The organism is Vibrio penaeicida (assembly GCF_030689305.1).
Lineage (GTDB): Bacteria > Pseudomonadota > Gammaproteobacteria > Enterobacterales > Vibrionaceae > Vibrio > Vibrio penaeicida_B.
Genome location: NZ_JAUYVM010000005.1, coordinates 173014 through 288356 on the forward strand (window position 1 = coordinate 173014; position 115343 = coordinate 288356).

Annotated in this window: 100 protein-coding genes (2 of these 100 only partly in view); 56 read left to right on the top strand and 44 right to left on the bottom strand. The window is 45.2% G+C overall.

Going from position 1 to position 115343, the window contains the following annotated elements; translation table 11 throughout:
* On the bottom strand, positions 1-176 hold the 5' portion of the coding sequence (locus tag Q8W40_RS10430; RefSeq protein ID WP_305397084.1) for a hypothetical protein. 76 nt of this gene lie to the left of the window's left edge; only the first 176 of its 252 coding nucleotides appear in the window; its start codon is at positions 174-176; its stop codon lies off the left edge, out of view.
* A 110-nt stretch (positions 177-286) separates the two neighbouring features.
* On the opposite strand from Q8W40_RS10430, the gene Q8W40_RS10435 reads away from it, so the two are divergent.
* The 6 genes from Q8W40_RS10435 (at position 287) to Q8W40_RS10460 (ending at position 4865) form a co-directional block, all read left to right on the top strand.
* Positions 287-1987 carry an ABC transporter substrate-binding protein gene (locus Q8W40_RS10435; RefSeq protein ID WP_305397085.1) on the top strand — a complete coding sequence of 567 codons (1701 nt, stop codon included), beginning with the start codon at positions 287-289 and terminating at the stop codon, positions 1985-1987.
* 96 nt (positions 1988-2083) lie between these two features.
* Complete coding sequence (locus Q8W40_RS10440; protein WP_305397086.1) at positions 2084-2863, top strand: GNAT family N-acetyltransferase; 780 nt, start codon at positions 2084-2086, stop codon at positions 2861-2863.
* Positions 2856-3329 carry a GNAT family N-acetyltransferase gene (locus tag Q8W40_RS10445; protein WP_305397087.1) on the top strand — a complete coding sequence of 158 codons (474 nt, stop codon included), beginning with the start codon at positions 2856-2858 and terminating at the stop codon, positions 3327-3329. The genes Q8W40_RS10440 and Q8W40_RS10445 overlap by 8 nt, the downstream gene beginning before the upstream one ends.
* Positions 3330-3333: 4 nt before the next feature.
* Positions 3334-3687, top strand: coding sequence for a MerR family transcriptional regulator (locus tag Q8W40_RS10450; RefSeq protein WP_104400867.1), 354 nt, complete (start codon positions 3334-3336; stop codon positions 3685-3687).
* 59 nt (positions 3688-3746) lie between these two features.
* Complete coding sequence (locus Q8W40_RS10455; protein ID WP_305397088.1) at positions 3747-4325, top strand: NAD(P)H-dependent oxidoreductase; 579 nt, start codon at positions 3747-3749, stop codon at positions 4323-4325.
* 72 nt (positions 4326-4397) lie between these two features.
* Positions 4398-4865 (top strand): ASCH domain-containing protein, encoded by a 468-nt coding sequence (locus Q8W40_RS10460; RefSeq protein WP_305397089.1) that lies wholly within the window; start codon positions 4398-4400, stop codon positions 4863-4865.
* A gap of 41 nt (positions 4866-4906) precedes the next feature.
* Here Q8W40_RS10460 and Q8W40_RS10465 read toward each other — a convergent pair whose 3' ends face one another.
* The 3 genes from Q8W40_RS10465 to Q8W40_RS10475 all read right to left on the bottom strand — a co-directional run bounded on the left by Q8W40_RS10465 (position 4907) and on the right by Q8W40_RS10475 (position 6972).
* On the bottom strand, positions 4907-5470 hold the full coding sequence (locus Q8W40_RS10465) for a hypothetical protein (protein WP_305397090.1): 564 nt from the start codon (positions 5468-5470) through the stop codon (positions 4907-4909).
* Positions 5471-5472: 2 nt separating this feature from the next.
* On the bottom strand, positions 5473-5991 hold the full coding sequence (locus tag Q8W40_RS10470; RefSeq protein WP_305397091.1) for an RNA polymerase sigma factor: 519 nt from the start codon (positions 5989-5991) through the stop codon (positions 5473-5475).
* Between the two features lie 66 nt (positions 5992-6057).
* Positions 6058-6972, bottom strand: coding sequence for a DoxX family protein (locus Q8W40_RS10475; protein WP_305397092.1), 915 nt, complete (start codon positions 6970-6972; stop codon positions 6058-6060).
* 415 nt (positions 6973-7387) lie between these two features.
* On the opposite strand from Q8W40_RS10475, the gene Q8W40_RS10480 reads away from it, so the two are divergent.
* The 3 genes from Q8W40_RS10480 to Q8W40_RS10490 all read left to right on the top strand — a co-directional run bounded on the left by Q8W40_RS10480 (position 7388) and on the right by Q8W40_RS10490 (position 9691).
* Positions 7388-8107 carry a class I SAM-dependent methyltransferase gene (locus Q8W40_RS10480; protein WP_305397093.1) on the top strand — a complete coding sequence of 240 codons (720 nt, stop codon included), beginning with the start codon at positions 7388-7390 and terminating at the stop codon, positions 8105-8107.
* A 119-nt stretch (positions 8108-8226) separates the two neighbouring features.
* Entirely contained in the window at positions 8227-8637 is a 411-nt protein-coding gene (locus tag Q8W40_RS10485) for a hypothetical protein (protein ID WP_305397094.1), read from the top strand.
* Positions 8638-8911: 274 nt separating this feature from the next.
* A complete protein-coding gene (locus Q8W40_RS10490) occupies positions 8912-9691 on the top strand; it encodes an SDR family NAD(P)-dependent oxidoreductase (protein WP_305397095.1) in 780 nt (259 codons plus the stop codon).
* A gap of 100 nt (positions 9692-9791) precedes the next feature.
* Here the strand turns inward: Q8W40_RS10490 and Q8W40_RS10495 are convergent, their stop codons facing one another.
* Entirely contained in the window at positions 9792-11165 is a 1374-nt protein-coding gene (locus Q8W40_RS10495) for a nicotinate phosphoribosyltransferase (protein WP_305397096.1), read from the bottom strand.
* Between the two features lie 190 nt (positions 11166-11355).
* Entirely contained in the window at positions 11356-12360 is a 1005-nt protein-coding gene (locus Q8W40_RS10500) for a LacI family DNA-binding transcriptional regulator (RefSeq protein ID WP_305397097.1), read from the bottom strand.
* Between the two features lie 372 nt (positions 12361-12732).
* On the opposite strand from Q8W40_RS10500, the gene Q8W40_RS10505 reads away from it, so the two are divergent.
* The 12 genes from Q8W40_RS10505 (at position 12733) to Q8W40_RS10560 (ending at position 24848) form a co-directional block, all read left to right on the top strand.
* Positions 12733-13722 carry a substrate-binding domain-containing protein gene (locus Q8W40_RS10505; RefSeq protein ID WP_305397098.1) on the top strand — a complete coding sequence of 330 codons (990 nt, stop codon included), beginning with the start codon at positions 12733-12735 and terminating at the stop codon, positions 13720-13722.
* Positions 13723-13795: 73 nt separating this feature from the next.
* Positions 13796-15310, top strand: a complete 1515-nt coding sequence (locus tag Q8W40_RS10510) for a sugar ABC transporter ATP-binding protein (protein WP_305397100.1) — start codon at positions 13796-13798, stop codon at positions 15308-15310.
* Entirely contained in the window at positions 15303-16355 is a 1053-nt protein-coding gene (locus Q8W40_RS10515; protein ID WP_305397101.1) for an ABC transporter permease, read from the top strand. The genes Q8W40_RS10510 and Q8W40_RS10515 overlap by 8 nt, the downstream gene beginning before the upstream one ends.
* Entirely contained in the window at positions 16348-17415 is a 1068-nt protein-coding gene (locus tag Q8W40_RS10520) for an ABC transporter permease (protein WP_305397102.1), read from the top strand. Before Q8W40_RS10515 ends, Q8W40_RS10520 begins: the two co-directional genes overlap by 8 nt.
* Positions 17416-17428: 13 nt before the next feature.
* A complete protein-coding gene (locus tag Q8W40_RS10525; RefSeq protein ID WP_305397103.1) occupies positions 17429-18280 on the top strand; it encodes a sugar phosphate isomerase/epimerase family protein in 852 nt (283 codons plus the stop codon).
* A 361-nt stretch (positions 18281-18641) separates the two neighbouring features.
* On the top strand, positions 18642-19205 hold the full coding sequence (locus Q8W40_RS10530) for a cupin domain-containing protein (RefSeq protein ID WP_185829721.1): 564 nt from the start codon (positions 18642-18644) through the stop codon (positions 19203-19205).
* Between the two features lies 1 nt (position 19206).
* The gene (locus Q8W40_RS10535) at positions 19207-19650 is read left to right on the top strand and encodes a GAF domain-containing protein (RefSeq protein ID WP_305397104.1); all 444 of its coding nucleotides are present in this window, start codon (positions 19207-19209) and stop codon (positions 19648-19650) included.
* 13 nt (positions 19651-19663) lie between these two features.
* Positions 19664-21259, top strand: a complete 1596-nt coding sequence (locus Q8W40_RS10540; protein WP_305397105.1) for an ABC transporter substrate-binding protein — start codon at positions 19664-19666, stop codon at positions 21257-21259.
* 24 nt (positions 21260-21283) lie between these two features.
* Entirely contained in the window at positions 21284-22321 is a 1038-nt protein-coding gene (locus Q8W40_RS10545) for an ABC transporter permease (RefSeq protein ID WP_305397106.1), read from the top strand.
* A complete protein-coding gene (nikC, locus tag Q8W40_RS10550) occupies positions 22318-23238 on the top strand; it encodes a nickel transporter permease (protein ID WP_305397107.1) in 921 nt (306 codons plus the stop codon). The genes Q8W40_RS10545 and nikC overlap by 4 nt, the downstream gene beginning before the upstream one ends.
* Positions 23239-23247: 9 nt before the next feature.
* Complete coding sequence (locus Q8W40_RS10555; RefSeq protein WP_305397108.1) at positions 23248-24099, top strand: ABC transporter ATP-binding protein; 852 nt, start codon at positions 23248-23250, stop codon at positions 24097-24099.
* A gap of 2 nt (positions 24100-24101) precedes the next feature.
* Entirely contained in the window at positions 24102-24848 is a 747-nt protein-coding gene (locus Q8W40_RS10560; RefSeq protein WP_305397109.1) for an ABC transporter ATP-binding protein, read from the top strand.
* Between the two features lie 109 nt (positions 24849-24957).
* On the opposite strand, the gene Q8W40_RS10565 is transcribed toward Q8W40_RS10560, so the two are convergent.
* From Q8W40_RS10565 to Q8W40_RS10575, 3 genes are read right to left on the bottom strand one after another with little or no spacing between them, the layout of a single operon-like run.
* Complete coding sequence (locus tag Q8W40_RS10565) at positions 24958-25746, bottom strand: ADP-ribosyltransferase (RefSeq protein WP_305397110.1); 789 nt, start codon at positions 25744-25746, stop codon at positions 24958-24960.
* Positions 25747-25757: 11 nt separating this feature from the next.
* Positions 25758-26510 (bottom strand): ADP-ribosyltransferase, encoded by a 753-nt coding sequence (locus tag Q8W40_RS10570; RefSeq protein ID WP_305397111.1) that lies wholly within the window; start codon positions 26508-26510, stop codon positions 25758-25760.
* Between the two features lie 15 nt (positions 26511-26525).
* Positions 26526-29168, bottom strand: coding sequence for a hypothetical protein (locus Q8W40_RS10575; RefSeq protein WP_305397112.1), 2643 nt, complete (start codon positions 29166-29168; stop codon positions 26526-26528).
* A 927-nt stretch (positions 29169-30095) separates the two neighbouring features.
* Here Q8W40_RS10575 and Q8W40_RS10580 point away from each other — a divergent pair.
* A complete protein-coding gene (locus tag Q8W40_RS10580) occupies positions 30096-31106 on the top strand; it encodes an AraC family transcriptional regulator (protein WP_305397113.1) in 1011 nt (336 codons plus the stop codon).
* A gap of 419 nt (positions 31107-31525) precedes the next feature.
* Here the strand turns inward: Q8W40_RS10580 and Q8W40_RS10585 are convergent, their stop codons facing one another.
* The 6 genes from Q8W40_RS10585 to Q8W40_RS10610 form a co-directional block, all read right to left on the bottom strand.
* Positions 31526-32074 (bottom strand): flavin reductase family protein, encoded by a 549-nt coding sequence (locus Q8W40_RS10585; RefSeq protein ID WP_305397114.1) that lies wholly within the window; start codon positions 32072-32074, stop codon positions 31526-31528.
* 12 nt (positions 32075-32086) lie between these two features.
* Complete coding sequence (locus Q8W40_RS10590; protein ID WP_305397115.1) at positions 32087-33325, bottom strand: styrene monooxygenase/indole monooxygenase family protein; 1239 nt, start codon at positions 33323-33325, stop codon at positions 32087-32089.
* A 58-nt stretch (positions 33326-33383) separates the two neighbouring features.
* Positions 33384-34157 (bottom strand): SDR family oxidoreductase, encoded by a 774-nt coding sequence (locus tag Q8W40_RS10595; protein WP_305397116.1) that lies wholly within the window; start codon positions 34155-34157, stop codon positions 33384-33386.
* 228 nt (positions 34158-34385) lie between these two features.
* Positions 34386-36254 carry a cellulose-binding domain-containing protein gene (locus Q8W40_RS10600; protein ID WP_305397117.1) on the bottom strand — a complete coding sequence of 623 codons (1869 nt, stop codon included), beginning with the start codon at positions 36252-36254 and terminating at the stop codon, positions 34386-34388.
* Positions 36255-36268: 14 nt separating this feature from the next.
* Positions 36269-36946: an Lcl C-terminal domain-containing protein gene (locus Q8W40_RS10605; RefSeq protein WP_305397118.1), complete on the bottom strand. Its 678-nt coding sequence runs from the start codon at positions 36944-36946 to the stop codon at positions 36269-36271.
* Complete coding sequence (locus Q8W40_RS10610) at positions 36943-38463, bottom strand: ethylbenzene dehydrogenase-related protein (protein ID WP_305397119.1); 1521 nt, start codon at positions 38461-38463, stop codon at positions 36943-36945. Before Q8W40_RS10610 ends, Q8W40_RS10605 begins: the two co-directional genes overlap by 4 nt.
* A 336-nt stretch (positions 38464-38799) precedes the next feature.
* Here Q8W40_RS10610 and Q8W40_RS10615 point away from each other — a divergent pair, with 336 nt between their 5' ends.
* Entirely contained in the window at positions 38800-39063 is a 264-nt protein-coding gene (locus Q8W40_RS10615) for a SemiSWEET transporter (RefSeq protein WP_305397120.1), read from the top strand.
* Positions 39064-39163: 100 nt separating this feature from the next.
* On the opposite strand, the gene Q8W40_RS10620 is transcribed toward Q8W40_RS10615, so the two are convergent.
* A complete protein-coding gene (locus tag Q8W40_RS10620; RefSeq protein WP_305397121.1) occupies positions 39164-39604 on the bottom strand; it encodes a hypothetical protein in 441 nt (146 codons plus the stop codon).
* Positions 39605-39771: 167 nt separating this feature from the next.
* A complete protein-coding gene (locus Q8W40_RS10625; RefSeq protein WP_305397122.1) occupies positions 39772-40122 on the bottom strand; it encodes a hypothetical protein in 351 nt (116 codons plus the stop codon).
* Between the two features lie 864 nt (positions 40123-40986).
* On the opposite strand from Q8W40_RS10625, the gene Q8W40_RS10630 reads away from it, so the two are divergent.
* From Q8W40_RS10630 to msrA, 10 genes are all read left to right on the top strand, one after another.
* Positions 40987-41778, top strand: coding sequence for an EAL domain-containing protein (locus tag Q8W40_RS10630; RefSeq protein ID WP_305397123.1), 792 nt, complete (start codon positions 40987-40989; stop codon positions 41776-41778).
* Positions 41779-42081: 303 nt separating this feature from the next.
* Positions 42082-42378 (top strand): DUF3088 family protein, encoded by a 297-nt coding sequence (locus tag Q8W40_RS10635; protein ID WP_305397124.1) that lies wholly within the window; start codon positions 42082-42084, stop codon positions 42376-42378.
* A gap of 76 nt (positions 42379-42454) precedes the next feature.
* Entirely contained in the window at positions 42455-42841 is a 387-nt protein-coding gene (sufA, locus tag Q8W40_RS10640) for a Fe-S cluster assembly scaffold SufA (protein WP_305397125.1), read from the top strand.
* Positions 42842-42844: 3 nt separating this feature from the next.
* Positions 42845-44311, top strand: a complete 1467-nt coding sequence (gene sufB, locus Q8W40_RS10645; RefSeq protein ID WP_101111946.1) for a Fe-S cluster assembly protein SufB — start codon at positions 42845-42847, stop codon at positions 44309-44311.
* 6 nt (positions 44312-44317) lie between these two features.
* On the top strand, positions 44318-45064 hold the full coding sequence (sufC, locus tag Q8W40_RS10650) for a Fe-S cluster assembly ATPase SufC (RefSeq protein WP_101111947.1): 747 nt from the start codon (positions 44318-44320) through the stop codon (positions 45062-45064).
* A complete protein-coding gene (sufD, locus tag Q8W40_RS10655) occupies positions 45039-46295 on the top strand; it encodes a Fe-S cluster assembly protein SufD (protein ID WP_305397126.1) in 1257 nt (418 codons plus the stop codon). The genes sufC and sufD overlap by 26 nt, the downstream gene beginning before the upstream one ends.
* On the top strand, positions 46295-47560 hold the full coding sequence (locus Q8W40_RS10660; protein WP_305397127.1) for a SufS family cysteine desulfurase: 1266 nt from the start codon (positions 46295-46297) through the stop codon (positions 47558-47560). Before sufD ends, Q8W40_RS10660 begins: the two co-directional genes overlap by 1 nt.
* Positions 47561-47563: 3 nt before the next feature.
* On the top strand, positions 47564-47968 hold the full coding sequence (sufE, locus tag Q8W40_RS10665) for a cysteine desulfuration protein SufE (protein WP_101111950.1): 405 nt from the start codon (positions 47564-47566) through the stop codon (positions 47966-47968).
* A 169-nt stretch (positions 47969-48137) separates the two neighbouring features.
* Complete coding sequence (gene msrB / locus Q8W40_RS10670; protein ID WP_305397128.1) at positions 48138-48581, top strand: peptide-methionine (R)-S-oxide reductase MsrB; 444 nt, start codon at positions 48138-48140, stop codon at positions 48579-48581.
* 11 nt (positions 48582-48592) lie between these two features.
* A complete protein-coding gene (gene msrA / locus Q8W40_RS10675; protein ID WP_104400904.1) occupies positions 48593-49120 on the top strand; it encodes a peptide-methionine (S)-S-oxide reductase MsrA in 528 nt (175 codons plus the stop codon).
* Between the two features lie 107 nt (positions 49121-49227).
* On the opposite strand, the gene Q8W40_RS10680 is transcribed toward msrA, so the two are convergent.
* From Q8W40_RS10680 to Q8W40_RS10730, 11 genes are all read right to left on the bottom strand, one after another.
* The gene (locus Q8W40_RS10680) at positions 49228-49764 is read right to left on the bottom strand and encodes a GNAT family N-acetyltransferase (protein ID WP_104400905.1); all 537 of its coding nucleotides are present in this window, start codon (positions 49762-49764) and stop codon (positions 49228-49230) included.
* Between the two features lie 99 nt (positions 49765-49863).
* Positions 49864-50745 (bottom strand): SMP-30/gluconolactonase/LRE family protein, encoded by an 882-nt coding sequence (locus Q8W40_RS10685; RefSeq protein WP_305397129.1) that lies wholly within the window; start codon positions 50743-50745, stop codon positions 49864-49866.
* 60 nt (positions 50746-50805) lie between these two features.
* A complete protein-coding gene (locus Q8W40_RS10690) occupies positions 50806-56253 on the bottom strand; it encodes an NPCBM/NEW2 domain-containing protein (protein ID WP_305397130.1) in 5448 nt (1815 codons plus the stop codon).
* A gap of 200 nt (positions 56254-56453) precedes the next feature.
* Positions 56454-57953, bottom strand: coding sequence for an FGGY-family carbohydrate kinase (locus tag Q8W40_RS10695; RefSeq protein ID WP_305397131.1), 1500 nt, complete (start codon positions 57951-57953; stop codon positions 56454-56456).
* Between the two features lie 9 nt (positions 57954-57962).
* Positions 57963-58772, bottom strand: coding sequence for a class I fructose-bisphosphate aldolase (locus tag Q8W40_RS10700; protein WP_305397132.1), 810 nt, complete (start codon positions 58770-58772; stop codon positions 57963-57965).
* Positions 58773-58794: 22 nt separating this feature from the next.
* Complete coding sequence (locus Q8W40_RS10705; protein ID WP_305397133.1) at positions 58795-60549, bottom strand: glycerol-3-phosphate dehydrogenase/oxidase; 1755 nt, start codon at positions 60547-60549, stop codon at positions 58795-58797.
* An 8-nt stretch (positions 60550-60557) separates the two neighbouring features.
* Complete coding sequence (locus Q8W40_RS10710; protein WP_305397134.1) at positions 60558-61547, bottom strand: aldo/keto reductase; 990 nt, start codon at positions 61545-61547, stop codon at positions 60558-60560.
* On the bottom strand, positions 61544-62557 hold the full coding sequence (locus Q8W40_RS10715) for a sugar-binding transcriptional regulator (RefSeq protein WP_305397135.1): 1014 nt from the start codon (positions 62555-62557) through the stop codon (positions 61544-61546). The genes Q8W40_RS10710 and Q8W40_RS10715 overlap by 4 nt, the downstream gene beginning before the upstream one ends.
* Before the next feature lie 19 nt (positions 62558-62576).
* Positions 62577-63584 (bottom strand): ABC transporter permease, encoded by a 1008-nt coding sequence (locus Q8W40_RS10720; RefSeq protein ID WP_126609519.1) that lies wholly within the window; start codon positions 63582-63584, stop codon positions 62577-62579.
* Between the two features lie 40 nt (positions 63585-63624).
* A complete protein-coding gene (locus Q8W40_RS10725) occupies positions 63625-65235 on the bottom strand; it encodes a sugar ABC transporter ATP-binding protein (RefSeq protein WP_305397136.1) in 1611 nt (536 codons plus the stop codon).
* 102 nt (positions 65236-65337) lie between these two features.
* Complete coding sequence (locus Q8W40_RS10730) at positions 65338-66390, bottom strand: substrate-binding domain-containing protein (protein ID WP_224055750.1); 1053 nt, start codon at positions 66388-66390, stop codon at positions 65338-65340.
* A gap of 510 nt (positions 66391-66900) precedes the next feature.
* Here Q8W40_RS10730 and Q8W40_RS10735 point away from each other — a divergent pair.
* The 3 genes from Q8W40_RS10735 (at position 66901) to Q8W40_RS10745 (ending at position 70480) form a co-directional block, all read left to right on the top strand.
* Entirely contained in the window at positions 66901-68061 is a 1161-nt protein-coding gene (locus Q8W40_RS10735) for an iron-containing alcohol dehydrogenase (RefSeq protein WP_305397137.1), read from the top strand.
* 10 nt (positions 68062-68071) lie between these two features.
* Positions 68072-69571 (top strand): CoA-acylating methylmalonate-semialdehyde dehydrogenase, encoded by a 1500-nt coding sequence (locus Q8W40_RS10740; protein ID WP_305397138.1) that lies wholly within the window; start codon positions 68072-68074, stop codon positions 69569-69571.
* Between the two features lie 129 nt (positions 69572-69700).
* Complete coding sequence (locus Q8W40_RS10745) at positions 69701-70480, top strand: IclR family transcriptional regulator (protein WP_305397139.1); 780 nt, start codon at positions 69701-69703, stop codon at positions 70478-70480.
* 43 nt (positions 70481-70523) lie between these two features.
* Here the strand turns inward: Q8W40_RS10745 and Q8W40_RS10750 are convergent, their stop codons facing one another.
* Complete coding sequence (locus tag Q8W40_RS10750; protein WP_305397140.1) at positions 70524-71615, bottom strand: HD-GYP domain-containing protein; 1092 nt, start codon at positions 71613-71615, stop codon at positions 70524-70526.
* An 80-nt stretch (positions 71616-71695) separates the two neighbouring features.
* Between Q8W40_RS10750 and Q8W40_RS10755 the strand changes: the two genes are divergently transcribed.
* Positions 71696-75697 carry a hybrid sensor histidine kinase/response regulator gene (locus Q8W40_RS10755; RefSeq protein WP_305397141.1) on the top strand — a complete coding sequence of 1334 codons (4002 nt, stop codon included), beginning with the start codon at positions 71696-71698 and terminating at the stop codon, positions 75695-75697.
* Positions 75698-75782: 85 nt separating this feature from the next.
* Here the strand turns inward: Q8W40_RS10755 and Q8W40_RS10760 are convergent, their stop codons facing one another.
* The 3 genes from Q8W40_RS10760 to Q8W40_RS10770 all read right to left on the bottom strand — a co-directional run bounded on the left by Q8W40_RS10760 (position 75783) and on the right by Q8W40_RS10770 (position 78065).
* Positions 75783-76220 (bottom strand): YtoQ family protein, encoded by a 438-nt coding sequence (locus Q8W40_RS10760; RefSeq protein WP_305397142.1) that lies wholly within the window; start codon positions 76218-76220, stop codon positions 75783-75785.
* 9 nt (positions 76221-76229) lie between these two features.
* Positions 76230-77369 (bottom strand): DUF418 domain-containing protein, encoded by a 1140-nt coding sequence (locus Q8W40_RS10765; RefSeq protein ID WP_305397143.1) that lies wholly within the window; start codon positions 77367-77369, stop codon positions 76230-76232.
* A gap of 213 nt (positions 77370-77582) precedes the next feature.
* Positions 77583-78065, bottom strand: a complete 483-nt coding sequence (locus Q8W40_RS10770; RefSeq protein ID WP_305397144.1) for a GNAT family N-acetyltransferase — start codon at positions 78063-78065, stop codon at positions 77583-77585.
* Between the two features lie 235 nt (positions 78066-78300).
* Between Q8W40_RS10770 and Q8W40_RS10775 the strand changes: the two genes are divergently transcribed.
* The 3 genes from Q8W40_RS10775 (at position 78301) to Q8W40_RS10785 (ending at position 82782) form a co-directional block, all read left to right on the top strand.
* Positions 78301-80148, top strand: coding sequence for a M3 family metallopeptidase (locus tag Q8W40_RS10775; RefSeq protein WP_305397145.1), 1848 nt, complete (start codon positions 78301-78303; stop codon positions 80146-80148).
* 217 nt (positions 80149-80365) lie between these two features.
* A complete protein-coding gene (locus Q8W40_RS10780) occupies positions 80366-81175 on the top strand; it encodes a glycerophosphodiester phosphodiesterase (protein ID WP_305397146.1) in 810 nt (269 codons plus the stop codon).
* Positions 81172-82782 (top strand): sulfatase-like hydrolase/transferase, encoded by a 1611-nt coding sequence (locus tag Q8W40_RS10785; RefSeq protein WP_305397147.1) that lies wholly within the window; start codon positions 81172-81174, stop codon positions 82780-82782. Before Q8W40_RS10780 ends, Q8W40_RS10785 begins: the two co-directional genes overlap by 4 nt.
* Positions 82783-82816: 34 nt before the next feature.
* On the opposite strand, the gene Q8W40_RS10790 is transcribed toward Q8W40_RS10785, so the two are convergent.
* From Q8W40_RS10790 to Q8W40_RS10800, 3 genes are read right to left on the bottom strand one after another with little or no spacing between them, the layout of a single operon-like run.
* Positions 82817-83200, bottom strand: coding sequence for a RidA family protein (locus Q8W40_RS10790; protein WP_305397148.1), 384 nt, complete (start codon positions 83198-83200; stop codon positions 82817-82819).
* The gene (locus Q8W40_RS10795) at positions 83193-83432 is read right to left on the bottom strand and encodes a DUF2798 domain-containing protein (RefSeq protein WP_305397149.1); all 240 of its coding nucleotides are present in this window, start codon (positions 83430-83432) and stop codon (positions 83193-83195) included. The genes Q8W40_RS10790 and Q8W40_RS10795 overlap by 8 nt, the downstream gene beginning before the upstream one ends.
* Positions 83433-83442: 10 nt before the next feature.
* On the bottom strand, positions 83443-83733 hold the full coding sequence (locus Q8W40_RS10800) for a putative quinol monooxygenase (protein ID WP_305397150.1): 291 nt from the start codon (positions 83731-83733) through the stop codon (positions 83443-83445).
* A 99-nt stretch (positions 83734-83832) separates the two neighbouring features.
* Between Q8W40_RS10800 and Q8W40_RS10805 the strand changes: the two genes are divergently transcribed.
* From Q8W40_RS10805 to Q8W40_RS10815, 3 genes are all read left to right on the top strand, one after another.
* On the top strand, positions 83833-84732 hold the full coding sequence (locus tag Q8W40_RS10805; RefSeq protein WP_305397151.1) for a LysR family transcriptional regulator: 900 nt from the start codon (positions 83833-83835) through the stop codon (positions 84730-84732).
* Positions 84733-84833: 101 nt separating this feature from the next.
* Entirely contained in the window at positions 84834-85604 is a 771-nt protein-coding gene (locus tag Q8W40_RS10810; RefSeq protein ID WP_305397152.1) for a class II glutamine amidotransferase, read from the top strand.
* Positions 85605-85687: 83 nt separating this feature from the next.
* Positions 85688-86350 (top strand): hypothetical protein, encoded by a 663-nt coding sequence (locus Q8W40_RS10815; protein WP_305397153.1) that lies wholly within the window; start codon positions 85688-85690, stop codon positions 86348-86350.
* 31 nt (positions 86351-86381) lie between these two features.
* Here the strand turns inward: Q8W40_RS10815 and Q8W40_RS10820 are convergent, their stop codons facing one another.
* From Q8W40_RS10820 to Q8W40_RS10835, 4 genes are all read right to left on the bottom strand, one after another.
* The gene (locus Q8W40_RS10820; RefSeq protein WP_305397154.1) at positions 86382-87698 is read right to left on the bottom strand and encodes an alpha/beta fold hydrolase; all 1317 of its coding nucleotides are present in this window, start codon (positions 87696-87698) and stop codon (positions 86382-86384) included.
* A 56-nt stretch (positions 87699-87754) separates the two neighbouring features.
* Entirely contained in the window at positions 87755-88183 is a 429-nt protein-coding gene (locus Q8W40_RS10825; protein ID WP_305397155.1) for an MAPEG family protein, read from the bottom strand.
* 244 nt (positions 88184-88427) lie between these two features.
* Complete coding sequence (locus Q8W40_RS10830; protein WP_126608456.1) at positions 88428-88739, bottom strand: hypothetical protein; 312 nt, start codon at positions 88737-88739, stop codon at positions 88428-88430.
* A complete protein-coding gene (locus Q8W40_RS10835) occupies positions 88736-89035 on the bottom strand; it encodes a hypothetical protein (RefSeq protein ID WP_305397156.1) in 300 nt (99 codons plus the stop codon). Before Q8W40_RS10835 ends, Q8W40_RS10830 begins: the two co-directional genes overlap by 4 nt.
* A 180-nt stretch (positions 89036-89215) precedes the next feature.
* On the opposite strand from Q8W40_RS10835, the gene Q8W40_RS10840 reads away from it, so the two are divergent.
* The 7 genes from Q8W40_RS10840 (at position 89216) to Q8W40_RS10870 (ending at position 95117) form a co-directional block, all read left to right on the top strand.
* On the top strand, positions 89216-89620 hold the full coding sequence (locus Q8W40_RS10840; RefSeq protein ID WP_305397157.1) for a DUF1801 domain-containing protein: 405 nt from the start codon (positions 89216-89218) through the stop codon (positions 89618-89620).
* A gap of 47 nt (positions 89621-89667) precedes the next feature.
* The gene (locus Q8W40_RS10845) at positions 89668-89931 is read left to right on the top strand and encodes a hypothetical protein (protein WP_305397158.1); all 264 of its coding nucleotides are present in this window, start codon (positions 89668-89670) and stop codon (positions 89929-89931) included.
* 137 nt (positions 89932-90068) lie between these two features.
* A complete protein-coding gene (locus Q8W40_RS10850) occupies positions 90069-90464 on the top strand; it encodes a DUF3224 domain-containing protein (protein WP_305397159.1) in 396 nt (131 codons plus the stop codon).
* A gap of 216 nt (positions 90465-90680) precedes the next feature.
* Positions 90681-91703, top strand: a complete 1023-nt coding sequence (locus Q8W40_RS10855; protein WP_305397160.1) for a GGDEF domain-containing protein — start codon at positions 90681-90683, stop codon at positions 91701-91703.
* Positions 91704-92025: 322 nt separating this feature from the next.
* Positions 92026-93078 carry a 3-deoxy-7-phosphoheptulonate synthase AroG gene (gene aroG, locus Q8W40_RS10860; RefSeq protein ID WP_305397161.1) on the top strand — a complete coding sequence of 351 codons (1053 nt, stop codon included), beginning with the start codon at positions 92026-92028 and terminating at the stop codon, positions 93076-93078.
* 345 nt (positions 93079-93423) lie between these two features.
* Complete coding sequence (locus tag Q8W40_RS10865; protein ID WP_305397162.1) at positions 93424-94356, top strand: sugar kinase; 933 nt, start codon at positions 93424-93426, stop codon at positions 94354-94356.
* Between the two features lie 131 nt (positions 94357-94487).
* Positions 94488-95117: a bifunctional 4-hydroxy-2-oxoglutarate aldolase/2-dehydro-3-deoxy-phosphogluconate aldolase gene (locus tag Q8W40_RS10870; protein ID WP_305397163.1), complete on the top strand. Its 630-nt coding sequence runs from the start codon at positions 94488-94490 to the stop codon at positions 95115-95117.
* A gap of 128 nt (positions 95118-95245) precedes the next feature.
* Here Q8W40_RS10870 and Q8W40_RS10875 read toward each other — a convergent pair whose 3' ends face one another.
* On the bottom strand, positions 95246-95731 hold the full coding sequence (locus Q8W40_RS10875; protein WP_305397164.1) for a MarR family winged helix-turn-helix transcriptional regulator: 486 nt from the start codon (positions 95729-95731) through the stop codon (positions 95246-95248).
* Positions 95732-96263: 532 nt separating this feature from the next.
* Between Q8W40_RS10875 and Q8W40_RS10880 the strand changes: the two genes are divergently transcribed.
* Entirely contained in the window at positions 96264-96572 is a 309-nt protein-coding gene (locus Q8W40_RS10880) for an isoamylase early set domain-containing protein (protein ID WP_305397165.1), read from the top strand.
* 51 nt (positions 96573-96623) lie between these two features.
* On the opposite strand, the gene Q8W40_RS10885 is transcribed toward Q8W40_RS10880, so the two are convergent.
* Together Q8W40_RS10885 and exaC are read right to left on the bottom strand one after the other, a co-directional pair.
* Positions 96624-98444, bottom strand: coding sequence for a putative bifunctional diguanylate cyclase/phosphodiesterase (locus Q8W40_RS10885; RefSeq protein WP_305397166.1), 1821 nt, complete (start codon positions 98442-98444; stop codon positions 96624-96626).
* A gap of 217 nt (positions 98445-98661) precedes the next feature.
* The gene (exaC, locus tag Q8W40_RS10890) at positions 98662-100182 is read right to left on the bottom strand and encodes an acetaldehyde dehydrogenase ExaC (protein ID WP_305397167.1); all 1521 of its coding nucleotides are present in this window, start codon (positions 100180-100182) and stop codon (positions 98662-98664) included.
* 253 nt (positions 100183-100435) lie between these two features.
* On the opposite strand from exaC, the gene Q8W40_RS10895 reads away from it, so the two are divergent.
* Positions 100436-102283, top strand: coding sequence for a sigma-54-dependent Fis family transcriptional regulator (locus Q8W40_RS10895; RefSeq protein WP_305397168.1), 1848 nt, complete (start codon positions 100436-100438; stop codon positions 102281-102283).
* A gap of 75 nt (positions 102284-102358) precedes the next feature.
* On the opposite strand, the gene Q8W40_RS10900 is transcribed toward Q8W40_RS10895, so the two are convergent.
* The gene (locus Q8W40_RS10900; RefSeq protein ID WP_126609959.1) at positions 102359-103246 is read right to left on the bottom strand and encodes a LysR family transcriptional regulator; all 888 of its coding nucleotides are present in this window, start codon (positions 103244-103246) and stop codon (positions 102359-102361) included.
* A 311-nt stretch (positions 103247-103557) separates the two neighbouring features.
* Here Q8W40_RS10900 and Q8W40_RS10905 point away from each other — a divergent pair, with 311 nt between their 5' ends.
* Positions 103558-104766 carry a multidrug effflux MFS transporter gene (locus Q8W40_RS10905; protein WP_305397169.1) on the top strand — a complete coding sequence of 403 codons (1209 nt, stop codon included), beginning with the start codon at positions 103558-103560 and terminating at the stop codon, positions 104764-104766.
* Positions 104767-105079: 313 nt separating this feature from the next.
* Positions 105080-107203: a sensor domain-containing diguanylate cyclase gene (locus Q8W40_RS10910; protein ID WP_305397170.1), complete on the top strand. Its 2124-nt coding sequence runs from the start codon at positions 105080-105082 to the stop codon at positions 107201-107203.
* Positions 107204-107355: 152 nt separating this feature from the next.
* Here Q8W40_RS10910 and Q8W40_RS10915 read toward each other — a convergent pair whose 3' ends face one another.
* The gene (locus tag Q8W40_RS10915) at positions 107356-110400 is read right to left on the bottom strand and encodes a M6 family metalloprotease domain-containing protein (RefSeq protein WP_305397171.1); all 3045 of its coding nucleotides are present in this window, start codon (positions 110398-110400) and stop codon (positions 107356-107358) included.
* A 499-nt stretch (positions 110401-110899) separates the two neighbouring features.
* Between Q8W40_RS10915 and Q8W40_RS10920 the strand changes: the two genes are divergently transcribed.
* Both Q8W40_RS10920 and Q8W40_RS10925 read left to right on the top strand, forming a co-directional pair.
* Complete coding sequence (locus Q8W40_RS10920; protein ID WP_305397172.1) at positions 110900-111316, top strand: hypothetical protein; 417 nt, start codon at positions 110900-110902, stop codon at positions 111314-111316.
* A gap of 115 nt (positions 111317-111431) precedes the next feature.
* Positions 111432-115343: the 5' portion of an RHS repeat-associated core domain-containing protein gene (locus Q8W40_RS10925; RefSeq protein ID WP_305397173.1), read on the top strand. The gene runs 3444 nt beyond the window's last position; 3912 of the gene's 7356 nt are visible here — the first part of the coding sequence; the start codon lies at positions 111432-111434; its stop codon lies off the right edge, out of view.

Sequence of the window (115343 nt, forward strand, 5' to 3'; positions counted from 1 at the left end):
TTTGAGACTGTTGCTGCCCCTTCGTAGTTCATGCCTATATCTTTGAGCATATGCTGGCTTTGATGAGGTATCTCCGCATATTGCTGACGTACTTTCTTTTTCCAAGCTCGTTCTTCTCTTTTCAATTCAGCTTTCACTAGCCAAAACGCCAAATGGATATATATAGACTGATTCATACGTGGCTCCCTTACTGACTTTTCTGATCTTCTACTCTCTTGCAGATTCTTTTATTATCGAGATTAAAAGATGAAGAAAAATGGAAATTATTTAAAAGGATTTCACCTTTATGCGTTATTGGATAGCTCTGGCGTATTTTCGAGATACATTGATTACGGATACGTGGAAAACCGTATCACTAGACGACATTACTCAGGCATTAGACTGTACTCGTCGTAATGCCCAGTTGGTGATAAAGAGGCTAACTGAAGAAGGTAGTATTGGTTGGAAACCTGGAGTAGGGCGCGGAAATTTACCTCAAGCAATACTCCTAAAGTCGGTCAATGAACGAGTTGAACGCTACGCCAAACGTCTGATGAAAGAAGGGAAATCGGAACAAGCCATCGCTCTTATTCCTGTTTGCGAACGTGATCAGTTTATTGTTGAATTTGTAGCGCAATACCAAACGGGAGTAGGGGATGAGCATATTCTCCAAGTGCCGTTTTATCGAGGAACTCACAGCCTAGATGTTATTGGTGTATCTCGGCGTTCGGAAGCGCACATTGCCAATCATTTGTATGCCCATCTTGTTTTTTGGGATCACAGTGCTCAAGAGTATAAAGGTGATCTCGCTCATTATTGGGAAAAAACAGATCAAGGCACGTTGTTTTACTTGAGAAAAGGGCTGCGCTTTCATGATGGTAGCCCCATTCTAGCGAACGACATTCGTCGGCATTTTGAACGTTTGATGAGCTCATCTCATTCAACCAAGGCTATATACCAGTTTATCGACAAAGTCACTGTACATGATGACTGGCGCATTGAATTTTCGAGTAAAGCGTTACCGGATTTGATTCCTAAATTACTCTCTTCATGTGTGATGGGAATTGCCAAAAAGGACAAGGGACGCGTTATTGGATCGGGCCCTTTTATACTGCAAGAACAAACAGAGTGGCGAACGCTATTGAAAGTCTTCCCGTATTATCACGGACATCGCCCTTGGATCGATGGTGTAGAGATTTGGAATGTGGGCGACAAAGCCAAAGATTTCGAGCTTAATAGTGATGTTGTGCATGGTGTCCATCTCCAAAACCGTTCCAGAGACGGCTTTGAAGAAACAAAACAATGGGAGCAAGGGTGTATTTATGCCCAACTGAACCCGAATCGCCTTGCGTGGATGAAAAAGCGGTCACATCGAAAATGGCTTCAGCATGTGATTCGGTCCATGCCTTTACCTGAGGTGACTTGGGGAGAAGAAGTGTCGCACGCAGAAGGCATGATGAAGTCACCGGTATTCGAAAAGGTGAACCCAGGTAGTCTTCCAACTAAGCCAGAGGTTTTACCTTCAGCCCCTTTGCAAATATTGACCTATCAGCTCGGCATTCATATTGCTACCGCTCGGCAGGTTTATGACGCGTTGTCGTCGCTAGGTGTCGCGTGTGAATTGAAGATACTTGAGTTTCCGGAATTCGATGTGATTGAAACTTTAGTGAAGGCAGACATTATTGTGAGCGGGGAAGTGTTTGAAGAAGATGCCGAACTTTCTTGGATATCTTGGTTTCTCAGCACCAACACCAGTAACGCCAGCTTAGTACCCAAATATATGGATTGGGTAAAAGATAAAGTAGTGTGCGCTATGCAACTCCCTAACAAATCGCAAAGGTTAAAACTACTAGAGCAAACCGAACAATCGCTCGTAGCCAAAGGGTTGTACCAGCCAATTTTTCATATTCGGCAAGATATGAGTGTTTCCGACAAACTGACCATGGCCACACTTTTACCCAATGGATGGATAGATTTCACGCAAGTAGTGATCAAAAACAGCGGATAGACTTTACATTGTAAATTGGCGTTAATATCTTGTATTTAAAACAATAGTATGATGCGTTAGTGATGTACCCCGTGTTCAGGTTAATAGGGAAATACAATGGACAAAAAAGCAGTTTTAGCGCAATACAATCAGTTTGAGCGAATCAACATTAATCTAATGGGGTATCAGAAGCACCAAACAATGGAAGTGGTTCGTTTGGTGTCAGATAGCCCCGATGGCAGTCTTATTTCGTATTTTGATTTAAATGATGCCAACGTGAATACAGCCATTGATATTGAAGTGGATTACTTCAATGCGCTTCAACGCAGCTTTGAATGGAAAGTCTACGATTTTGATTCCCCGAGCGACATGGGAAAAAGATTAGAGAAGAAAGGATTTGTTGCAGACGATCCTGAATCCTTTATGGTGTTGGAACTCGATACCATTGACGCTCACCTCCCGGTATCTGGTCGAGTTGTTGAAGTCAGTGATGATGAAGGTATTCGAGATGCAATTACTGTCCAGGAGGCCGTTTGGAAAACCGATCTTAGTGGACATTTCGATTACCTCAGCAACTTCAAGCGTACGCAGCCAGACCAAATCACTATTTATGTGGTGTACGACAACAATGAACCTGTGAGCTCCGGTTGGATAACCTATAATGGTGAAAGTCCATTCGCGGGTATATGGGGTGGCAGTACATTGGAAGCACACCGTGGAAAGGGCTGTTATACCGCACTTTTACACCAACGAATCAACGACGCTAAACGCCGCGGGATTCACTATCTCACCATTGATGCGTCAGATATGAGCCAACCCATTGCCGAAAAACACGGGTTTCAACAGCTCGCTATCACGACCCCTTTCAACTACGACATTGAAAACGAGAATGAATAACGTCGATGTCGTTCCTATTTCTTCGGAAGATACGGCGCATAAGGCATTGCAGCATTCATGTTTTCAAGCGTTAAGAAATGTATACTCGCCGCGCCAGACTGCACACCCGATCCAAACAATCCGGACCGATAATCATCAAGCTTTTGGTGCGTTGATTCTGGGAACGCTTGTAGGGAGCTTAGAAGCCCAATTCGATGGTCACTCCGTCAGTATTCAATCTGTCGCTGTTGATGATCAGTACCGAAAGCAAGGTCTTGCCGGAAAGATGATCAAGGCGGTAATGGGATCTTATGCTTCTGCCCAAAGAGTTTCGCTCTGGTGTGTCGAGCAAACGGGTAATGTATCCATATTTGAGAAAATAGGCTTCAAGGTCACGCAACGTATTGAATCTGATATCTTAATCCTTACCGATGGTAGCCCTGCCATTGAAGTGCAAATGACAATCGATGTAAAACGAAAGGAATAACTCAATGCTTATCGGACAAGTGTCTCAATCCACAGGCTTAACCACCAAAGCTATTCGACTGTACGAAGAAAAGGGGCTTATTCAGCCTCCCGCTCGTCGAGGTCGTTATCGAGTCTACTCTGAAGAAGACCTTGATGTGCTTCAATTGATTGTCGAAGCAAAGTCACTTGGAGTGACATTAGCGCAACTGAAAGGCGTGATTACTTATCGGGATGGTGAAGTGGATTGGCAAAAAGTGCATCAATTTTTGTTAGAAGTTAAAAAAAACCTACAAGTTGAACTTGATAGAGTGCTGAAAAATATAGAAAAAATAGATAATTGCATCGAGTCTATGGATTCTTGCCCAAAAAGTCGTTGACTCTGCCCTTAAGGGTAAAGATGTAATGCATGTCTGTTAAGTCAAATGGAAATCAGACAATGAAAAAAATACTGTTACTTAATGCCAATCCGAAGTTATCCAGTTTTGCTAAACTGCTGACCGATTCTTATGAAGTTGAAGCTAGAGAGAAAGCAGAAGTTCGTCGAATGAACCTGTCAGAGATGGAGTTTAATCTCAGCTTGGACACTGGTTACGATAGCGATCAGCCACTAGAACCAAGTTTGGACGCCTTTCAGCAAGCGATCACTTGGGCGGATCATATCGTGGTTATTTCCCCTATATGGTGGGGAGGAATTCCGGCCAAGTTTAAAGGGCTGTTAGATAGATCCATCCTACCTGGCTTTGCGTTCAAGTATGAAAAGGGCAGTGCAGAGCCTGCTCAACTTCTAACAGGAAAGACGGTTCGACTCATACTCACAATGGATGCACCGGAGGAGTATTTGGAATATCAAGCGAAACCCGTTTTGGATCAACTCGATCTATTCACATTCCAATTCAGCGGAATGTCACCGGCAAAAGTCACTTTGTTTGGATCGATAATTGGTTCTGATGAAGCTCAAAGACAGCAATGGCTAACAGAGGTCGCTGAATTAGGGGCTTCTGAATCAGTGAAATGATTAATCAACAAGAAAAACGAGTGGCAGTGAGACTGAGTCTGCTGCTCGTTTCTGCATTATTAAAGGTACCCAATGACACCGACTCAACACGCTTTCTTAAATCAATATCTTGATACCTTGCCTAAAAGCGAAAGAGACACTATTCCCCAAATTACCGCTGAGTATTTTTGTGCCGACGAATACAACGCCAATGAATGTGCGCGCTTAATCAATGAGGGTACTAAAACCGCTTCATGTAGCTTGAAACAAGGCTACGATATCGAAGATGAACCCTTGCCCGTTGTTGGGCGCTTGACCCTAGTCTTAAACTGGAAAGAAGAACCTATTTGTATTGTGAAGCTAACAGACGTTTCTCTTTGTCCGTTTGAGGAGGTAACCGAAGAGTTTGCAAAAGCCGAAGGCGAAGGAGACGGCACCTATGAATGGTGGCATACCGCGCATGTGAACTTTTTTACTCAATATGCCAAGGAAGTCGGCGCCGAGTTCAATGACTCGTCGGAGTTAGTACTGGAAAGGTTCGAAAAAGTGTTTCCTTTGTAGCTTTCATTTTTAACGTAACCTGTTAGCCAAGTTCGGAGTATTTAATTGGCCAAACCAATCAATAACCCGTTTTCTTCCCAAAGTGTTACGCTCACGCCGTCTATGTTAGCTTGGTACTGCTCAATATTCGCGGTTATACCATCGGGTTTTTGTGCTTGATACAACGTGTAAACTTGGTTGTTTTCTCGGTTTTTGACGCTTATCTGCGCGGCAATTTTTCCTTCAATACTGCAATATCGCGCCCCCAGTAATTGCCAATCCTTTGCTGGAAGTTGCTGTGAGGCAATAAGAGAAAAATCCAGCCGATTGAGATACTGGGCGATATCTTCTAGTGAGTGACTGGCGATTTCCATTTGCATTTGGCTGTTATGGTTGTATGCAATCTCAGCCGAGATGTCGAAGTATCGGCTTTTTATAGGAAGCAGCAACGCTGCAGATAACACCAATACGAGTAACATTGCGGCCACTGCGTATGGAAATACCGTACTCTTGCGCTTGTTTGCTTGTGTTTGAAGCTTATTGAGTTGCTCGCTAGACAGGCTTTTTTCACCGTAAAATTCAGAGAGACCTTCTTTTAAGGTGGGTGTACTTTTCTGCTTATCCATTCTTACGCCTCCCGTTCCACCAGATGTTCAAATTGCTTCACCAGTCTTTTTCTTAACCGACTCAATCTTGCGAGCAGTGTGCCTTTAGGTGTTTCTGTCATGTCGGCAATCTCTTGAATACTCATGCCTTCTATTGTCCATAAATACAAAAGCTCTCGCTCTTGGGGGCTGACTTGGTCCAGAATCATGGCGACATTTTGTTTATCAATATGCATTTCTTCTAGCGTTTTAAGGCAGTGACTCTCTTCTTCCAATGACGATTCTATCTCGGTAATGTCTTTCACGAGCTCAAATCGCTTTCGCCGGTATTGATCAATAAAAGCGTGTCGAATCACCTTCATCATATACGGTTTGCAATGAGCGTGATTGCTATTATTCGATAAGGATTTTTCGCAGCTGTGCTGAACAAGATCGAAAGCTTGAGTTTCGTCGTGGCAAAGCGAAAAAGCATAGCGGAAAAGTTGATTCAACAACGCTTCATCGAAGGTGGCTTTTGCTGGACGTTTAAATAATCGAATCATTTCATTGAGTGGCTCACCAAACACTCTCACGGCTGATGAGCTTATTTCCTTATACAGATGATGATTTTAAACAGATGGTGACTTTAAAAGCTTGCCATACCCCAATGCGCGTTTTGTTCGGCGAATAAGATCGGGTGCTGCAAATCGTTCTCCACCGCCAAGCTTCACAAGTACAAGACCCGCTGCCGCCAGCGCAAATTCCCGCTTGAAGCCATTTAAATTGGCAATGACACCCTTATCGACACTGATTTTTGTTGCCATAAACCAAAGCATGACCGCCACAACAGCGATGGCGGCAATTTTGAGTGCTCTTCCCTGCCCGAGAACAAGTACTACGCCGAGGAGAGCCAAAACCACTTGAGGCGTTGCGAAAGTTGGGATTTTTGCGTAAGCACCAAAAAAGCCACCCACAATGAAGGTCAAGCCAAGGGAAAATCGCAGCAAAAGACCAAGAGTATTCCAATCCACATTTTGAGCAGACTCGGAGCCGTACCCCCTACGCAGATCGATACTTTTGGCTCCCGCACCTAGGTTAAATAAAACAAACATCATGCCCGACAGAGTAATGTCACGGATCTGAACGAACAAAGCGGGGGAGGTGTACGTTTTTACACCTACGGAAGCCCCTGGCACCGTATCGACAGGAAGAGAGAAAACAAACGTCCAAAGCAATAGCCCATAAAACAGCGCCAAAGGTCGAACCATAAAACCAACAATAAGTGCGACCCCTGAAATGAGCTCAAAAGCAGAAAGGGAGGTGAGGAAAAACCACGGTGTCAAAATGCCGTTACTGAACAAATAATCTTGGAATAGTTCGTTGATGTAGCCAGTAGTGCCCATGTAATTCGCCACCATGCCGGCTTGCTTGGTAGTTGAAAGCAATAAACTGAGCTTAGATAGCCCCCCAATGACAAAGACCAACCCCAGGCCGATACGAAGAAACAGCGCTGCCTGCGCAAAATGCGAGTGTTTTTGTTCCATTTTGATTCTCTTCTTAGTGAGTAAAAGTATGTACTTCACTCTATAAACGAATCAGATTGGATTTTGATTGCATAGAATGGAAAAAAAGAGAAGATATACCCAAGTGAACTCAAGATGCTTGGTTCAGCGAGAATTAATTGGCCTTCAGGTAAGGCACTGGCTTGAAGATCTAGTAAGTCTAAATCAAGAGTCGGTAACGAAGCATGAAAGCCAATTAAACTCGCCTTTGGGAGCACATATTCTGTCCCACTTCATCGTCAAAGAACTTGGAAAGGACCAGTCATTACGCTGCGTTCCTGATTTTGAAGTAGAAAGGCTTGAATTAGACCAGAATATGAGGCTCTGAATCCTGCATCTTGAGGTCACTTGGGTATAGCCACCTCTCTCCCATTCTTCTCTTGAACACAGGGCTTCTATGAAATCGGACATGTACACCAAACACGCAAAAGAGTACGCAAAAGCAGTTGAAGACAATATTTACAACGCGAATTTCGAACGTCCTTCTACATTGGCATTAGTTGGAGATGTGAGTGGGAAAGCGGTATTGGACTTAGGTTGCGGATCAGGTGAGTATGCCAACCACTTTCTTGCCGAGGGGGCTGCGAGTGTCACCTGCGTGGATGTGTCTCAAGATATGATTGATATTGTTCAATCAAGGTTTAAAAACAAAGTATGCGCTTACTCTCAAGATCTCTCTGTTGGTTTGCCTAACGAAGAAAATAATAGCGCAGACGTTGTTGTGTGCCCGCTGGTGGTTCATTACCTAAAAGATTTGGGTGCGTTTGTTAAAGACGTTGCGCGTGTTTTGAAGCCTGGTGGTGTTTTTGTTTTTTCTACACATCACCCCATGGTGGATTTCAAATCATCGCCATCTGGTGACTATTTCCGATGTGAATTGATTAAAGAAGAATGGAATACACTCAGCCAGCCTGTGGAAGTCTCTTTCTATCGCCGCTCACTCACCGACACGTTTAACGCCATTACTCAAAGTGGTTTAGTCGTCGCCCAATTTTCAGAAGGGGAGGTGACTGAAAAAGTAAAAGCGCTATCGGAAGAGAGATACCAAAGGCTGAGAACTCGCCCTCAATTTATGTTTGTAAAGTGTCAACGTAGGTATCCTTTCGGTAGCGATTGAGTTGGAAGCGTTGTGATTCAAAACGCTGAAAAAGTAGCGTGTTTACTTTTGCCTGATTTACTGAGGAAAGAATATGGCACCGAATTACTTCAAGTATTACTGAGTTGGAGAGAAATCGATTGAATAAAATATTTGTATGCCTTTTATTTCTACTGTCTGCGTGTGTAAACGCCGATTCTAATTACTCCATTAAGGTTATGAACTATCACGACTTCGGTCCACCTTCACTAAGCGGAAAATTGTTAGGTGTTGAATGGTTTCAATGGCAATCTCATGGAGACTCTAAGCCGAGGAATTATCCTGTTAAAGTTGTTGTATATGAGGGGCACGAATTAGAAAAGGTCGAAAGTCTATATCCCGTTAATTCAGCAAAAGAACAGGACTTTAGATATGTAACTTTTGACTCAGCGGTCGACTTTATTGATTCCTCTCTAACCGACTTGAAAGTGCTTCAAGATGAAGGCGCACCTGTGGCGAATGTTGTTAGTAAACTTGAGAAAACCAAAGATACGCTTTCTCAGCGTAGATAGAATTGGAATGTATTTTTCTGAAAATTCGCTTCCAATTTTGTATTCATACCGGCTTCACTTTTAGCGGTGACAGCCGGTTTCACCTCTTCATACCATTTCTCATCTTTGATTCCGTCAATGCCACACCTGTTGCATTTACCTCCTCCTTGCAACGCTACATAGATTTCTAACTTCTCTAAAAACTCTATTTATTAAAGAGTTGTTCGATTTTTCTATCAGGAACACTTTTTGACTATTGAGGTATGAATAAACCAATAAACAGAAAGGAAACTTTATGTCTCTGAAAGGAAAAACAGTGCTCGTCACAGGTGCGGGGAGAGGGATTGGCAAAGGTATAGCAACGGAATTTGCCAAACTCGGTTGCAACTTAGTGATCGCCGATATCAATGTCGACAACGCCCAAGCGACGGCAAAAGAGTTGACTGGTTATGACGTTGAGACACTGGCTCTGCAAAGTGATATTTCAAAATGGGAGGATGTGCAAAGCATGGTATCGAAAGCAGTAGAACGCTTTGGAACGCTGGATATAGCGGTAAACAATGCTGGAGTTATCAGCATAAAGTCTGTTGAAGAATTAACTGAAGAAGACTGGGACTTTGTGAGCAACGTGAATGCCAAAGGAGTGTTCTTGTGTTGCAAAGCTGAAATTGCCGCCATGAAAAAAGCGGGAAGTGGGCGAATCATTAATGTTGCTTCTATCGCGGGAAAAGAAGGCTTCCCTGATTTGGCGCACTATTGCGCATCGAAATTTGCAGTGGTCGGGTTTACCAATTCGCTGGCAAAAGAGGTGCAACGCACAGGAATTACAGTGAATGCGATTTGCCCGGGCATTGTGCCTACTGCTATGTGGTACGGACCGGACGGGTTAGCTGAGCGCTGGAAGCTGGAAGGTGAAACCATGGAAGAGTCTTGGGCGCGGCATCAGGATATTTTAATCCCTCAAGGCGTTGGTCAAACACCGGAGGATATGGGGAAACTTGCTGTGTATTTTGCTCAGGCAGAGCACGTGACGGGTCAGGCAGTGAATGTGGACGGTGGATTTACCTTTCACTGATCTCCCGCTTTTGCTTATCAGGTTCGGTAGAGTAGAGATTGGAGAGAAGAGAGTTGTTGCCACATTTAGGTGTGGCAACAACGAGTACATGCCCTGACAATCAGGCGCAGGTTTGGATACGCTCGCGAATGTCTTGCAGCGTATGACGTTTAAGTACCTGCCCGTCTTTGAATACCACTTGAAGCGCGTTTTCACGCCCGTTTAACTCGTCTTCACGGACTGTTTCCCAGTTGGATGCTTCGATAACGGCTAATCGACCTTTTCGAGACGCTTTATTAGGATCGGTCGCCGGATCTTTGAATACATCGTGCCACTTCCCATCAATGCAAATGGCAGACGCTTTCATGGCAAACTTCATGGTGTCTCGGTTTACCTTTTGTAGCAGTTCAGCACCCATGCCAAACGCCAAGTTATCGGCACTGATTTCTTTGGATTTAAGTTCGGAGAGAATATGTTCGATGGTGGTTTGAGAGATCCCATCGCCTTGAATGACTCGAACGCAATCTGGCAACATACGGAATCCTTTTTTGTTTCTGTATTCCCCAAATTTAGCCATTAAGCGCTCAATGGTTTGCGCCACAATCTCGACTGGATTGCCCGAGTCGGGGCGGACAACCAAGGTTCCACCACTGTTTTCGACTTTGGCTTTTAACTCGTCTCCCCAAATATGATCGATGGCGTGGAACAGGTCATAACTGTCGCTCACAACCGCCACTAAGCTTCCAGGTTTCGAGAATTGGTCTAGCATGTTTTGGTAGGCTAAAGATTCGTTTTTCTGCCCCCACGCCGTTATGGTGCTATGTTCGGCTGCGGGGATGGAGTATCCGGCAATGTCTTCGTTGTAGTAGCGTTTGGCATAAACCAATGCAGAAACGGTGTCCGTACCCATAAAGTTCAATAGATGGGCCAAACCACCTATGGATGCCGCTTCATTACTTGCCGCGCCACGAGCGCCAAAATCGTGAAGCTTGAAAGGTAGCCCGTCTAGGTTGTCTGCTGTTTCTTTTAGATAACGTTGAATAATCGATTTAATCGCGAAAGATTTACTGGCGACAGTGGTTGGGTACCAAACCGCTCTCAATAACGATGTTTCAAGGTAGCTGGTTAACCACGCGCATTTGGGATCCGTATTTTGAATTTGCACCAAAGGCGTACGCGCAGGCACAACACTGCCCTCTGGGAGTGCTTGGATTTCAATTGGTAAGTAGCCTTTATGCGTTTCTAAAATATATTGCCAGCCCTCTTCATTGAAGGGTTCACCGTGCGCCGTTAATACCGCTTTTGCTTCATCAATGTCTTCTTGAGAAATGGGGTGTGACAAATATTGGTCAAGAAACATTTGCAAGCCGAAATACACACCTTGTGGGTATTCACCGCCACGGGACTCAATGTAGCTTGAGACGAATTCAGTCTTTGGCGGATATTGAAGGTAATGGGAGGCTTTGTACGAGTCGGTATTCAAAATGATGTTCATGAAACGATAACCTGTGCTGCCTAGGTATACAGACCCTAGGGGCTGAGAAACAAAAATGAAATAAATGAATGAATTCGATTATGTGTATGTCAGTGATGAATCGCAAGTCATGGTGAGATGTCTTCTGATCAGTGTCCGTTTTATTACCTTCAAATTCGTAATATCGTCCAAAGCCTTGAAGCCATAAGGGTTATACCCCGTTGATAACCAATTCCGGTTTGACTTTCACCACATGATTTCCAGTATCACCACGTTCCCATAGTTCGAACGCCAAATGGATCATTTCTTGTACGTTTTGCCTTACCATAAATGCGTTATAGGGCACGTAGGCAAGAAAGGGGTGGTAATCGAAACAGCCAATTATGGAGCGGCGGAGTGGGTGGCGTTGGTTTTCTTGCATGAATTGAATTATCCCTTCAAAAGCAGTGATTGAATTGACGAACACGCCAGCAGGGGCAGGATGAGAAGGTGAAAATATGCGCTTCGCGGTTTCATGTACATCTTTAGGTTGGTAGCCTTCAGCGTAGATACTGCAAAGATCGTTAGGAAGATCCGAGGTTGCTTGTTTAAACCCTCTGATTCGCTCTTTAGTGGCGTAATCATCCAAATTACCGCCAATGAAAACAAGGCTTTGTGCTGAATCACTTTTGAATCGATCGCGAATGGCGACCACTAAATCAGTCGCACCCGAGAAGTTATCGGTCACAATCGAAGGTGCTTTTGTTCCCGGTAAATCGAGATTGATGTGCGGCACACCAGCTTGTGTACACAAATCGCTAATGGCATCTGGATCGGTTGCGCCCGCAATAAATAAGGCATCGACCGAAAAGGAAATCAACGTTTCTGCGGTTTGCAGTTCGTCGGATGACTCACGTTCCGTGGCGATAACAATGGGGCATAAACCTCGACTCTTGGCACTGTGATCGAACTCCTGTGCTAATGAGGCGAAAAATCGGCTATCGTGTTGCGGAATTAACAAACCAATCATGCCAGATTTAGCGGCTCTTAGCCCACGTGCCTGCATGTTAATGTAATACCCTTTTTCTCTGGCGAATTGTTGGATATGCATGGCTTTCTTTTCAGAGATCCGCCTTGCTTTCCAAGTCCCATTGAGTGCAGAGCTAACGGTTGATGCTGAAATTTCCAGTTCTTTGGCAATGTCATAAATGGTGGTTTTCTTTTCTGACTTGCTCATCGCGCTTCCTTTCTTGTTTGTTAACGTCGCATTTTAAAAAACGTTAAAAAAATAACTATATATTTTTCAGTGGATTACTAAATTGGTGCTTTCTTTTTTATTGTCGTATCAATAGTGAGGCAACCATTTTTTCAAAGTATACCTTACTATTTGCACTATCGATTGTGCTAAATATGAGGCAGTAGGCAATAAATATGTGCAACAAGCTCACTCGTTTGCCTAACGCTTTTGTTTTTCTTTTTGCACAATCGATGGTGCTTTTAAGGTTGAAAGCATCTTACTTTGCAGAGCCAATTGTCATTGTTCGATTTGCTCTACGTTATTCAGCCGCGCTCTGAATAGAGTGTGATGAAGAAGAAGGATTTTAACGCTATGAAACGTTTGCTGAAACTGATCTCAATAGGTTCTCTCGCATTATTGGCTTCGTTGCCTGTTTTTTCTGGCGACAAACCGACCATGGGAGTGGTAGTAAAAATTGGGGGGATCCCTTGGTTTAACGCAATGGAAGAAGGCATTAAACAGCAGGGGAAAGCACTGGGGATGGATGCCTTTATGATAGGGCCAACCAGCGCCGACCCTGCACTTCAGGTTCGTGCAATTGAAGATTTGATTGCCCAAGGGGTCGATGCGATTGGTGTGGTTCCTAATGATGCAGAAGTGCTAGAGCCTGTGTTGGCAAAAGCGCGCCAGCAAGGAATTAAAGTCATCACCCACGAATCGCCTGCGCAAAAAAATGTGGATTGGAATTTTGAATTGGCGTCTGTAAAGGGTTTTGGTGATGCCTACGGAAAGTTACTGGCTGAAAAACTGAGCGGCAAAGGGCAATACGCTGTTTTTGTCGGTTCTCTAACGGTGCCACTTCATAACGCTTGGGCGGACGCGGCCATCGAGTATATCAAAGCAAACCATCCCGATATGACCTTAACAGGCGATCGCTATGGCGTGGCTGAAAGTGTGGATGATAGCCGCACAACGGCTTTGGACTTGATGTCGGCAAACCCCGGTTTGAAAGGTTTTCTCGCATTTGGAAGCCAAGGTCCAATTGGTGCAGCTCGAGCAGTGCAAGAGCGTAGAAAAACGGGTGAAGTACTGGTACTTGGTCCCTTTTCTCCAGGGCAAGGGCGCAAGCTCGTTCACAACGGTGTGCTAACTGGTGGCTTTATGTGGAACCCCATGGAAGCGGGCAAGGTGTTTGTGACTATGGCTGACAAACTCATCAAAGGAGAGACGATTCAGGCGGGTACCAACATTCCGGGTCTTGGTGTGGTCAACCCTGAGCCGGGCTCAACCAACTTAATTGTCGATCAACTGGTCGAACTCAACAAAAACACGGTAGACGATCTTGCCGCTATGGGGCTGTAACTCAGTGTCAGTAACACAATCGCGGGTCAGCTAACTTGACCCGCTTTAGTAAACCAGTGACAGGAGTTGTTGGGTGGATAGTTCTAGTGCAAATCAGAACCAAAAGTCGATTCTGAAGTTTCGGCACGTTTCGATTCGATTCGGTGGTGTGCAGGCTTTGGATGATGTCGAGTTTGAGGTAGGGGCTGGCGAGGTACATTGCCTTGCGGGAGAAAATGGGTGCGGAAAAAGCACCATCATTAAAGTGATTACCGGTGTTTATCAGCCTGCGCAAGGTGCGGAAATGGAACTGGCGGGTCAAAAGGTCAATAAGGTGACACCGCAGTTGGCACGTTCGTTAGGTGTGGCGGTTATTTGGCAAGATCTGGCACTGTTCCCAGAGCTGACTGTGGCAGAAAACATTGCAATGGAAAGCAGCCTAGGTATGAGACCGCGCTGGGTGAATCACGCCCACATGTCCGATATGGCAACGCGAGCTCTGAAAAAGCTTGGCGTGGATATAGATCTGAATCAAACGGTGAAATCCTTACCTATTGCGGAAAGGCAAATTGTCGCGATTGCTCGTGCTCTGGTCTCGGATGCGAAAGTTGTGTTTATGGATGAGCCTACTGCATCACTTACACAAGCAGAGACAGACTATTTATTAGATGTTGTTCGTAAGCTCTCAGATAGCGGTGTCGCTGTGGTGTTTGTGAGCCACCGGTTGGTCGAAGTACTGGAAATCTCCAACCGAGTTACTGTACTGCGTGATGGTCGGCTTGTTGGAGTATACAACACAGAAGACATGACGCAGTCTCGCCTGACGGAGCTGATGACGGGGAAGCTCTTGAATTCCGAAGTCGCGGCAACCGATACTCAAGATTTCCCCACTGTGCTTCAAACCCACAATTTGACGCGTCACAATGAGTTTTACGATGTTTCTTTAACCGTCAAAGAAGGCGAGGTGGTTGGACTCATTGGTCTAATCGGTGCAGGAAGAACAGAGCTTGGGAAAACCCTTTTTGGTATGTCTTCTCCCCAGTCTGGGTCCATTCATATGCATGGGAAAGTTACGCGCTTTCAATCGAATCGAGACGCGATTGATTCCGGCATCGCGTATCTTTCTGAAGACCGTCTTTCACTTGGTTTGATTCAAGAGCAATCCATAGCCGATAACATCGTATTGCCTGTTTTAGACCGCTTACTCTCCGGTTCAAAACTCATTTCCTCCGACAAGAAAAACGCACTGGTTACACATTGGATTCAAGAATTAGCCGTAAAAATTGGCTTGCAAGACGACGCCATCGCCACTTTATCTGGTGGAAATCAGCAGCGTATTGCCATTGCAAAATGGTTAGCCACTCAGCCTAAGTTACTGATTTTAGATTCCCCGACCGTTGGGGTGGATGTCGGTGCACGTGCGGGCATTTTTGAGATTGTGAGGAACCTAGCCAAACAAGGGCTCGGAATACTCCTCATCTCGGATGAGATTCAAGAAGTGTATTTCAATGCTGACCGAGTGCTTCACATGGCGGATGGGCACATCGCGGGCGAGTACGATCCGCGCCAGTTAGCGCTGAAATCGTTGGAAGAGGTCGTGTATGTCTGATTCAAATAAATCACTGCCGTGGTGGAAAGCGTTATATCGACACCAAGCAACAGAAGTCTGGCTCGGCGCGGTGTTGCTGCTGGCGTGTGTTGGCTTATCGCTGTCTACCGAGCAATTTTTTACCTTAACAAACCTGTTTGATTTGCTGAATGCCAGCTCCATCAATTTGATATTTGCTGTCGGGTTGCTGGTGGTTTTGATTGCAGGAGGCATTGATATTTCATTTGCCGTGGGCGCTTCGGTTGTCCAATACATCGTCGCCACCACCATCATTGATTTAGGAGGCGGCAGTTGGGCGCTGGGCGTGAGTTTGTCGGCGGTAGTTGGCATCGCACTTGGCGCGATCAACGCCGCGCTTATCCATCATTTTAGGATCATTTCTATAGTGGTCACCATCGCCACATTCAATGCCTTTTTTGGCTTGTTGATGTTTTTTACTCGTGGGGTTTCCATTTACAACCTGCCAGATTGGTGGACGGATCGAGTGATCATTTTTGAACATGAAATGGCAAACGGCTCGTGGGCGGAATTGACGCTTCCCGTCGTTGTTATGGCGGTGTGTGTGGTCGCGACATGGGGGCTCATTCGCCACACCAATATCGGAAGGCAGCTCTACGCGTTTGGCAATAACCCCGAAGGCGCTCGGCGAATTGGCATCAACATTGGCGCCATGCAGTACATAGCGTTTGGTTGGATGGGGATGATGGCGGGTATCGCTGGGCTTATGCAGGTCAACTATGCGCAAGAGGTTGTCCCTAACGCTATGTATGGGCGTGAGTTAGATGTACTGGCGGCAGTCGTACTTGGCGGGGCAAGGCTCGGTGGTGGTCGGGGCACCGTTCTTGGCTGTATTTTGGGCGTGATGCTGGTGGCGGTCACGCAAAACGGTCTTAATTTGTTAGGAGTATCGCCCTATGCCTTCAAGATGGTCGTTGGCGTGGTGATATTGGTGGCCATTTCCGTTTCAAATATGGATTGGTCTACCGTGTCTTTGCCTTCGGGGCGGTTTAAAAGAGCGATGACAAAAGGAGGGGCACATGAGTGATCAATCTGTTCGTCATACTAATAGTCAATCTTCGCCTAAGCGCTCTGCGTCTGAGCTATCTTCGACGAAAAAAGGCGATTCCGTTTGGTCTCACTTTGTTAAAACAGTGGGTATCGAGAACGTCGGCTTAAGTCTGTTACTGGCAGCGGTATTTATCGGTTTCAGTTTGGCGTCGCCCCGTTTTTTGTCAGTGGCTAATTTTGAATCCATGGCGTTTCAATTACCGGAACTCGGTATTTTAACTCTAGCTATGCTGCTGCCGATTTTAACGGGAGGTTTGAATCTCGCCATCACCTTCAGCGCCAATTTTTGTGGGCTGACGCTGGCGTGGATTTTGACTCAATTTGGTGGAACGGATGCGTCTGTCGCAGCATTTATTGGTGGTTGTTTGGTGGCGCTATTGGTTGGGGCGCTGTCTGGTTACATGATGGGCTCAGTGATCGCGTACACCAATGCACACCCAATTTTGGTTTCACTCGCCATGATGATTTTTTTACGCGGGCTAGGTGAGTTTCTTACCCGTGGGAAAGACATTTCGGGGTTCCCTGATTTTATTCAACCTTTAGGGCATGGCAGCGTCTTGGGGATACCCATTCCTCTCTTGATCATGCTTTCGGTATTTTTGATTTGCTATGTCTTTCTTGCCAAAAGTCGGCTTGGTCTCATCACCTATCTAATGGGCTCAAATATCGAGGCGGTGCGTTATTCCGGTATTCACACCAAACGCGCTCTCACGTTGGTGTATACCTTGTCTGGCGTGCTTTGCGCCGTGGCTGGCATAGTCATGATGCTGCGTTTCAACTCGGTGCGAGTTGGGCATGGCGAGTCTTACTTGTTAATAACCGTGTTGGCTTGTTTCCTAGGTGGCGTCGACCCGTTTGGTGGGTTTGGCAGGGTGGTGTCTGTTCTTCTGGCGTTAGTGATTTTGCAAGCGCTCTCTTCCGGTTTGAATTTAATAGGTATTAATCAACATTTTGCTACCGCGGCGTGGGGGCTTTTTTTGATTGCCGTCATGGTAATCCGATGGGGCTGGATACGCTTCTACAGAAAGAAAGTTTAATAGGAGAAACAAAATGAAAGGATTTGGTGTACATACTAGTATGTGGGCATTGGAGTGGACCCGTGAAGGAGCAGAACGTGCGATTTCCGAAGCCAGCCAATATCAAGGTATCGATTTTTTAGAAATCACCATGTTGGATCCCCCTGGCGTGGATGCCCCTCATACCCGCGCGCTATTGGAAAAAGCAGAGCTCAATGCCGTGTGTTCTTTGGGCGTGCCTTTGCATTGTTTGCCTTCTCAAGTGCCAGACAAAGCGTTCGACTTTCTTAAGCTAGCCATTGATAAAACGGTGGCTCTGGGGGGGCAATCACTCACCGGGGTAACGTATGGTGGTATCGGTGAAAGAACGGGAAAGCCGCCGACACAAAAAGAGTTGGATAATGTCGCCATAACCATGAGGCAAACGGCGGACTATGCGAAAAAACAGGGCATTGAATTGGGCATTGAAGTGATCAACCGGTACGAAAATCACTTATTCAATACTGCGTGGCAAGCCGTGGAACTGCTAGAAAGAATTGGCTCTGACAACATCTTTATTCATTTGGACACGTACCATATGAACATTGAAGAGAAAGGTGTTGTGAATGGAATACTTGATTGTAAGGAGCACCTAAAATACATCCATTTATCCGAAAGCGATCGCGGTGTTCCAGGTACAGGAACGTGCGATTGGGAAGAAGTGTTTGCTGGGTTAGCTGCGGTGGGTTTTAAGGGAGGAATGACTATGGAAAGTTTCATTAACCTTCCACCGCAAATCGCGTCTGCTTTGTCGGTTTGGCGACCAGTCGCAGAAAGCCCAGAAGAAGTGATGACGAATGGGCTGAGTTTCTTAAGAAACAAAGCCAAACAGTATCGCTTATTGTAATTTCAACGTATGAACTGCCAGATAAAACTTTAGTTATCTGGCAAGTTTACAATGTAAATTCACCTCATCACCTTTCAATAAGTTGTCCTATCTTATCTTTCGCTTCGGTATAACGTTTTTATAGTTCGTGAGCGAGCGTATTACCTTTTTCCATAAAAAAACGTAAAACCACCTTCTTTTCGAAAACTTACGCTATTTCAGTGCGTCATTATTCATAATTTTTCTGTTTTGGTGTTTTTATCAATAATGTGATCTGGTTGTTATTCGATCAGTTGGTCGCATCTTGAACTAAACATATTTTTACGTATAGTAAAATTTTTACACATTTAACATAATGGAAACATGCTGGGGTGTAACAGGTATGGATGCTTATTCTCTTGGTGCAAGGATTCGTAGAAAACGAAAAGAATTAGGAAAAACATTGCAACAAGTCGCCGATGAATCTCGGTTCTCTATTGGTTTTTTGTCGCGTGTTGAGCGTAACGATGTTTCACCCTCCCTCTCGTCGCTCGCGATCATTGCGAACGTATTGCAGTCGGATATGGAAAGCTTTGTTTCGGTGCCGAGCAATGCAGGTTCAGTGATTTTGGCTGAAGATCGTGCCGGTTTTTCCTTACCCGATGGCAAAGCACACTATCAGCAGCTTTCGAGTGATTTTCCTGGTAAGCGAATCAATGGGGCCGAAGTCCTTTTGGAGCCGGGGTTTCAAACCGAAGCAATGGTCCATGAGGGGGAAGAGTTGTGTGTGGTGTTGGATGGGCAGTTGACATTAACCCTCAATAATAAAACTCAAGTGCTCACCAGTGGTGATAGTGCTCATTACAGCGCGGCCATTCCTCATCAATGGCGCAATACGCATACCACGCCATGCCGAGTGATGTGGTTTGGCGACCTCGATATCTTTGCCCATCATAAGGAAGAGTGACATGAGCGAGAATTTCGCGAGTTTTGAACGCACTCAGCAAGAACTGAAATGTGCGGTGGGTTTTAAGTTACTGACCATTATGTGCCTAACCAGCAACCAAGCCTGTCGATGCTACACCAGTGACGCTAATCACTACCCAGTAAGCGGTGTGAAACCTTTAGAGTTTGATGATTGGCATCAACAGGTGGTTGTTATGGCGACACCTTTTGTGTGTAACGAGCGCGCTTTATTGGATAAGCATTTAAAAGACAGCGCTTTGTTTGAAAAACTTCAGCTCGGTTCAGCCATTAATCTTCCTGTGATGTTTCAGGATGAAGTTATTGGCACCATCAACCTCCTCGATGAAGAGGGGGCCTACCTTAGTATTGATTTACCCAATGCAATGGAAGTTGCGCAGCAAGTAGCACCCGACTTAATGGCTTTTCGGCGTGCACTTGAAAAGTAACAGGAGACATTACGTGAAGTACTTAAATCAACACCTTATCTGGCGCAAGCTAGCCGTTACCACCAGCATGTTGTTATGCACATCAACGTTTGCAGCCACGCCACCATCCACACTAGTAGTAGCAAAAAACATTGATGACCTCGCTACACTCGATCCTGCACAAATTTACGAGTTTACTGGCGGGGAATTGAGTAACAGTTTGTACGACCAACTGGTGGAATACCATGCAGGAGCAACGGACACGTTGGTCGGCGGGTTAGCGAGTTCTTGGCAAGCGGACAGCAGCAATCGCACCATCACTTTTGAACTGGATAAAAAGGCGAAGTTTGCCTCGGGCAATGACGTGACAGCCGACGATGTCGTGTACTCATTTGTGCGAGTCATGAAGCTCAACAAAACCCCGTCTGCTGTTGTGAAACAACTGGGTTGGAACGCAGACAACATCGAATCCCAAGTGGTTAAAGTGGATGATGACACCGTCAAAATCCGTTACAAAGAGGGCATTTCCCCTGATTTTGCCTTAAACACGTTAACGGCGACTGTCGCGTCTATCGTGGACAGTAAAATGGTGAAAAAACATCAGAAAGATGGCGACATGGGCAACGCATGGTTAAACAAAAATAGTGCGGGTTCTGGTCCCTTTTCTCTTCGGATCTGGAAGGCGAACGACACGGTTGTGCTTAGCGCCAATAAAGATTGGTGGGAAGGCGATTTAGCGATCAAACAAGTGATTTACCGCCACATTGTTGAGCCAACCACTCAGCGTATCATGTTAGAAAAAGGCGACATCGATATCGCGCGCGGTTTGGGACCGGATCAAGTTCAAGCCATTGCCGACAATTCTGATTTGAAAGTCGAAGATTACCCTCAATCGGCGGTGTATTTTTTCTCGTTTAATGTGAAAAATGACAAGTTGAACAACCCAGAGTTTTGGCGCGCAGCGAAATACCTGATTGATTACAAAGGAATGGCAAATTCGTTCTTAAAAGGTCAATTTAAAGTGCATCAAGCATTTTGGCCACAAGGTATGCCTGGCGCTGTGAGCGATACCCCGTATTCATTAGATGTGGCAAAAGCCAAGCAGATTTTAGCGGACGCTAAGATAGAGAATCTCAGTCTGAAAATGGATTACATCAACAGCGAGCCTTTCTCTAGCATGGCGCAATCGATTCAAGCCACATTTGCCGACGCTGGTATTGCGATCGATTTGGTACCGGGTACAGGGAATCAGGTCATCACCAAATACCGTGCGCGTGAACACGAAGGCATGTTGTTGTACTGGGGACCAGATTATGCCGATCCTCATTCAAACGCGGGGGCGTTTGCCTACAATGCCAACAACGATGACGACCACTATGTTTCCACTACAACGTGGCGTAATGGCTGGCAAGATCTCGCATTGAACAAGAAAGTAGAAGCCGCACTGAAAGAAACCGATCGCGAAAAACGCTTGCAGCAATACCGTGATTTGCAACATGACGTGATGGAAAAATCGCCCATTGTCGTGATGTTCCAAAATCAAGCGCAAACCGCACTTCGCGCGAACGTTAAGGGCTACGAGCAAGGCTCATCCGCCCATCAGGTGTATTACTCAAAAGTCACTAAATAGGTCGATAATAGAGGGATCGCAGTCATGATGGAGTCGAGCAGTAAACTCCTTTCAGTCAGTTTGATGCTAGTAAAGCAAACGTCCATGGTTGTCGTAACCTTGGTAGCACTGTTGGCTGTGACCTTTTTTATCGGTCGAGTCATGCCTATCGACCCCGTGGTCGCTGTGGTGGGCGACCGCGCTAGCCCTGAAGTGTACGCTCAAGTCGAGGCTGAACTCGGCCTCGACAAATCATTGCCAGTCCAGTTTTGGCGCTACTTACAAGATGTTACAAGCGGTAATTTAGGCATGTCACAAAGTACTGGAAATACGGTGCTGGAGGACATTAGCAACTTCTTTCCCGCCACGCTAGAGCTGGCGACATTGGGCATTATCGTGGGTGTTTTACTCGGTGTGCCTCTTGGTATTTGGGCGGCGCTCCATCGAGGTACATGGCAAGATAACCTCATTCGAGTCTTTTCGCTGGTGGGTTACTCCACTCCTGTATTTTGGTTGGGTTTGATTGGGCTGTTGGTGTTTTATGCCAAGCTCGATTGGGTAGCCGGACCAGGGCGATTGGATATCGGCTACGAGTATTTGGTCACGCCAGTGACAGGGATGATTTTGGTGGATTCCGCGCTAGAGCAGCAATGGGATGTATTTTGGAACGCCATCAGTCATTTAGTTCTGCCCGTTCTTATCTTAGGTTACTTCTCCATGGCGTACATTGGCCGCATGACTCGTTCATTGATGTTGGATGAGTTAGAAAAAGAATACGTGGTGACGGCGCGAGTGAAGGGGGTCAGTGAATTTACTCTAATCACTCGGCATTGCTTAGTGAATATTCGAGTCCCGCTGATTACGATCTTGGCGCTTACTTACGCCAGCTTACTTGAAGGCGCGGTATTGACTGAGAGTGTGTTTGCTTGGCCTGGTTTGGGTGCATACATTACTAATGCGTTGTTTTCTGCCGACATGCCTGCAGTACTGGGGGGCACGTTGGTCGTGGGGATCTGCTTTGTGAGTTTGAATTTATTAGCGGAGCTGGCTTACCCACTACTCGATCCAAGGGTGAAACGATGAATTCTTCCATCAAGTCTTCCATGAAACCATCGCTAAAACAGTGGCTGTTGAATGATAGCCCAACCAGCCAGTGGCAGGCGAGATGCGCAAACTGGTATCGAGTTTGGTTAGCGTTGTGTGGCAATCCACTCACCTTGATGGGGATTGCACTGCTGGTGTTATTAGTGGCAGCGGCGATATTGGCGCCATGGCTAGCACCCCACTCCCCCATTGAAACGAATTTAGAATTGCGTTTGCTAGCACCTTCTTCTGATTTTTGGCTTGGCACAGATCACCTTGGGCGCGACATCTTTTCTCGCTTGTTATATGGCGCGCAAGTTACTGTAACCATTGTGCTTTTAGTGGTTGTTACAACAGCGCCTCTTGGGCTTATGATCGGTGTGGTTGCGGGGTATTTCGGTGGGTGGGTAGAGCTGGTGTTAATGCGCATTACCGATATTTTCCTCGCGTTTCCTAAGTTAGTGATGGCACTCGCCTTTGTCGCCATCTTAGAACCGGGTTTAGGTAACGTAGTTTTGGCCATTGCCATAACCGCGTGGCCCCCTTATGCACGGGTAGCTCGTGCAGAAGCACTTACATGCCGAAACGCCGATTACATTCAAGCAGCAAAGCTGTCTGGCGCTTCGCCAATACGAATTTTGTACAACCATATAGTACCGATGTGTATGACCTCTGTGATCATCCGTGTCACCTTGGATATGGCAGGGATCATTCTCGTCGCAGCAGGGTTAGGATTTTTGGGGTTGGGTGCGAAACCGCCCACGCCAGAGTGGGGCATGATGATCGCAGAAGGTCGCTCTTTTTTATTGGATCAATGGTGGGTCGCTACCATTCCGGGCGTGGCCATTTTATTGGTCAGCCTAGCGTTTAACTTGCTTGGCGACGGTCTTCGTGACGCCCTTGAAGGCAAGCAATAGGGAGTGCGCATGTCATTATTGAAAGCCGAAGAGCCGTTGTTAAAAGTCGACAATCTCACCGTCACCTTTCCTACTGCGAAGGGGCCGGTGGACGTGGTGAAAAACTTTAACCTTGAAATGGGGAAAGAAAAAATTGGCATCGTTGGCGAATCGGGTTCGGGAAAATCCATGACGGCACGAGCCATCTTAGGTTTGTTGCCGCAAGCAGCGTCGATGAAAGCAAAGAGCCTCTCTTTACAAGGAGCAAGCTTGTTGGATTTATCACCGCGCCAGTGGCGACAAGTTCGAGGTAAAGCGATCACCATGGTGATGCAAGATCCCAAATTTTCGTTGAATCCGGTACTCACCATAGAGCGGCAACTGCTTGAAACTTGGAAGTTGCACCACAAAGGCAACAAACAGGACGCGCAGCAAGCGATTTACGAGGCACTTTCTGAAGTGGCGATTCGAGATCCAGAGAGAGTCTTAGCGTGTTATCCCCATCAACTTTCTGGTGGCATGGGGCAACGAGTAATGATCGCCATGATGTTACTGCCTCAACCGAGCATTCTGATTGCCGATGAAGCTACATCAGCATTAGACGTCACCGTGCAAAAACAAGTGTTGGAATTGCTAAATAACTCTGTGGAAGCACATGGTACTGGCTTGATTTTGATTAGCCACGATTTGCACCTTGTCGCTGAATTTTGCGACCGAATCATTGTTATGTATCGCGGCGGTATTGTGGAAACCCTATTGGCGTCTGATTTGCACCAAGCAAAGCATCCATATACGCAAGGCTTGCTGGCTTGTTTGCCCAGTTATCAAAAGCGCGGTCAGCTTCTCTCCACGTTAAATCGCGATCCAGCATGGGAAAAATAGACATGATAGACATCCGCAATACCGATATTTATTGGGGGGAGTTTCTTGCAGTTAAGCAGTTTAACCTTAACGTCGCTGCTAACCAGTGTGTTGGCTTAGTAGGCGAGTCTGGTTCGGGCAAGTCCACCGTTTTACAGTTACTCACCGGTATCAATCAAGAGTGGCAAGGTGAAGTAGACATCGCAGGGCAACGTTTGGACACCGGTAAGTCTTACCCCAAGACGCTTCGTAAAGATGTGCAAATGGTGTTTCAAGACCCGTATGCGTCGTTACATCCTAAGCGAACCATCGACCAAACTCTGTCGGAAGTCGCGCATATCCACGGTCTGGGTGACGTATCTAAAAAGGTGTCCGGTGTGTTGTCGGATGTTGGGCTGGATGCTCGGTTTCGTTTTCGTTATCCCAGCCAGTTATCCGGCGGACAAAGGCAACGTGTCGCCGTGGCTCGTGCACTGATCAGTAAGCCCAAATTGGTGCTGCTGGATGAACCGACATCCGCATTGGACGCGTCGGTACAAGCGGAAGTACTCAATTTGTTACGCCAGCTTCAACAACAACATCAACTTACCTATCTGATGGTGAGCCACGATCTCGACGTGGTGAACTGGCTATGTGATGACGTATACGTCATGTGTCAGGGTCAGCTCGAAGAGCAGACGGATGTGCATCGGCTGGCGCGTCATCAGGCGACGAGCGAGTATACGCATAAACTTCTCGCTGCTACACATGGCGAAAAAGTCTGCGATTAAATACTCTTCCCGCTTTTGATGCACAGGCACAGTCTTGGTAGAGGCATAGTAAATTATTTGTTCTTTTAGACGATACCTCTCACGAAATAATCGTGAGAGGTAATGGCTATCACAGACAATACAATGCTGAGCGAGTTCGAAGTGACTCTTCTTCGCCACTAAAGCTATCGTAAATATGTATATCTGGCTCAGCCTTTAGGTATTTAGCCGGATTTTTTATTTCTCTCAGTTTGATGTAATTCTTTCTCGCTGAAATTCTTTCAATTGCTTCAACACGGAAGTAAGTGTTTGGCTTCGCTAAAATTTCTGCTTCATATGCTTTGAAGGTATACGCATTAATTGCTCGCCCTGATGACTTCAATTCAATTTTGAACTGAGCAGCAGACAGGTCCTGATATACCCCCGCAGCAGAGTGATTTCTTGCCATACTTGGAATGGTCGATGTCGATAAAAATGCCTTTTGATGCAAAATGTCACCAATATTAAGTTTTTCCAGAAGGCTGTTTTTAATGGATGAGCCTCGATAAACAGTCCCTTTAAAATTAGGCAACTTATTCATTGCGCTCCGCATCTGGGAAACTCGCGTTTTGAGAGCTTCCCCATAACCTGCCATCAGAAACTCTTTCGGTTCACCTGCTCGCATGTACTCATTCACGATATCATGGTCAACGCGACCATAACGTTTAATCGCCGAGTACTCTTCTGGGAGCATTTTTTTCTCTGCTTTGGCATGATGAACGATCGTCCAATCCATCAAATCATCCGCCATCTGTTCTTGTTGCATCGGTGATAGGTCTTGCCCTTTAAACTCAGCGAAATCTTCTGCAAATGCATAGCTCTGAGCGGCAATTGTCTGAGTGGCAATTGTTAACAACGTAGCGAATAGTCTCTTTTTCATATTATGCTCCCTTATCCACTGCAGACTAGAGATCGCCAGTAAGATTGGCTTATCTCTTCACCTGAATAGAGGTTGTATGTTTTCCCCGTCGTCGCCTCATGTGACGAGACGGTCTCTAGCGCCACCATTGAAGCACCTTGATTCAACTCGATATTTGTCACTCTGTAGTAAGTGTTAGGTGGCAACAATACTTCGGCTTCTCCCCCAAATTCAGACAGCCCCCCAAGTGCACGACCATGATTTTTCACTTGAACTTCATACAACACTCGCTGTAAAGGCTTTGAGGAATTCGGCCTTACTACAGCAAACCGCTTCGCAATGTCAGGAATAGTGCTGCTTGATGTAAAAGCAGGCTCAACCACGACATCTCCAACTTGGAGTTTGTTCAAAAGAGACTGCCTTGCCCACGCGCCACGATAAGTTACCCCCTTGTAGCGAGGCAGTTTTTTCATAGCGCTGCGTACTTGCTTAATAAACGTTCTCGCACTTTTTCCTGAACTGCCCCATGTAGACGTATCCGTGGCTCTTAAATAGTCATTCGCAAGTTGATAACCAGAGACAGAAAAATCCTCCAACGCTTCCGCTTCGTTTGCTGTCATCAATTTGTATCGCCAACCACTGGAAGCTTTTGCCCAATCAGAAAATTGTGACGCCAGTTCATCGACTTGCACTTTGCTGCGCAAAGGGGCTTTCAATGCATCGAATGGCGTAGCCTGAACAGCAAAGCTAAAACAGAGAATACAGAGTGAAATAACTCTCAACATAGTTTGCTTCTCCTATTACCAATACCTTGGGTTGTTTGGGCTTAAATCACAGGAAATATTTAACGTATTCTGCTTGTTAACCCCGAATCGAATCGCACTAAACAGCTCTAACTGTTGACGAGTCACGCTGTCAAACCAATCAGAAAATGGTGTCAACCAATACAATGATTCGTCACCTGAGATCTTAAATAAGGCATCTCGAAGCTGTGGGTAATTAATTTCACAAGATCGACCCGGTAGGTTGGTGAAGTTCTCGTTGACTTGAACAAGCAGGTCGAGCTTTCTACCCAGTTCAGAATTGGTGTTAAACAAGTCATCAATGGAGGCATGCAAACGCACGTCATAACTCACCTCTTCACCACCATTCGCTGGGTAGTAATACGCTGAATCGATATCGTCGATGTTGTGATAGACATCTAACGTTAAGTACCGAAGAAGATGCGCAGGTAAAGGCTCAGAAAGTAATGCGGTTGTCCCCATTTCTCCAGAAGCATAGTGACCCGTAGAAATATTCTGCGCATGGACAATGGCAATGTATCTCTGGAAATCACCAATCTGTGAAGCAAGCCATTCCTCACCATTGCTGTCAGCGACACTCATCGCCTCTAAAATGCGGTTTTTTACAATACCTTTCGCCAACGGCAACGAGGCAGAAAGGTTTCTAATATTTAAGTTCGAAGCCTTAAGTGCTGATGCAATTAGAGGTGCATGTTTATCAAGGTCGAAACTTCCTGGATAAAGGTAGCTATAAAAACCACTAACGTGAGCCGCTTGCCATTCACTCTCTAATGCCGAGCGAATAAACCCTTCTAGATTTGCCAAGCGTTTTGAATGGACGTAGTACCCAGAGTCTTTGTTTCTTTCGTGCCAGTCAGCAATGTGGTGTAGTGAGGACTCTCGAGACAAGTTTTCTTTTTCTAAGTAGCTTGAAGACCATGCCGCACAGGCATTTCCACCGCCACATTCAGCCTCTAACGCTGCGCTTGAATCAAACAACCAACGCATAACTCGAGCTTTGTCGGTTTCCGCGTTTCTGATAATACGTTGTTTATCGGAGAAACTTAGGATCTGTTGCTCAAGCCAAGCCTCTTCATGTTGAGAGCTCCAACCTTCGTTGATCAATTCATCCATAGATTGAGAAAATACACGTTTGATAGCACCGCGATTTGGCATCACCATCTGCGAAATTACTTCATCTTTTGACGACTCATAATGCTCTTTTTTTGCAGGGATCCACGTGTATTCCGTACACCCTCTGAAGTTCGGGTCACCCCCAAGAATCCCAATTCGAGTACACTTCCTATACCCTTCTTGAATAACAAAGTACTTTTGACGACGTTCGGTTGCCGTGGCTGGGCGCCCAAAAATACTGCGAGACATCTCATCTATCGCTAAATAATCCGCTTGCTCTTTAAAGTAGCGATGGGCATTCGCAACCGCCTCTGAATCAAACAAACGATCGATGGTATTCCTGCCTTCTGCATACATCTCCGCTTTTAACTTGGTTCTAAGATCATCAAGTTGTGTGTTGGCGGTCTCGACGATTTTGATCTTCGCATTAAGAGTTCGTCGATATAGTTGGTGCAGGGATTTGCGATCCAAACCTTCCACTTCCCCATTTTTAAGATCGCCCAGTACCGTTACAGCTAGGTCTAAATGGTCTTGCTGGCAATGCTGCAAGCGCGCTAAAGCTTGATTGGCTTCTTGTTTCGATGGCACATACATCGGGCGGTTGTTGTTTTCTTCCTGATCTGGGTATAAGGCCAACAGTGCATCGATCTCAGTTCGGCAAGTTGAAGCAAGATCAGAGGCAAACAGTTTGGCATTCGCACCTTGTAGCGCGAGCTTATTAAAAATGGCTTTCTGAACTTCGCTCTCTACCGAGTTAATCAAGGTCTCGGCTAATACGGCTTGCGCTTTTAGTGCTTCTTGATAATGCTGTTGGTACTTGAGTGCTACATCAGAGGCATAGCCCTTCGCGAGCGCCTCAAGCATGCGCTGTTGGCTTGAGGCGAGATCAGCCCAATGCTGCTTATCTTTTTTATCTTGTTGAGTGACAATATCGTCATGAACGGTAAAGCTATAGTGATCCCCCGCTGCAACCCGATCCCAGCGTGCGGTTAAGATCTTACGATCAATTTCTCGCTCAGGTAGCTTGAGTACACCAAACCAGTCAATTAGGCTCATTACTGTCGCAAAGCGGTCGTAAGACGTTTTCGTTTCATCTTCAAAAGCTTGAGCCACTTCATTGGACCACAACCCCACAGCGATGGTGTCGCCCACAGGTCCTAAAGCTTCAAGTGCACCCTTAGCAAAACCAGCTGTCGAGCGCCCTATTGTCGCGAGCAAACTCGCCGCTTCTTCAGATTCAAGAACGGCAACATTTGCAGGGCCGACTTCAAGCAGTGATGCAGTTTCTGGGAAAACTTCGTCAGCTTCGGTAAGCGAAGGTCTAGCGTCAGCATGGTGTTCTGGCGCAGACAAAAATAAATCTTCTGGCGTTAGATCTTCACTGAAATTTCGGTAATTTGATTTACGTATGTCGTGGAAGCTCTCGCGATCCAGTACGTTATATTCATCGCCAATGTTACAGACTTCAAAGGCACTAACACAGGGGGAGGCAATGGCACACGCCAACACCAGTTTTCGTAACTTCATATAATTATCCTTGGTTGGAGAAGTTATTTGCTTCTTACAGGAAGCAGCAAGCCTCCGGTTACTCATTCGCAACCGGAAATAAACGCTTTTAATTAGGATGCTCTCTTAGATAAACCTTGAGAGCAGAGAGACTTGGAGTTAAGTCGTTGGGTTATGCCGAGGGATCATTGAGTTCATAGACAGCCAAACTTTATTGTTATGTTTATTACCTCCTGCGCACAAGACAGTCTGTTAGGAAGAAGCTATCAAGATGTCAAAGGCGCTATTTTTTATTGTCTTTATGATGTTTCGCAAAATATTAAACCAGTATATGCATGTTCAGGCAATGCATCTTGTCTCTATTTATTGTAAGTTATTCGCTACTTAATGTAATGATAAATAAGACATTAAAGTTTATTAGGGTTGATTTTGGGAATGTTCCCATTATGGATAATAATAACAATATAGATGACTGTTTCAATTTAAAAATCTTTAGCGCGGTTATGTCATTGGCCATTAGTAGTAGATGAAACATTAGGGGGTTTTGAGTAAAAAAAGCCGCAGAGCAGACAAAATTCCGAATCGCAATGTGCACAAATTATTCGATAAATCTATCATTAAGGCATTGTTTTATAACATCTTTACTATTTGATTAAGAATCAATCACATCATCAAATGGTTAATATCTCATAAGATGAAAAGAAATAAGCTATTGCAACAACGGCATTGAATCATTATCGATATATCAATCAGTACCAATTCTGGATAATTTTTGCACAATTCGGATATAGCGCTGGGTACGCGTAGACTATCTTGTGTTTACTATGTAAATAGAATGTTAATGACTCGGATGGGTTTGAGTAGCTTTGAATAACTCAATGCACCCGTATTCCGAGCAAAGGCATCATAACGAAAAGCAGTTTGACGCAATATAGTGAGGAGTGACGGATGTATGACTCCAGAATAAATAACTCATTGTTTCGTTTGGTTGATCAGGAATTTAGCCAATCGGAAAGGCTTCTTTTTTCCTCTGGGAATGTGACGGAAGTGTGCGATGCCGTTGGGCAAGTCATGAAGTCTCATTCACTTTCGGTGAAAGAGGATCGTACCAAGCTGGATGCGAGAATGCATTTTTTGCAGCTGGGTGAAATTTCGGTGAGCCGCCTTCATTACGGTGCTAGTGTGGACATTGAACCCGGTGCAATGAAAGAGTTTTTTCTTGTCCAAATGCCCCTGTCTGGCCGGGCTGTGATTGAGAGCCCACACAGCGTGGTGGATTCCACAACAAATCTTGCCTCTGTGCTAAGCCCTGACGACAGTGTGAGCATGCAATGGAAGCCAAATGTTGATCAACTAATGATCAAAATTCCAAAGCCATTAATTGAGCGCACGGTGGTGGGCATAACGGGTCACGCCTTACATGAAACGGTTCGGTTTGATTTGGGGTTTGAATGGCAAAGAAGCCGAGAGTGGACAAGCTTACTTTGGTATTTGTTGACTTACGCCGCTCAGATTTCACCGTTCGAAAACCAGAATAGCTTGATCCTTGGGCAGCTAGAACAGTTGGTCGCCACGTGTTTGCTAAGTTGCCATTCTCACAATTACTCCGCTAACGCCGCTAACAGTAAACCGTCTATTCGTCCTCGGCATGTTCGTATTGCTCAATCGTATATTGATGCACACTTGAATGAAGACATCACCGCAGAAAGGCTTGCAGGAGTTGCTGGTGTCAGTGTACGTAGCTTATACGGTGGATTTAAAGACTTTCTTGGTATCAGTCCGATGCAATATTTGCGCAATCTGAGAATGGAAAAGGTGCACTCAGAATTGCAAGGTGGACAAGCACAGAGCGTTACAGGGGTAGCAATGAAGTGGGGATTTTCTCATATGGGTCGGTTCAGCGTTGCGTATAAAAATCGTTATGGTGAAAGCCCAAGCGAGAGCTTAAGACGACTTTAATCTATTTGTTTTCAATTTTTTACCTTTTTAACCTCTTTCAACTTTCTACATTCTTCTCTTTTATGAAAAGCCCCTTTCGATAGGAACAACCTATTCGAAAGGGGGCTATACTCAAACCACCTCAAGATGCTAGGTTCAGCGGCTTCTTATCTATAGATTTGGGGCTTTGTTTTCAGGCAAGGCACCAATTTGCAGATCTAGTGGTTCTAAATCAATAATTGGTAACGCGGCATGAAAATAAAGCAAACTCGCCCTTGGGAGCTCATCTTCTGTCCCATTTCATCGTCAAAGAACTTGGAAAGGACTCGTCATTCCACTACGTTCTTCTCCTTGAACTGAAACAGAAGATAGAGCTCTGAATCCTGCACCTTGAGGTGGTTTGAGTATATATTCATATTTTTAGGCAACTCTCTTAAGTCCTAGGCACTCGCCAAAGAAGTAAACTTCCCTTGATGGAATACCAACGGAGAGTGCTCGGTAGAATTAGTTGAAAGAACGTGACCAATCAAGAGCAAGTGATCGCCGGCGGCGTTCTGCTCGACGTTTTTACAGACCAATGTGGCGATAGCCCCCTCAATTACAGGCACACCTTGAGAGTTGATGTGATAACCAACGCCATCGAATTTGTTCTCAACTTTTGAGCTGGCAAATCGCATAGCAAGATCCGCTTGCTCGCCAGAAAGCACATTGATGGAGAAGTGATCACAGTCGTTAAAGTTCGCCAAGTTAGGGGATTGGGTTCCTAAACTCCAAAGCACTAAAGGAGGCGTGAGGGAGAGCGACGCAAAGGAGTTGATCGTGAGCCCTATTGGCATGCCTTCTGTTGTTCGAGTCGCTACAATGGCAACGCCTGTTGGGTATTTACCTAGCGCTTTTCGCAGAACTTGAGGAAGCAAAGATTCGCTGTCTTGTTTTGTCGGTTCTTGGCTCGTCGGTTTTTGGCTAATTGGGGTTGAGTTATGGCTCATAAATCTTGCCTCCTACGCACTTTTAACCGAGTGGGAATCAACGAAATCTCGACACAAATTGGCGTCATCCCACCAAGGGTAAAAACTCGGTGGATGATTGAACCCGTTTGCGATGGTTGAAGCGAGTGATGGGTATTGCTGTGCCGACGCGAGCAGTTCCAGAATATGGGGCGGAGGCGGAAGCAATAAACTGTTGGTCCAACTCACCACACTGCTTGCGTATTCCCAGAAAGTTTCGAAGGTTTGGTTCATCCAGTCGGCGGTAAATGGCTGCTCTCCTCGTGCCAAAATGGCGTCGCCGTACACTTTCGCGGCTTTGGTGGCATTGTTGGAGCCTTGACCTGTAATCGGATCGTTCGTTGCCACTGCATCGCCCATACCAAACACCAAGCGGCCCGAAGGTAACGTCATCACGGGCTTGCGAATGGTTGGTGGAAAACGGCCGGCTAGAATGCCATTTTCGTCGGTTAATTCTGTGTGTTGGCAACGCTCGGCTTCCCAAGGGAGAAAGGTCTCTAAGATCTTCTTACTGGTGGCAAGGTGTTCTTGTGGGGTACTCACCTCGTTCCAGCAATCCATTGGGCCGCCGGGTACACCTTCAAACACCATAATGTCGCAAGGACCTGACGTAGTGAAGGCTGGGAAGGTAAAATACTCACCCACACCCGGAATCAAATTGAACGCGACTTGGCTGAAATCGTCCTGCTGTTTCATGCCATTGACGTAAGTAAGAGCAAGTGCGCGTTGTGGCTTACTGAATGCAGAGCGAGCTTCATCGCGCTCAAATAGCCTAACGACATCCCCTTTCCCTGCGGCAAGGAGCACGAGGTCATGAGTGGCGGTGAGATTTTCTAGTTCTGGAACACCGACGTCATCAATGACCAACTTGCCTCCTTTGGATTCAAATAGTTCCATCCAAACCGGCATTTTAACTCGCTGGTCGACGGCTTGGGCTGGCTTGTCTAACTGAGCGCTCCAGCTTATGGCTTTTTCCCCTGCGATTTCAGGGTGGGGAACGGAAAACCCGATGCCCTCAACGTTTGGGCAATTGTTCTCCCATAGGTTTAAACCGGAGTCTCGTTCGATTTGAAGCGCGTCGTCGAACATACACTGACTGGACAACACTCTTCCATCGCGCACGCTTTCTGGTGTCCGGTTGGTGATTACCGTCACGCGGTAATCATTGTCTAAAAGGCGAATAGCCAAAGGAAGACCTGCTTGTCCTCCCCCTACAATGGCGATGCTTCTCATGATTTCACTCCTTTGATAATTAGATGTCTCATCGTTCTGTTAAGTCTCAATTGATTTCTTACTCTGCCAAGCGAGGAATGGCGGGTTTTGCTTGTTCTGGACCCATTGCGGAATAGCCGCCATCCACCGAGTAATCCGAGCCTGTGACAAAGCTGGATAAGTCGGACAGCAAAAATGCCACAACTTGGGATACTTCTTCTGGTGTACCGACTCGACCCGCGAGATGAAAATCCGCGGCGACTGAATCGGTTTTCTCTCGATTTCCATCCGTTAATTCATCCATGATTCTTGACCAAATCCAGCCCGGAGAGACAGAATTGACACGGATGCCGTCAGCAGAAAAGTCCATTGCCATGCTACGAGTGGCTTGAAGCAGTGCGGCTTTAGAAGCGGGGTAGAGCCAGCGACCGGTTTGCGCGATGGAAGAGGAAATACTGGTGAAATTCACAATCGAACCACCACCTAGCGCCATCATATGGGGGCGAACGGCATTGGATATCATTATGGCACTGACAAGGTTTGTGTTGAGAGCGTTAAGCCAATCTTCTCGGTTGGACTCTTTTCCTTCGTCTAAATAGGTTGCCGCTAGGTTAACGAGGAAGTGGATGCCTCCGTGGGTTCGCATAGTGGCTTCAATGCTGCTGTGTAGCTTTTCATCGTTTGTGATATCGACTTCGACGTAGCTTACATTTTTGTTATCCGTATAAGGGGCTGGCGCAATATCAAATACCACCACTTTCACATCATATTCGAGCAGAGTATTGACGACCCCTTGCCCAATTTTTGTGACTCCACCGGTCACGATGGCGACTTTTCCTTTTAATCCTTTCATCGACCCTCTCCTTGGTTTCGGTATCTAGATTGGTGTACCTGTTGGCATTACCATCCTCCTTCTAGTGAGGCTCAATCTCTATCCACAATTGAATTCAGGTATCCAAAGCCTGCAGTTTAGTTGCTGATATTGAGTACGGAGAGCTGCTTTTGAAGACAATTAAAAAGCCCGCGACTATTCTCGCGGGCTTAGCTTACGTGTACTTGATGTTGATGTTGGCGCTAGCGATTACTGTCCGCAAACCAGATCCCAGCTGCCATCGCTGCCAGGGACGGAATCTGTCCAGTACTTGGCTTGGTAGATTTTCCCTTGGTAGACGATTTTATCGCCCGTTCCTGCATGGCTCGGGTTTCCTGCCCAATCAGTTTGAGGCCAGTTAGGGTAAACATTGATCCCCGTCGTATTACAGGTTGTACCGCCACCGCCACCTCCCGTTCCTTTCGTGAAGCTGGCTTTTAGCGTCACGCCAGAAAACGCGCTGTAACCGGTTAAGTTGATGTAGTACGTGCCAGCCTTTGGTGTGGCAAATGAGCACGATTCGTCGTTACCGCTTTTGTAAGGACGACAGTCATGGCTACTCGATGTTGGTTTGGCACCATGTTTAACGTACAGATCCACATCACCCGAACCGCCGCTGGTGGCGATGTTAAGGTTGGTTGCACCGGAAGGGACTGCCAATGTATAGGTGATGGTTTGACCTTTAGATGCCGCGATTCCAGTCACTGGCTTGCCGTTTTCCAGTTCTTTGCCTGTTGGTGGCGGCGGTGGTGGTGGCGTTATTCCCTTATCAATAACCGATAAGTTGTTGGATGCGCGAGTGAGTTTAAGGACATCCCCAATTTGAGATGCCGACCACCAGTTTACGCCACTTGGTAGTGCGAGAGGGTTTGCGTTGCGCTGCTCACGACTTAGGGTTTCGGCACCCAAACCAAATTGTGCGGTACGAACCTCTAATGTGTTAGGGCTAACACTTAACACTTTGAATTGCTGAATGCTGGCCAAATCAATGGTCCAGCTTTTCGGATCGTTTGCGCTACGAGCAGGGGCACCCCAACTGCCTTCACCTACATAAACCGTACCGCCAGAAGTGGTTGCAGTGAAGTTGGAACCAGAAGGCTTCAATGCTTCGGTAACTTTATTAATGTGCGTATCTGATTCCACCACCAAATTCATTTTGTGTTGATAGAATAAATTTGCCCACCAAGAGACCAAAACGGTGTTGTCGCGCTTACCGGAATAATGCGGGTACATCGGCTTGTGGTACTGCGCCATGCGCCATTTTGCAGAACTGGCACTGGCGGCCAAATCTTGGCTTAGCCAATTGTTCATGGCTGTTGCGTAGCTAGACCAACCGCTGTCTTTAAACTGGCTATTAAGGGTATAAACACGCAGCAGTGGTGATACGTTAAACGCACCATAGGTATCTTTAGGGTTACACGTTTTATTGCCATCGAAATCGGCACCAAAGACTTGGCAAACAGTACTGTAGTTGTCGTCTTCATGGTTACCGTGTGTGGGTACGAATGGGTAAATACGCTTGTAGTTAACCCCGTCTATCAAATCACTTGAAAACGTCAGTTGCCAATCTTTTAAGTATTCACGCATTTCAGAGGCGGAGTTTTGGTTAGTGTAGTCACCGCCATGCATGATGAACAATGGGCGTACCTTCGCAACCAATTTGTTGCCAGCGCGGCGATTTGTCCAACCTGTGCGGGTATCGCCCCCTGCAATCGCGACAAACGGAGAGTTGTCTGTTGGGGCGGTTTTGAACCAAAGGCGGTCGCCACACCCTGCGTCATCACACACTCGGTAGTAAACCGGAGAGTTGGCTGGTAAACCGCTCAACTGCACAAAGCTGCTTTTCAGCGAGTTAGCAAACGTATGGCTAAAAGACACATTGGATTTTTTCCACTGCTGCTCACTGGTGGTGAATCCATATTTTACGTGGTGATTGGCGCTTGTTGTCGGGGAAAACCCAATCGTGGCTTTTGATGATGGCGACCCATCCCAAACCAAGCGGTGGTATTCACTTCCAGCGAAGCTTTGACAAGCCATAGCGGATAATCCGATCAGAATGCTTGTTCTGAGGTAATTCATTTTTTAGTCCTTTATTATTCATTACTTCTTTGATTAATTGACGTTAATGTCATCTGCGAGGTATGCCCCTCGCGGTGTGGCTTGGAAACCAACACCACAAAGGCAGCATTGCGATAAGGCAAAGTGTTCTCTTTACCTTCAAAAAGGTTGAAAGCCAGTGCGCCATGCTTTAAATGGCGGTACTGTTGGTCTAGCGATTTATTGGCACTTATCGTCCAATAATCGCTGTTTTTAATGCGTGGGAAGAAGTCTGTGGCGATCTGAGCCTGATTTGGTCTATCGTTGCTATGCAGCAGTGAAACCAATTCCTTTGGTGTGGGTAGTCGCCAATTATGATTGCCACATAACCCTTGTTTATTGGTTCGTTTGATCAGCGCTTGGGTGTCGCATCGCCCGTCTTGATAGAAGCAATCCCCTTTATCGGGTGCGCCTAATTGTCCATTGAACCAAGAGTAGGTCCAGTCGGCATCGTGAATGGATTCATCATCGGTTTTGACTTCCCATAGCAATCCTGTTTTTTCGTCGGAGACACACGCCCAAGGACCTTGCCAAGGCATCAAATGTTCGCCAGTGTTGGTGACTTTCACGTAGCGAGGGTGCGCCAATTGAACGGGCAGTATGTTGAAGCTGACGTAGCTATAAATCGACGTTGCGGCAATCATGAGGAGCGTAGCCAATATTCTTAACGTCATTGCACGTACTCCAGCTGTATCGGGCGATGGTGGCGTGTGTGGGCGATTTGGGAGTGATCAAAAGCGGAAACCCATATACAGGTGCCATCTTCTAAGGCTACGTCGTGCTTTGAACCTGTGTCGTGTTTACGGGAGACTTCTAGTGTCCAATATCCGTTTTCCCACTTTCCTCTTGCGCGGACGTTGGCTCTATCCCCTTCAAACTGGTTAGAACGGTACAACACCGACGGCAACTCGCTGCCTTCAGGTAAGGTGTCGTGCGTTTTTTGATAGGGCTGACTCCCAAACCAAGCGAGAGGTCGTGTGACCAATGAAGGTTCTGTTGGGAGTCGTTTTGGGGTGACATAGTGGGGTGAGTACCATTTCCAATTCATTTTGTATCCGCCACTGTCTTTGCCATCAGCAAGGTAGCCTGCGGTGTATCGGCGTTCGCCAAATCGAGGAGCACTGGCAGGACCAAAGAAATTATCGTCTGCTTGAAACATATCGTTGGTGCGAATGGCTTTCCAATGCCACAAATCGCGGATCCGATTATCCATACTGGCGTGGTAGCCCTTACCGTGCCAGTTTTCGGGTTTGCCTTTAATCGGCTTACGCCCAAGATATGCTGTGCCATCCGCACCGTATCCGCAGGTACTGGAAATCATGACGGCGAATTTGTCTTCGTAGTAGGTTGTTTCATCAAAATGGTGGAACCCATTTTGCCTGACCACCCACTTGCCGTTTTGCTTAAATAAAGGCAGATGAGCAAGGCTTTTGGTGGCGTCTTTCCAGCGGAATAAAAAGTAGGTTTCAAATTGGTTGGCTGCGGCTTTTATCGAAACCGTTGTTTGCCCATCAATGAAATTGGCTCCCCCCGTAGTGAGAACAGAGATTTCTTTTGCGTCTTGCCAAAAAGCTTCACTTGATTCTCCATCCACATTAACCAGTTCATCGATGCTTATTTTTTTAACCGTTAAAGGAAGTTGGCTACCGGAATACATAAATGCCCATCCAGCCCCTGCGGTACCCAATGACAGAAGCAGCGTAAACGAGAGTCGAGCTTGTTTTAGCGTTCGAAAAGGCACTACCATTTTTAGCACGTTTGCCCCATATTGAATGATGTAGACCAAACTGTGCAGTATCAAAAAAACCAACATGCCGATGGCAGACCAAAAGTGCCAAGCCTGAAAGTTCAGGAAATTAAATTGCCACCAATAGAATACGCCTGAAACCAGAGCCGAAAGCGTAATGACATAGCCAAAGTATTGAACCCAGAGGTGGTATGAAGAGGCTGCTTTGGTCGCGCGTTTTTTGCGGCGTAATACATAAAAAACGTAGCCCAATGCGCTAGAAAAAAGGACGATACCACTGATGTAATGAAGATCATGCAGGTTGCCCTGAGGCAATATGGGGGAAAGCCAATACAAGGTTCGATCCGAGACCAAGTGAATCCTCAAACCTGTGAGTAAATTAATGAGAGCAGAAATAGAGACAAGTAAGTGGAGAAGGATAAAGTTGAAACGCTTGGGGGTCATGTTCAGTTCAGTGCAAAAGCCAATCAAGTGAGTAAGGTTTGATGGTAGAAGCTAGAGAACGAATTACTATTTAAACTCCGTTAAAATTCCGTTACTTACTAAATTGGTTCTATTTTTGTTATGCAACAAAGTGTATCTTTCAGTAATTATTTGTCACAGATAACGTAAGTCGAATTCTCATTTTTGATTAGGTGAGTGATTGTCATAAAGCGGGCAAGTTAATCGTTTACTATTCAGGTGTATTTTTGTCACTCAATCACTTTCAAACGCCACTAAACAACCAATTCACTGAGTACAACGAGTTCTAAATTTTGCCTAGCAGATAACGGAGGTCTCATGGAGTACATCGGGTATATTGCCGCGATATTGACTACTATCAGCTTTTTACCGCAAGTCATTCATACAATTCGAATCAAAGATACAACCAGCATTTCACTTTCGATGTATACGATGTTTATTGTGGGAACCGCTTGTTGGCTAGCGTATGGCGTAGTATTGGATTCCATACCCATTATCGTAGCCAACGGGATTACGGTGGCGTTATCGGGGATCGTATTTGCCATCAAACTAAAAAACGTGATTAAAGGAACAGACAGCTAACAAAAAATGCCAGCATTGGTTGCTGGCATGGGAGGTTATGAACTTTTCAAAATGATATTGTTCCCTATTCAGAAGGGGTGATTGTAGAGCTCTATTTTGATCAGAAAGTCATTTGATAGTATTGCAACTCGAGTAATCGATCTCTAAGCAGTTTAGACTTAAATTGGCCTCGGTCAATCGCAGAGGACGTGCCAAAATTGTCTTTTGACCATACCTCCTCAATGAAGGTGAATTGTGAATTTAGAAAGCTTTCCCATGCGCCATGTGACGTCTGAAAAGTATCTCTTTCTGTTTCTGTAAGCTTCAGAGCGATATCTTCGTAAGTGCTTTTAATTTCTCTTGAAAGAAATTGGTGGTACTCCGTGTATGCTAAAAGCGTCGATCGGTATCCTGTTGCGTTGTTTATTTTCTCTATATAAACAACCGATTTAGAGTCCAATTGTGCCGCTTTGTTTACTTGGTCTGGATTATCGATAGCCCACGAGCAAAATGAAAGAAAAAGTGCAAATCCGCATACTATTGTTTTTAAAGTTTTTACCATATTGAATGGTCCTTTTCTGCAAGAATTTGATAACGAAGCAATTATCTTGGCGGGAGCTTGTATTTCAATAAACATTAGGGTTAAAAAAAGAGTGAGATTTACAAGGCATGTCTAGATTTTTCGGTGATTGAAGTAAAAAATGCCAGCATTGGTTGCTGGCATGGGGTTTAATCACTGATCTTTATGGTTCTCACATTCCTTTCTATGGCGCTTTGTTTCCATTTTTCCCAATTTCGCCAATCTGCTTCAAATTTGATGAAAACACGACCTTTTTCATCAAACTCCAAGCCAGAATCTTCGAGGGCTATATATGGGATAACTCCGGTAAACATCCATTTATCTTTTAACAGCTTTACTTTACAAGCGGATACTCTCAATGCCGGAAAGGCTGGATACTGGCGTCCCCACTGCTGCCAAGCATAAAGTGATTCATTATAAAACCAGACAAATGTGCCTTCTTTGATTCCAACTATATATCCTGGGGTGCGAGCAAAACGAGCTTTATCAATCAGTTTCATCTCATCCTCTTACGGCGTTTATGCGCCAATTACAGCAAGTTAAATTTGTTACCAACTGGATGGAGGAGGTGTTATCCCGCTATTTTTATTTTGCGGTTTGTTTTTTATATCTAAGCAGCACCAGGCTAAGGCTTACCTTCGCTCTTATGGCTGTTTAGTGCTTTCTATTAAACGGAATAAAAATGCTGTAACAATAGAGTTATCAAAAGTGAGACTGTTATGGTGAACACTTTATAAAAGCGGGTTTGAAGTGAATACCCCTGTCAGAAGTTGAATGCGTACTAATAATTTTTGTGAAAGCTGCGGAATGCCAGTTTAATTCTTAAGTTGCATTTTTGTGACAGTAATTCAAGAGAGTTTTGGATACGCAAATATAAATATCTAAAAATAGGAACGAGTTAGAGATTTTCACTAATTTTGACAGGAAATCCCCTTAGATATGAAACGGAACTCGAATTTATATTGATATGATTCGCATTATTGGTTGGGTGCCAGATTCTGGCATTCCACTTTTGATTATTTGATACGGTTTTTTTTATGCGCTTGCTGATATTTTCTTGATATGAGCCTCAAACTTAATTATTTCCCGTTACATATAATTGTTCAGTTTTGTACTAAACCCACTGTAGCTAAATGGCTTAAGGTCTTTGTTTAACCTCTTTGGTTGTTCGATATATCTGCTTGAGTTATAGCTAAATAGAAAAGAAACGTTTGCGTAATATATACCTAAGTAAATTCAAGTTACTGGGCTCTGGGCCAAACACTCTATTTGAGCGTAGAAGTCACTTGAAGATAAAAAGCGGGGACACATCGCAGTGGGTAGTGATGTCGGCGTCATAACAAATTTAACTCTCTAGGCTTTAGATGAAGGTAACTTACAACACAGTAGATGATCCAGTTCAAGAACTGGTTGAGACTGATCCCGATGGATGGACGTTCATTAGATACGATGGCTTTATTTTTAAAGGGGTTTATCAGCCTATTTTTGACAGATCCGGGCGCATCGTCGCTTATGAAGGGCTTGCTCGATTAACTGACATGAATGGGAGGGCGATTAGCCCTGAAGAATACTTAAAACCTATTCGACAAGATCACAAAAGTTTGATGCTGTTTTTTCTGATTACAGGCAAAGTCCACTTTATCAATTTCTCAAAGTTTTCCTCGGGTAACGTATCTCTTTTCGTAAACGCGCCTCCCTGTGTGTTTAATACATTAGGGAATATATCTGGCGCAATCGAACAATTACTTATCCGTCTTAAAATGTTGGGCATTCCACGAGAGAATGTGGTGTATGAAATAATGGAAGACAGCAATTCAGAAATGTCTTTAATGGCACAAGGCATTGAGAACTTAAAACACGTTAATATCCGTGTTGCGTTAGACGATTTTGGTTCAATGCACTGTGACATGACAAGAGTAAAACGACACCAAGTCGACATTGTGAAAATCGACAAAGTGCTCATTCAAAACGCCGAAGAAAACAAAGCCCAGCTTTTAGAGGTAATAGAATATTGCCGATCGAGAAATATCAAAACTGTGGCGGAAGGGATTGAAACGCATGAACAAAAAGCAAAGATGATGGAATTAGGGATAGATTTCTTCCAAGGGTACTTTATGGGTAGACCCACTCCAGCTAAAACCATTATACCCAAGTGACCTCAAAATGCAGGATTCAGAGCCTCATAGTCTGTTCCAGTTCAAGGAGAAGGACGCAGTGGAATGACGAGTCCTTTCCAAGTTCTTTGACGATGAAATGGGACAGAATATGGGCTCCCAAGGGCGAGTTTAACTGGCTTTCATACTGCGTTACCGATTCTTGATTTAGAATAACTAGATCTTCAAATCGATGCCTTGCCTGAAAGCCAGTTCCCTATTCTTTGGTAGGGAAGCCGCTGAACCTAGCATCTTGAGGTTACTTGGGTATAACATGGCACTTTTTACTGACTGAGTTGAATGTACATGAAGCCTATTTTATTTGTGTTGAAAATGCCTTTTCAAGATGAAGGGGAAAGCTGGATTTGCTCTCATTGCGCCTTGATTGAAGGAGCGATTCAAGTCAACCAAAGGTGGGAAGATCACATCGATATACGAAGAATAGATTTTCCTAAACCGAGAAGGGAAGTGGTAGAGCTAATTGGTGAAGATAAGCAGTGGTTACCAGTGCTTATCTTAGAAGACAACGTTACCCTAACCGACCCGATTGAAATCATTAATTACCTCGCAAGCACCTTCGGCGGAGCCAAAGTACACCCTTAACCCTTTTTTGCGTAAGGTTGACCTACTAATGATAATCATTATCATGTGAGCATCTTTACTACGATAAGGTGTGGTTATGGCATCTCATACCGGAGAAACCGTTAATACTGACGGGGCCGAGTCGTTCTCAATCGAGGACGTCCAATGGCAAGGTATTACATTAACACCCGCAGCAGCTAAACGTGTACAGCAGCTTTCAACTGATGGAAAAGCAATTCATTTGTCGGTGAAATCTTCTGGTTGCACTGGCTACGCGTACGTTCTCGACCAAATTGATGAACCTCAGAATGGTGACCTTTCTTTTGAATCTCATGGTGCAACGCTATTTGTTGCCCTTAATGCGATGCCATTCCTTGATGGCACTGAAGTGGACTACGTCCGCGAAGGGCTGAATCAGACCTTTACCTATAAAAATCCTAACGTCAAAGCCGAGTGTGGCTGTGGTGAGAGCTTTGGTATTTAGCAAATGACTGCAATTGAAATTCAGCCTGAAGTCCAAGAGGCGATGAATAAGGAAGGATACAAAGAAGGGTTTTATACTCAGCTTGATAACGACACCTTAGAAAAAGGCATTAATGAGGAAGTGGTACGTGCCATTTCAGCCAAAAGGAATGAACCGGATTGGATGCTAGAATTCCGTTTGGAAGCATACCGACTTTGGAAAGACATGGAAGAGCCTCATTGGCTGAAAGCGGAATACCCATCCCTGGATTACCAAAACTATAGCTATTACTCCGCACCAAGCTGTGGCAAATGTGAAGGAAGCGATCTTGAGTCCGACGGTTCGAATGAATTTCTGACCAAAGAAGTGGAAGACGCGTTTGACCAATTAGGTGTGCCTGTTCGTGAAGGTTCTGAAGTGGCCGTTGATGCCATTTTCGATTCTGTTTCAGTGACCACAACTTACCGAGATGAGCTGAAAGAGCAGGGCATTATATTCTGTTCGTTCAGTGAAGCAATTCACGACTATCCAGAATTGGTACGCAAGTATTTAGGTACGGTTGTTCCTCCAAAAGACAACTTTTTTGCGGCGTTGAATGCTGCCGTTGCATCTGATGGATCGTTTGTCTACATTCCGCCTGGTGTGCGTTGTCCTCGTGAATTATCGACCTATTTTCGAATTAACCAAGCAAAGACGGGTCAGTTCGAGCGTACAATTCTAGTGGCCGATGAAGGCGCGTACGTGAGCTACATCGAAGGATGTTCTGCGCCTGTTCGGGATACCTACCAGCTGCATGCTGCGGTAGTAGAAGTCATTATCCACAAAGATGCGGAAGTAAAATATTCAACGGTTCAGAACTGGTTCTCAGGCGTTGAAGGCTCCAAAGGTGGAATCTTGAACTTCGTGACCAAGCGTGCTGTGTGTGAGGGCGCAAACAGCAAAATGTCTTGGACACAGTCAGAGACGGGTTCTGCGATTACTTGGAAATACCCAAGCGTTATCCTTAAAGGTGATAACTCTGTCGGTGAGTTTTTCTCGGTTGCATTGACCAATGGCGACCAAAAAGCCGATACCGGTACCAAGATGATCCACATTGGTAAGAACACTAAGTCGACCATCATCTCTAAAGGTATCTCTGCGGGTAAAAGTGAAAATAGCTACCGCGGGTTGGTGAAAGTATTGCCAAGTGCGGAAGGCGCTCGAAACTTTACCCAGTGTGATTCAATGCTTATCGGTGCTGATTGTGGCGCGCATACGTTCCCTTACGTAGAAGTGAAAAATTCTACCGCACAGGTTGAGCATGAAGCGACGACGTCTCGAATCGGTGAAGATCAGCTCTTCTACTGCGTTCAACGTGGTATCAGTGAAGACGATGCTATTTCGATGATCGTTAACGGCTTCTGCAAAGATGTATTCTCTGAGTTGCCGCTCGAATTCGCTATTGAAGCACAAAAACTCCTTTCCATCAGTTTAGAACACAGCGTGGGCTAACCCAGTATGTTAGAAATTAAAGATTTAAAAGCCAGTGTTGAGGATAACCAAATCCTTAACGGTATTAACCTATCCATCAAGCCAGGCGAAGTACACGCCATTATGGGACCAAACGGTTCAGGCAAAAGTACGTTGTCTTCTACGCTGGCTGGTAAAGACGATTACGAAATCACGGATGGTGAAATCCTGTTCAAAGGCAAAGACCTAGCGGATCTTGATCCCGATGAGCGCGCTGGTGAAGGTGTATTCCTTGCATTCCAATACCCAGTAGAAATTCCGGGTGTGAGCAACAAGTTGTTCCTGAAAACTGCACTGAATGGCATCCGTGATTACCGTGGTGAACCTGAACTGGATCGCTTCGATTTTGAAGACCTGCTTGAAGAAAAAGCAGACTTGCTGAAAATGCCTGTCGATTTGCTTAACCGTTCTGTAAACGAAGGGTTTTCTGGCGGTGAGAAAAAACGCAACGACATCCTACAAATGGCAGTACTAGAGCCACAGCTTTGTATTCTTGATGAGACGGACTCGGGTCTAGATATTGATGCACTTAAAGCGGTATCGGATGGTGTGAACGCATTGCGCGACGGCAACCGTTCTTTCATCGTGGTGACTCACTACCAGCGTATTCTTGATTACATCAAACCTGACTTTGTTCACGTTCTGTACAAAGGCAAAATTGTGAAATCTGGCGATCACACCTTGGCGAAAGAGTTAGAGGACAAAGGTTATGGTTGGATTATCGGAGAAGAGTAGAGATGTGGCGTTAACGCGTCTTCGCTCTCTTGCGGGCCAGTCTAGCTGGCAAGAAAATAGCTGGCAGTCATTGGCACTTTGGGGCATCCCTCACGCCAAACACGAAGACTGGAAGTACACGCCTCTGGATGATTTCCTAGCGTTATCACACCGCGCACCTGCACAAAACAGCATTGATAGCATTTCATTTGAAAGTATCAGCATGAGTTTTGACTGCTACCGTTTGTTTTTCTTTGATGGAAAGCTGATATCGGAATTGTCTGATGATATCCCGAATACCATCATTAAAGACATCAATGAATTGGATGATGCAGTGCAGCATCAACTGTCTAGCAACATCAATCAAGAAGCGTTCTCCGCACTTACGGACGCAACGGCAACCGCTGGTATTTATGTTCAAGTGGGTAACGATACTCAGCTTGAGAAGCCGATTTATCTGTTTCATCTGAATTCTGGTGGCGAAGGTGAGCTTTGTAGCTACCGACATCATGTCGAACTTAGCCGACTAGCGGAATGCCATGTTTACGAGCATCACGTGTCTCTGAAGCAAGGTGGCGGTGTGACTTGCTCACGGCTGACTGCGAATGTCAGTGATGGCGCTAACTTTAAGCACATTAAGTTGATTGAAGAAAGTGCTGAGCAGCATCATTTTGGTCACAATGATATTACTTTGTACCGCGATAGCCGCGCGACAAGCCATACTTTCTTACTGGAAGGTAAGTTGGTAAGGCATAACACCAGCGGCATTTTGAAAGGTCAGGGCGGTGAAGTTGAAATGAACAGCTTAACTTTGCCGAAAGCGGATCAGGTGTTTGACACCAGAACCTATCTTCGCCACAAAGCGGCACATTGTAATAGCCACCAAACGCATAAAGTGATTGGTAAAGACAACGGTGTTGGTGTCTTTAACGGCATGATTTATGTCGATAAAGGTGCAATCAAAACCGATGGTCAAATGGACAACCACAATTTGCTTCTAAGCGAAAAGTCCCAGATCAACAGTAAGCCGCAATTAGAAATTTATGCCGATGATGTGAAATGCAGCCACGGTGCCACCACTGGGCAAATTGATCAGAGCCAAGTGTTCTACCTTCAAGCTCGCGGAATCCCTAGAGCCAAGGCTGAAAAGATGATTACGTTTGCATTTGCAGGTGAATTGACTGATGAAATCGACCACCCAGAAGTGCAGCAACATATCATTCGTCGGATCGAACAGAAATTGGACTTGTAATGAGTAACAGTGTGAAAGATAACCAAGCAGAAACAACGCAAGGAATACGGTGGCGTCAGGATTTTCCAACTTTGAATCAGGAAATCGACGGCAAGCCCCTTGTGTATTTAGATTCTGCGGCTAGCGCACAAACTCCCAATCGAGTCATTGACCGCATGTCCCGATTTTATCGGGACGAATATGCGTCGGTTCATCGCGGCGTGCACCAACTCAGCGCCAACGCCACAGATAACATGGAACAGGCTCGCGACAAGGCCCGTGCTTTTTTAGGCGCTCAGTCTCGTGACGAAATCGTGTTCACTAAAGGCACAACGGAAGCCATTAACTTGGTAGCCAATGGCTTTTTGAAACCGCTACTGCGCCTAAAGGGCAAGCAGCCAAGTGAAATCGTGATTTCCAGTTTAGAACATCACGCTAACATCGTCCCTTGGCAAATGCTGGCAGAGCAGTTCAATTTAACCGTGAAAGTTTGGGAAGCGAATGAACGCGGCGAGCTAGACATTCTCGCATTGGAACCGTTACTGACCGAAAACACGGCTTTGGTGGCGGTAACGCACATCTCGAATGTACTGGGTTCTAGAACGCCCATTGAAGACGTTACGGAATTGGCACACAAAAACGGCATTCCAGTGTTGTTAGACGGTGCACAAGCAGTAATGCACGAAACCGTAAATGTTGAAGCGTTGAATTGTGATTTTTACGTATTCTCAGCTCATAAGCTCTATGGACCAACAGGCATTGGCGTTCTGTACGGCAAGAAAACCTTATTGGACGCGATGGAGCCTTGGGAAGGCGGCGGTGCAATGATAGACAAAGTCTGCATTCCATCGGGGACGACTTTCAATCAAGCACCTTGGAAATTTGAAGCAGGTACTCCTAACATCGCAGGTATTCTGGGGTTAGGCGAAGCCATTGATTATGTCCAAGAGGCGGGGCTGGATGCCATTGCCCAGTACGAAAACGAGTTAATGGATTACGCCTTGACTCAACTGGCAAGCATTGACAATATTCAAATTTACGGTAACCCGAGCCATCGTGCAGGTGTGATTCCGTTCAATTTAGGCAATCATCACGCCTATGATGTAGGTACGTTTTTAGATCGATATGGCATCGCAATTCGTACTGGTCATCACTGTGCCATGCCCCTTCTGGAGTCATTGAGTCAATCTGCGGTATGTCGCGCATCCATTGCCATGTATACTACGCGCGAAGATATTGATGCCCTCGTGGCAGGACTCAAACGAATAAATCTCTTGTTAGGATAAAACATGACGCCAGAAAAGCTCGTTAAGAACTTTAACCGTTGTCAGGATTGGGAAGAGCGCTACCTGTACATTATTGAACTGGGAGACCGCCTGAACGCCATATCAGACGACAAACGCACGGACGACTATTTGATCAAAGGTTGCCAAAGCCAAGTTTGGCTCGATCAAGTTCAAGACGAAAAGGGCGCTTTCCATTTTTTTGGCGACAGCGATGCAGCCATCGTAAAAGGGCTGATAGCCGTAACGGTTATTGCGTTTGAAGGTAAAACATCGAAGGAAATTTTAGACTTTGATATCAACCAATGGTTTGAAGAGCTTGAACTGCACAAGCACATCACACCAACCCGTTCTCAAGGGTTATCGGCCATGGTTGCTAGCATTCAAAAAACCGCTGAAATTTATTCCTAGTCCTCAAGGTCTAATCATTACCTGCTTCAAATCTAGGGGCGGGTAATTCCTTATCTTGGTCAGCAGACCCTAATTCTCTAATTTGTTCTCGTTCATAGTGCGAGTGCGATCTGATCGTATTCCGTTTATATGGGCTATAAAACAGAGATCCGACACCGAGGTACCCATCATGTTGAATTGGCAAAGTGTGGTTGAATATGCAAGCAACGGCAATCTGAAACCAGACAGAGTGATTCATAAACCGGAAGCGGAATGGAAAGCGCAGCTGACAGATGAAGAGTTTCGGATCACTAGGCAAAAAGGCACAGAGAGAGCATTCAGCAGTGAATCGTGTAGCTTATTTGAACCCGGGATTTATCATTGTGTGTGCTGCGGAACATCGCTATTTGATGGCAGTGTGAAATTCGAATCCGGTTCTGGCTGGCCATCGTTTACCCAACCTGTCAAAGCCAATGCCATTGCATACCATATGGATGAGTCTCATGGTATGCGCCGTATTGAAACGACCTGCAATACCTGTGAAGCCCATTTAGGGCATGTGTTCCCAGATGGTCCACCTCCCAGTGGGCTGCGCTATTGCATGAACGCCGTCGCGTTAAAGAAAGCGGAATAAGAGAGGTAACTATGACAATGTCAGTAGCAACATTTGGTGGTGGCTGCTTTTGGTGCACAGAAGCGCTATTCCAACAAGTCCGCGGTGTTAAATCGGTAGCCAGCGGCTACAGTGGAGGGCATACCAAAAATCCCGCTTACCGTGAAGTGTGTAATGGTACGACGGGGCATGCTGAGGTCGTGCAAATTGAGTTTGATTCCGACGAAGTCAGCTTTGCTGATTTGGTTGAAATTCACTTAACCACACATAACCCAACAACGCCGGATCGCCAAGGAGCAGATAGGGGTACGCAATATCGCAGTATCATTCTGACCCATGACGATGAACAGGATGAAACCGCCCGATCTGTCATAGAGACGCTATCGCCAGAGTTTGAACACCCGATAGTGACTGAAGTCGCCCCATATGAGCAGTTCTATAAGGCGGAAGGAAAGCACCAAAACTATTACCGCGCTAACCCTGAAGGTCGATATTGCCAAATGGTGATTTCACCAAAGCTGAATAAATTCAGGGTATCTCATGGCGACAAAATGAGATAGAAACATAATGAAATAGAAACACAAAAGCGCCCCCTCGTTATTGAGGGGGCGCTTTTTATTTTGTTGAGTTGACTTGCTTTATAGGTTGATCTGAATTGAGAGTGTAATCACCGATGGCTTTTCAGTAATCCATATACCGCGTGATCAACGACTCGCCCATTGAGGTTTTCATTGCGCGTAATAACGCCTTCTAATGTCATGCCTATTCTTTCTGCAACCGCGCGGCTTGCTTGGTTGTCTACGGCCGCATGCAGTTGGGCTTTCTCTAATTTTAACTCTTCGAAAATGATGTCTAACAGGGCAAGGCATGCACGGGTAACGATCCCGTTTCCTTGTGCAGACGCTTCAAGCCAATAACCAATTTCAGCGCGGCTCAAATTGTGGTCAATCGAATTGAGTGATGCCGCGCCTACCAATTTGTCTTTATAAATAATGACGCAGGTAAGCGATTTTCCTTCAGCGTAATTTTGTAAAGACATACGAATAAAACTCAAAAAAGCGTCTTCGTTATCGCAGTGTGGTGGCCACGCTAGCCATTGAGAGAGATAATCTAAATTATCGTTGCGAATTCTTAGAAAATCCTTTGCAAATGAAGGCTGTACCAGTGCTAGCTGGATTTCATCATCAATGTGTTTCGTGAACATTCTTATCTGATTATTTTCAAACGAAAGATGCTAAAAACGCTACTCTCGCGAAGAGTAAAGTTCAACTTCTTTGTTATCTTTTGCGTGTGAGTGAATGTGCTATGGGGACATCTGCGCTTCAAATTCAAAATCAGTACCGCTCACATCAGCGTCCAAGTCGATTCTGAGTGTTTTTCCAGAAAAGGGTTGGCGCTGTAATTCTTGCTCTGTCATGTCGTAAGATGCAGTGGTAAGTGCGAGCACTCCCTTTTCAATAAAGGTACATCGAGTGGCGTGTCGAATGGGTAAAGGGATGCTCTGGACATATTGCCCATTGCTTTCATAAACCGTAATAATGCCCGCATCCCAATGACAAACATAAAGCCTGCCTTCAGAATCGACTTTTAAACCATCAGGAAGCCCTGTTCCTTGAGGGAGTTCGACAAAAACGCGCTTCGATTGAATGGCTTTCCAGCGCGAATCCAGCTGGTATCGATACACTTTCCTTTGAAACATATTACTGACGTAGACGCAGTGATTCTTTGCGTCAAATGCAATGCCATTGGCGACTGAGAAGCCGCAATCCAATTGCTGAATTTGCATCGTTTCCTTATGCAAAATAAAAAGTGCTCCGTCCGGAGCCTCGAGCTCGTCTTGATTCATTGTGCCAAACCAAAGATCGCCTGCTGGGCTGACGACTCCGTCATTGGGTCTCAACTTAGGATTGTTATTAACAGGGTTTCCGAGGTATTCGTAACGTTGGAAATTTGGATCGCATGCGTAAATGCCTATCTTGGTCACCAAGAGCCAGCCAGACTCTCGTATTTTCGCTATAGCAGTCACTGGGAGTCCGATGTGGAAACATTGTGTTTGCTTAGAATGAAGATCGAATTGGTAAATGTGACTGGATTCGGCATCCACCCAAACCAATACCTTACCTTCAACGCAGATCGGAGACTCTCCAATGATGCAAGTGGAGTCTTCTAACATGTCGTAATTCATGATAATTCCTAGAACACTGGGAGTGAAAAGGGCGGCACCTCTATGAGTGCCGCTATGGTGTTAATTGGATAACCGGAGACGAGCATTTGCCCAATCTGCGTGGTCGTGACCAATCCCATCACCGGCTCCGTTCACTTTCAGGGTGAGTGAGGTAGCGTTAGAAGGTATCGATACATTGACCTGTTCGGCTGAACCACTTCCCGTCAGCGTGGCGCTTTGGAACATCTGCACGCCATCAACGTCTACTTGAAAAACAACCGATCCTTGATTGCCGACTTCATCATCTACGCCAATACTGGCGCTGAATTGATTGTAGCTACCAGCCGGGATCTGATACGTGATAACGGAGTTAGCATGAACGCCGAGCCCTTTACTATAGGACTGACCTGCAATGGTGATGGCGTTGCCATCGGAATCGCCTTGTTCACCATTAGAGCGATCTTTTTCCATGTTTCCCCATCCGTTACTCGAAGACGTTTCTGCTAAATCGCTTACGTATACATAGGTTGGGGTCGCCGGAATTGACTGCTCTGTACGGAATAAGCTTCCGTCACCGGGATCTTGGGGGTGTTGCCAATTGGTGCCACCGTCAGGATCGAACGCAAACCCGATGCCCGAAGTCGGACCGCTGCCACCATTGCCGTTGCTGATCCGAAGTTCAAAAGCATGCCACCCAGCAGACAAGTTGAGATTGCCAGTGGCGACTTCATCGTTCCAATTGTCGCTACTCAACACCAAGTTTCCATCTATCCATAGGCGAGTTTTGTCATCGATGTATTCCTTAAACGAAAGGTTGCCATCGGCATCAAAAATGTAGCCTGTGTAAATCTCGGTGGTGTTCCCGGCGATGGAGTCCTCGGTTTCACTCAGGGTAGAGGTCACACTGGTTTTGGGGTTAGCCGCATTGGTATTGATGTTGCCACTCACGGTTCCGTAGTAAAGACCCGCTTGGAAGCTTGGCGTAGGGTCTTGAGTGCGGAATAAGCTACCGTCACCCGGATCTTCAGGGTGACTCCAGTTGGTTCCACCGTCTGGGTCGAACGCAAACCCAATTCCTGAGGTTGGACCGCTACCGCCATTACCGTTGCTGATCCGCAGTTCAAAAGCATGCCATCCAGCAGACAAATTTAGATTGCCAGTGGCGACTTCATCGTTCCAATTGTCGCTGCTCAAAACTAAGGTTCCATCGATCCACAGACGGGTTTTATCGTCGATGTATTCTTTGAACGATATGTTTCCGTCGGCATCGTAGATATAGCCTGTGTAGATCTCTGTGGTATTGCCATCAATGGAATCTTCCGTTTCACTCAAAGACGTTGTAAGTCGCGTTTTTGGGTTTTCAGTAGATGTATTGATGTTGCCAGCCACTTCGCCGTAGTACAGCCCAATTTCAGAAGGTGCGTTGCCTTTTTCACGAAGCTTAGCGTCTGCCCAGTCGGCGTGATCGTGACCAACACCGTTACCTCCATCTTTGACCACCAATTTGAGCACACTGTGTGTGGCTGAAATAGGAAGGATGACGGCATCGGTTGCGCTACTGCCCGTTAATACGCCACTTTGGAAACTGAGTACATCATCTAGGTAGACTTCGAATACAACAGAACCACGGTTGCCGACTTCATCATCAACGCCGATGAATGCCGAAAACTGGTCGTACTCTTTTTGTGTTAAGTCATAGGTGATTTCTGAATACGCGTGTACCCCTAAACCTTTTGAATACGTTGTGCCAGCAAGGCGTATTGGACCGCCATCATTACTGCCGGATTCACCATTACTTCGGTCTTTTTCAAATGGTCCCCACGCATTATCCGAACTGGTTTCAGATAAGTCGCTCAAGTAATCGTATGTCGGAGCTGGTGGCGGCTCAGGGACCACGATAGGTGGGCCTTCGTATTCAATTTGGTTGAGGTACGCCACAAGTTGGGCGCGCTCAGCCGAGTTCGATATTGAGTGTTGGCTACCGATTTGCAGCACATCATTTAACGTTGTAGCTTGCCCATTGTGGAAGTAAGGCGCGGAGTCCCACAGCCCGATAAGCGTTGGTGTATCAAAACCCACACCAGCTAAAGGCTGTGAAATTCCTTGGCCAGACGACGCTTGAATGGTTCCCACATCGTGTCGAAGCATGTCCGTTAAATAGACGCCAGAGTGACAGGCAGCACAGCCTTTATCGACAAAGAGCTGCTTACCCGCTTGGGCTTGAGGCGTTAAATCTCCATTGGCATCTCGATGGGGGCTCTGAGGGAAACGAGCAAGACTGGAGACATAAAAAGACAGGTTATCCAGATCATCACTTTTTCCAGCTTTAGGTGAACCCAGAGGATCTTTCACGTCATCGAATAAGGCGTCGTCAATAAATCCTCGGCCGCCAAACGCGAAGCGAATGTCATTTTCAAAATCGTGGATTTCGTCAAAATTCGCCGTCCAGTGTACTCGACCATTTCCAAGTCCTGTTCGGCCAAGTAATGGAATGGTATTGCGCAACCCTTCACCACGATCGGTAAAGTCCCAAACTCGACCATCGGAATCGCCTCCGGTATGGCAACTGGCACAGGAAAGGTACCCATCTTGGGTCATTCGAGCATCGGCAGCGTTGTGGAAGATTTTCTTACCCGCTAATACTCTTGGGTGAAGCGCTTCATTGCTAACCGTTGCTACTTCGGCTACACGGGTAATGTCGCCTTGCTGGCTTTCGAAGTTGCTGACGTTGTACACCACCACAGAGCGCGATAAGAACCCATGAACAAATAGATGATCCCCAGACTTAATCAATCCGATTGGGGCTTGACCGCTGTTTGCCAGTTCATTAACACGGTTTAAGTTGTACGCATCACGAATTTCAACGCTGTTTTGCCCTTCTACTGCGATGTAGGCGTAATCACCTAAGGCGCTAAAAGCAATGGCTTTGGGTTGCGCGCGGTTATCGATATCGAGCTGCACATTGGGTAATTCTTGATTCGTGTTTAAGTCGATTTGAGAAACAATGGCACGAATGGTGGTTTCAAAAGTGAGCGTTTTGTTTTCATCGCTTTCGTTGAATGGACCTCGATCCACATTGGCTTTGTTGGATGGAACCCACGCCCTCAGACCATCAGGTGAAATGGTGATTCCATTGAGGTAGTTGGGTATACCTCGGCTTCTGTCGGGGCCATCAATTGTGGTGGTGTCTTTTATCAGCGATATCACCTGCCCAACTGATAAATTGTTGATACTGACTTCAACCACTTCCGCTTGTTGTTGCGGCGAAATAAATCGAGTGACGTACGCTGTATCGGAATCTGCACTTATCGCGAGCCCTCGTGCCGAGTGACCAATGGTGACCGACCCAATTTGCGCCCCTGTGCTGGGGTTGAGTTTGAGTAACTGACCGCTGGCTTGAAGGGTAACGAGTGCAGCACTGCTATCGGGGGTAAAAGCTATGCCGTAGGGCTGAGAGGCTCTAGGCAAGGCGATGTCCCTAATCTTAGAACCTTGAGGGGATAAGACGGTAATCGAGTCACTTTGTTGATTGACTGCCCATACATCACCATTGGGTGCGATGGCTAAGGTTCTGGGGCGATCGCCTACAGGGGTTTCCCAAAGCTTACTGAAAGGGCTGTTTGTCGATAGCGCTGTGACGGTGTCGTTGTCCTCATTCACCACAAAAGCCCGATTGCCCGATTTGGCAATGGTCGATGCCGTTGAAGGAGGCGTTGATGTCGTCGGGTGGTAAGCGGTGATGAGCCCAGATTTTGTGGAACTGAAGTTAGACTCCCTCACGGTAACAATTGGGGACCAATGACCGGGTGATGAATATACGTGGCTTGCCGCAGAGTTTGAAGAAAACGGAGTAGAGGCGGTCCCATCTCCGAAATTCCATGAATATTCCAAAGCGCCACCATCAATCGGGCTGGCTGATGCATTCACGCTGATACTTTGCCCCACTTGCGTGGTTGATGGAATGGAAACGGTGGCATTGTGAGACGCAATATTACCTGTTGAAAACAGGTATTGCTTATATGGCATGGCGTTTTCAGCGAAGTCTTGAATACCGTCGATAGTCACCACATAGATTTGGTTGGTGCTGAGGTTTTGGGAGGGAGTGAAATGAACGAATCCCAAGTTTACACTGTAAATACCTTGAATCGGGGTATTGTCACCAAGCTTATTGATTTTAAACGTTGTTGCGTTAACGGACTCCATCAATACGCTGTCTGAAAGCGCCAAACCAATTCGAGTGGTGACTGGAACCTGCGTGGATTCACTGGCTGGCATGGATCTGACAATTTGAGGAGGCACAGTATCTTGATTGGTTTGTTGAGCAATCAGGCCACTGCCGCTGCCGTGGTCATTCCCAACCCAAATCATATTACCGAAAGCAAATACCTGACCGTGATCGGTATCCGAGCCTATCGCATCCAACGAGCCAGTCCCAATGGTCGAAATGTTATTGATATCAGAGACATTCAATACAGAGATATCGTCTTGGTTACCGAGCATTAAACGATCATCTTGAAGATTGCAGTAAAGGTTTACAAAGCCACTTTCCGATTCACTGAGCAGTGAAATTGGATCGGTCGTGGTGTCATAAACCCTAAGATTGTCCCCTGCACTTCTTGCACCAAAATAGGCGCGCTTGCCATCCCAACAAGATGAATAATACCTTTCTGGAAGGCGTGAATGTGTTTTGACTAACACTGGGTTTTCCGGATCGTCAATGTTGAGAATGGAGAATCCGTTGGTGGTTTCCATGCTTGATAGGAACATTTCATTTCCTACAGCAAACACGGGCCCTACATTGAAGTTACCTAGCTGACTGGTCGGAATGGTTTTAACCACGGTTGGGTTGTCAACATTCGATGTATTAATGATGGTTAGACCAGCGTTTCCTCGTGAAACATATAAATAAGGGGCTTGCCAGAAAAGTTGCCATGACACATTGTTGTAATCGCCAAAGTTCACTCCCGAGATGGCGAGTTTGCTTCGTTGAATCGGGTTATTGACGTCACTCCAATCCCAAATTTCGATTCCTCGACCGGTTTGAATGGCGATCAGGCTGTTTTCACTTAAACCGAAAGAGTGGGGTTCTCGGAAATCGGCGGTTCGTAAGCCGTCTCCGGTTCGGTGTGCATTGCTCGCATCGGGTTCGTAAACCCTTTTCACCAATTGAATGCTCCTTGGGTTGGAGACATCCAGTGCTATCCAACCTCCTGGCCCTCCACCGCTATCGGGAGCAAAAACGCCTATCATATACCCATTCAACATGGTCATGACATTGACACCAAAGTGTTTTCTTCCTGGGTAATCAGGAGGGAGAATGTTGGTGGTGTCGTCGACTGATGGCGTTGAGATCTGGGTGAACAATTCGCTTGAAGAAAATGTTACGTTACCCAGCCCCGGTCCTTGTGCCGCGTTCGATGCCCCTGAACATAAGGACACCGAAAGGGCGAAATACGCTAGAGGGTGTGTGCAATTGCTAAGTAGCCGCTTGGATGTGGCTCGCCAGCGGCTCAAAATCAAAGGTTTCATTACTCGAATACCTCGTTTCAGTATTGAACTATGCCATTTCTTAGTGGGTTAGCTACGCGCAATAGCGGCAGTGAGAACCTCATGGAAGAAATTAGCGCCAGTGTAATTTCAGGGTGTAACGGCCACGGTTATTGATATTGTCTGCTTTTGTAGCTGCTCTATGGCATGGAAGGTGATGGCTCTGTTACGTTTTATGCTCCTTATTTAGGTGGAAAGTGGTTGATCCAATCCGACACATGACGATAACGGGCAAACCTTTTGGTTAACGCAGCATGGCGGGTAGAATCAGGTATAAACACCTGCACCTCGCTCCGCATGGATTTGACCGAATCTTCAAATGTTGTGAAAAAGCCAGCCGCATAAGCCGCTGCCATCGCGACGCCTTTCGCGCCAGATTCGCTGCATTGTGTAATGTGTATTTCCACATTCAAAACATCTGCAAACAATTGGCACCAGAAAGCGCTTTTTGCTCCTCCTCCAGTGAGTAATGCGTGAGAGAAATGGATTCCTGCATAGTTCAGTTTCAGTACGTGTTCTAAATGCCCAAACACGATGCCTTCGTAAACCGCGTAGAGTAAGTCTGGTTTTGTATGCCATCCTGCCAAGTCGAAAAAGCTACCTCTGGCAGCACCGTTATCTCCAGAACCGTACAAATAGGGGTGAAATAAAGGTAAGGCTGAACTGAGTTCAACCTGTTCAATCAGCTGGTTACATTGTTCAAAGACACTTTGGTTGATAGAGGTAGCTTGTTGCTTTTCATGGGCAAAGAATTCACGCACAAACCACTCTAGGTTAGACGCCGACGTTGCACTGTTTTCCATGGCAAGAAATCGATGTTGTGGGAACAAGCACGTCATAAAAAGTTGTTCGCTCGGTAAGGTATCAGTCACCACTTGGTTTATGCTCCACGTACCGGTAACAATGGACGCGTCGTTGGAGTCCCAAACTCCCGAACCCATTGCGCTGGCAACAACATCCAGCATCCCACCGACAACGGGGATACCTTCTGGTAATCCTGTGAGTTCAGAGGCTTGAGCCGTCACGTGACCAATAATATGTTCACTGTGACAGGGGGCTGGAATGGCTGAAGCCATTTCGAGTATGTCGAAGAACGAGAGCAATTCCGTGCTGACTTCATGCTGGGTAAAATCAAACAACCCAGATGCACTTAAATCGCTGTAATCGGTTTTTATCTCATCAGTCAGGCAGAAGTTTAAATAGTCTTTGCAGAAAAAGACGGTGCCAATGTCTTCGTACAGCGATGCTCGGTTTTGTTTGAGCCAATTGAGCAAAGTAGCGGTTTGTGATGACCAAGCACCCTGTCGGTTTAACGTGCGAATACGGCTGTAGTGCTTTTCGGCTTGTAGGTTTGCGACCCGCTCACTCGCGCGGCTATCCAAAGACTGAATTGCCAACAACGGCTGGTGGTGTTTGTCCAGTAAATAGGCACCGTTGCCATGTCCACTGACTCCGATCGCCGAGATTTGAGTTGTAGAAAGGGCAGGGTGCGCCAAAACCTCGCCAATCACTTCACAGCCAAGCTGCCACAACCGAGCCATATTCAGCTCGGTATGATTGGGCTCGGGGAATTGAGTTTCAATGGCTCGTGCCGCAGAGACAATTTCGTGACCAGCAGCATCAAATAGAGCCGCTTTTATGGCTGTATTACCGCAGTCTAAACCAAGGACGACACCCGACATGGATTCCCCTTAATTTTCACGTTGGTAAATATTTAACGCGTCGGCAACCGAGGCGTCGTCGTGAATCATCACCATCAGTGCACTGACGACTTTTGCAGGGCTTGGGTGTTGGTAGATATTACGACCGTAGACCATACCCAGAGCGCCTTGATCAAGTAGCGCCCTTGCTTTGGTGAAGACGCTTTCAATGTCTTCTTTACCACCACCTCGTACCAATACTGGGCAGCGTGCTGCTTCGATTACTTTGTGAAAGTCATTGGCATCTTTGGTTGGGTCGGCTTTGATGATATCGGCGCCGAGCTCTCGCCCTACGCGGACCAAGGTGACAATCTTTTCGCAATCGCCATCCACCATGTAACCGCCGTTTCCAGAGTTCGGCTGCATGACCAAAGGCTCTATCATGAGTGGCATGCCGTATTTCTCGCAATCCAGTTTCACCTTGCTGATGTTATCGATACACTGGCGGAATAACTCCGGTTCGTCGGGGAGCATAAACAGGTTCACCACCACACACGCGGCATCCATTTGAACGGCTTGCAAAACAGGGTCTTGGTGATTTTGCAGCATCGCCCACATCACTCGATGGCGTTCTGCATTGTAGGGGTTACCCAAATCAATACGCATCACCAGTGCTGGCTTGTTTTTCCCCTCAACATTTTGCAATAGGTCGCTTTGACCATAGGTCATCTGAATGGCGTCAGGTTGTGCGCTAACCAATTGCTCCACTACAGACGGCATGTCTTCCAGCCCGTCTAGAAAAGAAGGTTCGTTGCATACGCCGTGGTCGATAGCGACATCCAAGCAACGGCCGTTTTTCATTAGCCGTTTCATCCTGACTTTTTTACTCATATACATAGTGTGCTTTCCTTGCAGTTTTCGGCATCATTTCGGTGGGTTCCCCAACCGGCATGAGCTGTAGTCCGTTATAAAAATTTAATGAATTCACCGAGTCGCTATGTAGGCGTAGGCGAGTGCTTTCATCCCAATTGAAAAAGCGGCTCATTAACTCAATGATTTCTTGCAGTGCGTCGTCGTGCAGGGAACCTTCAATGGCAATGGAGGTTCGGCGTTGAATGAGATCAAGCGGGGTGTGCACGTATTCATGCGTCATCAGGTATTCCAACTCTCCCTCGGTGTAATGGGGCAGAGTACGAAGAGGCTTAAAGCCCCGTGATTGGAGGCGTTCTAAAATGGCTTCGCACTCTGTGCCATAACGCGAGACGAGCAGTGCGGTGTAAGAATCCGATTGTTGGTAAAGCGCTGTGAGGTGTTGAATGTATTGGTCTCGCGCTTCTCCAGACTCAGGGAAGCCTTGCCCACCGCCTATGCTCCGATCTTGAGTGCTCACGAGGCGTTTCGCCCCTAAATCTTGCAGCACTTGATCGGTGACTTCCTCTGCGAATGCGCGGAAGGTCGTCCATTTGCCGCCAATCATCGAATAGCAGGTTATTTCACCATTAAAGAGGTGATCTCGCTGGATAATGTGGCTTCTTGGGATTTGCCCTGCGCTGGCTTTAGTGGCAGCGCCAAGGGGGCGAATACCACTGAATTGATACAGAATATCGCTTGGGTGAATAATCACCGTTGGGAAAATTGCCCGCACCGATTCAATGATGTAATGAATTTCTTCATCGGTGCACCGAATATTGTCTGGCTTGGTGACGGGAATGTCCGTTGAGCCTATAAGCACCTTCCCCATATAGGGAAACATAATGCAGACGCGATTCTCTTTGTTTTCGTAGTACACCATGTCGCCTTCTAGCGCACTCAATAGCTCCGGATGATCGACAATAATGTGCGAACCTTTGGTATTACTTAAATACTGGCTGGGGTTTCCCGCTTGAAGATTAACGTTATCTATCCAAGCGCCCGTTGCATTGATGAGTTGGCTTGTGGTGACGTGAACTTGGTGGCTTGTTAGTTGGTCGGTAAGTTCAATGCTTCCGTTATCTTGAACCGATGCAAACGTATAATTCAGGGCGTGAGGTTGACGTTGGTTTGCGTCTCCTTCTTTGAGCAATTCAATCGCTAGCCTTTCTGGGGAGCTAATCCACGCATCATAATACGCTGCGCTGCAACAGACTTTTTGGTCGAAGTGTGGCCATCGCTTATTCGTTTGTTTTTGCCCATACATTTGGTGGTTGGGCATGACTTGATCGTGTCGAGTAAAGAAATCGTAAAGTCCCAATCCTAGTTTCACAATAAACGCGCCGCGCTCTGACGTTTTGGGCTCCATTCCCAAGAACCTCAAGCTGGCTGGCACTATGCCTTTTAGCCACGAGGTAAGGGGAATGTGGGTTTGAAGCGGGTGCACTAAATGCGGTGCGTTTTTTAATAGGCGATTTCGCTCATTCAGTGATTCTTTTACAAGGTCGAACTCGGCATTTTCTAGGTAGCGCAGCCCGCCATGGATCATTCGAGACGGTGCAGCACTGGCTTTGCTACAAAAGTCGTCTTTCTCAATCAATAAAACGTTCAACCCTTGCAGCGATAAATCGCGATAGGTGGCGATACCGTTGATGCCACCGCCGATCACAATGGCATCAAAATGTTCGCCCGTTTTTATGGATTGAATGGCTCTTTGAGGGACTGTCATGTGATCTCCTATTCACCGCTGTTGATGGCGTTTAGGTGAACGTCGACCGCGTTTGTCACGAATTCCACATCCGAAGTTGCTAGGTTCAATAATCCTGCTTGGGCATTTTCGATGGCTTGTTTAGGGTTGCGAGCACCACACAATGCGTAAGTCACTCCCGGTTGTGTCAGAGTCCATGCAATGACTAACTGAGCGACGGAGATTTGGTAATCGTTGGCTACCGGTAAAACTCGCTGGCAAAACGCTTGTACATGTTTGCGGTTTTCGACGCTGAACCATGGGTCTTGTTTGCGTTGATCATCCCCTGAGAATTGAGTGTCGGCAGTGATTTTTCCAGACAACAAACCAAGTGCTAACGATGAATAGCTAAGGCAAGAGACACCATGTGTTTGGGTGTGCGGCAGCAACGTGCTTTCTATAGAGCGGTCAATCATATTGTAGCGCTCTTGAATGGCATCAACGGGACCGTATTGTTGGTATTCCTTTAATTGCTCTAGAGAAGCATTACTGATGCCGATGGCTTTGATCAGCCCTTCTTTTTTTAGCGCCATGAGTGTGCCCATGGTTTCCTCTATCGATGTGGTTTCGTCTTGCCAATGCGTGATATAGAGGTCGATGTAATCGGTTTGCAGCCTGCGAAGGCTTTGCTCTAGCTCATATCGGATGGACTCTTGCCCTAAGTAACGGTGGACTTGTTGTCCTTCTTCTTCAAAGAAGTGATTCCCTTGTTGGGTATGCCAAACCAAGCCGCATTTCGTTGCAAGCACAACGTCTTCTCGACGCCCCTTTATTGCTTGGCCAACCAACGATTCAGATTTACCCAAACCATAAGCTGGAGCGGTATCAATGAGCGTCACCCCGTTATCGATGGAAGCACGAATGGCGTCGATAGATTGTTTTTCGTCGGTCCCTCCCCACATCCAGCCACCCATTGCCCAAGTGCCAAGTCCAATGACCGAAGTGTCTATCTGAGTCGTCCCTAGTGTTCTGGTTTTCATGAGGTTGTTCCTTTGTGCTTTTGCGTTTCTTCGAACTTTTCCAGTACTAATTTGGCGGTGCCTTCGTCGGAGATAAGGGTGTTGATGAAGTTACCGTTTAATGCCGCAACAATAGGCGTCACTTTGCTGTCACTGGCCGCAATCCCAATGCGTATTGGCACTTCTTTCAATTCATCGAGCGTCAGCCCCACCAATTTGTCATTGAGCTGGTCAAAGCAGGAGGTTCCGTTAACGTTGATCAAATGAGCCAGCATTTCCCCTTCACAATGGTTGTGGCGGATTTGATCGCACTCTTCCTGAGACATGTTGTTGCGAAGGTCGAAGTAGCTTTCAGAACCCGTTGCTAGTGCTCCAACGCCCACTAAAGCAATGTCTGCTTTTCGAGCAATATCCAGCACTTCTTTGCAACTTCGCATGGCGATTAGGACGTCTCGATCTTGTTGGGTGTCGGCAAACAGCGGTGCATGAATTTGCATGGATTTACCGCCTAGCTTTTCGGCCAACGAGTAAGCCAGATGGTTAACGTCTGTAAAGTATTTACCTTGCACACCACCAGTAGCTGGTACCACGGTGACTTTGTAAGTGCGGGTAGGTTTTATTACTTCCACCAGGGCGGATATGGCTTTACCGCCACTGACACAAATAACATCGCCATCGCGTAGCCGACTAAGCAACAGTTCGGCGGCGGTTTCAGCCACAAATTGAAAGTTGACGGTAGGATCGCTGCTTATCGAAGGTGCGAGCACGGCGTCATTCAGTTGAGTCGAGTTCACTAAGTGACGCTCAAATTCAGCCACATTGGCATGCTGGATATTCAAGTTGATTTCCACCAACCCGTCTTCTCGCGCGTTACGGATAATGCGATTCACTTTGGCTGCGGATAAAGACAGCAATTTGGAAATATCAGACTGACTCTTGTTTTCCAAATAATGGAGCGTGAGCACCTTGCGCACCAGCCAGTCTGTTTCATTCTTCGCTGGTGCTGCTTTTCTCAAAGGGGTGATTGCCATGGTCAGGTTCTCCTAGCTTTTAGTTGGATTTTTTGTTGAGAAGATGATCAATGGCGACTGCAAACAACAGAATTAAACCTTTGATGAAATCTTGCCAGTAGACAGAGACATCCAGCAGAATCAGAGAGCTAGACACCACGCTCAGTAGCGCAATACCGAGGATGGCACCGAGTACCGACCCCTGACCGCCATTGAAACTTGCCCCGCCGATAACCGCTGCAGCGATGATATTGAGCTCTAAACCGACACCGAAATTAGGGGTGGCTGCGCCAAATTTAGACATATAAATGATGCCGCCAAGCCCACACAATGCAGAACATAAAACCGTGACCCACAGTTTCACTTTGTCGGTTCTAATACCGGAATATTCCGCGGCTTTCTCGTTACTGCCGGTGTAAAACACCTTTCTGAATGCGGTCGCATTTCTTAGCAAATAGTCGGATATGACGACGACAACTAAGAAAATAATGATGGAGAAGGGGACGCCGTAGAAAGTTCCTTGGCCGACGAATTTGAATTCAGGCGGCAGAGAAAAGAGAGAAATCGGTGTGCCTTGCGTAATAATCATACTGGCTCCACGGGCTAATCCCATGAACGCGAGCGTCACGATAAAGTGATGTAACCCGATCCGCGTTACACAGAGCCCCATCAAGTATCCAATGCCACCCGATGCTGCGATGGAAATTAAGCTAGCCAACCAAGGGTTGACGCCCAGAATAAAAAGCTTGGCTGCAAACACCATTGCCAGGCACATTACCGCACCTACCGACAAGTCAATGCCCCCGACAATGATCAACATGGTCATACCCACAACGACGATCCCCTCAACTGAGAAGGACAGCAGCATGGCTTTCATATTGGCCCAAGTTAAAAAATAAGGTGAGGCAAAACTCATCGCAATGAAGAGCCCCACAATGATCAGAATGAGCGTAAATTCACGCATGTTTTTAGTGCGGTTAAATAGGCTTTTAAAAGCGCTCTCTGATGGTGAGTTCATGTTTTTATCGGTTATTACGTTATTGTCCATAATCTTTTTCTCCACGCTTCTTCCTGACGTTGCACCGTATTTAGTGGCTGACTTCCGTAGGCGTATGTAATTGGGATGCCGTGTGTGAATGAGTTGCCGTATTTGTTTGAGTAGCGATATTTGACGGAGCAGTTGTGCTTGCCAGATCGCAAGCCACCCCCGATGCCATCCGCATAATATTTTCTTCAGTAATTTGATCGGCTTTTAAAATCCCATTACACCGTGATTCGCACATAACCATGACGCGATCGCTTAAGCCGATGACTTCTGGGAGTTCTGATGAAATCACGATGATGCCGACACCGTTGTTTGCCAGCTGCCTGATCATTTTGTGTATTTCAGATTTGGCACCGACATCAATTCCACGTGTCGGCTCATCCATAATGATCACTTTGGGCTGCACGGATAGGATTTTGGCGATCGCCACTTTTTGCTGGTTGCCTCCGCTTAATGAAGAGACGGGGGCAGACATGCCACTGGATTTCAGGTTCAATTCTGTGGTTAGTCGAGCCGCTTGTTCCTCTTCCACTTGGTGCTGAATCATGCCGTTTCGTGACACTTGGTTTGGGCTAAGTGCGGAGACGTTTTGAGCAATAGACAAGCCGAGGAAAACGCCGTTTTCTTTTCGATCTTCGGAAAGGTAGACGATGCCCGCATCAATACCGTCTTGATAAGACTGAATATTGAGCTGCTTACCTTGATAAAATATCTCGCCGCTGGTCTTTGCTTGAAGCCCGCATATGGCTTTGACCAATTCGGAACGACCGGACCCAATAAGCCCTGAAATGCCAAATATTTCACCTTCGTGTAGATCGAAATTGATATCTTGAAAGCGCTGTTTGTCGGACAAGTTCTTAACTTCAAGCAGTGCCGTATTGCTTTCGATATCACCTTGAAACTTTTCTGGGTACAAGTCGCTCAGTTCTCGACCTACCAAGTCATTTACCACTTGCTCTGGCGTTGTGTCTTTAGTGGTGTAGCTAACGACTCGGATTCCGTCACGGAACACGGTAACTTGGTCGCAATGTTCAAAGACTTCCGCCATGCGATGGCTGATGTAGATAATGCTGATGCCTTTGCTTTTAAGCTGATGCATGATGTGGAAAAGCAGCTTAGATTCGGTTTCAGTCAGTGCCGCGGTTGGCTCATCCAAAATCAAAATATGGCAATCTAACGTGAGCGCTTTCGCTATCTCGACGAGTTGTTGGTTAGAAATACTGAGTTCGCCGACAAGAACATTCGGGTCAATGTCTGCCAGTTGCGCTATCGCTAACTTCGCTTCTTCTTTAAGCGCTTTGTAATTCATGAATAGTTGTTTTGAAGCACTGGTCTTAGCCATTAAGATGTTTTCGGCTACCGACACATCTGGGCATAATGCAATTTCCTGATGAACAAACCCGATGCCTTTGCGTTGTGCTTCTAATGGACCTTTGATCTTGGTTTTGTGGCCATTCAAATAGATATCGCCTGAATCGGGTTGATAAATCCCATCAATGATTTTCATTAATGTGGATTTTCCCGCTCCGTTCTCGCCGGCCAAAGCGTGAATTTGACCGGGCATCAACGTAAAACTGACGTCTTCAAGTGCGACGGTTTGACCGAATGTTTTTCGGACATTGCGAATTTCTAATACCGGCGTAGGTAACGACATAGGTATCTCCTGTGTAGGCTGCGTGCAGTTTATTAAGGCTTTTTGTTGGCTTGGGTAATCACACTGTCCCGATAACAGCGAGTTACCCAAGCAAGTTATGTGTTACTCATTAATGCCTTTTGTGCCGCGTTTTTGGAGATATTTGTCCCAATAGAAATCGTCTGCGTTCTCTTTGGTCACAATGGCAAACCCATTGTCCACGAACGGTACACCCATTGGGTTGTAGCCTGAACGTTTGTAATCGTTCATTGGGTCGATGAGGTCAGAGTGCGCCGCTAAGTACAGGAGCATCATGCCCATATAACCTTGCATGCCTTGGTTGGGGTTTACTGCTCCAAAGACTTCACCAGATTTGATCATGTCTAGGATCTTTGCGTTCACATCCGCGTTCATGACTTTGATTTTCCCGCCTAGTTCTTTGGCGGCTTGTGCTGCACCTAATGCTGAAGTGGCTTCAGGCATAAACACTGCGCCCAGTTTAGGGTGGGCCTGAGCCATAGTCATGACGGCGTTGTATGCTTTCGTTACGTCTGTGTTGCTAGCGGCACGCGAGACGAGTTTCATGTCTGGCCATTTTTCTTCCATTCGTGCAATAAATGCAGAAATTCGACGATCGTGATTGTCTTGCCCTGGGTTTTCTAAAACAGCGTATTCGCCTTTCCCACCCATCGATTCTGCGATGGTATCGGCAGCGTGTCTGCCTTCCGCGTAGTTATCTGAAGTAATAAAAGAAACCCGGTCACTGTTGGGTGAATCTGCTGCAAAGGTCACGACAGGGATACCCATTTCTTTTGCGCGATTGATAGGTTCAATGAAAGGGTCTGGGTTCATCGGGTGCAGAAGAATGCCCGCGGGCTTTTTCGCTAGCACTTGTTCAAAAGAAGCGAGCTGTTTGTTCACGTCGTATTCTGGTGTTCCGGTATACACGGTTTTACACCCCATCGACTTCGCTGCTTGCTTCATCATTTCATATACAGGGAACCAATATTCGACGCCACTCACCATAACGTTCATGTAGTAGGTTTCACCTGGCTTACATTTAAAAGCCTCTGCTGCTGTGGCTTGAGACGTTACTCCTGTAAAAGCGGCGATCGAAAGCGACGCAATTCCCAGTAGCTTCTTCAAGTTGATCGAGGATGGTTGGAACCTTTTCATTGCACTCTCCTTGTGGCTTTTTTGTTGTGCCCTTTTCCGATAGGCGTTGTTCCATTTGCGTGAAAAAATCACAGCCTGATTGAAATGTTGGTTTAGTGAAATTTCTTTCAGGAGGTTAAATAATAATCACCTACTGATTCATGTGTCAAAATCATTTCGACACAAAAAGTCTCATTAAGACTGTCATTCTGTGATTTTTTTTGGGTTATTAACATTTTGTTTACTTGTTAACCAGTTGTGTTTCGGCGTTTTTTCCTGACATAGGAGGAGGGCTATTACTGGCTAGATTGGGGTTTTTTTGGATGTGCCAAAGTGTGATTCAGTTCTAATTTGATAGCTTAGGTAAATCAATTTACCATCTATAATGATACTTAAAGTCTCATTTTTATCTTTACATTCTCCATTTGTTCACTCTAATATTAAAAACGATACAGAAAGTATCACTGAGTGGTTTTTTGTTTGGCTAACTCAGCAGGCTAAAAATGAAGGGCAAGAGATAAGGATGTAAAAATGAGCAATCAGGTTCAGCTTCCAAGGATCATGGAGATCGGTGCGGGTGCCAGCCAGCGAATCGCAGAGATATTGACGAATTTTGGGTGTAAAGCGCCGTTGTTAATCACCGATAACGTCATGGTGTCACTGGGGTATCCCAACCAAATTATTCAACATTTGACCAGTGCAGGCATAGAGTGTGCGGTATTTTCTGAAACCGTACCGGAGCCGACGGTTTCTTCTATTTCACAAGGCGTAGACATTTTTCGAAAAGGTCAGTACGACGCCATTATCGCATTAGGCGGGGGCAGCCCCATTGATTCTGCGAAAGCCATCAATATATTAGGTACGCACGGCGGTGTGATGCGCGATTACAAGTTTCCTCGTGTGGTGACGGAATCTGGTGTTCCTTTAATTGCGATTCCAACAACGGCTGGAACGGGATCGGAAGTGACGCGATTCACCATTATTACCGATGACAAAGCGGACGAGAAAATGTTGTGCCTTGGGCTTGGTTTTATGCCTGATGCCGCTTTGGTGGATTATGAGTTGACCTCCAGTGTGCCTCCGAGAGTGACGGCAGATACCGGAATTGATGCGTTGACTCATGCTATTGAAGCGTACGTGAGCCAAAAAGCGAATTTGTTTAGCGATGCGCAAGCCACCGCTGCCATGAGGTTGATTGCACCCAACTTAAGAAAGGCCTACCACGAACCCGACAATCATGAAGCGAGAGAAGCGATGATGCTGGGTTCGACGCTGGCAGGAATGGCGTTTTCCGCGGCATCCGTTGCGCTAGTGCATGGGATGAGCCGCCCAATTGGAGCCTTTTTTCATGTGCCTCATGGTTTATCGAATGCGATGCTTTTGCCAACCATTACCCGTTTTTCTATCCCAAACGCTAAGTCACGTTATGCCGATTGCGCTCGGCATATGGGCATTGCATTGCAAGAAGCCAGTGACGACGTGGCGTGTAATTCATTAGTCCAAGAGCTTATTGCGATTAACCAAGAATTGTCTGTGCCCACTATGTCGGAATTTGGTATCGACAAAGTACAGTATTTTTCACTTTGCGAGGTGATGGCGGAGCAAGCATTGGCTTCCGGCTCACCTGGAAATAACCCAAGAGTACCGAGCCAACAAGAAATCGTCGGACTTTATCATCAGTTGTGGGCATAAGGAGATCCCAATGGAACGTATCGGACATTTTATTAATAACAATATTGTTGAATCCCAAGGTTCAGATTTAGCGAAAGTCACCAATCCGGCAACAGGCGAACACATTCTTGATGTGGCAATGGCTTCCGTTCAGACGACCGAGCAAGCGGTTGAAGCTGCGGCCGCGGCCTTCCCTGCGTGGTCGAAAACACCGTCGGTGGTGAGAGCGCGTGTGATGTTTAAATTCAAAGCACTTATCGAAACACACCGCAACGAATTGGCGCAAATCATCACGGAGCAGCATGGAAAAGTCCTCAGTGATGCACAAGGGGAAATCACCCGTGGGCTGGAAGTAGTGGAGTTTGCTTGCGGTATTCCTCATGCACAAAAAGGTGAGCATTCGCTGAATGTGGGGCGTCAGGTGGATTCTCATTCCATGATGCAGTCATTAGGCGTTTGCGCAGGCATTACGCCTTTCAATTTCCCAGTGATGGTTCCAATGTGGATGTTTCCGATTGCGATTGCATGCGGCAACACGTTTGTTCTGAAACCGTCTGAGAAAAACCCAACACCCGCAATGTTTTTAGCGGAATTGCTTAAACAAGCCGGATTACCAGATGGGGTGTTTAATGTGGTGAATGGCGATAAAACCGCTGTAGATGTGTTGCTTACCCACCCAGAAGTACAGGCGGTCAGTTTCGTGGGTTCAACCCCTATTGCGGAATACATTTACTCCACCGCTTCAGCACATGGAAAACGCAGCCAAGCTTTGGGCGGTGCTAAAAACCACATGGTAGTCATGCCAGACGCAGACACACAGCAAGTCACCAATGCGCTGATGGGAGCGGCATATGGGTCTGCCGGAGAGCGTTGCATGGCGATTTCCGTCGCGGTGTGTGTGGGTGAAGAAGCGGCACAAAACACCATTGAATCGCTGCTGTTGGCGATAGCCGAACTCAAAGTGGGTCCTGGTGACAGAGAAGATGAACCGGATATGGGACCCGTAATCAGCCAAGCGCATAAAGACAAAGTCGTTGGATACATTGATAAAGGCGTAGAAGAAGGCGCAACATTACTTGTCGATGGACGTAACTATCAAGTTGAAGGTGCAGAAAGTGGGTTCTTTGTTGGGCCAACGTTGTTTGACCGGGTCACACCAGATATGACCATTTACCAAGAAGAAATCTTTGGTCCTGTTTTGTCGGTGGTACGAGTGGATACGCTGGAGGAAGCGATTCAACTCATTAATGATCACGAGTACGGTAACGGTACGGCGATCTTTACTGAGAGCGGCAGAGCGGCTCGCCTATTCCAAGAAAATGTATTGGTTGGCATGATTGGTGTGAACGTACCGATTCCTGTCCCGATGGCCTTTCACTGCTTTGGTGGTTGGAAGCGTTCCATTTTTGGACCGCTGAATATGCATGGACCCGACGGGATTCGCTTCTTTACCCGAATGAAAACGGTGACATCTCGCTGGCCAGAGTCGGATGGCTTACGAGCGGAGTTTTCGATGCCAACAATGAAATAGAACATACCCAAGTAGTGTGACGTTATCATCAGAAAATTACTGTTTGTTAGCAACTACTTGGGCTGCTTTTTATCTTGAGGTAGATTGTGTATATACTGCTTCCATAACGAAAAACCGTATCAGGGCATTATGACGACCAGCAATAAGCGTGAAAAAGGTTCTACCATCCTTCGTGTGTTAGAAATCTTGCAAGAAGTGGCTTCCAGCGAGCAACCACTGTCACCTACCGAAGTTGGGGTAAGGCTGGATATCCCCAAACCAACGTCTCATCGAATCGTCAACACACTGCTAAAAGAAGGTTGGTTATACACCGACTTAAAAGGTCAACTCGTGCCTGGCGATCATTTTCATAATATTGCTTTGAACGTTCTGCATACCAGTGTCCATAAAACACATTGGCGAGCCATACTAGAGCGTGTTGCGAAGGAAATGGACGAAACCTGTGGTATTGCCATTCCTGATGGTACGGAAATGATCTACTTCGATAGAGTAGAATGTGAATACCCATTACGGGTACATATTCCGGTAGGAACTCGTGTACCTGCTTGGTGTTCATCCAGTGGCAAGCTCTACCTAAGCAGCCTCCCTGAAGCGCGTCGCCGTGCGATGTTTAAGCAGTTCGATCTGCAGCCGATGGGGAAAAACTCCATTGTGGGACCGGAAGCGTTAGAGCAGTCCTTGCTGGGTATACATCAGACTCAGATTGGTGTGGATAACGAAGAGTTTATGGATGGTATGAATGCTATATCTGTCCCAATCAAACGCACAGACGGCCGTCTCATTGCTTGCTTGTTTTGCCATGCCCCGATTGCTCGTAAAACGATCGACCATTTAATTTCCTCTGTCGACAAGCTTCGCAAAGCCGCCCAAGAAATTGAATCGGTACTTGCGGCGATGGAAGAAGAGTAGGTTGAGATTGGGTGAGCTTAGCGACCGTTTGCTCTGGAGTTAATTAGTCGGCGTACTTTGTCGCGATATCAATAAACTGCTGCTCACAGGCGATGAAAGCATCGACGATTTGGGGATCAAAGTGTCCCCCTTTTCCTTCTTCAATAATGCGTTTTGCCACGCTATGTTCCATCGCATCTTTATAGATACGTTTACTGATCAGAGCATCATACACATCCGCGACAGCCATGAGTCTTGCACTCAATGGAATGGCTTCTCCAGCCAATTTTTTAGGGTAGCCTGAACCATCCCATTTCTCGTGGTGGCAATAAGCAATATCGATCGCTGCGTCGATAATGCCGTTAGGGTTGTTGGAGTGTTCCTTGGCTTTCTGTAACGTTTGAAGCCCGAGCGTTGTGTGCTCTTGCATGATTTTGAACTCAGATTCTGTCAATTTCCCTGGCTTGAGTAAGATGTTGTCGGGTATGCCGACTTTTCCTATATCGTGAAGAGGTGCGGCTTTGTAGTAGATCTTAATTAACTCGTGGGTGAGCAAATCGCTGTATTTGGGGGTTGTTGCCAAATATTCCGCCAGTGCTTTTACGTAATATTGAGTTCGAAGAATGTGGTTGCCCGTTTCGTTATCCCGCGTTTCAGCGAGGCTTGCCATCGCAATCACGATGGAATCTTTCACCTCTTCCAGTTCTTCTGTACGGTTTCTAACCAGAGTTTCTAGCAGGTCATTTTGACCATGAAGAAGATCGTTGGAGACTTTATTTTGCAGGTGCGTTTTGACTCTTGCTTCTAAGGTTGGGACGCTAACGGGTTTATTAATGTAATCGGCAGCACCCAATTCAAATCCTAATCTTTCGTCTTCAGATGTACTTTTAGCAGTCAGGAATATAACGGGGATTTCCTTGGTTTTCTTTGATGATTTCAACTGGCGAATGACTTCGTAACCATCCATTTCCGGCATCATAATATCCAGCAGAATCAAGTCGATGGGGAATCTCCCAACAATATCCAGCGCCAAAGCCCCTGAGTTGGCAATTTTTATGATGTATTTACCGCCTAGTGACTGAGCCATAAACGATAAGTTGTCTGGTGAGTCATCGACAATTAGTATGGTCCGATTATCCAAATTCCCCAATGGCATGAAAGACCTTTTAAAATATTAGTAATTCCTACTACATTAAATGTAGCCCATATTGGGAATTTTTTGAAAAGGCATGAGCTATGAAATCAATAAAAATTCTATTTTCGATGCTATTTCTTATCATGGGAGTCGTGTCCGTGGCGATTTTTTCATTGAACCAAACGAATACACATTTGCATGAAAAAACACAAAGCTTGCAATCTCAATTGACGAACTTCTATCGGCTATCAATGGAGTTGAAAGGAAGTTCTGATCACCTAACCAAATTTGCAAGGGCCTATGGAGCGACAGGAAATGAAAAGTGGAAGGCGCTTTTTAACCACGTTTTGGATGTGCGAAATGGTAAGACTCCAATACCGAAGGGAAATCGATACGAGTATTGGGATATTGTTTCTATGGAAGAACAATCGCCTACATCCCAATCAGAGTTTAGCGGACCGACGTTAGTACAAAGGTTAAAAGAATCGGGCATCGAAGCCTTTGAATTCAGTGAATTAAACAGTGCACTGGCGCTATCGAATGCTTTGGTCGGGCTAGAGGTGGATGCATTTAATGCCATTGAAGGGCGACAACAAGACGGTAATGGGCAGTGGGTTTTGACTGGTGTCGGGGATTTAGATCGTGCTCGTTCATTGTTGTACAGCGATCAGTACTTTTCTGAAAAAGCGAAAATAATGGCGGCAATTTCCTCAGCCCACAATTCTATTCTCAAGCGGCTTAACTCTGAAATTACGGCAAATGAAGCCGATATAAAGTCGAATGAGCGAATCAGTTTAGTCCTGTTTTTTGCGTTAATAACGGCTATTGGCGTGTCGTTTGTTTTGCTTTGGCATCTTTATATCAGCCCTCTTAGCAAGCTTTCTCAAACGGTTGTCGAAAAAGTAGAAAATAAAGACTTTTCCTTCACGTTAACCCAACAAGCCTACGGAGATTTACAGTATTTCATTGATAGCCTAAACGTGGTTTTTCACCATATATCAGAACAGCTTAGCAATAATACGCTGGTGAAAGATTTCAACATCGTGTTACGCAACAATGAATCGACATCCTTGCTGTGTGACCGCGTGACACACTTCTTAATGCAGCACTTCCCCGTTGAAATGGTAGGGATCTACATTTTCGAAAACAACGCGCTAACACGGATCTCAGGGGCAGGTTACGGTGAAAGCCAAAGCGCAGTGGTCAGTGAAGAAAGCTCCACACTGATGGGAGTAACTCGCAGTAAAGAACCGGTGGTGATACGAGAGCTAAATGGGGCGTTTGTGGTGCCTTACAATGGTGGGCAATTGTCCCTTAATGAAATGTACTATTTGCCTTTATTGGTCAAGGAAAAGGTGATAGCCGTGATGGAAATTGGGGTAGTACATAGCCTCGATGACATTCATTTACAGTGGTTGAACCGAATGCTGAATGACCTTTCAATAAGTATTCAATTGAGCCGCAACCTAGAATTACAACGCAAAGCCGAACAAAAAGCACTGGAACAGTCTCAATTGAATCAGGAAATCCTGAACGCAACACCAAACCCGATGTACTGCCTCAACAATACGGGTCAATTCATTACCATTAACAGCCAATTCAGAATGTTGATGGGGCTGAGCGAGGAGCAAATATTAGGCTCGACTCCGAACATGATTTTTGGGGAAACCGCCCCAGAATTTGATGAACACCATCAAACTCTTTTCCAAAAAGAGAGCAACGCCAATTACGAAGTCCAGATTGCGCCAGCCAATCAGAAACAGTTAGAAATGTTGGTGTATGAAGCCTCCTTCCTTGATAGCAATGGTCACGTGAACGGCATTGTGGGTATCCTGCTTGATCAAACCGAACGTAAGCAAATGGAAAACGCGCTGGTTGAAGCGAAAGAGACGGCCGACGCCATGAGCCAAGCCAAAGGTGAATTTCTTGCCAATATTAGCCACGAAATTCGCACCCCAATGAATGCCATCATGGGAATGGCACACCTAACGCTGAACACCGAGCTCGATAGCATTCAAGAAAAGTATGTGAATCGGATAAATGATTCAGCGAAAAACCTCCTCGGTATTATTAATGACATTCTCGACTTTTCTAAAATCGAGGCAGGGAAGCTTGATATTGAGCACATTGATTTCTGCTTGGATGATGTTCTGGAAAATGTGGTGTCCATTGTCTCCGTCAAAGCACAAGAGAAAAACCTCGAACTGGTATTAGACATCGACCCAACGATGCCAATCAACTTGATCGGCGATCCGTTAAGACTCGGGCAGGTTATCGTCAATCTATGTGGGAACGCAGTGAAATTTACCCACGAGGGAGAGATTATTGTAAAAGCCACTCTCAATAAACAGGATGATAAGAATGCCGAGATTCGTTTTGTCGTGAGCGATACTGGCGAAGGTATTCCGGAAGATAAGTTAGCGAAATTATTTGAAGCCTTTACCCAAGCGGACGCGAGCACCACTCGCAAGCACGGGGGAACAGGCTTAGGCTTAAATATCAGTAAGCAGTTGGTTGAATTGATGGGCGGCGACCTGACGGTTACGTCAAAAGTGGGGGAAGGCTCTAACTTTATTTTCACTATTCAATGCGGTCTTCAAAGTGCGAAAATGCGTGATATCTCCGCCCCTTTGAAACCAATTAAAGAGCGCAAAGCCTTAGTGGTTGATGATAACGATACCGCTAGAGGGATCATGGAAAACTTATTGGAAGCGATGGAGTTCAGCGTCACGTCGGTTACCAATGGGTACGATGCGATCGAGTTACTCAATACGGATCGCTTTAATATGGTATTTGCCGACTGGAACATGCCGGGAATAAACGGGGTAGAGCTGTTAAAACGCTTGCCGAGAGATGAGCGTTTTACTGATTTGAAACGCTTCTTGGTGACGGCCTATGGGCGAGAAGTGGGGATAGATGAAGATGCCGCGCCGTTAATCGATGGGTTCATTCTTAAGCCTGTCAATCCTTCCACTTTACTTGATGCCATCATGGATGCGTATGGCATTGAAGCCAAAAATCTCGTCAAACGAAATCGGGCGAAAATAGAAACCCCAGATTTATCTGGTAAGCACATCCTGTTGGTGGAAGATAATGAAATTAACCAGGAAGTGGCGGTAGGTTTACTCGAAAAAACCCGATGTGAAGTTACGATAGCGGGCAACGGTAAAATTGCTTTGGATGCCCTTGCAAAAGGGAACATTGATATTGTGTTGATGGACATGCAAATGCCCATTATGGATGGTGTTACCGCCACAAAACAAGCGCGAAAAGAAGGGTATACCTTACCTATTATTGCCATGACAGCCAATGCAATGGCGCAAGACATTGAAACCTGCTCTAACGCAGGCATGAATGATCATGTCACCAAACCTATTGATGTTTCGAGGCTGTACAATGTGCTTAAGCAGTATTTGAATGCGCCAGCACTTGCAGATGAATCTTCCGCTTTACCTGCTTCATCGCAGCCTTCTAAATCATCATCTAAGAAATCAGAGCAAAGTAATGGTTTAACAAACACACTCAAACCTGAAGACATTTGGAGTGGTGATATTGATAACACGGCCGAAGAAATAGGCATAACACAAGACCGATATTTGAAATTGCTCGGTTCTATGCTTTCAAATCTTTCAAGAGACTTGGTTGAATTCAGAGAAAAATCCGAGTTAAAAGATTGGGTGTATCTAGAAAGATTTGCCCACACAGTTCGTGGCTCGGCGGGGAATCTGCGAATTCCTGTATTAGTAGAAATAGCAGAACGAATAGAATCCAAAGCTAAGGAGAAAAAGGCGATCCCGACAGAGTGGGTTGAAGAAATGGACGAACGAGCTTCTGATATTCAAAAAGAATTATTGGCGTATACATCAAAGCATGGCTTAGAGAGAAAAGAGGATAACTCTCAACTGGATATGGATCAGATACTCAGCCAATTGTCTCAAGCCATTGAGGGTTACGATGCAGATGCGGTGCAATTGGCCCAGCAATTGTTAGACGCCTCTCCGGAAAACAAAGAAACTCTTGAAGCGTTAGTTTTAGCGATTGAAAGCTATGATTTTTCCATGGCAACAACGCTACTTGAATCGTTCCAAAGCCAGAATCATTAAGTGGCTTAGCCGACAGATTAAGCGGTAGAACACATAAAAAAACGGAGCATCCTGTGCTCCGTTTTTTTTTACTTGGGTATAGCCATTACGTGAGAAGGTACTTAAGTATTTCGACTACTTGGCTTGGTGACGTTGCCCAAGCTTGTGCAGAGGCGTCGACTTCTTTGAGTGGGTGAATCAGTCCTTCATCATGCAATGTAATGTAGGGTTTCCCCAATGCAGCGCAGTAGCCTGCATCAAACGCTGCATTCCACTGACGATACTGTTCACCGAAGCGAATCACCGCCAAATCACACTTTTCAATGGCGTTCTTAGTACGAATGGCATTCACCTTTGCCGACTTATGATCACGCCAGAAGCCTTTGTCTTCTTGTCCTAACACATCGCCAGCAGCATCGCTTGATTCATGGTGAGTTACAGCGGAAGAGAAAGTGATCTCCAGCCCCGCTTCACGACATTGCTCGATGATTTGGTCTCGCCAATCGGTATGTATTTCACCTGAAAGATAAACGTTAAAACTCATGATTCTTCCTTAATGTGCAGGTATTAACTGCTTTTTTATTTGGCTTCGAGTGTACGCTTTTCTCCAGATGTATTCCAAAGGACCTTGTTTAAAGACCTTCAAATACAGGTGGGCGACCACAATTTGCACAACAGTGTACGCCAGTGCAATAAGGATGTAATCCAATCTGGTGGCGGTTAAATGGAACTCAGGGAACGTCCAGCGCAGCAGTACAGCCATGACAATGGACTGCGATATATACAGGCTGAAAGCTAGCTTACCTGGTGCAGCAAATAACTGAATAACAGCATTTCGGTTAGCCACGAGTTTGACGATCGCGTGAGCATAGATAAGTGCAACAAAAATTGCAGAGACACTGGCGACAATCGCCCCAAGTTCAGCCGTCTGATTTGGAAGGTACAGGCGTAGAGCCAAGTCTAGCGCCGTAAAGGCGATACCCCCAAGTGCGACCAAGCGGAACGTTTTTTTGTCGAAACCTTTGGAGAAAAAACCGACTCGAAATAAGAAAGCACCGAGCATCATCAAGCCAGCGACCTGCCAAAATATCCAAAGAGGAGACGTTAATACAATAACGAATGCCACCCCGCCCTGAATGAGCATCTGTATGCCATAAGAACTGAACCATAAGTCATACACTTCCATGAACTCTGGTGTTCCTTGAATCAGCGGTGGCTCTTCAAAGAAAAGAAATGCGAAGGCGATACTGAGGTTTAGTACTCCGCCGATGATCAAATATCGGTAAGATTTCTTAAGAAGCTTTTTGAGTGGAAGATCTAGCGATTTAAGCACGAACAGCGCCGATATTCCGTAAAGCATCAACACATCACCACCAAATATGAAAAGACCGTGTAATAAACCAAAGAGTATCAGCCATTTCATTCTTGGTTTAATGGCATCCTTTGGTGGCACTTTTTTCTTTTTGTATGAACGATATTGAATCGCTAAACCAACACCAAATAGCAGGCAGAACAAGGTTCGAAAGCGACCATCAAAAAATGCGCTACTGAACAAATTTATGAAGGTGTCACTGATGGGAGGAAATTCAGGAGAAACGTATCCGGTGGCAAATAAGCCGTGGTAATAGATGTTCATGAATAGGATCCCTAAAATGGAGATCCCTCGTAATATATCGATGGATTGAATGCGCACGTTAATATCCTTACTGACTAGTCTACCCAAGCATCTTGAGGTTACTTGGGTGTAGCATACTTCTCTGAGCAATCCGCCGCTCAAACCACAGAGGGAATGAAAAACGGTTTTACTTAGACAATCTGTTTTGCTTAGGGTTAAAACGTAGCAAGTGAAAGGTTAATACACCCTAAAGTGAGCAAAGCGATGTTGCTTAGTGTTTGAATCTAAATTCTAGGATTCAGCAAGATCCAGTAAGGCTTTCCCTGTTAATCGGTAGCCTATCCACTCATTTTGAGGTTTTGCTCCAAGGGATTCATAGAAGTCTATTGCCGGTTGATTCCAGTCCAGAACATTCCATTCAAACCGCCCGCAATCTTTTGCGACAGCAATTTGTGCTAAATGTTTAAGAATGTATTTTCCCGCTCCGGTACCGCGTGCATCAGGTGTGACATACAGATCTTCTAGGTACAAACCGTATTTCCCTACCCAAGTGGAGTAGTTAAAAAAGTACACGGCAAAACCAACCGCTTTGCCATCAAGTTCACAGATGAGAGCGTGGGTAGTGGAATCCGATCCAAAAATGGTTTCTCGAATGCTTTGTTCGGTTGCCTGAACTTCATGCTCTGCCTTTTCATAGCACGCAAGCTCACGAATAAATTGAACGATAAGAGTGGAATCTTCAGCAACAGCATTGCGAATGGAGAATTGAGTCATTTTTAAATCCCTTTACTATTGAACATTTAATCCTCAATGATTATCAATGGAGTTGCACAAGGAAGATTTCAAGTGATGTTCATGAAATAAAAATATTATTATTCAATATGTTATGTTGTTATATCTGGTGTTTTTATTTGAGGCTTTCTTAAAATACTCGTCTAGCTCACTATTTTAGCCGTGCTCTCCGTGCGATAATTCTGCGCAAATAAATACAACGGATTGAAGGAACAACATGTCGGCAACTGCATATCTAAACGACTTGAATCAACGTTATCTGGCTATTCACCGCACTAAAGAAGACTTTTTCTGGGAAACTTACATGGGCATCAGCGATGACCATGAAGGTTCCTCTAAAGCGCAAACCGAGTGGACTCAATTCTTAAGCCAAGCTTCACAAATTAGCGAAATCAATCAGCAGCTAGACGCTGCCGAAAACATCAGCGACGCAAAAGAAAAACAAAGCGCAATGGCGGGTCTTAAAGGCTGGCTGGATATGTTTAAAGCCCACGCGATTGAAGGCGAAAAGAGTCAGCAACTTAAAGCGGACTTGATTAAATTTGAGTTCGATTTGTTTGAGCGCAACCAAAATCACGCACTGACCTATGTTGATGAACATGGCGACTCGGTAGAAGGCTCATTGCCTGTGGTTGGTGCGGCGGTTCGCGCGAATGAAAACGAAGACGTGCGACAGTCGGCTCATTCTGCTTTTCTGGATTTAGAGCAATGGTTACTCAACAATGGCTTTATTGAGTTGGTCAAGCGCCGTAATGAGTTTGCTCGTTCCCTTGGGTACAAGACCTTTTTTGATTACTCCATCCTAAAAATGGAGAAAATGACCACGCAAGAGCTGTTCAGTATTTTGGACGATTTTGAAGCTCGCACACGTGAAGCTCATCTCAACAGCTTGAAAAATCTGGCGGCTGAGAAAGGGGAAGGTGCGTTGGCGGGACACAATTTCATCTACTCATTTGCGGGTGATGCAATGCGTGATCTAGACCCGTATGTTCCGTTCTCCAAGTCGTTGCGCCGTTGGGTGGAATCCTTTGGTCGTTTGAATATTGAATATTCAGACGCAGAGCTGACGCTGGATTTACTGGATAGAAAAGGCAAGTACCCGAATGGCTTCTGTCATGGACCGGTTCCTTCTTTTTATGACCAAGGTAAATGGATTCCAGCACAGGTTAACTTCACCAGCAACGCCAAGCCAGATCAAGTCGGCAGTGGCTACGATGGTATTAACACCCTGTTCCATGAAGGGGGGCACGCCGCTCATTTCGCCAATGTGAAGTTGAACGCGCCGTGTTTTTCACAGGAATTTGCGCCTACTTCCATGGCGTATGCCGAAACTCAATCCATGTTCTGTGACAGCTTGTTGACGGATGCGGATTGGCTTAAGCAGTACGCGCTGGATAACGACGGTAACCCTGTCCCAGATGAACTCATCAAGACGATGATTGATAGCCGACAGCCTTTTAAAGCGTATGAAGAACGCAGCATTCTTGTTGTGCCTTATTTTGAAAGAGCGCTTTATGAGTTGAGCGATGAAGAGCTGACGCCTGAAAACATCACTCAGTTGGCTCGTGACTGTGAAAAGAACATTCTTGGACTAGAGTGTAGCCCGCGTCCACTGCTTGCGATTCCTCACTTGTTGTCGGATGAGTCAGCGTGTGCTTACCAGGGTTACCTATTGGCTCACATGGCCGTGTACCAGACGCGAGCATACTTCACGGAAAAATTCGGCTATTTAACCGATAACCCAGAAATTGGTCCGCTCCTAGCCAAGCATTACTGGCACGGTGGCAACAGCACGTCTCATAACGACACCATTGTAAGCTTGACAGGTGAAGGCTTTAACGCGAAATACCTAGCTGATGTGTGTAACTTATCGGTGGATGAAGCGTGGCAAGAAGAGCAAGAAAAAATCAAAGGATTAGTAACGCGTGATCGCGCTAGCGTGTCTTCTTTGCAAGCGACAATCAAAGTGGTCGATGGCGATAAAGAGCTTGCGTCTAATACAAACTCCGATGAAGACATGTGCGATGCTTTTGAAGCGTATATTGTCAAAAATTACGGTCGCTAATTTCCACGATACTCAACTCTGACAGTTGGTATAAAAAATCGGAAAGAAACACAAAGAGCCAGTTTTTACTGGCTCTTTTTCTATCTCAATGTTCTTTCAAATGACTTATCCCGAGTTCAGGTTACTTGGGTATGTTTCCTGCAGTATTCGTGAGTAAAGAGTGTGTTCGAGCGCTTTTTCTTATTTTGAGTATCATTATGAATGCAGGGGTAAGGCGATGCCAAAGGTATGGCGAGGGTTGAAAGCAATTATTCTGTCTTTTGTGCTACTAGGCGGTCTATTCCTTACATTCCAGTTGCTGTTTTTCTACAAGGCGAGCAACCAAGCTGCTTGGCTGTTTTGTACAGAAGTATGGGCGCATCGAGGCCTCACAAAAGACGCCGCCGACAATACACTGGAATCGTTCAGTGCAGCCTTAAAGGCTGGCGCTAAGGGGATAGAAGTGGATGTTTTTTATGATATCAAGACGGATCAATTTCATGTAAGGCATGATCCCAAACCAAGCCTTGATGAAGGGAAAGAACTGACACTCGCACAGGTATTTTCAGCCTTTGGTTCTTCCACTCAGTACTGGCTGGATTTCAAGAATTTGGTCGATTTAGATAATCAATCACGGCAATTTGCGTTGCAACATCTTATCGAAATTTCAGAAAACGTGATTGAACGTAAGTACATACTCGTGGAATCAGTAAACGATCACGCATTACGAACCTTCACGGAGAACGGCTTTAATACCAGTTACTGGGTAGCGCTGGGAAGTGAGTTGAGTCATTGGCATTACGCACTGTATGCCACCAAAATCAAAATCAAATATTTGCTCGGTTGGTTTACGAACGTTTCAACCGACGTCGACAATTACTCCGATCGGTTTCAGTATCATTTTCCCGAAATCCCCACTCTGCTTTTCACCGTCAATGAACCTCAAAAGATTGCAGAACTTGTACAACCTAATATCAAGGTGGTGTTGACCGATTCAGCGATTTACTCGCAGTTTGCATCTTGTCACCAGAATGGAGGTAAGCAATGAGAACATCAGCGCTAATGAAAAATGTGTGGTTTCAGAATGGGCTACTTTTTGCTGGGTGCCTTTTCATTGCTCTGGCAACCAATAGCGACAAGTTACTCAGCTTAACCATCAAAACAATGATTCACGTCGTCTTTCAAACCATGTTGATCTTTGGGCTTTTATGCTTATTGAATAACCAGCGGTTTATTAAGTGGGGGTTGGCGGTGTTTTTAGGCGTTATTTTCTTTGTTCATTTCGCCTATCAGGCTCCGCTTTCTATGGGGGTTATTTTCAGCGTATTGAGTGCGCCACTAAATGAATCCACCAGTTTTTTGGTTCGGCACGGTTGGGAACTCGCTTTTGCTCTTTTGGTTGTGTTAGTTGTAGGTAAGCGTGTCACCATCCCGAAACCGCTCATTTGGAAACCTAGCCTATTGTTGGGGGTAGGGTATCTCATCATCCCTTTCGCATTGCAGTTGCCAAAAGCGTATTCCAATGACGAATTTGCGGATTACATAAACAAAGGAACGGCACGTGGCTATTCAAATACGTATTCTTCCGTTGAATATACGTTTCATAAGCTATCGTTGCGGTTTCCTGCTATTCAAAGCGTTATCGCTATAGCGGATACTTATCACTTAATGAACATTCAGTCTGATCAAACCATGACGTGGAGCGAAATCGAGCGAAAACCCAATGCGCCAGATTTGTTGGTGATTGGCATAGGGGAATCACTGCGAGCGGGAAACATGAGTCTGTATGGTTATGAAAGAGAGACAACACCTTACTTAGATAAAATGCGCGATAAGTTAACGGTGTTTCGTTATCCCTATGCGGCTGGGAGCAACACGTGGGGCTCAGTACCCGCGATGTTGACAAAAACGGAAGGTATTCCAAATATGTCTCAGTCTGTCATTCTGTTGGCTAACGCGGCGGAGTACGAGACGTACTGGCTATCTAATCACGCTCAATTTGGGCAATGGGATTTTTCAATCTCAACACTAGCGCAGCAGACCGATCATCAGTATTTTTCCTCGCAAGCGGATGGGGGGACGATGCATGATGAAATACTGGTTGATCAGTTAGCAAAGGTACTCGCTGAACCGTCCAAGAAAAAAGTCATTTTCTTGCATTTCTATGGTTCACACATGAACTTTTCTGATCGCTACCCCAAGACGTTCGAGACATTTCGATCGAATAATCGACGTTTGGATGAATACGACAACAGTGTGGTATACAGCGATTATCTGCAGGCACAGGTGTTGGAATTGGTTGAAGAAGCGGGTGGGCAGTATGCCTTTTTTTCGGACCATGGTTTAGGTTCGCCAAATGGGCCGCTTGCTCTCAGACACGATGTGAGAACGCCGCCCGATATAGAATCACTTTACGTGCCTTTCTTTTTCACGGGCGATGTAGAACGTGATTACCCGAGCGATCAGCCATTTTCAATGTTTTACTTTGAGTGTTTCTTTTCAGATTGGGCTGGAATTAAGGCATCGGAGCTCTCTGAACAATATTGTTCAGAGAGTTTGAACCGAGACTCGGTGACCTATCTGGATGCGAACATGGCGTTGGATAGCCACGCTAAATCGGCGTTGCGGAAAAAAATGCTGGTTACGCAGTATTAAAAGGTTGCCTACCGCTTAAAAGGCTGTCTATCGCTTAAATGGCTATCGTTGCTTCTACCTCAACGTTCAGATCTGGGTGAAACAACCCTGCCACTATAACTAGTGAACTTGCAGGGAGCTGACCGCCATAAACGTCCGCTAGTGTTTCACGTGCGAGAGGTAAATCCTTTAAGTCAGTAATAAAGATCGTAACTTTGATCAAGCTATCCAAACTCGATTGGTGTTGTTCAGCAATGATGGAAAGCTGCCGGAAAATATCCTTCAGCTGGAGCCCAACATTTCCAGTTTGCGCTGCACTGCCAAACGCGGTGAATCCTGAGGTGTAAAGGGTTTGGTTATGCTCAATGGCATGGACATAAGGGCCGACAGCATCCCCTAGCTTTGGATAATGATGGCGAATAAGCTTTGAGTTAGGCATTTTGTCCTCCTTTACTGAACGGATGGTTGGATAGCTTTTGAGTCAGTGATTGAATCCTAGGACCCAGTGCAATTGATATGGCAGCGGCGGCAGGCCAAGCCAAAAGAAACGCGGTTCTCCATGAGGTAAGAAATTGTTCTTGAAACCCTAGGTTGAGCCACGTTACCCAAAACGTCATCATGCTCGATAACACCAAGGACATCAGCAAACCAAAAATAATTCGATGTTTCATCTTTGCCTCCTTACTTCGACAACGAGTAAAGCTTTTCGATGTAATCAACCTGAGTGAGGTTCTTTTCTAAAAAGGCTTTTGTATGGGGTTGCTCGAAATGATTTTTTAAATCCTCTTCGCTGTCCCAGCGCTCCCATAAGGTGAACTTGTTTGTTTCATCTTTATGTTCCAGAAGCTCAAAATGCTGACAGCCGGGCTCATTGATAGTGGCAGCCACAAGCTTACGTGCTTCTTCTAAAACATACTCTCTTGGTGCATCACTGGAAAGTGATAGCCCTGCACTTATGCATAGTGTTTTCATGCTTTTCCCTTACTGGTTTGAATACCAATAAAAGAGTAGATAATTCCATAAAAGATGAATATGGTTAAAAAATGAATCACCAATTCCAAAAATGAAATCATGCTTGATGATATTGCTTTGTTTATTCACATTGTTAGAGCACAAGGGCTTGTGGGCGCTTCTAAAGTTTTGAACATTCCTCCAGCTACCGTGACGCGTCGGCTTAAAAAATTGGAGGAGCATGTAGGCTGCCAGCTGATTCATCGATCCGCACGTCAGTTTCGGTTAACGGCGGAAGGTGACGTGTATTACCAGTCCTTTTCAGATTTAGTCTCTGAATTTGAGGTGAAAACACGAGGGTTGAGCCATGAACTTGAATCAATGAATGGTTCATTAACCGTATTGGCTCCAACCAATATTTCGATAGGTTTTATTCAACCTATGTGGACGGAGTTTGCTAAAAAATACCCAGATATCCTGTTGGATCTGAAGCTGAACAACGACAACAAAGACATTATCGAAGAACAAGCCGACATTGCCTTGCGTGCTGGTCCTCAAAAAGATTCGAGACTCTATCAGGTTAAATCTGGAACGGTCTCAACATTGCTGGTGGCGTCACCGAGTTACTTAGCCGAAAGCGCACCGCTTAATGATCTCGACGATCTCTATCATCATCGCTGCATTACAGTGGCTCATTTACCCGTCTGGAAGTTTAAAAACAAAAGGACGGGGGAATTGGCGACTATCCGCCAAAACTCGTCTTTAAAGGTGGACGACATTAATCTTGCCAGCCAGTTTGCTCGTGATGGGCTTGGGCTGGCTTTGTTGCCTGTAACTGAAGTGCATCATCTCCTACGTAGTGGTGAGCTGTGTACGCCACTGGCTGATTGGCTAGGACCACAGCGCGATTTGTATTTGATATGGCCAAGCGGACGATTATTGGGAGCAAAAGCCCGAGCATTTAAAGAGCACGCACAGCAATACATTGGACATGCTCTTACCTCATTAATGCGATTTTAAGTAGGTTTTGCTACTTCGTTTAAAGACAGTAGATACTGATATCTACTAAGATGTTTATGAGGAGAATAATTTAACTTACCAAGTTCGATCTAGGAGTAAACATGTGCCGCTGGCTAGCTTATCAAGGAAAAGAAACGTACCTGTCTGACTTAATCTTTGCACCAGAATATTCGTTGGTACAGCAAAGTATGAGTGCAAGGAAATCCATTACTGCAATTAATGCGGATGGATTTGGTGTCGGCTGGTATGGCGTAAAAGATGACCCTGGTTTGTACCGAGAAGTACTGCCAGCTTGGAGTGATTGCAATTTAAAAAGCTTGTCGGAACACATCCTATCCCCACTGTTTTTTGCTCATGTTCGTGCTTCAACTGGTACACAAACGGCACGTACTAACTGCCATCCATTTCGATATAAAAACTGGCTATTCATGCACAACGGTCAAATTGGTGGTTACACTGAACTGCGTTGGCACATTGAGCGCTTAATCCCTAAATCTCTTTATGGATGTAGGCAAGGGCAGACGGACAGTGAATTACTATTTTTGCTGTTGATTGCAAATGGGTTGATGGAAGGTGAGCCCAGTGCCGCAATAGAAAAAACCTTGGTGCTAATAGAGTCACTGATGCTAGACGAAAAAATAGAGGAACCGCTTCGGATCAGCGCGAGTTGGTCGGATGGTGAGACGATTTGGGCGTTTCGGTATGCTTCGGATGATCACGCGCCAACACTCTTTTATAAGATGATGGAAAATGGCATTGTGGTTGCTTCTGAGCCATTAGATAGCGAGCGCCAAGCTTGGTATTCGGTCGATCAAGCTCGCTTAATGACAGTGCATAAACAAAAAGTGGAAATTAAAGAGTTAAATCATTAAATGTGCGCAGCATTTCAGGGTAAAATGTCGGCCAGTATAGAGTGCCCACTGGCGCTTAGTATTTGTCAATTCTGGGTACCTTCATGTCGAAAAAATTATTGCCGATCCCTTTGGTTCTTCTGATCCCTATTGTGCTTTTGGTCGTTGTTATTATTGCTGCTGTTTATCGGTTTAGCCTAACGGATGAAGAAATCTATGCAAAGCGAGGTGTAACCGTAAAAACGGAGCAAGCTGACGAAACCGATACAGTGATGCACAAGTTGTTTGCGCTTAAAGATGCACAGCCTTGGTTGGTGAGTGTGCCTGAAAGCTTGTCTAAAGCGCACTTAAGCCAAGTGATTGGTGAACTTGAAAATTCGAGAGCTAAAGGTTTTTACTCGGTTGATGGGCAACGTGGTGAAGTCGTATTAAACTTTTTTAAAATTACCCCGTTGAACTATGGTAATCCATCAGAAGCGATGACATTTGTCGCGCCCTACGCCGTAACGACCCAAGGTACGGGCGTTTTCCACTATTTGGGTTTATTCCGGTTGAAGCACAACGAAAAAGTGGTTGAGCAATTGGATTATATCTTCATTGCGGATCGGGCGCAGAACGTCGATGTCGCGACGGATGAACCATTTGACGTGAGTGAATCCGTTGTGGTTCGTTATCTCGCTCATTCCTCTTCACAGCCACTCTCTGAAACACCGAGTGAACAGGTCGAAAAACTCATCAAAGTGAAACCGACACGGTTCATCAAATAAAGAAAACCTCCCAGCCGGGAGGTTTTTCATTTTAGCTACTCGAAGTTGCTGAAGTAGCCGGAGGTAAGTTGGCGATTGCGTCGGTCATTTCAATCAGCTTATCGAGAATGCGTTCACCATCAACGCCGATACCGTTGTGCTCGTATTCGTTGGTGATCCACGCTTTGCTGTTTGGAATGCCAGCCAGAGTCTCTCGGCTGTAATCCATTTCGACGTACATGTCGTCTGCGTACACAGCGCATGCGACGGGTACAGAATTACTCGCCAGTTTTTCTACATCGTACAGGCTGCCCCAGCTTGTTTTCTCTGCCAACAAATCTGCGGCTTGTTTGAGTGGCTGTAAACCTTGGAATTGGTCGAACATCCATGGGTACACCATTTCACCGGTAAACAAGAATGGTTTGCCGATGTTGTAGTGGAATTCAGGGTATTCATCTCTCACACGGTGTGCTGACCAAGAAGAGGCTTCATTTTGGTTGTAGATAGATTCATGCAACAAAGCGTAAATCGGGTTAGTGTGGTAAATCTGTTCTTGAAGCATGGCATTCAAAAAGCCAAAGCTCAGTGTTTCTTCACCATTTACCGTGACAAAGGCATTTTCCAGTAAGTAATACATTGGCGTGTTAGCACCACTTCGGCCAAGGTTGGCGCCAATTAACTGGAATTGTTCTACTGAGAATTTCTGACCATTTGGCAAGGTCACATCATTGTTTAGAATGAAGTCTGCGATTTTCTGGCATTGAGCCTGCGCTGCTGGGAACTGCGCAAAAAATGCGTTGTTTTTATCTGTCACACGCTTGTATGTTGCTCGATAAACATCGTCAGCGTGGCGAACGAGTGAAGGAACGCCACCCGTTATTAAAGAACGTTCTAGTTTTTCTGGAAACATAGACAGATAGGTCAGAGAGCAGAAACCACCAAAACTTTGTCCAATAATACTCCAGCGCTCAACACCAAATTGCTCACGAATCGCTTCAGCATCACGAACGATGTTGTCTGCTCTGAAATGGCTTAGATATTGTGCTTGCTGATCTGGACTTTGACCTTCTAAGGTTTGAAACGTAATGACGCTGCTATTGCCAGTGCCGCGTTGGTCTAGCAGTAAAACACGAAATTGCTGAAGTGCGCGCTTCACCCAACCTGAACTGCCATCCACCCTTGGTGAGGCAAAGCCAGGACCGCCTTGAAAATACACCAACCACGGCAGTGATTCGCTGTCTTTATTGATGTCGACCAGTTCTCTGGCAAAAACGGAAATAGTGTCGCCATTGGGCTGTTGATAGTCCAATGGCAACTCAAAGGTGTGAGGACGAAAACGGACTTGTCCTTCAATAAATTCTGATCGCACTTTCTTCTCCTTCCATATGAAAGCAAGCAGAGAGTAGCAAAATTTATACGCGCTTGTTAGAAGCCGTTCAATGCTAATGCGATGAACAATCCTAGATTTGCAATAAAACCAATCATATAGAAATAACTGCGTGGGCTAGGGTTACGTTCTGTTGCAATTACGTAGTACAGCACCATGTGAATCAGGCGCGCGATGGCGTAAATCCAAACGAAAACTGCCAGTGTTGTTGAAGACATACCAGCGAAAATTCCCAAAATTGCAGGGAGAACAAATACAGCAACGTTATCGAGCGAGTTTTGATGGGTGCGATGGCTTCGAAATACAAAAGATTCGTGGCTCAGTTGGCTGTCTACAATTCCAGGGACATAGTGTGATTGTTTGCGGTGAGCAACAGAAGCAACAATGGCTTGAACTAATACAGTGAATAGAATCAACCACAAGCCCCATAGTGTGAAAGAGTACTGGGAAAAAAGTTCAGCAAACATAAAATCCTCGATATTTTGAATTTAGGCGGTATTTTGAATTTAGATTGTGCGCAATGTTTATTTTGTAAGCATATTAATTGTGCTCAACTAAAAAGTAAATAGATTGTACGCAATTTAAATTGGTATCCTTCCAGTATTACGAATAAACAATCGATGCCGTTCACTAGGGCGGTGTGATCTTCCGAAGAATAGTACAAAAAAAGCCGCTACAAGAGCGGCTAAGAAAGAAATGAATAAGAGGGAGTTATTTGCAGAGTTTTTCTGACATGGTGTGCATGTAGACTTCTCTGTCTTCGTTGTTGTTCGCTACTTTGATCGCATCATTGATTTGATCGTTAGTGAAACCGAAACGCTGTCCAACACTGAATACCATTGCTGGGCTGTCGTTATAAACGTGCATGTACATTTCATCTAACGCGGTTTCGCATTTGTTTTCTTCTGCAAATGGGATACCTGCAATGCTGTCCATTGTAGGAATAATAGAGTCTTCTGGATTCGTTGATACACAACCAGACATTGCAGAAGCGACAAGTAGAACGGAAAAGAACTTTTTCATGACGTAATATCCTCAAAATGAAATGTGTTGTTCCTCTTTGTGCCGCGTTCCTTGAGCACTAGAACATCTTTAGAAAATGAAAATGCCAGCTTGTGCGAGCAATAATCATAAACGTGCGAGACCAGATCTTCTTTGTGATGAATGATGGTTTGCGCAATGCCCATAATCGCCTGCATTTCACTTGCGCTGGTACAACCTACGGTGAGATCTTGCTGAATCAACTCTGAGCGTTGCAGATGGCTTTCTGTATCAAGCGCGCCGTTTTCAGAAGTGTAATTCGAAAATGTTGATGACATAAATAACCTAAAATTTCATCACAATGCGATAAATATCACATATCTTAGTCATTGATGGCGCGCATGCTAACACGCTGAAATATTAAACAGTGTAAGCGTTTGTAAGGAGATAAGAGCAGCCCACTTTAGGTTAGCTTAAGGTAAAGTTTGTGAACATGATGCCGGACGTAGGAGAACGTAATGAATCAGGATGTGAGTAAAGTTTTTGAACATTACCCCGAAGCCATTCGAGAGCGACTTATGCAGGTAAGAGTTTTGTTGTACGAGGTGGCAGCAGAGGAAAACTTAGGGGAGATAGAAGAAACCCTGAAATGGGGAGAGCCAAGTTATTTATCACGACATGGCAGTACTATAAGGCTAGGTTGGAAACAGAGCGAACCAGAGCTTTATTGTGTTTACTTTCATTGCCAAACCAAACTGGTTGAAACATTTAGAGAGCTATATGGTGATGAAATGACTTATCAGGGCAATCGCGCCATTGAATTTCACATAGATAAGCCACTCGCAGAACACCCACTGAAGCATTGCTTATACCTTGCACTAAATTACCATAAACTCAAAAACAAACCTTTGTTAGGAGCCTGATAGCCCCATGAATAATGTTTTAATGGCTGCGGCTATTATGAGCTTCTTTGCGGCGTTCTTACATGGCTGCATTGTCGGCAGCTGGATTTATCATCCCATTACCCCTAACGAAATGGGTGTTGATTGGGATTACAACGGTTTATTTAGCCCGAGGCATTTTTGGCATTGTTGCGATTAACATGGTGCATCACCCGTATTTTATTGAGCTACGTGAACAACAAACCTTTATGTGGGTGAGTTCACTTATCTGCACGGTGGTTGGGTTAACGCACGCTGTAGGTCTTTATCAAGCATGGTCGAAGCTTAATTAATTCGGATAGAAAAACGGTGAGCTGTCCTATTTTTAAGAATTGGCTTCTTTTTTAGATATTTCTTATAGATGCACTCGCCAGCGAAAAGAGGCAAGGATAAATTGGATTGGAAATACCCTAGTGACAAGGAGTGTTATATGAAATCTTTTTCCGGTGAATTCCATATTACAGCATGGGACGAAAGCACCTATGTACAACGTGAAGGTGGATTCAAGCAATCGCTCGCAACCGTAACCCAAAATTATCGAGGTGGCATTGAAGGTGGCGGTGAAGTTCAATACCTCATGTGCCATCAAACTGCTGATCATGCTGTGTTTGTAGGTTATGAAATTATTACCGGAACCATTGATGGTAAAGCGGGTTGCATGGTGGTTCAACACAACGGGAAGTTTGAAAAAGGCGTGGCCAGCAGCCAAATGGTTGTTGTGCGCGACTCTGGCACCGGTGAGCTAAAAGGGGTAGAAGGTAACGGGCACTTTCATGCGGAAGAGTCTGGAAAAGCCTTGTATCAATTTACTCTAAAATTTAATTAACCCCATTATTTATATGGTTCGTTATCGCTAGTCATTCCCCCTGCCTTTTTCTTCATACTGGCTTTTTCGCAGTGCTTGGAGGCACGCTTTTGACTTCTTTTTCTTGAGTTTATTGCAAAAATGGTTTCATGTTAGCTATTGGACGATCAGTAAATAGCGCCTAGAATGATCTATACTTGTTTCGACGACAAAGGCGCACGACAGTAGTGATAACGCATGAGTAAAAAAGACATTCAAAAAGCATCTGAGAACCTAAAAAAAGCCGTTCCTTTGATGATCAAAAATCAAGTTCCTACTACACCGACTAACTATGCTTTGTGGTATACGTATGTTGATAATTCCTTGCCTGAACTCAACAAAGAGCTGGATCAAGTGGTGTCTGACTGTGGGCTTTGCCCGCCAGCGACTGGGGAAGCGTTATACAGAAACTACGTTGCCAGCAAGCAAGAAACCGATGTACAGCAACTTCGCACAAGTTTAGAAAAACTGATTGCGGAAGTGTCTCATTCCATGAATGACACCTTGGCAAACACCAATACCTTCCAAAAACAGATGGACAGAAGTTTTGATAATCTTTCAAGAGTGGAAGATGAAGGCCTGTCGTTTGAAGAGGTCATGGGGTTGGTTCGAAATCTGATTACGGAATCAAAGGACATTCGCTCAACAACGCAGTTTTTGAATAGCCAGCTTAACGTCGCAAGTAAAGAAATTGGCGAGCTAAAATCTCAGCTTGCTGAATTCCAACAAGATGCGCTTTATGACGGTTTGACCAACTTATTGAATCGCAGAGCGTTTGATAAAGATCTTTCTTCTTTTTGTCGTAACAACAGTGCGTTCAGTTTGATCATACTTGATATAGACCATTTCAAATCTTTTAATGATCAGTATGGGCATGTGTTTGGCGATGCGGTTATTCGCTCAATAGCTAAACGCATACGAGGGGCATGCCGAGAAGGTATTGCGGCCTATCGTTACGGCGGTGAAGAGTTTGCATTTATCGTCCCAGATAAGAAGCTAAGACTAGCAATACGCTTTGCTGAATCGGTGCGATCCAGCTTTGAGAAAATTAGTGTGAAAGACAAACGCAGTGGTCAGCAGGTTGATAGCATTACATCTTCATTTGGTGTGGCTGAATTCCAAGAAGGCGAGTCGCCAGATTGCTTGATAGAACGCGCTGATACTCAGTTATACGAAGCTAAGAGACTTGGGCGAAATCGAGTGATGCCTATTCCTAAATAAAATAGGGATTGCTTAGGAGGCCAAACCTGAGCAAAGCAATATAGATTTTTAAAAAACACCCGCAAGCTTGCGGGTGTTTTTTTATGCGCTGCTTTTTATGCGTTATTTTTATGTGTAACGTAATGGCAGCATATGATTACATCACCACAATCCATGTCAGGTGACTGAGTAAAAAGGAAAAGTGATAAAAAATATAGCTTGAGTGAAATTAATCGTTGAAGTTCGTATTTTTAGCAGATAAGTTAACACTATTAAGGATTTTGTAACAAAGTGTACTGTGCCGTTCCACAGTATAAATAAGAAAAAGACAGGAAGATGTAGTATGTACCAAACCGACGACGTTCGAATTAATAAAGTCAAAGAACTGCTCCCCCCCGTAGCAGTGTTAGAGAAGTATCCGACCACAGAAGTTGCATCTTCAACCACTTTTGAAGCGCGTACAGCGATTCACAACATTTTAGAAGATGAAGACGACAGACTTTTAGTCATCATTGGTCCGTGCTCAATTCACGATACGGAAGCGGCGCTGGAATATGGCAAACGCCTAAAAACACTGCGTGATGAACTTAAAGGCAATCTTGAAATTGTCATGCGTGTTTATTTCGAAAAACCGCGTACCACGGTTGGGTGGAAAGGGTTAATCAATGACCCATACCTTAACGACACGTTTAAATTGAATGATGGATTGCGTATCGGGCGTAAGCTTTTGTTGGATTTAACAGATATGGGTATGCCTACTGCGAGTGAATTCCTAGATATGATCACGCCGCAATATATAGCAGACTTAATCAGTTGGGGTGCGATTGGTGCACGTACAACTGAATCTCAGGTTCACCGTGAGCTGTCTTCTGGTCTTTCTTGTCCGGTTGGGTTTAAAAACGGTACAGACGGCAACATTAAGATTGCGTCTGACGCTATCCGAAGCGCAAGCGCATCACACCACTTTTTATCGGTGACTAAGTACGGTCATTCAGCCATTGTGGAAACAGCGGGTAACCCTGATTGCCATATCATTCTGCGAGGCGGTAAAGAGCCAAACTACAGCGCGGAACATGTTGCGAAAATTAAAGATGAGTTAGCAGCATCTGGCTTACCTCAAAAAGTGATGATTGATTTCAGCCACGCGAACAGTTCGAAACAATACCAGCGCCAAATGAATGTAGCAGACGATGTTTGCGCTCAAGTTGCTGGTGGTGAAAAGGCAGTGTTTGGTGTCATGATTGAGTCGCACCTTGTTGAGGGGCGTCAAGACCTAGTGGATGGTAAAGCCTCAACTTACGGTCAATCCATTACAGATGCATGCATTGGCTGGGAAGACACAGAAAAAGTGTTACGCCAACTTGCTGATGCCGTAGAGGCGCGTCGTAACGCCTAACCGTAAAGCGTTATTAGCAATAAGTAGAGACAAACACAGAGAAGCCAGCGTTTTGCTGGCTTTTTTCTGCGTGCTTGCTTTTGATTGTTTGAGTATAGAAAGCAAGCAAAATACAGTCCCCAATTAATTCAATGAATGATGCCGATTTTGATCCACTGGTGCGGTTCACTGAGTCTTTCTCCATCGCGTTGTGAATGGTGCTCGGGATCAAATTTTAGGATGTTTTTCGTACCAAAAACGAAACATAGATCTTTGAAACAGTGTTTGTGTATTTTTTTGAATGTTTTTTGGTAATAAAATGAAATAACGGTTTAAAAATTATTTAAAGCTTGTTCTGGAATGGAAATGAAACGAATTTCAATCATAGGTGAATGCATGATTGAGCTGAATGGCGAACCATTTGGTGCAATGTGGCAAACCTATGGAGGCGACACCCTTAATGCTGCGGTTTATGCCAGCCGCCATCAGGAAAAGTACTCCACTAAAGTGGATGTCACCTATCTTACAGCTTTGGGTTCCGATGCGTTAAGTAATGGGTTGAAGAAGCGTTGGCAAGATGAAGGGATCAATACGGATTGGGTGTTAGAAGATGCCAACCGAGTCCCTGGTGCTTATCTTATTCAATTGGATAGCGAAGGTGAGCGAACCTTCTTGTATTGGCGTAATGAGTCCGCGGCGAGGTACCTTCTTCAACACCCTAATTTTTCAGATTTGAAAGAAGCGTCGATGGGGGCTGATGTAACGTTTTTAAGTGGAATCAGCCTTGCCATTTTGCCTGATGATGACAAACCAAAATTGTACCAGTGGTTGAAGGAGCTTCGTCAGGCAGGTTCAGAAGTCGCGTTTGACAGCAACTTCCGTCCGGCACTTTGGAAGGATACAGAAAGCGTAAAACAGGCCTACTTGAGTGTTTATAGAACCACAGATATTGCGCTGGTCACTTTCGACGACGAACAAGCGCTTTGGGGAGATACTACACCCGAAGAGACGTTTGAAAGGCTAGAAACACTCGGTGTTCGTATTGTCGTGGTGCGATTAGGTGAAAAAGGCTGTTTAGTGCAGGATTTTTCCGATAAACAATCCGCGATTGAAGTACCCACTATCCCCGTGCAAAAGGTGGTCGATACCACATCTGCAGGAGACTCATTTAACGGTGCTTTCTTTGCTACCTACTTGAATGGTGAGTGCTTAGCTGAATGTTGCAAGCAAGGTAATATCCTTGCAGGAAAAGTGATTCAGCATAAAGGCGCGATCGTGCCCAAGAGTGCCACAAATTAGTCGCTAAGTTAATGGGTTGAAACTAGAAGTTTTAGGTCACTGACTCTAAAAGATACACCCAAATTTTATACCCGATGAACGGTAATATTGTCATTAGGGAAGAGAACCCCAAGAAGAATTAAGGAGACACCGTGAGTACCATTAGTGAACAGTTAAAAGCGTTAAAAGTTGTCCCTGTCATAGCGATTGACAAGGCTGAAGACATTATCGAGTTAGGTAAAGTGCTCGCAGAAAATGGCTTACCAGTAGCCGAAATCACGTTTCGTTCAGACGCTGCCGTCGAAGCCATTCGCTTGTTGAAAGAATCGCAACCAGACATGCTGATCGGAGCGGGTACGGTATTGAATGCCGAGCAAGTAAAAGCCGCAAAAGCAGCTGGCGCTTCATTTATTGTTTCACCAGGTCTTAACCCAAACACGGTAAAAGCGTGCCAAGAAGAAGGCATTGAAATCGTACCTGGTGTAAATAACCCAAGTGCGATTGAAGCGGCATTGGAATTGGGTTTGAAAACGTTGAAGTTTTTCCCTGCCGAAGCATCAGGTGGCATCAATATGGTGAAATCTCTTCTTGCACCTTATACCGACATTGAATTAATGCCGACAGGTGGCATCAATACGAAAAACGTCAACGACTATCTAGCAATACCTCGTGTAATTGCTTGTGGCGGAACTTGGATGGTAGACAAAAAGCTGATTCAAGAAGGAAAATGGGACGAGTTAGCAAAATTAACGCGTGAAGCCGTTGAGCTCGTCAATCAATAACAGTGCGAGCTTGGCTCGTTCTTAACTCGAGATCAAGTTAAACAAAAAATGCCAGCGTTATGCTGGCATTGGAAAAGCATTAACACCGAGTCGTTTTACGTTACTTGGTAAGGCTTAAACTGTACGACTCAGTATTCGAAAATACTTGGGTTGTAGCGCATGACCATGCCTTTCATTGCGTCATGAATGATCTGCTGGTGTTCTTCACTGACATGGGCAACGGCTTCTTGTAGCTCGTTGTTGATGATTTTTGAAAGTTCGTCGTGAACTTTTTTGCCTTTCAACGTAAGGAAGATCTTTTTGGCATTTTTATGCGTTGGATCTGGGGTCGAGGCGATGTATTCATTTTTTTCTGCGTGGCGGATTAAGCTGGTCATTGTGCCTTTACTGCGCTGCAATCTTTCTGCTAACACGCTTGGGCGAAGGCCATCTTCATGATCCAGCTCCATTAACACAAGAAGCTGCTCTACATTGATTTCTTTATAGAGCTTTTGGATTTCTAATTGAATTCGGTTTTGCATTTGTCGCGTTGCGATCCAGCTAATTCCAGCAGTAGTTTCGTAAGGTTTAGGTTTTTTATTGTCTGCCACTTTGTTGGCCCTCGACTTATTCATATGATCTATTGCAACATCTTAAGCATATCAAGGTTCGAAGTAAAAGGTATTTACTCAGTAAACTATTTTTTTGCGATCGATGAACGTTTGGTTTTATGTGAAATTGCACGCACTTTCAAACCTATTCGGATCAAGTTTGTGTAACTGCTTGAATCCTTTGACATCAAAGATTCATATCAACGTAATCTCTAAAAAAAGACTGTCTTTATTCGAATTGGTTTTACATAAGATCTCAATCTAACTGTATTGGCACATCCTCAACGTTGTTTCAAATTACAAATAGATTCCACTTCAAGTTAATGCCTTTCAATACTGTTTTATTCGTGTAATGTACTTAAAATTCTGCCCATTTGTTTCCGTTTTTAAGATCGCCATCTACACTCAAATTTGATGGTTTACTGAGCGAATTCTCATTCGAATGACTCAAAACCATAGAAATCTATAACATCGACAAAAAAATGCATGTTGCCTTGCGTTATGAAACTGGTTGAGTTATTAAAATTAGAAAACACGAAATAGTATGGAGTTGGTTGTGATTAACAAAAAGTTTTTTAAGACTAAGAATGAGGTTGAAGTAACGTTTGAGCTGGATGAGAAAGAAGCCAGTTCTGTAGCGATAGTCGCGGATTTTCTTGATTGGAAAGCGGCGCCTATGAAGCGCAATAAAAAAGATAAGATCTTCAAATTCAAAACCCGTTTACCGAAAGACCAAGAATTTGAGTTTCGGTATCTTGTGAACGATTCAAATTGGGTTAATGATGCGAACGCAGACAAGTATGTGCCTAATTCGTTTGGACAAGACAACTGTCTCGTTTCTACTAGAGAACGTTCAGTGAAATGATCCCCTGTGTGTGGGATGGAAAACAAGCCTAATAAAGCCCCCTAAGCTTATTCAGCTTCGGGGTTTTAAGTATTCAATTTTTTGCAATAATTGTGGTGGTGATAGAGGGCAAGAGAAAAGGTACCCCTGAATCGATGAACACCCCATTTCTACCAGCTTATTCAATTCTGATTCGGTTTCGACACCCTCGGCAATGATATTCACTTGTAACTGTTTGGCCAGTTCAACAATCAACTTGACGATTCGCTCAGACTTTAAATTGGTGAGCATGTTTTGCACAAATGTTTTGTCTATCTTTATACAGTCGATATCGTATCGATGAATGTAGTTCAAACTGGAATAGCCCGTTCCAAAATCATCCAAAGCAATTTTAAAGCCTTGCTCGTGTAACCCTTTCATTGCCAAACGAATATCACCAGATTGAGTCATGAGCACTGTCTCGGTTAACTCAATGGTGAATTCATGGGCGCTAAAGTGGTAACGCTCTAAACTTTTAGACAGCTGAGTTAGATATTGCTTGGGTTGAGCGAGTTCTTTTGCCGAGCAGTTCACGCTGAGTTCAATGGAATACCCTAATGCGTTTTCGAGAAATCCTTTTGCTTCACAAGCGAGTTCGAAAACTCTTTCACCCAGTTTGCTGATCATACCCGTATGTTCTGCGGCTTCGATGAACTCATCGGGGGCGATGATGCCTAGTTTTGGGTCGTTCCAGCGAGCCAGTACTTCAAACTTGCGCCATGCTTCCCCGTTTAACAATACGATAGGTTGTAAGGCAACGCTGAGTGCACTGTTTTCAACGGTCGAACTCAGATCGTGTGTCAGCGCTTCAATCACTTGCGAGCGTCGAAGGTGCATGGCACTCAGATGGTTATCGTAAAATTGGAGATCGCACTTCTGGCTTTGTTTACATAGCTTCAAGGCAAGATTAGCCTTAAGCAGCAAGTCGTCACCATTATCGGCATCTTCAAAGCTGACGATGCCAATACTAATCGAGAAGTTGAGAACAAACGCTTCGTAGCAGAATCCAGCGTTGAGCACATCGACGAGCGAATGGGCGAACACTTCCACGTGTTCACTGCTGCATATGGCAGCAAATTCATCCCCACCGATGCGATAAATAGTGTCGACTTGTTCAAAACAGCGTCGAATAGATTGGGTTGTATGCAATAAAACTCTATCGGCAATGTGCGTGCCGTATAAGTCATTGATCTCTTTAAATCCATCAATATCAATCAACACAAGGCTAGAAGTATTACCACCATTTTCCATCAAATGTTTCAAATGATGCGACAAAGAAAAACGATTATAGAGTTTGGTCAGATTGTCTCGTTTGGTTTGTTCACTTAGCTGATTAAGCAAGGTATCGGTTTGTTCAACCAACCATTTGGCACGCAACTGGTGAATAATTATTTTAGAGAACAGTTTATGGTAATGAGTGATGGGGTTGGGATCATCAACTGGGGTTTTAAATGTGGATATGAGAATGCCCAGCGTTTTCCCTTGCTGATTTTTAAGCGGGTAACCCAGATAAGATTCAAGCTTAAGATCGACTAAAAAAGGATCGTTAGGGAAATGGTTGTACGCTTGTTCAGGATAGAAACAGAACTCTTTGTCGGCCTTAGTGGCTTGTTCACAAGGCGTGTTTTTAATGTCGTACTCCAGATCGCCCATGAGATCGCCTTCTTGAACATAGACCAAGGTTGCGGCAACGCGATTGATTTCGTTCAATTCGACGATACAAGTACAAAACGAGTTCAGCTTCTTATGGAGCAACATACAGGTTTGCTCTAATAGCTCATTTCCATCGAGTAAGAGTATGGTATTGATGTCACTCATACTGATGGTTGTATCATTGAAGTCCTTTTTTTCCATGATGTGTCAAAACCCAGCACTGACGTGATTACTTATTCATCTGATATGAACATGCAAACCGCACGTTATTTTATAAAGTGTGAATATAAAATTCTTATAGAACAGAAGTATAAGATGGAAAAAGTGGCACGAGTAAGAAAAATCCCGATCTGACTCTTTATTGAGAATATTATGAAATAGCGGTCATATATGACCGCTATAAGTAGGAGGAAAGGTTCTAGAAAAAGCCAAGTGGATTTACGCTGTAGCTCACCAGCATGTTTTTTGTGTTTTGGTAATGATCGAGCATCATTTTGTGGGTTTCGCGACCAATACCCGACTTTTTGTAACCACCAAACGCTGCGTGAGCAGGGTACGCGTGATAGCAATTAATCCATATACGACCCGCTTCAATGTTTCTACCCATTCGATAAGCCAAGTTGGTGTCACGCGTCCAAACTCCAGCCCCTAGCCCGTATTCTGTGTCATTAGCGATGGCCAGTGCTTCTTCTTCGTCTTTGAAGGTTGTGATGGCGATGACGGGTCCAAAAATTTCTTCTTGGAATACGCGCATTTTATTGTTGCCTTTCAGCATAGTAGGTGTGATGTAGTACCCGCTTTCTAAGTCACCTTCTTGGGACAAACTCTTACCGCCAATCAGTACTTCTGCCCCTTCTTGTTTTCCAATCTCCATGTATTTTAGGATTTTTTCAAACTGCTCGAGTGATGCTTGAGCGCCCACTTGGGTGTCGGTATCAAGAGGGTTGCCTTGCTTAATCGTTTTGGCGCGTTCTGTGGCTTTTTCGATGAACTTGTCGTAGATGGATTCGTGAATTAGTACACGGGATGGGCAGGTACACACTTCACCTTGGTTGAAGAAAGCGAGCAACATGCCTTCAACACATTTGTCTAAATATTCGTCTTCGTAATCAAAGACATCAGAAAAATAGATGTTTGGCGACTTTCCGCCTAATTCGACGGTTGAAGGAATCAAGTTATCTGCCGCGCATTTGAGAATGTGATTTCCGACTTCGGTTGAGCCAGTGAACGCCAGTTTGGCGATACGGTTACTGGTGGCGAGGGCTTGACCTGCCTCTGATCCAAACCCGTTTACTACGTTGATCACGCCTGGTGGAATCAAATCGCCAATTACTTCCATTAAAAGCAATATTGATGTGGGTGTTTGCTCGGCGGGTTTAAGTACAACACAACAACCAGCCGCCATTGCAGGAGCCAGTTTCCAAGCGGCCATGAGCATAGGAAAGTTCCACGGAATGATTTGTCCTACCACACCAATAGGTTCTGGAAAATGGTAACTCGCCGTGTCTTTATCCAACTCAGCTGACGTTCCTTCTTGCGCACGAATACACCCTGCAAAGTAGCGGAAGTGGTCGACGACCAAGGGTAAGTCTGCGTTTAAAGTTTCCCGCACGGGTTTGCCATTTTCCCATGTTTCTGCGACGGCTAATGCTTCTAGGTTTTCTTCAATACGATCGGCAATCTTCAGCAAAATATTGGATCGTTCCGTCACACTGGTATTTGCCCATTGCGAGCGGATTTGGTGCGCAGCATCTAACGCTAATTCGATGTCTTCAGCGGTTGAGCGTGCGACCTGACAGTAGGGCTTCCCGTTTACTGGGGAAATATTATCGAAGTATTCATTCTGAGTGGGTTTGGTCCACTTTCCACCAATGTAGTTGTCGTACTGTGCTTTAAACTGGACCACTGATCCTTCTTTTCCGGGTTGAGCGTAGATCATCGTTCTATTCCTTTTTTAGGTTTATACCCTATATCTCAGCGTTAAGTTGAAACATGAGAAGCGTGAATAGGTGTTTAAATCGCAAGCTTTACGCCAATCCAGAAAAGTTTGTTGTTAATGAAATGTAACGTTATGATTGTTAAGTGGTTAACATTTAGGCGTGGGCAAGCAGCAAATAAAGGTTCCCTCCTGAGGTATTGCTGAACTGTCACACTTTGGAACACGGGGTCTGTCTCAATATGGAGCAGTTGTCATGCACGACTCTTTAAAAAATATTCCTAGTTCAAATTGGTTGGTGGAATCATGGAAGCGAAGCGAATCCGCGGGTCTTGTCACAACCAAAAAACCTCAGCATATCCGATTAGATGGTGCGCAGTTATCAGATAAAAAATACCGTGCTAGGCAGTTAATCAATGCGGTTGAGGCAGTCGCGTATCCGCTGTTTCAGCAAGTGTTTCAGGGCACGGATAGCCGCTTAATTTTGACCGACCAAGAAGGCGTGATTGTCGGGTCTTGGGGGCAAATGAGTTTTCAAGATAGGCTACACAACATTGCGTTGGAGTTGGGAGTGTGTTGGCAAGAACGTCTAAAAGGCACGAACGCCATTGGCACAGCCATTACTGAAAACCGAACCATTTCTGTGATTGGTGGTGAGCACTTTATACGCCAACATCGTTTTATTAGCTGTACGGCAACCCCTATTTTATCTGGGGCTGGTGAGGTACTTGGGGTGCTGGATATCACCAGTGAACAAGCCGTACACGGGCAAGATACTCAGGTTTTGCTGCGTAACATGGGTCAATTGGCTGAGAATTGGTTGCTGAACAATATGCAAGATTCTCGTATCCGGCTTGAGTTTGCGATGAATGAATCTTTATTGAATACGGGTTGGCAAGGTGTCGTTATCGCAGACGATAGCGGGAAAGTGATTGCTCACAATCAGTTTGCCAGCCGCATGCTGCAATCTGATGAGATCGTCGGGCTACCGCTGGAACGTTTGTTAAATAGTGAGGCGTTCTCAGATGATGTGAACCCTATGGTTTTTCGTACGGAGAGCATCACACCTAATGCCGTACCGTTCAAAGTATTCAGCGATCAAGTCGTTGATTCAAAGCCTTCTGCGTCTAGCCTTAAATCATTTACTGTAAACAGCACTACTAGCCAAAAGAAACCAAGCTTTCATTTGCACTTTGGCGACGATGCGATGGCAAAGGTTTGGCAACAAGCGAGTAAGCTCATAGATAAAGACATCAGTCTTCTTATCCACGGAGAAACGGGGACAGGTAAGGGTGAATTGGTTAAGGCGCTTCATCAACACAGCTTCCGATCCCATCAACCGTTGGTGGCTGTGAATTGCGGTGCGATACCCAATGAATTAATCGAATCCGAGTTATTTGGATATGAAGCTGGTGCGTTTACCGGATCAAACCCCAAAGGGGCGGTGGGCAAGGTGAGAGCTGCTGACAAGGGGATATTGTTTTTAGATGAAATTGCAGACATGTCACTGGGTGCTCAGTGTCGGCTTTTACATGTTTTACAGGACAGTGAAGTGATGCCCGTTGGTGCGACAAAAGCCGTACCTGTCGATGTCCGAATTGTAGCTGCCACCCACAAAGACTTGCCTACCATGGTTTCGAAAGGTGAATTTCGACAAGATCTTTACTATCGGTTGAATGGGCTCATCCTCAATATTCCACCATTGCGAAACAGACAAGACAGAACCGAATTAATACAGCGTATTCATCAAAACTATTCTGAAGGCGACCAAGTATTGTCTGCTGAGTTACTGACGTTTTTGGATGGTTATTCTTGGCCGGGAAATTTACGCGAGTTAGACAATGTGTTGAAAGTCGCAATCTTGCTTTCAGAGGAAGCAGCTGAGTTGCGGGTGTCCCATTTGCCTGAACATATCGTTAACGCGCGTAACTCGATCAAAGCAGACGCGCATTCTAATCCAGAAGGAACGCTGAGTGAGCTCGCCGATGCCAAGCTCTTGAATGTGTATGCCGAGCAAGGTGAAAACGTGAGTCGGACAGCGAAAAAGCTCGGTATTAGCCGACAAACGTTATATCGAAAACTCAAGCGATTGGGTTATGAATAGCGACCAGTTTGCTAATAACTATTGGTTTGCTAACAACGATGAGTATTCTGATACTCCGTCGCTTTCTGATAACCGCTAGTGCCCTTTCTCCTGTTCGAGTCTTTGCTTCAGGTGCTGAATAAAAAGCTGCGTGCGAGTGTGTTCGTAATCGAGTTTTGGGTAGTAGGCATATATGGTGGTGGTTTCTGTTTTTAGACCAGGCAGCACTTGCACTACTTCACCAGAATCCAGCATATCGCGAATCATCATTTTACTGGAAATCAGGATCCCCATCCCCACTTTAACGGCATGGTATAACGCTTCAGGATTGGTGGTGGCGAAATTACCCTTGAAGGTGACTTTCTTCTTATTCTCAAAGAAAAACTCTCGCTCCAATTGCTCTCCCCAGATCAGCATATTGTGGTCTTTTAAATCCTCGACATGTTCTGGCGTGCCAAATTGCTCCAAGTAATGGGGAGAGGCAAAGAATTCAAATGGATATTCAAACAATGGGGTGGCAATGAAGCTGAGCGAGTTCATTTGCTCAAGCTCTCGGCTTATGTACACATCGAGATCCAGTTCGGGTAACTGACCGGGTACAGTTGTGGTTAGTTGTACTTTGATGTCTGGGTACTTGGTGAGAAAGTCATCCAAATATCGAACAATAAATCGTGACCCTACTGCAACGGTTGCCCCAATTTTTAAACGACCAACCGGAGCCTGGGTAACGGAACGGGTTTCATCAACGATGGATTGCCATTGTTCCATTTGGGATACCGAGCGTTCAAAAAATAGCGCTCCCGCTTCCGTTAAACTGATGGATCGCGTAGTGCGCTTGAGCAGTTGTGCACCAACACGGTCTTCGAGCCATAGTACGCGCTTACTAATGGCTGAGCTGGTGGTATTTAAACGCCTAGCAGCACCATTAAAACTGCCTTCTTCGACAACTCTTATGTAGCTTTTTACGCATTGCATCCAGTCCATAGCTCTCTCTCATTAATTCCTGATAGGACGTAATCACTTTCCTAGATACCTGATTATCATTCATTGATAACAAAGTAAACTGTTTATGTTTTCACCTCCGATCCCTAATTGGATAAGAAATTGCCTTTGGATATTTTTAATTTGTCCAGATCTATTCGTCTAGAGCGATTCACTTAGATCTATCCATATAGAACCATCCATTTAGGTCTGTCCAGCGAGAGTCATTTAGCTAGGGTAACTTGCACGACGCTTAATACGAGTATCTAAAATCAATGCGGGTATCCAAAATCAAAGTGAGTCATCAAAATATAATGAGAAAAGAGACGTTCAGTAAACTCCCACTTATGCTTGCGATGATGGTGATCGCAACAGGTCAGGTTGGTGTCAGTATCTACTTGCCAGCACTGCCAGAGATGAGCCAGCAATTTGCAAATTCGCCGCTCGATATCCAATGGTTGGTGACGATCTATATGGTAGGTCTAGGTGCGGCGCAATTGGTGTATGGCCCAGTGGCAGACTCATTGGGAAGACGTCCTATTTTTATATTTGGTCAGGGTTTATACCTTGTAGGCACGGTGATCTGCGTGTTCCTACAGCACGATTTAAGCTGGATTGTGTTTGGACGTTTATTACAAGGGCTCGGAGCAGGCAGTACAGCAGTGATTGCAAACAGCATTCTCAGGGACTGCTATAGCGGAAATCGACTCGCCAAAGCACTTTCTTATGTCTCGATAATGGCGTCCGTTATGCCAATGGTATCGCCCGTTTTAGGTGGATGGCTAACGTGGCAGTTTGGCTGGGATTCGGTCTTCATGTTTGTTTTTGTCTATGTCGCGTTTATTTACATTACGGGGCTTTTGATATTACCAGAGACACTGCCTTACCCTCCCAAAATGCCCCAGCTATATACGGCATTTACAGCGTATGCAGAACTCATTAAAACCCCACAAGTCCTAGCAACCACGACTTACGGGTGGGTTAACTTCTTAATGATCATGATGTCGTTATCGGTTATGCCTTACTTAGTGCAAGAGCAACTATCAATCAGCGCGGCGCATTATGGTGTCATTATGATCGTGCCATCCTTTGGGTTGATGATTGGTAGTGTGTTGCAAAACATGCTTAACCGCCGATTTGAGCCTAAGTCCTTGCTAGGGTCAGGCTTGGTGATGGCCTTGGGAGCGGCTTTGTGGATGTATTTTGCACCTGTGAGTGTCTTTCATTTAGTGGGGGCGTTAACGGGGTTGGCGATTGCTCAAGGGTTGATGTTCCCGGTCATCAGCCGAATGCTACTAGAGCCTCAAAAAGATAAAGCAGGTACTGTCACGGCATTGTCTGGATCGCTACAAATGCTGATTACTGGTGTGTTTGGTGGTGTCGTTGCATCGATGATTACGTCTAAAGCGCTACTTGGCGCGTTTTTATTGGTGGGGACGTTGAGTTTATTGGTGCTCTATGTATTGCAATTGCGATGTAAGCGCTTATACCCAAGTAACCTCAAGATGCAGGATTCATCTTGAGATCACTTGGGTATATATCTAGAAATAACGACAAACAAGGTATTATCTAGCTAGCTCATATTTATATAATTAACACCAATCCACATCTGTTTTATAACTGCTATTTATCTACACATACAAGTGGTGGAATTCTGTGATGTAACGCTAGTTGTGATGTTGTGCCAAAAATTTGCTTTGAATCGCGAATTATTCAATTCATAGACCGAAAAACGTGGATTTAGTAACATGTCGCTGTCCGCTATGTTGCATACAAATTGCCCTCTAGTTAACGTTGGGTATAAACATAATAAAATACGGCTAGCTGGGTGACATTTTGGATAAACACGCATTATTGAGAGTTGTCTCTTCAGCTCGCGATCATAAAGTGATCGCAGAAGAATTATTCAATTTTTTATCCGAACATTTCTCTCCCCATGCGATGTATTTTGTTCAAGCTCCCTCTACCGACCATCAACCCAAACCTGGGTTTTCAAAAGGAGAGTTTGTTGCCCCTTCAAGCTTTCCGTCTACGTTTTGGGCATGGGCAGCTCAATTTGATACATCCGATGGCTTAATACCTTTAGAAATTAATACGTGCTCGTGGAATTACAAAGAAACACTGAATGGAGAGTGTTTCTTGATGATGTTTGATAATCATCCAGAGTGGCGCACTTACTTGTTTGTTGAAGCGGTCGACCCAGAAAAATACCAAACCAATACCACCAAAGAATTTTTAGATATTTTGAACATCACTGCCGCTCGTTGGCAGTGTTTAAGAGCGGAGCGAAACGCATCACTGGAATTTAAGAACCGTGACATACGTGAAGCAAAATACCTAGATGAGATTCGCCAGCGTGAAACCTTCATCCAAAAGATGAAATTGGTGCAGCAAGTGGCGTTAGAGCTTTCCAATCCGGCGTCTCTGGACGACTTATATAAAGGGGCGGTTGAAGCCATTCGCGACCGCTTGGGGTTTGATCGCAGTGTGTTTATGCTGCTGGATATGAAAAAACGCTGTTTTACCAGTACTTATGGCACTACCGAGCAAGGCGAAACACAAGAAGAGCACCAATCTGTATACGATCTCCATCAGCTTGAAGATGACTATATCGAGGCCTTACATAACCATGAAACGTCGTTGGTGATCATGGAAAATGCACCACTTTATACGACGGGAAGTGTGGTCGGGCAGGGGTGGAATGGCATGCTCATATTAAGAGACGAAAATGAGCCGGTTGGTTGGATAGCGATTGACAACTATATTCATCGCGAACCTATTACCGCCTATCAAAAAGAGATGCTGAAGTCCTTTGGTTCTCTGCTTTCTCAGATCTACATTCGCAAGAAACAAGAACAGAATATTCGCTTACTTCACTCCAGTATGGTGGCGTTATCTCGATGCACTACCGTAAATGAAGTGTGTAAATCTGCAGTAGACTTTGCCATCAACAACCTTGGAATTGATCGGATGGCGGTTTTTTTGACCGACCCAGAGCTTACTCACCTTCGAGGTACATGGGGAACCGACATCCAAGGAAATGTAGTGGATGAAAGCTACTACGAAACCAAAATGCAGCGCGACAGACCTCTCGTTTCGACGGCAATCAACAAGCCTAATGCGCTTTCACTGGAAGAATCTGTCCCCATTTACCACGATAAGCGAATTGTCGGTTTTGGTTGGACGGCCATGATCATGCTAAAAAGCAGTTCAGAAGGACCCATTGCATTTCTTGCTGCCGATAACCTGTTAACTCGCAAACCCATGACAAGCCAACTTCAAGAAATGATGTTGTTGTTTGCCTCTAACCTTGCTGAAGTTTTGCAGCGCACCCGAGCGCAAGAAGCCATTCGAACGCTGAACGAAAACTTAGAACAGCAAGTTCGAAACCGAACCCTAGAGCTTGAGCTTGCAAACCAGCAGCTTGAAGCCTTGTCGAGCATTGACCCCCTCACGCGTCTTGGTAACCGACGGCAATTGAGCAAACACATGGACGATATTGCCAATCACAAATCTGGCTCACTACAAAATATCGGTTTAATACTGCTCGATATTGACCATTTTGGCTTGTTTAATCAGGAGTACGGGCATTTGGAAGGGGATATTGCCCTTATTCGACTTGGAAATATCCTCAGTAATTTTTGTGACAGCAATGACGAGACGTTTTGCCGTATTGGCGGTGAAGAGTTTGCCTTGCTGCTTTCGGACACTACCGAGAGCAAAACACGCAAAATAGCCGAGAAAATTCGAAAATGCATCGAAACAGACGGCATCCCACATGCGAAAAACGACAGCTCATCCGTATTAACGGTTTCAATCGGTTATTTAACTGAGTCGGTTTTGCCATCCAAGTTCGATTTCGACTCCATGTATTCCAAAGCTGATAAAGCTCTGTATCAAGCGAAAGACTTAGGGCGAAACCGCATCGTAAATGCTTCGGATGTTGCCATTGTGATTTAGTCTCTACCCATCACCGATTGAGCCTTTCTTTTATTTGCAACGACTGACACTCACAACATAAACGATAAAAGCCCCAACCTCTTCCAAGGATGGGGCTTTTTATTACCTGAAATCAGGCTCCGTTAGGTATCAATTACGCACAAACGCGTATGTTAATCTTTGCGACGTGTACGCACTGTTCTAGAGGCTCCCATCACCAATAGAGCCAACATGCCAAATAGACTCACAGAACCACCAGATGACGAGGTGGATGGGGGAGTGGTTGTAATTGTAACTTTGGGTTGTACAGTCACAGTAATTTCACCCGTTGCGGCCCCACCTTTGCCATCAGACGCTTTATAGGTGAACGTTTCCACCCATTGTGCTGCGCCAGAAGTACCAGATGCCGTGTACGTGATTTCATTGCCTTTAATGGACGTGCTGCCTCGTTTAGGAAGTGATGTAATCATTAGGCTTAGCGTATCGGCATCGGCATCGGTGTCGTTATCAAGCGGTTTAATAACGACTTTATCGCCGAATGTAACGGTAACGGCATCGTCTTGAGTAACCGGAACTTTATTACTTGCTTGAATGTTAAAAGTAACCGTATCCGTCGATTGAGCCCCTGCTTCATCGGTAACGGTAAGCGTCACATCTAATCTTTTACTTTCACTTAAATGCGGTATACGAACTGTTAGTTGAGATGAGTGTTCACCAAATAATAGATAATCTTCGGACGTACTCCAAAGGTATTTTAGATTTGATGTTTCAACGTCGGAACTTTCAGTACCAGATATTGTGATAGATTGACCTGCAGAGATGATAGCTGAACGAGCTGAAATAACCGCCGTAGGCACGTCATTTACCGGGTTTACTGTGATATCAACAGTGGCAATGTTCGAGGTTAACCCTTCCGTTGTCTTCAATCGATAGGTAAATGAGTCGTTACCATGGAAATTGGTGTTTGGTATGTAGTTAGCAACAGTTGATTGGGTATAAGCGCGTCCGTGAGCAGGAGGAGTGACGATTTCGATCCCCTCTATTGGATGAGAGAAGTCGACTATGTCATTATTTCTCAGGTTTGAATCTACCGAGGTGTCTTCGTCCAATACGATTGTATCGTTTTTAGCAGTGAGCACCGAGCTTGTGTCGGAACGCAACAGTGCGCCAAAGCTAAACTGAAACATTGGGTTCATAGCGAAAAGTTGGTGATTATCTTTAAAGAGTGCGTCACTTGACCACCAAGATTCCACTTCACTGTAATTAATATAGGTTTCGAAGAATTTCCGTTCGATTTCTACGAAACCGTCGGTGAGTTCCAATAGTAGTGTGCTTTTCCCATCGGGTAGTGAAACGCTGTTTTCTAGCATAATTCTATTGCTTTCAGGAATGTATCCTTGAGACAGAAGTTGACCTTCTTCTGGAGTAACTGAGAGAACATTGTCAGCAGGTTGGTATGGGAATAACCAGAGTTTATATTGAGTGTTTTGAATACCCGTAGATCGAGTATAGATATGCAGACCATCCAAAACACTTAACGAGTCTCGTGGATTAATGGCGAAGGCTGCATAATTAACACCAGTATAAGAAAGCTGCAAGTAAGCGCGCTGGAAAGAGGTTGCCCAAGCGTATTTGTTTGGCTCGTCGACCATGCGTAAGTCAAAACTTGCTCTATTTGAATTGCTTGAGATGCTAGTAAACGCAATGTCAGAGTTTATCCCGACAAAACTGGATAGAGATGGAGTTGTGGTATCCGACAAGCTACGTTTGTTTGTACTACCAGGGAAGACGTCACCGTTATCTGCTCTCCAGCCAGCACCGAGTTCATCCAGCCCATCAGCCTGCAAAATCTGAACCTGCATCGGCCCAACTTTACGCGCTTCGTTATTGATATTAACTGACGTAACAAGCAAGCCTTCACCAGGAATACCCGCATCGTAATCTTGGGCTTGTCTGTTTTCTAAGTAGACGCGGCTGCCTTTTTCTTTTAGGTAAGGGTCAACGTAAATAACAGCGGAGTCGTTCGTTGTTTGTATTTCCTGCTGTCCAGACGAGTTCAAAACTCTTGGTTCGACAAACCCTGCGGCTTTTTTCGTCCATGCCAACATATTCGAAGGTGTTTGACCAGGATACTGGTCGCCAGGTTTCATCGCCCAAGAGCCACCACTCATTACCCCCCAATACCCAATAGAGCCTTTATCTGGGTTGTTTTTATCTGGGTACAAATCAGGTAATGCCAGCATTAAGTGTCCAAGCTCATGAACAATCACCCCTAACGTCGACTGATGGTCACCTTGATAATCGGCAAACAAGCAATACGAATTGATTTGCACTTTATCCACTGTAATTGGGCTATGGTTCCACTTATGTGGCCAAATGGCTGGGTTTTCTGGTCCGCCAGTTCGGTCGTATCCTGCAAACACAAACATGACTGAAAGTTCGGAAGGGGTGATTTTCCCGTCTAGATCTTTGTCAAAGTCCGCGAAATTGACCAGTGGATCGAGTTTACTGTAAATTTCTTCAAAGACAGGGGCGAACGCATCCCAACATTGATTGATACAACTTGGGTGATCTTGAGCAAGTGCAATATCGATCACACCATCATTCACAGTGCCATCTATCTCATTAGCTGGAACCACCTCGTAATTATCCGAAGAGTTTTTGCGAAAGTAATCTTTCACGCTTTGCTGCGTTGTTGAAAATACTAGATCGGTAAAGTCGTGAGTTATGGCGACATCAGCGAAAGAAACTTGAACCACAAGCAATGATTGTTCAACTATGCCGTTTGCAGCTTGGTTGCGCTGAACCTTTTGAGGCATTGATTCAGCATAATTTGATTGCATAGTGCTTAAGTTGTCGCTTTGAGGTACGGCTGCTTTTTGAGCTTTCACCTGCATTTTAAACGCGGTAGCGGGTTCGATGATGGATACGGTAGGTGGTATTGCTGTAGAGGAGAATATTTCGCCCGCCGAGACAAGCTTATCACTTGTTTGATTGAGCTGAGCAAAGTGCCATTTACTGTCTTGCTGAATTAAAGCATGACCACCAGACGATTCATACCAGTGAAACTCTTTTGTCCCCTTTAATCTAACATCCATCGAGCTCCCATCAGGTAGGGTGATCTGATGAACTTGGGGAGAGGGCATTACCGTCGCGAAAGACGCAAATGAACACAGCCCCAGCAAACTAGCAAGGGCACTACGTTTAAATATTCTCATATAAAATTCCATTTTAATCATATACCTAGCGATGCGTATTTTCGTACAAAATGGCACCGTGAGTGGGGTTGTGACTAAAGTGTCAGTTTTTGAGACTTCTTTTATAAAACCTAGCACTTAATGGATGTGTCAATATGTAACATTTTGATTTTTAATGTTAATTATAGATTTTCAATAGAGGTGCTAATAGAGATTTTATCTTGGAATTCCAATACATTTTAGGCGCGTGCAGCACTGATTAAATTTTAGAAGTTATTACCCTTCAGTTCGCTAACAAGAGCCAAACTGCAACGCATAATGGCACGTGAAACCCCCAAAATGTATCAGTCGTGAGAATTATTGATAATGTTCACATTTGCAAATCTATGCAAATGCGCTGACATGGTGAAACGTGTACATTAGCGCTTGTCCCTTAATTGGGAAGGGCGGTAGCGTATGATTTTTATGGCTTTTCAACGCTTCCCTCAAACTTCACCAAAAATGAATAATGAATATAACTATGAAATCAGTGGCGTTGCTTCTATTAGCCCTAGTTGGTGTGATTGGAGCTTATTTTTTCTATTCTCAGGGCAACTCCGATCCTGATATATCATCCATTCCCACCGATAACATTGAATTAGAACCCCAGAAAGAATCTGAGGTAGCCTCTTCTGAGCGAGATGTCGCTTTGTCTGAACCAGAAGTAACAACATTCAGTGAAGATGCAAACTACCCCACACCAGTTATCGAGCTTCAACAAACACTGACTCATGGCATCCAAAACCTAGATGCACCAGAGCTGCCTTTAGTTCAGGGAGACTTAAAAGATTTCTCTGAACAAAATATGCCTCAAGATATTGCCTCACCAGAAGAACTGATCGAGCTGAATCAAGAGCTTGAACGGCTTCAAGCTATAGTGGATGGCAGTCAAAACTAGCGGCATAAAAGTCAATTTGGATACCTAAGTCGTTCACATCATCCAACGATGTGGTCGATTTGGGTATTTAGTACCCCGTCAATCTAATCCAAATTCGTAACGGATAACGAACCCTATGAATGCGAAAATATCTTTCATCTCCTGCTTCGCCCATATACTTGGCAAGCGCTTGGTTTCTCAACCATTGGCATTAACCTTACTCAGTTTCTTAACGACTTGGAGTACGTTAACGCACGCTGCTGCTCCTGTTGTTCGAGGCGATTTTAATGTCTCTGGTGGTCAGGCGACCTATTCATTGCCAATTGACGTTGTACCCGGAAGAAATGGGCATCAGCCATCACTCGCTATTAGCTACGCCAGTGATTCCCCAAATGGTTACCTCGGAATGGGTTGGAACATATCAGGGCTCTCTTCCATTACACGATGTGGAAAAAACCTGCATAAGGATGGGCGTTGGGGTGGCGTTCGTTTAAATAACGACGACCGTTACTGTTTAGACGGTCAAAGGTTGGTAGCGATTACGGGGCAAGATGGCGGGAATTTAACCGAATATCGCTTAGAAAATAACGGCTACTCAAAGATTGTGTCGTTTAAAAGCAACTACAACGGTCATGGACCTTCCCATTTTAAGGTGTGGAAAAAGGACGGTTCGGTATATGAGTATGGGATGGAAGATACAGCGCAAGTTAACTTGCCTGGGCAAACCCATATATACAAATGGGCGCTGAATAAGATAACGGATCATACGAAGAGTAACCATATTAACTTCAAGTACTATGAAAACAACAGCACTGGACGTCATCGAATTAGCTCTATTCATTATATGGGCGGATCCGTTGAGTTTGGATATGAAGACCGGTGGGATGGTACTTTCCAGTTTTTAGTGGGGTCTAGGTTAAATAGACCACAAAGATTGTCAAAGGTTTATGTTAAAGACCAGTCTAATCAAAGTATTAGAAATTATACTTTAGGTTACCAGTATTCGGCTGCCAGCTCTCGAAGTCTTCTTACATCCATTAAGCTATGTACAGGAGGAGGCACTACGGAATGTTCTTCACCAATAAATTTTGAATGGCGAGATGCTCTAAATCATGACACCCAAAAGGTATCAGATACAGGGATATTGGAACCTAGATTTTTTGATGTTCACAGAGATGGGGCGAAAGAAGGTTATGGAATGACTTATCGCCCTAAAAATATGACTGGCTGTTATGCAGAAGATGGTGGTTGGACTTACAAAACTCCTAATGGGGAAACTATCACTCAGAGAGGTTCTAGTTCATCAATTTCAGGGGCTCTTAATTCAATTTCTCTTTCGACAAAAGAAAAGAACCTTGCTTACAAAGGAGATCATTGTGGGACAGACAATCATCCCAGAGCGAAATATGAACTTGAATTGGATAAGCCAGCTATAGCTGGATCTTATGACCCCCATGGAAATGGCGTATTGCATACCTATGACACGACAAAGGGGGCAGGTGATTTTAATGGTGATGGAAACGAAACATTAATTAATAGTGCATACTCTGGAAGAAATGGAAGTGGCTTCTGTTTCTGGGATTGTTATACCAGCTTCTATAAATCTGTAGTCGATATAGACAATGATGGTATAGATGATTGGGTTTCCTACGACAATTACAAATTCAAATATTATTTGTCTTCGCAAGGTCGACAAGAAAGATCATTGGAGGTTTTCAGAAACACAAAGTCGTTTCGATTGGTTGATGTAAATAATGATGGCTATAAGGATTTTGTTACATTAGAAGTTTCATCAACTGGGCATGTTCTTGTCTATCTATTTGATGGTAATGGTTTCACAACTAACAGGAGTCATTACAACCAATTAATCGATACAAACACAAATACGGATTCTGTCGCTTTCATCGACTATAACAACGACGGTTATCCCGATCTTTATACCAACAAAAATATCCATAAAAACCACTTTGGTCGAATTAGTTGGGGTAGCCATTTACGAACGGGTATCCAAAATTTCTCCAGTTATACGGATTCCAATTCTGATGGACGAGTAGACCTTATTCTTGGCGAGTATGACAAGAGCAAATGGATCCACGTATCCAAACCCTACGCCCAAGACAAAATTCGCGTTATTCGAGAAGAAGCGCAAGAATATATCATCGACTACAAACCTGCGTCTGATACATCGGTTCATACCCAAAGACGTTACTACTACTACCCTGTCGTCAACTCGACCCCTTCACGTTACCTTGTTTCTCATGTAAAAAAACAGCCACATGGCTACAGCGCAACCACCTACGATTACCACTATCAAGGCGCAAAATCTCACCGCAAAGGTTTGGGCTTTTTAGGCTTTGACCAAATTACCGTTACTGAAAATGCTGACGTCACCACGACTACCATCTCGGAATTTTCTCCTCGAAACTCAAATGGTGTCGTTACTGTTCGTACTGCCGGTAAACCAACAAAAATAACGGTAAAAAAGGCAGGCAAAAAAGTTAAGGAAACTAGCTATCTTAACTATGAATCGAAGGTTCGGTCAGGTTTAAATGGCGTTAAATATTATGAAACCTACGCTCAGCGAATCGAAGTTAAAAGCTATGATGACGCCGGCACGCATTTAAAAACGGCGACCACGACGATTAAGCGCGACACCAAAGGCTTTGGTAATGTGACTGAAAAAACCACCAACGTAGTCGGCGTTGCGGCCAATTCAGGCTCATTCACCACCAAAGACTTATTTGAGTATGTGTCCAACGGTACCACCGAAAGCTTTCACGCGTTGTCTATCACCAGTACCAGCGTTCCAAATATCGATGCGGTATTTAACCAGTTTGTTTACGGCATCACCAAGTACTGCGGTACCGACGGCAAAGTGTACGTTAAGCCAAACGATCAATTTGTTTTAATCCACGGCGATATAGATGTACCGCTGGTGCTTAAACGGATGAACTATTTCTATCGCTTTGATGCATCAACCAGCTCAAGCTCACCGAGCTACACCGAGCAGAAAGGCTCATTAACCGCTATTTCAGAATCGGCATTTAAAGCGGCGAACCCTCGCTCCTGCGGATCGCTGGTGTATCAAGATTTTAATAGCGATGGCACCAAAGAACTCACCAGTCGTCAGTTAAATGTGACTCAAGTTATTACAGAATCGGGCAGCGATTTCTGGCAATTAGGCGCGGTGAAAAAGTCTACCCAAAGCATCACAGACAACACCAGTGGCGATGTGAAAACGACGGTTTCCAACTTTGAATACACCACAACAGGTCTGCTAAGGAGACAAACCATCACGCCAACGGCGTACCAAGCTGGTGGTGTATCGGGGCGTAAACTGGTGACCGATTATGGTTACGATGTATACGGAAACGTCACCTCTCAAAGTGTGTCGGGTTCCGATCTCTCTAGCCGCACCACACGCACCGCGTATGATGGGAGTGGCTTATACATAGATTACGCGACTAACGCCAAAGGTCATAAAACCGAATACACGTTCGACACATCGGGCAGGCTTGTCGATGAAACCGCCCCGAACGGCAGAAAAGTCTCGTACCAGTACGATAACTTTGGCCGTGTGATCAAAGAAACGCATGGCAACTCCAATAACTTCGTTACCTACAACTACCTAGGCGCATCGGGGTGCGGAATCAAGGATACTGAGACCCTTCGCTGTGTGAAAACCACTTCTAATCAAGGGGGAGAAAGTTGGGTACAACTCGACTTTGCAGGGCGTGAAGTACGAAGTGGCGTTAAAAGTTTTAACGACAGAATTGCGTACACCGATACCCAGTGGGACAGAAATGGCAGAAAGACCAGCGTTTCGCGCCCATATTTCCAGAACGATACGGTATTCCACGTTGAATTCGAATACGACAGCCTAAACCGCGAAATACGCAAAGAAGAACCGAGCGCCACAGGTGGCGTTACGTTATGGAAAACCGAGTACAACGGCTTTAGCACCACACTTACCGATGCTCGTGGCTTCCAGCATAAAACCACCACCAACGTGCTTGGGCATATCATCAAAAAAGAAGAAGCGAAAGGT

What these genes read in the sequence shown, in the direction of transcription:
- Q8W40_RS10435 (WP_305397085.1), top strand. Translation starts at nt 287, where the DNA reads ATGCGTTATTGGATAGCTCTGGCGTATTTTCGAGATACATTGATTACG.
- Q8W40_RS10440 (WP_305397086.1), top strand. Translation starts at nt 2,084, where the DNA reads ATGGACAAAAAAGCAGTTTTAGCGCAATACAATCAGTTTGAGCGAATC.
- Q8W40_RS10445 (WP_305397087.1), top strand. Translation starts at nt 2,856, where the DNA reads ATGAATAACGTCGATGTCGTTCCTATTTCTTCGGAAGATACGGCGCAT.
- Q8W40_RS10450 (WP_104400867.1), top strand. Translation starts at nt 3,334, where the DNA reads ATGCTTATCGGACAAGTGTCTCAATCCACAGGCTTAACCACCAAAGCT.
- Q8W40_RS10455 (WP_305397088.1), top strand. Translation starts at nt 3,747, where the DNA reads ATGAAAAAAATACTGTTACTTAATGCCAATCCGAAGTTATCCAGTTTT.
- Q8W40_RS10460 (WP_305397089.1), top strand. Translation starts at nt 4,398, where the DNA reads ATGACACCGACTCAACACGCTTTCTTAAATCAATATCTTGATACCTTG.
- Q8W40_RS10465 (WP_305397090.1), bottom strand. Translation starts at nt 5,470, where the DNA reads ATGGATAAGCAGAAAAGTACACCCACCTTAAAAGAAGGTCTCTCTGAA.
- Q8W40_RS10470 (WP_305397091.1), bottom strand. Translation starts at nt 5,991, where the DNA reads ATGATTCGATTATTTAAACGTCCAGCAAAAGCCACCTTCGATGAAGCG.
- Q8W40_RS10475 (WP_305397092.1), bottom strand. Translation starts at nt 6,972, where the DNA reads ATGGAACAAAAACACTCGCATTTTGCGCAGGCAGCGCTGTTTCTTCGT.
- Q8W40_RS10480 (WP_305397093.1), top strand. Translation starts at nt 7,388, where the DNA reads ATGAAATCGGACATGTACACCAAACACGCAAAAGAGTACGCAAAAGCA.
- Q8W40_RS10490 (WP_305397095.1), top strand. Translation starts at nt 8,912, where the DNA reads ATGTCTCTGAAAGGAAAAACAGTGCTCGTCACAGGTGCGGGGAGAGGG.
- Q8W40_RS10495 (WP_305397096.1), bottom strand. Translation starts at nt 11,165, where the DNA reads ATGAACATCATTTTGAATACCGACTCGTACAAAGCCTCCCATTACCTT.
- Q8W40_RS10500 (WP_305397097.1), bottom strand. Translation starts at nt 12,360, where the DNA reads ATGAGCAAGTCAGAAAAGAAAACCACCATTTATGACATTGCCAAAGAA.
- Q8W40_RS10505 (WP_305397098.1), top strand. Translation starts at nt 12,733, where the DNA reads ATGAAACGTTTGCTGAAACTGATCTCAATAGGTTCTCTCGCATTATTG.
- Q8W40_RS10515 (WP_305397101.1), top strand. Translation starts at nt 15,303, where the DNA reads ATGTCTGATTCAAATAAATCACTGCCGTGGTGGAAAGCGTTATATCGA.
- Q8W40_RS10520 (WP_305397102.1), top strand. Translation starts at nt 16,348, where the DNA reads ATGAGTGATCAATCTGTTCGTCATACTAATAGTCAATCTTCGCCTAAG.
- Q8W40_RS10525 (WP_305397103.1), top strand. Translation starts at nt 17,429, where the DNA reads ATGAAAGGATTTGGTGTACATACTAGTATGTGGGCATTGGAGTGGACC.
- Q8W40_RS10530 (WP_185829721.1), top strand. Translation starts at nt 18,642, where the DNA reads ATGGATGCTTATTCTCTTGGTGCAAGGATTCGTAGAAAACGAAAAGAA.
- Q8W40_RS10535 (WP_305397104.1), top strand. Translation starts at nt 19,207, where the DNA reads ATGAGCGAGAATTTCGCGAGTTTTGAACGCACTCAGCAAGAACTGAAA.
- Q8W40_RS10545 (WP_305397106.1), top strand. Translation starts at nt 21,284, where the DNA reads ATGATGGAGTCGAGCAGTAAACTCCTTTCAGTCAGTTTGATGCTAGTA.
- nikC (WP_305397107.1), top strand. Translation starts at nt 22,318, where the DNA reads ATGAATTCTTCCATCAAGTCTTCCATGAAACCATCGCTAAAACAGTGG.
- Q8W40_RS10555 (WP_305397108.1), top strand. Translation starts at nt 23,248, where the DNA reads ATGTCATTATTGAAAGCCGAAGAGCCGTTGTTAAAAGTCGACAATCTC.
- Q8W40_RS10560 (WP_305397109.1), top strand. Translation starts at nt 24,102, where the DNA reads ATGATAGACATCCGCAATACCGATATTTATTGGGGGGAGTTTCTTGCA.
- Q8W40_RS10565 (WP_305397110.1), bottom strand. Translation starts at nt 25,746, where the DNA reads ATGAAAAAGAGACTATTCGCTACGTTGTTAACAATTGCCACTCAGACA.
- Q8W40_RS10570 (WP_305397111.1), bottom strand. Translation starts at nt 26,510, where the DNA reads ATGTTGAGAGTTATTTCACTCTGTATTCTCTGTTTTAGCTTTGCTGTT.
- Q8W40_RS10575 (WP_305397112.1), bottom strand. Translation starts at nt 29,168, where the DNA reads ATGAAGTTACGAAAACTGGTGTTGGCGTGTGCCATTGCCTCCCCCTGT.
- Q8W40_RS10580 (WP_305397113.1), top strand. Translation starts at nt 30,096, where the DNA reads ATGTATGACTCCAGAATAAATAACTCATTGTTTCGTTTGGTTGATCAG.
- Q8W40_RS10585 (WP_305397114.1), bottom strand. Translation starts at nt 32,074, where the DNA reads ATGAGCCATAACTCAACCCCAATTAGCCAAAAACCGACGAGCCAAGAA.
- Q8W40_RS10590 (WP_305397115.1), bottom strand. Translation starts at nt 33,325, where the DNA reads ATGAGAAGCATCGCCATTGTAGGGGGAGGACAAGCAGGTCTTCCTTTG.
- Q8W40_RS10595 (WP_305397116.1), bottom strand. Translation starts at nt 34,157, where the DNA reads ATGAAAGGATTAAAAGGAAAAGTCGCCATCGTGACCGGTGGAGTCACA.
- Q8W40_RS10600 (WP_305397117.1), bottom strand. Translation starts at nt 36,254, where the DNA reads ATGAATTACCTCAGAACAAGCATTCTGATCGGATTATCCGCTATGGCT.
- Q8W40_RS10605 (WP_305397118.1), bottom strand. Translation starts at nt 36,946, where the DNA reads ATGACGTTAAGAATATTGGCTACGCTCCTCATGATTGCCGCAACGTCG.
- Q8W40_RS10610 (WP_305397119.1), bottom strand. Translation starts at nt 38,463, where the DNA reads ATGACCCCCAAGCGTTTCAACTTTATCCTTCTCCACTTACTTGTCTCT.
- Q8W40_RS10615 (WP_305397120.1), top strand. Translation starts at nt 38,800, where the DNA reads ATGGAGTACATCGGGTATATTGCCGCGATATTGACTACTATCAGCTTT.
- Q8W40_RS10620 (WP_305397121.1), bottom strand. Translation starts at nt 39,604, where the DNA reads ATGGTAAAAACTTTAAAAACAATAGTATGCGGATTTGCACTTTTTCTT.
- Q8W40_RS10625 (WP_305397122.1), bottom strand. Translation starts at nt 40,122, where the DNA reads ATGAAACTGATTGATAAAGCTCGTTTTGCTCGCACCCCAGGATATATA.
- Q8W40_RS10630 (WP_305397123.1), top strand. Translation starts at nt 40,987, where the DNA reads ATGAAGGTAACTTACAACACAGTAGATGATCCAGTTCAAGAACTGGTT.
- Q8W40_RS10635 (WP_305397124.1), top strand. Translation starts at nt 42,082, where the DNA reads ATGAAGCCTATTTTATTTGTGTTGAAAATGCCTTTTCAAGATGAAGGG.
- sufA (WP_305397125.1), top strand. Translation starts at nt 42,455, where the DNA reads ATGGCATCTCATACCGGAGAAACCGTTAATACTGACGGGGCCGAGTCG.
- sufB (WP_101111946.1), top strand. Translation starts at nt 42,845, where the DNA reads ATGACTGCAATTGAAATTCAGCCTGAAGTCCAAGAGGCGATGAATAAG.
- sufC (WP_101111947.1), top strand. Translation starts at nt 44,318, where the DNA reads ATGTTAGAAATTAAAGATTTAAAAGCCAGTGTTGAGGATAACCAAATC.
- sufD (WP_305397126.1), top strand. Translation starts at nt 45,039, where the DNA reads ATGGTTGGATTATCGGAGAAGAGTAGAGATGTGGCGTTAACGCGTCTT.
- Q8W40_RS10660 (WP_305397127.1), top strand. Translation starts at nt 46,295, where the DNA reads ATGAGTAACAGTGTGAAAGATAACCAAGCAGAAACAACGCAAGGAATA.
- sufE (WP_101111950.1), top strand. Translation starts at nt 47,564, where the DNA reads ATGACGCCAGAAAAGCTCGTTAAGAACTTTAACCGTTGTCAGGATTGG.
- msrB (WP_305397128.1), top strand. Translation starts at nt 48,138, where the DNA reads ATGTTGAATTGGCAAAGTGTGGTTGAATATGCAAGCAACGGCAATCTG.
- msrA (WP_104400904.1), top strand. Translation starts at nt 48,593, where the DNA reads ATGACAATGTCAGTAGCAACATTTGGTGGTGGCTGCTTTTGGTGCACA.
- Q8W40_RS10680 (WP_104400905.1), bottom strand. Translation starts at nt 49,764, where the DNA reads ATGTTCACGAAACACATTGATGATGAAATCCAGCTAGCACTGGTACAG.
- Q8W40_RS10685 (WP_305397129.1), bottom strand. Translation starts at nt 50,745, where the DNA reads ATGAATTACGACATGTTAGAAGACTCCACTTGCATCATTGGAGAGTCT.
- Q8W40_RS10690 (WP_305397130.1), bottom strand. Translation starts at nt 56,253, where the DNA reads ATGAAACCTTTGATTTTGAGCCGCTGGCGAGCCACATCCAAGCGGCTA.
- Q8W40_RS10695 (WP_305397131.1), bottom strand. Translation starts at nt 57,953, where the DNA reads ATGTCGGGTGTCGTCCTTGGTTTAGACTGCGGTAATACAGCCATAAAA.
- Q8W40_RS10700 (WP_305397132.1), bottom strand. Translation starts at nt 58,772, where the DNA reads ATGAAAAACGGCCGTTGCTTGGATGTCGCTATCGACCACGGCGTATGC.
- Q8W40_RS10705 (WP_305397133.1), bottom strand. Translation starts at nt 60,549, where the DNA reads ATGACAGTCCCTCAAAGAGCCATTCAATCCATAAAAACGGGCGAACAT.
- Q8W40_RS10710 (WP_305397134.1), bottom strand. Translation starts at nt 61,547, where the DNA reads ATGAAAACCAGAACACTAGGGACGACTCAGATAGACACTTCGGTCATT.
- Q8W40_RS10715 (WP_305397135.1), bottom strand. Translation starts at nt 62,557, where the DNA reads ATGGCAATCACCCCTTTGAGAAAAGCAGCACCAGCGAAGAATGAAACA.
- Q8W40_RS10720 (WP_126609519.1), bottom strand. Translation starts at nt 63,584, where the DNA reads ATGGACAATAACGTAATAACCGATAAAAACATGAACTCACCATCAGAG.
- Q8W40_RS10725 (WP_305397136.1), bottom strand. Translation starts at nt 65,235, where the DNA reads ATGTCGTTACCTACGCCGGTATTAGAAATTCGCAATGTCCGAAAAACA.
- Q8W40_RS10730 (WP_224055750.1), bottom strand. Translation starts at nt 66,390, where the DNA reads ATGAAAAGGTTCCAACCATCCTCGATCAACTTGAAGAAGCTACTGGGA.
- Q8W40_RS10735 (WP_305397137.1), top strand. Translation starts at nt 66,901, where the DNA reads ATGAGCAATCAGGTTCAGCTTCCAAGGATCATGGAGATCGGTGCGGGT.
- Q8W40_RS10740 (WP_305397138.1), top strand. Translation starts at nt 68,072, where the DNA reads ATGGAACGTATCGGACATTTTATTAATAACAATATTGTTGAATCCCAA.
- Q8W40_RS10745 (WP_305397139.1), top strand. Translation starts at nt 69,701, where the DNA reads ATGACGACCAGCAATAAGCGTGAAAAAGGTTCTACCATCCTTCGTGTG.
- Q8W40_RS10750 (WP_305397140.1), bottom strand. Translation starts at nt 71,615, where the DNA reads ATGCCATTGGGGAATTTGGATAATCGGACCATACTAATTGTCGATGAC.
- Q8W40_RS10755 (WP_305397141.1), top strand. Translation starts at nt 71,696, where the DNA reads ATGAAATCAATAAAAATTCTATTTTCGATGCTATTTCTTATCATGGGA.
- Q8W40_RS10760 (WP_305397142.1), bottom strand. Translation starts at nt 76,220, where the DNA reads ATGAGTTTTAACGTTTATCTTTCAGGTGAAATACATACCGATTGGCGA.
- Q8W40_RS10770 (WP_305397144.1), bottom strand. Translation starts at nt 78,065, where the DNA reads ATGACTCAATTCTCCATTCGCAATGCTGTTGCTGAAGATTCCACTCTT.
- Q8W40_RS10775 (WP_305397145.1), top strand. Translation starts at nt 78,301, where the DNA reads ATGTCGGCAACTGCATATCTAAACGACTTGAATCAACGTTATCTGGCT.
- Q8W40_RS10780 (WP_305397146.1), top strand. Translation starts at nt 80,366, where the DNA reads ATGCCAAAGGTATGGCGAGGGTTGAAAGCAATTATTCTGTCTTTTGTG.
- Q8W40_RS10785 (WP_305397147.1), top strand. Translation starts at nt 81,172, where the DNA reads ATGAGAACATCAGCGCTAATGAAAAATGTGTGGTTTCAGAATGGGCTA.
- Q8W40_RS10790 (WP_305397148.1), bottom strand. Translation starts at nt 83,200, where the DNA reads ATGCCTAACTCAAAGCTTATTCGCCATCATTATCCAAAGCTAGGGGAT.
- Q8W40_RS10795 (WP_305397149.1), bottom strand. Translation starts at nt 83,432, where the DNA reads ATGAAACATCGAATTATTTTTGGTTTGCTGATGTCCTTGGTGTTATCG.
- Q8W40_RS10800 (WP_305397150.1), bottom strand. Translation starts at nt 83,733, where the DNA reads ATGAAAACACTATGCATAAGTGCAGGGCTATCACTTTCCAGTGATGCA.
- Q8W40_RS10805 (WP_305397151.1), top strand. Translation starts at nt 83,833, where the DNA reads ATGCTTGATGATATTGCTTTGTTTATTCACATTGTTAGAGCACAAGGG.
- Q8W40_RS10810 (WP_305397152.1), top strand. Translation starts at nt 84,834, where the DNA reads ATGTGCCGCTGGCTAGCTTATCAAGGAAAAGAAACGTACCTGTCTGAC.
- Q8W40_RS10815 (WP_305397153.1), top strand. Translation starts at nt 85,688, where the DNA reads ATGTCGAAAAAATTATTGCCGATCCCTTTGGTTCTTCTGATCCCTATT.
- Q8W40_RS10825 (WP_305397155.1), bottom strand. Translation starts at nt 88,183, where the DNA reads ATGTTTGCTGAACTTTTTTCCCAGTACTCTTTCACACTATGGGGCTTG.
- Q8W40_RS10830 (WP_126608456.1), bottom strand. Translation starts at nt 88,739, where the DNA reads ATGAAAAAGTTCTTTTCCGTTCTACTTGTCGCTTCTGCAATGTCTGGT.
- Q8W40_RS10835 (WP_305397156.1), bottom strand. Translation starts at nt 89,035, where the DNA reads ATGTCATCAACATTTTCGAATTACACTTCTGAAAACGGCGCGCTTGAT.
- Q8W40_RS10840 (WP_305397157.1), top strand. Translation starts at nt 89,216, where the DNA reads ATGAATCAGGATGTGAGTAAAGTTTTTGAACATTACCCCGAAGCCATT.
- Q8W40_RS10850 (WP_305397159.1), top strand. Translation starts at nt 90,069, where the DNA reads ATGAAATCTTTTTCCGGTGAATTCCATATTACAGCATGGGACGAAAGC.
- Q8W40_RS10855 (WP_305397160.1), top strand. Translation starts at nt 90,681, where the DNA reads ATGAGTAAAAAAGACATTCAAAAAGCATCTGAGAACCTAAAAAAAGCC.
- aroG (WP_305397161.1), top strand. Translation starts at nt 92,026, where the DNA reads ATGTACCAAACCGACGACGTTCGAATTAATAAAGTCAAAGAACTGCTC.
- Q8W40_RS10865 (WP_305397162.1), top strand. Translation starts at nt 93,424, where the DNA reads ATGAAACGAATTTCAATCATAGGTGAATGCATGATTGAGCTGAATGGC.
- Q8W40_RS10875 (WP_305397164.1), bottom strand. Translation starts at nt 95,731, where the DNA reads ATGAATAAGTCGAGGGCCAACAAAGTGGCAGACAATAAAAAACCTAAA.
- Q8W40_RS10885 (WP_305397166.1), bottom strand. Translation starts at nt 98,444, where the DNA reads ATGGAAAAAAAGGACTTCAATGATACAACCATCAGTATGAGTGACATC.
- exaC (WP_305397167.1), bottom strand. Translation starts at nt 100,182, where the DNA reads ATGATCTACGCTCAACCCGGAAAAGAAGGATCAGTGGTCCAGTTTAAA.
- Q8W40_RS10895 (WP_305397168.1), top strand. Translation starts at nt 100,436, where the DNA reads ATGCACGACTCTTTAAAAAATATTCCTAGTTCAAATTGGTTGGTGGAA.
- Q8W40_RS10900 (WP_126609959.1), bottom strand. Translation starts at nt 103,246, where the DNA reads ATGGACTGGATGCAATGCGTAAAAAGCTACATAAGAGTTGTCGAAGAA.
- Q8W40_RS10905 (WP_305397169.1), top strand. Translation starts at nt 103,558, where the DNA reads ATGAGAAAAGAGACGTTCAGTAAACTCCCACTTATGCTTGCGATGATG.
- Q8W40_RS10915 (WP_305397171.1), bottom strand. Translation starts at nt 110,400, where the DNA reads ATGAGAATATTTAAACGTAGTGCCCTTGCTAGTTTGCTGGGGCTGTGT.
- Q8W40_RS10920 (WP_305397172.1), top strand. Translation starts at nt 110,900, where the DNA reads ATGAAATCAGTGGCGTTGCTTCTATTAGCCCTAGTTGGTGTGATTGGA.